Origin of the sequence: Pseudomonas sp. SED1, assembly GCF_034044025.1 — a bacterium.
GTDB lineage: Bacteria > Pseudomonadota > Gammaproteobacteria > Pseudomonadales > Pseudomonadaceae > Aquipseudomonas.
Genome location: NZ_JAXCIS010000176.1, coordinates 57,672 through 141,978, shown reverse-complemented (window position 1 = coordinate 141,978; position 84,307 = coordinate 57,672). Strand labels below are relative to the sequence as shown.

The 84,307-nt window shown below is 60.6% G+C and carries 90 protein-coding genes, 1 other RNA gene and 1 riboswitch (1 of these 92 running past the window's edge); of the genes, 56 read left to right on the top strand and 35 right to left on the bottom strand.

Translation table 11 applies throughout. The features are described 5' to 3' along the window. The first annotated feature begins 118 nt into the window (after window positions 1-118). Entirely contained in the window at window positions 119-1,060 is a 942-nt protein-coding gene (locus tag SNL23_RS22575) for an AEC family transporter (RefSeq protein WP_318303564.1), read from the top strand. Here SNL23_RS22575 and SNL23_RS22570 read toward each other — a convergent pair. The 6 genes from SNL23_RS22570 to gatC form a co-directional block, all read right to left on the bottom strand. Continuing rightward, complete coding sequence (locus SNL23_RS22570; RefSeq protein WP_318303562.1) at window positions 1,057-1,437, bottom strand: carboxymuconolactone decarboxylase family protein; 381 nt, start codon at window positions 1,435-1,437, stop codon at window positions 1,057-1,059. The genes SNL23_RS22575 and SNL23_RS22570 overlap by 4 nt on opposite strands. Continuing rightward, a complete protein-coding gene (locus SNL23_RS22565) occupies window positions 1,434-2,480 on the bottom strand; it encodes a calcium/sodium antiporter (RefSeq protein WP_076014453.1) in 1,047 nt (348 codons plus the stop codon). The genes SNL23_RS22570 and SNL23_RS22565 overlap by 4 nt, the downstream gene beginning before the upstream one ends. 59 nt (window positions 2,481-2,539) lie before the next feature. Further along, window positions 2,540-2,911, bottom strand: a complete 372-nt coding sequence (locus SNL23_RS22560; RefSeq protein ID WP_076014440.1) for a septal ring lytic transglycosylase RlpA family protein — start codon at window positions 2,909-2,911, stop codon at window positions 2,540-2,542. Between the two features lie 129 nt (window positions 2,912-3,040). After that, window positions 3,041-4,486 carry an Asp-tRNA(Asn)/Glu-tRNA(Gln) amidotransferase subunit GatB gene (gene gatB, locus SNL23_RS22555; protein WP_076014439.1) on the bottom strand — a complete coding sequence of 482 codons (1,446 nt, stop codon included), beginning with the start codon at window positions 4,484-4,486 and terminating at the stop codon, window positions 3,041-3,043. 10 nt (window positions 4,487-4,496) lie between these two features. Next, window positions 4,497-5,948: an Asp-tRNA(Asn)/Glu-tRNA(Gln) amidotransferase subunit GatA gene (gatA, locus tag SNL23_RS22550; protein WP_076014438.1), complete on the bottom strand. Its 1,452-nt coding sequence runs from the start codon at window positions 5,946-5,948 to the stop codon at window positions 4,497-4,499. Between the two features lie 16 nt (window positions 5,949-5,964). Continuing rightward, the gene (gatC, locus tag SNL23_RS22545; protein ID WP_003216077.1) at window positions 5,965-6,252 is read right to left on the bottom strand and encodes an Asp-tRNA(Asn)/Glu-tRNA(Gln) amidotransferase subunit GatC; all 288 of its coding nucleotides are present in this window, start codon (window positions 6,250-6,252) and stop codon (window positions 5,965-5,967) included. Window positions 6,253-6,462: 210 nt separating this feature from the next. Here gatC and mreB point away from each other — a divergent pair, with 210 nt between their 5' ends. The 8 genes from mreB to tldD all read left to right on the top strand — a co-directional run bounded on the left by mreB (window position 6,463) and on the right by tldD (window position 17,661). Next, window positions 6,463-7,500: a rod shape-determining protein MreB gene (gene mreB, locus SNL23_RS22540; protein ID WP_002555108.1), complete on the top strand. Its 1,038-nt coding sequence runs from the start codon at window positions 6,463-6,465 to the stop codon at window positions 7,498-7,500. A 140-nt stretch (window positions 7,501-7,640) separates the two neighbouring features. Continuing rightward, on the top strand, window positions 7,641-8,750 hold the full coding sequence (gene mreC / locus SNL23_RS22535) for a rod shape-determining protein MreC (RefSeq protein ID WP_167663431.1): 1,110 nt from the start codon (window positions 7,641-7,643) through the stop codon (window positions 8,748-8,750). Continuing rightward, the gene (gene mreD, locus SNL23_RS22530) at window positions 8,750-9,238 is read left to right on the top strand and encodes a rod shape-determining protein MreD (RefSeq protein ID WP_010170623.1); all 489 of its coding nucleotides are present in this window, start codon (window positions 8,750-8,752) and stop codon (window positions 9,236-9,238) included. The genes mreC and mreD overlap by 1 nt, the downstream gene beginning before the upstream one ends. Window positions 9,239-9,288: 50 nt before the next feature. Then, on the top strand, window positions 9,289-9,885 hold the full coding sequence (locus SNL23_RS22525; protein WP_318303558.1) for a Maf family protein: 597 nt from the start codon (window positions 9,289-9,291) through the stop codon (window positions 9,883-9,885). 70 nt (window positions 9,886-9,955) lie between these two features. After that, a complete protein-coding gene (gene rng / locus SNL23_RS22520) occupies window positions 9,956-11,413 on the top strand; it encodes a ribonuclease G (protein WP_076014435.1) in 1,458 nt (485 codons plus the stop codon). Window positions 11,414-11,489: 76 nt separating this feature from the next. Next, window positions 11,490-15,305: a YhdP family protein gene (locus SNL23_RS22515; protein ID WP_318303557.1), complete on the top strand. Its 3,816-nt coding sequence runs from the start codon at window positions 11,490-11,492 to the stop codon at window positions 15,303-15,305. 48 nt (window positions 15,306-15,353) lie between these two features. Beyond that, complete coding sequence (locus SNL23_RS22510; protein WP_008437218.1) at window positions 15,354-16,202, top strand: carbon-nitrogen hydrolase family protein; 849 nt, start codon at window positions 15,354-15,356, stop codon at window positions 16,200-16,202. A 16-nt stretch (window positions 16,203-16,218) separates the two neighbouring features. After that, complete coding sequence (tldD, locus tag SNL23_RS22505) at window positions 16,219-17,661, top strand: metalloprotease TldD (RefSeq protein WP_010170608.1); 1,443 nt, start codon at window positions 16,219-16,221, stop codon at window positions 17,659-17,661. 45 nt (window positions 17,662-17,706) lie between these two features. Here tldD and yjgA read toward each other — a convergent pair whose 3' ends face one another. After that, the gene (gene yjgA / locus SNL23_RS22500; protein WP_003216092.1) at window positions 17,707-18,228 is read right to left on the bottom strand and encodes a ribosome biogenesis factor YjgA; all 522 of its coding nucleotides are present in this window, start codon (window positions 18,226-18,228) and stop codon (window positions 17,707-17,709) included. Window positions 18,229-18,336: 108 nt separating this feature from the next. On the opposite strand from yjgA, the gene pmbA reads away from it, so the two are divergent. From pmbA to SNL23_RS22470, 6 genes are all read left to right on the top strand, one after another. Beyond that, window positions 18,337-19,683 carry a metalloprotease PmbA gene (gene pmbA, locus SNL23_RS22495; RefSeq protein WP_076014431.1) on the top strand — a complete coding sequence of 449 codons (1,347 nt, stop codon included), beginning with the start codon at window positions 18,337-18,339 and terminating at the stop codon, window positions 19,681-19,683. Window positions 19,684-19,832: 149 nt separating this feature from the next. Continuing rightward, entirely contained in the window at window positions 19,833-20,228 is a 396-nt protein-coding gene (locus SNL23_RS22490; RefSeq protein ID WP_318303553.1) for a FagA protein, read from the top strand. Continuing rightward, a complete protein-coding gene (locus SNL23_RS22485) occupies window positions 20,221-21,597 on the top strand; it encodes a class II fumarate hydratase (protein ID WP_318303552.1) in 1,377 nt (458 codons plus the stop codon). Before SNL23_RS22490 ends, SNL23_RS22485 begins: the two co-directional genes overlap by 8 nt. 27 nt (window positions 21,598-21,624) lie before the next feature. After that, entirely contained in the window at window positions 21,625-22,068 is a 444-nt protein-coding gene (locus SNL23_RS22480; RefSeq protein WP_003216099.1) for a hypothetical protein, read from the top strand. A 1-nt stretch (window position 22,069) separates the two neighbouring features. Further along, window positions 22,070-22,681, top strand: coding sequence for a superoxide dismutase (locus tag SNL23_RS22475; RefSeq protein ID WP_076014428.1), 612 nt, complete (start codon window positions 22,070-22,072; stop codon window positions 22,679-22,681). Window positions 22,682-22,712: 31 nt separating this feature from the next. Further along, on the top strand, window positions 22,713-23,606 hold the full coding sequence (locus tag SNL23_RS22470; RefSeq protein WP_318303549.1) for a ZIP family metal transporter: 894 nt from the start codon (window positions 22,713-22,715) through the stop codon (window positions 23,604-23,606). Between the two features lie 38 nt (window positions 23,607-23,644). Here the strand turns inward: SNL23_RS22470 and SNL23_RS22465 are convergent, their stop codons facing one another. The 10 genes from SNL23_RS22465 to SNL23_RS22420 form a co-directional block, all read right to left on the bottom strand. Beyond that, window positions 23,645-23,917 carry an HPr family phosphocarrier protein gene (locus SNL23_RS22465; RefSeq protein WP_017138240.1) on the bottom strand — a complete coding sequence of 91 codons (273 nt, stop codon included), beginning with the start codon at window positions 23,915-23,917 and terminating at the stop codon, window positions 23,645-23,647. Between the two features lie 16 nt (window positions 23,918-23,933). Next, window positions 23,934-24,791, bottom strand: a complete 858-nt coding sequence (gene rapZ / locus SNL23_RS22460; RefSeq protein WP_027604814.1) for an RNase adapter RapZ — start codon at window positions 24,789-24,791, stop codon at window positions 23,934-23,936. 2 nt (window positions 24,792-24,793) lie between these two features. Then, complete coding sequence (gene ptsN, locus SNL23_RS22455; protein WP_017477730.1) at window positions 24,794-25,258, bottom strand: PTS IIA-like nitrogen regulatory protein PtsN; 465 nt, start codon at window positions 25,256-25,258, stop codon at window positions 24,794-24,796. A gap of 12 nt (window positions 25,259-25,270) precedes the next feature. Continuing rightward, the gene (gene hpf / locus SNL23_RS22450; protein ID WP_017477729.1) at window positions 25,271-25,576 is read right to left on the bottom strand and encodes a ribosome hibernation-promoting factor, HPF/YfiA family; all 306 of its coding nucleotides are present in this window, start codon (window positions 25,574-25,576) and stop codon (window positions 25,271-25,273) included. A gap of 75 nt (window positions 25,577-25,651) precedes the next feature. Then, the gene (locus SNL23_RS22445; protein WP_026078000.1) at window positions 25,652-27,145 is read right to left on the bottom strand and encodes an RNA polymerase factor sigma-54; all 1,494 of its coding nucleotides are present in this window, start codon (window positions 27,143-27,145) and stop codon (window positions 25,652-25,654) included. A gap of 184 nt (window positions 27,146-27,329) precedes the next feature. Continuing rightward, on the bottom strand, window positions 27,330-28,055 hold the full coding sequence (lptB, locus tag SNL23_RS22440; protein ID WP_003216119.1) for an LPS export ABC transporter ATP-binding protein: 726 nt from the start codon (window positions 28,053-28,055) through the stop codon (window positions 27,330-27,332). Beyond that, a complete protein-coding gene (gene lptA / locus SNL23_RS22435) occupies window positions 28,055-28,627 on the bottom strand; it encodes a lipopolysaccharide transport periplasmic protein LptA (protein ID WP_023659193.1) in 573 nt (190 codons plus the stop codon). Before lptA ends, lptB begins: the two co-directional genes overlap by 1 nt. Then, window positions 28,614-29,186, bottom strand: a complete 573-nt coding sequence (lptC, locus tag SNL23_RS22430; RefSeq protein ID WP_318303545.1) for an LPS export ABC transporter periplasmic protein LptC — start codon at window positions 29,184-29,186, stop codon at window positions 28,614-28,616. Before lptC ends, lptA begins: the two co-directional genes overlap by 14 nt. 8 nt (window positions 29,187-29,194) lie before the next feature. Beyond that, window positions 29,195-29,719: a KdsC family phosphatase gene (locus SNL23_RS22425; RefSeq protein WP_087692862.1), complete on the bottom strand. Its 525-nt coding sequence runs from the start codon at window positions 29,717-29,719 to the stop codon at window positions 29,195-29,197. Next, window positions 29,720-30,694 carry a KpsF/GutQ family sugar-phosphate isomerase gene (locus SNL23_RS22420; protein ID WP_318303544.1) on the bottom strand — a complete coding sequence of 325 codons (975 nt, stop codon included), beginning with the start codon at window positions 30,692-30,694 and terminating at the stop codon, window positions 29,720-29,722. It abuts the gene before it with no gap. A gap of 46 nt (window positions 30,695-30,740) precedes the next feature. On the opposite strand from SNL23_RS22420, the gene SNL23_RS22415 reads away from it, so the two are divergent. From SNL23_RS22415 to hisC, 11 genes are all read left to right on the top strand, one after another. Then, a complete protein-coding gene (locus tag SNL23_RS22415) occupies window positions 30,741-30,962 on the top strand; it encodes a hypothetical protein (RefSeq protein ID WP_143503553.1) in 222 nt (73 codons plus the stop codon). Between the two features lie 24 nt (window positions 30,963-30,986). Continuing rightward, window positions 30,987-31,796, top strand: a complete 810-nt coding sequence (locus SNL23_RS22410) for an ATP-binding cassette domain-containing protein (protein ID WP_003216128.1) — start codon at window positions 30,987-30,989, stop codon at window positions 31,794-31,796. Next, window positions 31,796-32,593: a lipid asymmetry maintenance ABC transporter permease subunit MlaE gene (mlaE, locus tag SNL23_RS22405; protein ID WP_003216131.1), complete on the top strand. Its 798-nt coding sequence runs from the start codon at window positions 31,796-31,798 to the stop codon at window positions 32,591-32,593. Before SNL23_RS22410 ends, mlaE begins: the two co-directional genes overlap by 1 nt. Next, window positions 32,593-33,060 (top strand): outer membrane lipid asymmetry maintenance protein MlaD, encoded by a 468-nt coding sequence (gene mlaD / locus SNL23_RS22400; protein ID WP_010170575.1) that lies wholly within the window; start codon window positions 32,593-32,595, stop codon window positions 33,058-33,060. The genes mlaE and mlaD overlap by 1 nt, the downstream gene beginning before the upstream one ends. Window positions 33,061-33,071: 11 nt before the next feature. Then, window positions 33,072-33,725: an MlaC/ttg2D family ABC transporter substrate-binding protein gene (locus SNL23_RS22395; RefSeq protein ID WP_076014423.1), complete on the top strand. Its 654-nt coding sequence runs from the start codon at window positions 33,072-33,074 to the stop codon at window positions 33,723-33,725. Beyond that, on the top strand, window positions 33,722-34,027 hold the full coding sequence (locus SNL23_RS22390; RefSeq protein WP_010170571.1) for an STAS domain-containing protein: 306 nt from the start codon (window positions 33,722-33,724) through the stop codon (window positions 34,025-34,027). Before SNL23_RS22395 ends, SNL23_RS22390 begins: the two co-directional genes overlap by 4 nt. 114 nt (window positions 34,028-34,141) lie before the next feature. Beyond that, window positions 34,142-34,381 carry a BolA family protein gene (locus SNL23_RS22385; RefSeq protein ID WP_010170570.1) on the top strand — a complete coding sequence of 80 codons (240 nt, stop codon included), beginning with the start codon at window positions 34,142-34,144 and terminating at the stop codon, window positions 34,379-34,381. A gap of 23 nt (window positions 34,382-34,404) precedes the next feature. Continuing rightward, window positions 34,405-35,670, top strand: coding sequence for a UDP-N-acetylglucosamine 1-carboxyvinyltransferase (gene murA / locus SNL23_RS22380; RefSeq protein ID WP_003216140.1), 1,266 nt, complete (start codon window positions 34,405-34,407; stop codon window positions 35,668-35,670). Between the two features lie 247 nt (window positions 35,671-35,917). Further along, window positions 35,918-36,553 (top strand): ATP phosphoribosyltransferase, encoded by a 636-nt coding sequence (gene hisG / locus SNL23_RS22375; protein ID WP_003188599.1) that lies wholly within the window; start codon window positions 35,918-35,920, stop codon window positions 36,551-36,553. A 127-nt stretch (window positions 36,554-36,680) separates the two neighbouring features. Next, window positions 36,681-38,006: a histidinol dehydrogenase gene (gene hisD, locus SNL23_RS22370; RefSeq protein ID WP_076014422.1), complete on the top strand. Its 1,326-nt coding sequence runs from the start codon at window positions 36,681-36,683 to the stop codon at window positions 38,004-38,006. A 3-nt stretch (window positions 38,007-38,009) separates the two neighbouring features. Next, a complete protein-coding gene (hisC, locus tag SNL23_RS22365; protein ID WP_076014421.1) occupies window positions 38,010-39,062 on the top strand; it encodes a histidinol-phosphate transaminase in 1,053 nt (350 codons plus the stop codon). Between the two features lie 137 nt (window positions 39,063-39,199). Here the strand turns inward: hisC and SNL23_RS22360 are convergent, their stop codons facing one another. Beyond that, the gene (locus SNL23_RS22360; protein WP_076014420.1) at window positions 39,200-40,474 is read right to left on the bottom strand and encodes a uracil-xanthine permease family protein; all 1,275 of its coding nucleotides are present in this window, start codon (window positions 40,472-40,474) and stop codon (window positions 39,200-39,202) included. Window positions 40,475-40,476: 2 nt separating this feature from the next. Next, window positions 40,477-41,115: a uracil phosphoribosyltransferase gene (gene upp / locus SNL23_RS22355; RefSeq protein ID WP_088422747.1), complete on the bottom strand. Its 639-nt coding sequence runs from the start codon at window positions 41,113-41,115 to the stop codon at window positions 40,477-40,479. Window positions 41,116-41,279: 164 nt separating this feature from the next. On the opposite strand from upp, the gene SNL23_RS22350 reads away from it, so the two are divergent. The 4 genes from SNL23_RS22350 to SNL23_RS22335 all read left to right on the top strand — a co-directional run bounded on the left by SNL23_RS22350 (window position 41,280) and on the right by SNL23_RS22335 (window position 43,325). Further along, complete coding sequence (locus SNL23_RS22350; RefSeq protein WP_076014418.1) at window positions 41,280-41,837, top strand: hypoxanthine-guanine phosphoribosyltransferase; 558 nt, start codon at window positions 41,280-41,282, stop codon at window positions 41,835-41,837. 3 nt (window positions 41,838-41,840) lie between these two features. Continuing rightward, a complete protein-coding gene (locus tag SNL23_RS22345; protein ID WP_076014417.1) occupies window positions 41,841-42,308 on the top strand; it encodes a WbuC family cupin fold metalloprotein in 468 nt (155 codons plus the stop codon). A gap of 35 nt (window positions 42,309-42,343) precedes the next feature. Further along, window positions 42,344-42,829, top strand: a complete 486-nt coding sequence (locus SNL23_RS22340; protein ID WP_076014416.1) for a hypothetical protein — start codon at window positions 42,344-42,346, stop codon at window positions 42,827-42,829. Between the two features lie 208 nt (window positions 42,830-43,037). Further along, window positions 43,038-43,325, top strand: coding sequence for a PA4642 family protein (locus SNL23_RS22335; RefSeq protein WP_076014415.1), 288 nt, complete (start codon window positions 43,038-43,040; stop codon window positions 43,323-43,325). A 105-nt stretch (window positions 43,326-43,430) separates the two neighbouring features. On the opposite strand, the gene mqo is transcribed toward SNL23_RS22335, so the two are convergent. Next, a complete protein-coding gene (gene mqo, locus SNL23_RS22330; RefSeq protein ID WP_318303541.1) occupies window positions 43,431-44,966 on the bottom strand; it encodes a malate dehydrogenase (quinone) in 1,536 nt (511 codons plus the stop codon). A gap of 397 nt (window positions 44,967-45,363) precedes the next feature. Between mqo and SNL23_RS22325 the strand changes: the two genes are divergently transcribed. Further along, a complete protein-coding gene (locus tag SNL23_RS22325; RefSeq protein WP_143503552.1) occupies window positions 45,364-45,684 on the top strand; it encodes a hypothetical protein in 321 nt (106 codons plus the stop codon). Between the two features lie 8 nt (window positions 45,685-45,692). Here SNL23_RS22325 and SNL23_RS22320 read toward each other — a convergent pair whose 3' ends face one another. Then, window positions 45,693-45,926, bottom strand: coding sequence for a hypothetical protein (locus SNL23_RS22320; RefSeq protein ID WP_076014413.1), 234 nt, complete (start codon window positions 45,924-45,926; stop codon window positions 45,693-45,695). 183 nt (window positions 45,927-46,109) lie between these two features. Here SNL23_RS22320 and SNL23_RS22315 point away from each other — a divergent pair, with 183 nt between their 5' ends. Then, window positions 46,110-46,694 carry a YajG family lipoprotein gene (locus SNL23_RS22315; protein ID WP_003216157.1) on the top strand — a complete coding sequence of 195 codons (585 nt, stop codon included), beginning with the start codon at window positions 46,110-46,112 and terminating at the stop codon, window positions 46,692-46,694. A 102-nt stretch (window positions 46,695-46,796) separates the two neighbouring features. Here the strand turns inward: SNL23_RS22315 and SNL23_RS22310 are convergent, their stop codons facing one another. Further along, on the bottom strand, window positions 46,797-47,006 hold the full coding sequence (locus SNL23_RS22310; RefSeq protein WP_076014412.1) for a hypothetical protein: 210 nt from the start codon (window positions 47,004-47,006) through the stop codon (window positions 46,797-46,799). A 181-nt stretch (window positions 47,007-47,187) separates the two neighbouring features. Here SNL23_RS22310 and SNL23_RS22305 point away from each other — a divergent pair, with 181 nt between their 5' ends. Next, the gene (locus SNL23_RS22305) at window positions 47,188-47,445 is read left to right on the top strand and encodes a hypothetical protein (protein ID WP_076014411.1); all 258 of its coding nucleotides are present in this window, start codon (window positions 47,188-47,190) and stop codon (window positions 47,443-47,445) included. A 136-nt stretch (window positions 47,446-47,581) separates the two neighbouring features. Here SNL23_RS22305 and SNL23_RS22300 read toward each other — a convergent pair whose 3' ends face one another. Then, the gene (locus SNL23_RS22300) at window positions 47,582-48,745 is read right to left on the bottom strand and encodes a 1-acyl-sn-glycerol-3-phosphate acyltransferase (RefSeq protein WP_178124243.1); all 1,164 of its coding nucleotides are present in this window, start codon (window positions 48,743-48,745) and stop codon (window positions 47,582-47,584) included. A gap of 144 nt (window positions 48,746-48,889) precedes the next feature. Between SNL23_RS22300 and SNL23_RS22295 the strand changes: the two genes are divergently transcribed. From SNL23_RS22295 to SNL23_RS22280, 4 genes are all read left to right on the top strand, one after another. Further along, a complete protein-coding gene (locus SNL23_RS22295; protein ID WP_003216161.1) occupies window positions 48,890-49,069 on the top strand; it encodes a CPXCG motif-containing cysteine-rich protein in 180 nt (59 codons plus the stop codon). A gap of 15 nt (window positions 49,070-49,084) precedes the next feature. Next, entirely contained in the window at window positions 49,085-49,345 is a 261-nt protein-coding gene (locus tag SNL23_RS22290) for a putative signal transducing protein (protein ID WP_076014409.1), read from the top strand. Window positions 49,346-49,381: 36 nt separating this feature from the next. Then, window positions 49,382-50,002, top strand: coding sequence for an SOS response-associated peptidase (locus SNL23_RS22285; RefSeq protein ID WP_076014408.1), 621 nt, complete (start codon window positions 49,382-49,384; stop codon window positions 50,000-50,002). 116 nt (window positions 50,003-50,118) lie between these two features. After that, the gene (locus SNL23_RS22280) at window positions 50,119-50,937 is read left to right on the top strand and encodes a M48 family metallopeptidase (protein ID WP_318303538.1); all 819 of its coding nucleotides are present in this window, start codon (window positions 50,119-50,121) and stop codon (window positions 50,935-50,937) included. A gap of 43 nt (window positions 50,938-50,980) precedes the next feature. Here SNL23_RS22280 and SNL23_RS22275 read toward each other — a convergent pair whose 3' ends face one another. The 3 genes from SNL23_RS22275 to SNL23_RS22265 form a co-directional block, all read right to left on the bottom strand. Further along, complete coding sequence (locus SNL23_RS22275) at window positions 50,981-51,565, bottom strand: TMEM165/GDT1 family protein (protein WP_003216166.1); 585 nt, start codon at window positions 51,563-51,565, stop codon at window positions 50,981-50,983. An 87-nt stretch (window positions 51,566-51,652) separates the two neighbouring features. Beyond that, a riboswitch (yybP-ykoY riboswitch) is annotated at window positions 51,653-51,774 on the bottom strand. Window positions 51,775-51,824: 50 nt separating this feature from the next. Next, window positions 51,825-52,823 (bottom strand): class I SAM-dependent methyltransferase, encoded by a 999-nt coding sequence (locus SNL23_RS22270; protein WP_063027185.1) that lies wholly within the window; start codon window positions 52,821-52,823, stop codon window positions 51,825-51,827. A gap of 30 nt (window positions 52,824-52,853) precedes the next feature. Beyond that, window positions 52,854-53,819, bottom strand: a complete 966-nt coding sequence (locus SNL23_RS22265; protein ID WP_318303571.1) for a 2-hydroxyacid dehydrogenase — start codon at window positions 53,817-53,819, stop codon at window positions 52,854-52,856. Between the two features lie 84 nt (window positions 53,820-53,903). Here SNL23_RS22265 and SNL23_RS22260 point away from each other — a divergent pair, with 84 nt between their 5' ends. From SNL23_RS22260 to SNL23_RS22240, 5 genes are all read left to right on the top strand, one after another. After that, the gene (locus tag SNL23_RS22260) at window positions 53,904-54,536 is read left to right on the top strand and encodes a LysE family translocator (RefSeq protein WP_063027187.1); all 633 of its coding nucleotides are present in this window, start codon (window positions 53,904-53,906) and stop codon (window positions 54,534-54,536) included. Between the two features lie 131 nt (window positions 54,537-54,667). After that, window positions 54,668-56,350: a fatty acid--CoA ligase gene (locus SNL23_RS22255; RefSeq protein WP_167662891.1), complete on the top strand. Its 1,683-nt coding sequence runs from the start codon at window positions 54,668-54,670 to the stop codon at window positions 56,348-56,350. Between the two features lie 331 nt (window positions 56,351-56,681). Then, window positions 56,682-58,541 carry a DUF1302 domain-containing protein gene (locus SNL23_RS22250; protein WP_318303537.1) on the top strand — a complete coding sequence of 620 codons (1,860 nt, stop codon included), beginning with the start codon at window positions 56,682-56,684 and terminating at the stop codon, window positions 58,539-58,541. 43 nt (window positions 58,542-58,584) lie between these two features. Further along, a complete protein-coding gene (locus SNL23_RS22245) occupies window positions 58,585-59,949 on the top strand; it encodes a DUF1329 domain-containing protein (RefSeq protein ID WP_008434250.1) in 1,365 nt (454 codons plus the stop codon). A 310-nt stretch (window positions 59,950-60,259) separates the two neighbouring features. Continuing rightward, window positions 60,260-62,989 carry a LuxR C-terminal-related transcriptional regulator gene (locus tag SNL23_RS22240; RefSeq protein WP_318303535.1) on the top strand — a complete coding sequence of 910 codons (2,730 nt, stop codon included), beginning with the start codon at window positions 60,260-60,262 and terminating at the stop codon, window positions 62,987-62,989. 9 nt (window positions 62,990-62,998) lie between these two features. Here SNL23_RS22240 and SNL23_RS22235 read toward each other — a convergent pair whose 3' ends face one another. Genes SNL23_RS22235 through SNL23_RS22215 form a run of 5 tightly spaced genes read right to left on the bottom strand, consistent with a single transcriptional unit; the run spans window position 62,999 to window position 66,811 of the window. Further along, window positions 62,999-63,343 carry a hypothetical protein gene (locus SNL23_RS22235; protein ID WP_076014401.1) on the bottom strand — a complete coding sequence of 115 codons (345 nt, stop codon included), beginning with the start codon at window positions 63,341-63,343 and terminating at the stop codon, window positions 62,999-63,001. 22 nt (window positions 63,344-63,365) lie between these two features. Next, window positions 63,366-63,920 carry a PqiC family protein gene (locus tag SNL23_RS22230; protein WP_076014400.1) on the bottom strand — a complete coding sequence of 185 codons (555 nt, stop codon included), beginning with the start codon at window positions 63,918-63,920 and terminating at the stop codon, window positions 63,366-63,368. A 17-nt stretch (window positions 63,921-63,937) separates the two neighbouring features. Then, window positions 63,938-65,593 (bottom strand): PqiB family protein, encoded by a 1,656-nt coding sequence (locus SNL23_RS22225; RefSeq protein WP_318303533.1) that lies wholly within the window; start codon window positions 65,591-65,593, stop codon window positions 63,938-63,940. Beyond that, on the bottom strand, window positions 65,574-66,218 hold the full coding sequence (locus tag SNL23_RS22220; protein ID WP_318303531.1) for a paraquat-inducible protein A: 645 nt from the start codon (window positions 66,216-66,218) through the stop codon (window positions 65,574-65,576). Before SNL23_RS22220 ends, SNL23_RS22225 begins: the two co-directional genes overlap by 20 nt. Continuing rightward, window positions 66,215-66,811: a paraquat-inducible protein A gene (locus SNL23_RS22215; protein ID WP_318303529.1), complete on the bottom strand. Its 597-nt coding sequence runs from the start codon at window positions 66,809-66,811 to the stop codon at window positions 66,215-66,217. The genes SNL23_RS22220 and SNL23_RS22215 overlap by 4 nt, the downstream gene beginning before the upstream one ends. 164 nt (window positions 66,812-66,975) lie before the next feature. Between SNL23_RS22215 and SNL23_RS22210 the strand changes: the two genes are divergently transcribed. Together SNL23_RS22210 and SNL23_RS22205 are read left to right on the top strand one after the other, a co-directional pair. After that, window positions 66,976-67,620 (top strand): MBL fold metallo-hydrolase, encoded by a 645-nt coding sequence (locus tag SNL23_RS22210; protein ID WP_076014396.1) that lies wholly within the window; start codon window positions 66,976-66,978, stop codon window positions 67,618-67,620. 218 nt (window positions 67,621-67,838) lie between these two features. Then, window positions 67,839-68,615 carry an OmpA family protein gene (locus tag SNL23_RS22205; RefSeq protein ID WP_318303528.1) on the top strand — a complete coding sequence of 259 codons (777 nt, stop codon included), beginning with the start codon at window positions 67,839-67,841 and terminating at the stop codon, window positions 68,613-68,615. A 68-nt stretch (window positions 68,616-68,683) separates the two neighbouring features. Here SNL23_RS22205 and SNL23_RS22200 read toward each other — a convergent pair whose 3' ends face one another. From SNL23_RS22200 to SNL23_RS22185, 4 genes are all read right to left on the bottom strand, one after another. Next, on the bottom strand, window positions 68,684-69,265 hold the full coding sequence (locus SNL23_RS22200; RefSeq protein WP_318303527.1) for a BON domain-containing protein: 582 nt from the start codon (window positions 69,263-69,265) through the stop codon (window positions 68,684-68,686). Beyond that, window positions 69,262-69,855 carry a phosphoheptose isomerase gene (locus tag SNL23_RS22195; protein WP_003216190.1) on the bottom strand — a complete coding sequence of 198 codons (594 nt, stop codon included), beginning with the start codon at window positions 69,853-69,855 and terminating at the stop codon, window positions 69,262-69,264. Before SNL23_RS22195 ends, SNL23_RS22200 begins: the two co-directional genes overlap by 4 nt. Before the next feature lie 92 nt (window positions 69,856-69,947). Then, a complete protein-coding gene (locus SNL23_RS22190) occupies window positions 69,948-70,319 on the bottom strand; it encodes a YraN family protein (RefSeq protein WP_076014393.1) in 372 nt (123 codons plus the stop codon). Further along, entirely contained in the window at window positions 70,319-72,130 is a 1,812-nt protein-coding gene (locus tag SNL23_RS22185; protein ID WP_318303526.1) for a penicillin-binding protein activator, read from the bottom strand. Before SNL23_RS22185 ends, SNL23_RS22190 begins: the two co-directional genes overlap by 1 nt. Window positions 72,131-72,306: 176 nt before the next feature. Between SNL23_RS22185 and rsmI the strand changes: the two genes are divergently transcribed. The 12 genes from rsmI to murG form a co-directional block, all read left to right on the top strand. After that, window positions 72,307-73,212 (top strand): 16S rRNA (cytidine(1402)-2'-O)-methyltransferase, encoded by a 906-nt coding sequence (gene rsmI, locus SNL23_RS22180; protein WP_318303525.1) that lies wholly within the window; start codon window positions 72,307-72,309, stop codon window positions 73,210-73,212. 95 nt (window positions 73,213-73,307) lie between these two features. After that, window positions 73,308-73,661: RNase P RNA component class A (rnpB, locus tag SNL23_RS22175), an RNA gene on the top strand. 355 nt (window positions 73,662-74,016) lie between these two features. Continuing rightward, complete coding sequence (mraZ, locus tag SNL23_RS22170; RefSeq protein ID WP_003171868.1) at window positions 74,017-74,472, top strand: division/cell wall cluster transcriptional repressor MraZ; 456 nt, start codon at window positions 74,017-74,019, stop codon at window positions 74,470-74,472. Next, entirely contained in the window at window positions 74,469-75,416 is a 948-nt protein-coding gene (gene rsmH / locus SNL23_RS22165; protein ID WP_412104255.1) for a 16S rRNA (cytosine(1402)-N(4))-methyltransferase RsmH, read from the top strand. The genes mraZ and rsmH overlap by 4 nt, the downstream gene beginning before the upstream one ends. Beyond that, the gene (ftsL, locus tag SNL23_RS22160; RefSeq protein ID WP_003216203.1) at window positions 75,413-75,706 is read left to right on the top strand and encodes a cell division protein FtsL; all 294 of its coding nucleotides are present in this window, start codon (window positions 75,413-75,415) and stop codon (window positions 75,704-75,706) included. Before rsmH ends, ftsL begins: the two co-directional genes overlap by 4 nt. After that, on the top strand, window positions 75,706-77,448 hold the full coding sequence (locus tag SNL23_RS22155) for a peptidoglycan D,D-transpeptidase FtsI family protein (protein ID WP_167663429.1): 1,743 nt from the start codon (window positions 75,706-75,708) through the stop codon (window positions 77,446-77,448). The genes ftsL and SNL23_RS22155 overlap by 1 nt, the downstream gene beginning before the upstream one ends. Then, the gene (locus SNL23_RS22150) at window positions 77,448-78,911 is read left to right on the top strand and encodes a UDP-N-acetylmuramoyl-L-alanyl-D-glutamate--2,6-diaminopimelate ligase (protein ID WP_167662881.1); all 1,464 of its coding nucleotides are present in this window, start codon (window positions 77,448-77,450) and stop codon (window positions 78,909-78,911) included. The genes SNL23_RS22155 and SNL23_RS22150 overlap by 1 nt, the downstream gene beginning before the upstream one ends. Beyond that, on the top strand, window positions 78,904-80,274 hold the full coding sequence (locus SNL23_RS22145; protein WP_318303522.1) for a UDP-N-acetylmuramoyl-tripeptide--D-alanyl-D-alanine ligase: 1,371 nt from the start codon (window positions 78,904-78,906) through the stop codon (window positions 80,272-80,274). The genes SNL23_RS22150 and SNL23_RS22145 overlap by 8 nt, the downstream gene beginning before the upstream one ends. Further along, entirely contained in the window at window positions 80,274-81,356 is a 1,083-nt protein-coding gene (gene mraY / locus SNL23_RS22140; RefSeq protein ID WP_017477688.1) for a phospho-N-acetylmuramoyl-pentapeptide-transferase, read from the top strand. The genes SNL23_RS22145 and mraY overlap by 1 nt, the downstream gene beginning before the upstream one ends. A gap of 6 nt (window positions 81,357-81,362) precedes the next feature. Next, window positions 81,363-82,709 carry a UDP-N-acetylmuramoyl-L-alanine--D-glutamate ligase gene (gene murD / locus SNL23_RS22135; protein ID WP_318303520.1) on the top strand — a complete coding sequence of 449 codons (1,347 nt, stop codon included), beginning with the start codon at window positions 81,363-81,365 and terminating at the stop codon, window positions 82,707-82,709. Further along, window positions 82,706-83,929, top strand: coding sequence for a putative lipid II flippase FtsW (ftsW, locus tag SNL23_RS22130; RefSeq protein WP_076014385.1), 1,224 nt, complete (start codon window positions 82,706-82,708; stop codon window positions 83,927-83,929). The genes murD and ftsW overlap by 4 nt, the downstream gene beginning before the upstream one ends. Then, a protein-coding gene (murG, locus tag SNL23_RS22125; RefSeq protein ID WP_318303518.1) for an undecaprenyldiphospho-muramoylpentapeptide beta-N-acetylglucosaminyltransferase crosses the window boundary here: on the top strand, window positions 83,919-84,307 show its beginning. 682 nt of this gene lie beyond the right edge of the window; 389 of the gene's 1,071 nt are visible here — the first part of the coding sequence; the start codon lies at window positions 83,919-83,921; its stop codon lies off the right edge, out of view. Before ftsW ends, murG begins: the two co-directional genes overlap by 11 nt.

The window sequence follows — 84,307 nt, the reverse complement described above, 5'->3', positions numbered from 1 at the left end:
TATTTACAGCTCGGGACTGTCGCTTAACTGACTGGCATTAGGGCGAGCTCCCACCATAAGGGCGCTAGGTGGCTTATCATTAGCCACCTACCGACGCCCACCCAAGGTTCTCCCCGGCATGCTGGCTATCTTCCTACAAACCCTGAACATCACCGCGCCGGTGTTTGCCATGCTGTTCCTGGGCGTCCTGCTCAAGCGCATCAACTGGATCAACGACAATTTTATCCACACCGCCTCGTCTCTGGTGTTCAACGTCACCATGCCGGCGTTGCTGTTCCTCGGGATTCTCCACGCCGACCTGCATTCGGCCCTCAAGCCCGGCCTGCTGATCTATTTCGCCGTCGCCACACTGTTGAGCTTCGCCCTGGCCTGGGGCTGGGCGATCTTTCGTTGCCCGCGTGTAGACCGTGGTATTTACGCCCAAGGCGCATTTCGCGGTAACAACGGCGTGATCGGCCTGGCCCTGGCGGCCAGCATGTACGGCGACTACGGGATTTCCCTTGGCGCGGTGCTCGCGGCGCTGGTGATCCTGTTCTACAACACCCTGTCGACCATCGTGCTGGCGGTGTACAGCCCGGTGATCAAGTCCGACCCGTGGAGCATCTTCAAGAGTGTGCTGGCCAACCCGCTGATCATCAGTGTGATCGTGGCGGCGCCCTTCGCGTATTTCCAGATTGGCCTGCCTGGCTGGCTGGAATCTTCCGGGCAATATTTGGCGGACATGACCTTGCCATTGGCGTTGATCTGCATCGGCGGCACGTTGTCGCTGGCGGCACTGCGCAAAAGCGGTGACATGGCCCTGAGTGCCAGCCTGATGAAGATGATCTGGCTGCCGGTGCTCGCTACCTTTGGCGCGTGGCTGCTGGGGTTCCGTGGGCCGGAGCTGGGGATTCTGTTCCTGTACTTCGGTGCGCCCACGGCAGCGGCCAGTTTTGTCATGGCGCGTGCGGCGGAGGGCAATCATGAGCTGGCGGCCGCGATTATCGTGATCACCACCTTGATGGCGGCGGTGACCACGAATATCGGGATTTTCGTGTTGCAGGCGGGCGGCTGGATCTAGGCGTCGTTCTGGTAACTGTCGATCACTTCCTGAGCGGCGCGGAAAGCGTCAATCGCCGCCGGCACGCCGGCATACACCGCACAATGCAGCAGCGCCTCGCGAATCTCCTCCACGGTGCAACCGTTGTTCAGCGCGCCGCGCACGTGGCCCTTGAGCTCTTGCGGGCACTTCAGCGCGGTCAGCGCGGCGAGGGTGATCAGGCTGCGGGTTTTCAGCGGCAAGCCTTCGCGGTTCCACACGCTGCCCCAGGCATGCTCGTTGACGAAGTCCTGCAGCGGCTGGCTGAACTCGGTGGCATTGCCCAGCGCCCGATCGACAAACACATCACCCATCACCTGACGGCGCATTTCAACGCCGGGCTTTTTCTGTTCGGTCATTGCGATTCCCTCTTGTGTTGGCGGCGCCAGGCTCGCAGCGAGGTGAACAACAGGAAAGCCACCAGCGCTGGCAGGACGTAATACAGCATCAGTTGTTCAAGCTTGTTGGCCAGCGGCATGCCGAAGGTGAACGACACCACATGCAGCCCGTACACCAGGTACAGGCCCAGGAACACCAGCCCTTCCGCCCGAGTGACGCGGTAGCCCGAATAAAACACCGGCAGGCACAGTGCGATCACGCCAAGCATCACCGGCAAGTCGAAATCCAGGGCGTTGGGCGACACTGACAGCGGCGAGGGCGCCACCAGGGCAGTAAAACCCAGCACCCCAAGCAGGTTGAACAGATTGCTGCCGATCACGTTGCCCACGGCAATTTCCCGCTGGCCGCGCAGGGCGGCGATCAACGAGGTGGCCAGGCAGGGCAGGGAAGTGCCGACGCCAATCAGCGTCAGGCCGATGATGCGCTCCGACAGCCCGAGGTCAGAGGCCACGTCCACTGCAGCGCCCAGGACCAGATGCCCGGCGAGTACCAGGATCAACAGCCCGCCGATCATCAGCAGCACGCTGCTCAGCCACGGCGCTTGCACCACGGTGTCCCGGGTGCGGGGGCGGCGGGAATGGCGGGTCTGGTAGAGCAACACGCTGAGGTAGGCAATCAGGGCCACCAACAGCAACAGGCCATCAACCGGCGTCAGCTCTTCATTGGCGGCGAGCACAAACACCAGCAGGCTGGCGAGGATCATCATCGGGATGTCCAGGCGCACCAGTTGCCGCGAAACCCGCAGCGGAATGATCAGGGCTGCCAGGCCAAGGGTCACGAGGGTATTGAAGATACTGCTGCCGATCACACTGCCGACGGCGATGTCGGTGTTGTCCGCCAGGGTGGCTTGCAAACTGATCGCCATCTGTGGCGCGCTGCTGCCGAAGGCGACGATGCTCAGGCCGATGATCAGTGGGCGCACCTTGAGGCTGGCCGCCAGGCGCACGGCGGCGCGCACCAATACTTCGGCTCCGAAGATCAACAGCAGCAGGCCGCTGATCAGTTCGATCACGCTAAAGGGCGAGAGGGCGGTTAATGCGGAAATGGCCAGGGCTCCGTCGGTCAGTTGCTGAGGGCTTGCACGCGAACACGTGCGGTGCCGCTGCTTATCATACCCAGCTGTGCGGCGGCTTTGCGTGAAAGGTCGATCAGACGTCCACGGGTGTGCGGGCCGCGATCGTTGATGCGGACAACGACGCTTCTGTTGTTGTCGAGGTTGGTGACCCTCACTTGCGTGCCGAAGGGCAGGCGACGATGGGCGGCGGTCAAGGCATTCTGGTTGAACGGTTCACCGCTGGCAGTACGGTTGCCGTGGTGTTTGGCGCCGTAGTAGGAAGCGGTGCCGGTTTCGTCGTAGCCGTTGGGGTCGATGAGGCCGCTGGCGCAGCCGGCGAGCAGAGAGAACAGGGCCAACAGGCCGAGTAGACGCTTCATTCAAGGTGTCCCCGATGATCGTTCCCACGCTCTGCGTGGGAATGCAGCCGATGACGCTCCGCGTCACAAAAGCGGACGCAGAGCGTCCTGTGAGGCGTTCCCACGCGGAGCGTGGGAACGATCATTGGATCAGCCTTCGAGTTTGCTTTTCAGCAGTTCGTTGACCTGTTGCGGGTTGGCCTTGCCTTTGGAGGCTTTCATCGCCTGGCCGACAAAGAAGCCGAACATCTTGCCGCGCTTGGCTTCATCCGCCGCACGGTATTGTTCAACCTGCTCGGCGTTGGCCGCCAGCATCTCGTCGAGCACTGCCGAAATCGCGCCGCTGTCGGTGACTTGCTTCAGGCCGCGCTTTTCGATGATCTCGTCAGCGTTGCCTTCGCCTGCGGCCATGGCTTCAAACACGGTCTTGGCGATTTTGCCGGAGATGGTGGTGTCCTTGATCCGCAGCAACATGCCGCCCAATTGCTCGGCCGATACCGGTGCCTCGTCGATTTCCAGGCCCTGTTTGTTCAACAGGCTGCCCAGCTCAACCATCACCCAGTTGGCCGCCAGTTTGGCGTCGCCGGCGATGCTCACGACTTTTTCGAAGTAGTTGGCTTGCTCGCGGCTCGACGCCAGCACGCTTGCGTCGTACACCGAAAGACCGAACTGCTCCTGGAAACGCTCGCGTTTTTGCGGCGGCAGTTCCGGCAGCGTGGCGCGTACGTCAGCCAGGAACGAGTCCTCGATGACGACCGGCAACAGGTCCGGATCGGGGAAGTAACGGTAGTCGTTGGCTTCCTCCTTGCTGCGCATGGCGCGGGTTTCGTCTTTGTTCGGGTCGTACAGGCGGGTCTGCTGGATCACCTTGCCGCCGTCTTCGATCAGTTCGATCTGGCGACGCACTTCGGTGTTGATCGCCTTCTCGATGAAACGGAACGAGTTGACGTTCTTGATCTCGCAGCGGGTGCCGTACTCGACCTGGCCTTTTGGCCGCACCGACACGTTGCAGTCGCAACGCAGCGAGCCTTCGGCCATGTTGCCGTCGCAGATGCCGAGGTAGCGCACCAGCGCGTGGATCGTCTTGACGTAGGCCACGGCTTCCTTGGCACTGCGCATGTCCGGCTCGGAAACGATCTCCAGCAGCGGAGTACCGGCGCGGTTCAGGTCGATGCCGGTGGCGCCGTTGAATTCTTCATGCAGGCTCTTGCCGGCATCTTCTTCCAGGTGCGCACGGGTCACGCCGACACGTTTGATAGTGCCGTCTTCCAGCGGGATGTCCAAGTAGCCCTTGCCAACGATCGGCAATTCCATCTGGCTGATCTGGTAGCCCTTGGGCAGGTCCGGGTAGAAGTAGTTCTTGCGGGCAAACACGTTGTGCTGGCCGATCTCGGCGTCAATCGCGAGGCCGAACATCACCGCCATGCGCACCGCTTCCTGGTTCAGCACCGGCAGTACGCCGGGCATGCCCAGGTCTACGAGGCTGGCCTGGGTGTTGGGCTCGGAGCCGAACGTGGTGGCGCTACCGGAGAAAATCTTCGATTGGGTGGCGAGCTGGGTATGAATCTCCAGCCCGATCACGACTTCCCATTGCATAGTGTTCTCCTCAGAAGCCGGTAGGGGTGCGAGTGTGCCAGTCAGTGTTCAACTGGTACTGGTGCGCCACATTGAGCAGGCGGCCTTCCTGGAAATACGGGGCGAGCAGTTGCACGCCCACCGGCAAACCGTCGACAAAGCCAGCAGGCATGGACAAGCCCGGCAGACCGGCGAGGTTGGCGGTGATGGTGTACAGGTCTTCCAGGTACTCGGCGATCGGGTCGCCGGTCTTGGCACCGATCTTCCAGGCCGGGTTCGGCGTGGTTGGGCCGAGGATCACGTCGACTTCATTAAAGGCTGCCATGAAGTCGTTCTTGATCAGGCGACGGATCTTTTGCGCCTTGAGGTAGTACGCGTCGTAGTAACCGGCCGACAGGGCGTAGGCACCGACCATGATCCGGCGTTGTACTTCCACGCCGAAACCTTCGCCACGGGAGCGCTTATAAAGGTCGGTGAGGTCTTTCGGGTTTTCGCAGCGGTAGCCGAAACGCACGCCGTCGAACCGCGACAGGTTGGAGGACGCTTCTGCCGGGGCGATCACGTAGTAGGCCGGAATCGCGTGCTGGTTGTTTGGCAGGCTGATTTCCTTGATCACGGCGCCGAGCTTTTCCAGCTCCTTGACGCTGTTGTGCACCAGTTCGGCGATGCGCGGGTCGAGGCCGGCGCTGAAGTACTCTTTCGGCACGCCGATGCGCAGGCCTTTGATCGAGGTATTCAGGCTGGCGCTGTAGTCCGGCACGGGTTCATCGATGCTGGTGGAATCCTGCGTATCGAAGCCTGCCATGCCTTGTAACAAAATTGCGCAGTCTTCAGCGGTGCGAGCCAGAGGGCCGCCCTGGTCGAGACTGGAAGCGTAGGCAATCATGCCCCAGCGGGAAACGCGACCGTAGGTCGGTTTCAAACCGGTGAGGTTGGTGAACGCGGCCGGTTGGCGGATCGAACCACCGGTGTCGGTGGCCGTGGCGGCAGGTAACAGACGAGCGGCAACCGCTGCTGCCGAACCACCGGACGAACCGCCTGGCACGTGCTCAAGGTTCCACGGGTTTTTCACCGCGCCGTAGTGGCTCGACTCGTTGGCCGAGCCCATGGCGAATTCGTCCATGTTGGTCTTGCCCAGGGTCACAGCCCCGGCAGCAGCCAGCTTGGCAACCACGGTGGCGTCGTAGGGCGCCTTGAAATTGTCGAGCATCTTCGAGCCGCAGCTGGTGCGAATGCCCTGGGTGCAGAACAGGTCTTTGTGGGCAATCGGCGCACCCAACAGGGCGCCGTTCTCACCGTTGGCGCGACGTGCGTCGGCGGCCTTGGCCTGGCTCAGGGCCAGCTCTTCGGTGATGCTGATGAAGCTGTTGACCTTGGGGTCCAGCTCGGCGATACGCGCCAGCAGGGTCTTGGTCAGCTCTTCGGAAGAAAACTTTTTGTCGGCGAGACCGCGGGCGATCTCGGCCAGAGTCAATTGATGCATTGCAGGCTCTTTCCCTTTAGTCGATGACTTTCGGAACCAGGTACAGGCCGTTTTCGACCGCTGGCGCGATGGACTGGTAGGCCTCGCGATTATTGCGCTCGGTCACGACGTCGGCGCGCAGGCGCTGGCTGGCTTCCAGCGGGTGAGCCAGGGGCTCGATGCCGTCGGTATTCACGGCTTGCATTTGGTCGACCAGCCCGAGAATGCTGTTCAGGGCTGCGGTGGTCTGTGGAAGATCGGCTTCATTGAGGCCCAGGCAGGCCAAATGAGCGATTTTTTCCACGTCGGAGCGTTCAAGCGCCATGGGATTCTCCAGTGGAAAACAGAACGGAAGCTATCCGTGTGTTAGATTGTAGGAACACTACCGCATTTCTACGGTCATATGGCCGCGATTGTGGGGGTTGGTGCACAGAAAGTCGGCCAATTTAGCACATTGGCGCCTTGCCCAAAATCCCTGTCGTTGTTAGAGTTTGCCGCACTTTTTTACCCACGCGTTGCCTAGGGTCCCTTTCCCATGTTCAAGAAACTGCGTGGCATGTTTTCCAGCGATCTTTCCATCGACCTGGGCACTGCCAACACCCTTATTTACGTGCGCGAGCGCGGTATCGTCCTGAATGAGCCATCGGTTGTGGCCATTCGGACCCATGGTAATCAGAAAAGTGTCGTTGCCGTGGGCACCGAGGCCAAGCGCATGCTTGGCCGAACACCGGGCAACATCGCTGCCATTCGTCCGATGAAGGATGGCGTGATTGCCGACTTCAGCGTCTGCGAGAAGATGCTGCAGTACTTTATCAACAAGGTTCACGAAAACAGCTTTCTGCAGCCCAGCCCTCGTGTGCTGATCTGCGTTCCGTGCAAGTCCACCCAGGTGGAGCGTCGTGCCATCCGTGAATCGGCCCTTGGCGCCGGTGCCCGTGAAGTGTTCCTGATCGAAGAGCCAATGGCGGCTGCGATCGGTGCCGGCCTGCCGGTTGAAGAAGCGCGCGGTTCGATGGTGGTGGATATCGGTGGTGGTACCACTGAAATCGCCCTGATTTCCCTCAATGGTGTGGTGTATGCCGAATCCGTACGGGTTGGCGGCGACCGCTTCGACGAAGCGATCATCACCTACGTGCGTCGTAACTACGGCAGCCTGATCGGCGAATCCACCGCCGAGCGCATCAAGCAGGAAATCGGTACCGCTTACCCGGGCGGCGAAGTTCGCGAAGTTGATGTTCGCGGTCGCAACCTGGCCGAAGGCGTTCCACGTGCCTTCACCCTGAACTCCAATGAAGTGCTGGAAGCTCTGCAAGAGTCCCTGGCCACCATCGTTCAGGCTGTGAAGAGCGCCCTGGAGCAATCGCCTCCGGAACTGGCTTCCGATATCGCCGAGCGTGGCCTGGTACTGACCGGTGGTGGCGCCTTGCTGCGCGACCTCGACAAGTTGCTGGCCCAGGAAACCGGTCTGCCAGTGATCGTCGCTGAAGACCCGCTGACCTGCGTCGCCCGTGGCGGTGGCCGTGCACTGGAAATGATGGATAAACACACCATGGACCTGCTCTCCAGCGAATAAGCGTTTGCTGGGTTGCCCATGTTTCGCTCACAGGCAGCACTTTGCAGTGCTGCCTGTTGGCGTTTATCTTCTTCAATCTGCATCCAGGCCGGTTTGATGCCGTATGAATAAAGAAAACATTTGCCTGGGAGGAGCGGCTTATTAAACCGCTTTTTTCCAAAGGCCCCTCATTGGGCGTGCGCCTGTTGGTGCTGGTCGTGCTATCGGTTGCGCTGATGGTGGTCGATGCCCGCTTCACACTGCTCAAGCCAGTGCGTAGCCAGATGTCGCTGGTCCTGATGCAGACTTACTGGATCACCGACCTGCCGCAGCGTCTCTATCAGGGTGTGGCCAGTCAATTTGGCAGCCGTACCGAACTGGTGGCCGAGAACGAAAAACTCAAGACCGAAAACCTGCTGTTGCAGGGGCGCATGCAAAAGCTGGCGGCCCTCACCGAGCAGAACGTTCGGCTGCGCGAGTTGCTCAATTCCTCCGCGCTGGTCAACGAGAAGGTCGAAGTGGCCGAGTTGATCGGCATGGACCCGAACCCCTTCACCCATCGCATCATCATCAACAAGGGTGAGCGCGACGGCGTGGTCCTTGGCCAGCCGGTGCTCGATGCCCGTGGCTTGATGGGCCAGGTGGTGGAGTTGATGCCATACACCTCCCGCGTCCTGTTGCTGACCGACACCACCCACAGCATTCCGGTGCAAGTTAACCGCAACGGCCTGCGGGCGATTGCCAGCGGTACGGGTAACCCGGAACGCCTGGAGCTGCGTCACGTGGCAGACACCGCCGACATCAAGGAAGGCGACCTGTTGGTGAGTTCCGGCCTGGGTCAGCGTTTCCCTGCGGGCTATCCGGTAGCGACGGTCAAGGAAGTGATCCACGATTCCGGCCAGCCGTTCGCTATCGTGCGTGCCGTGCCGACGGCTGCATTGAACCGCAGCCGTTACCTGTTGCTGGTGTTCAGCGACACCCGCACCCCGGAAGAGCGCGCCAACGAAGCCGCTCAGGCCCAGGAAGCGGAAGACAAGCAAAACGGCACGGCGCCGATCATTCCTGCGACGGTGCCAAAGCCGGCTGCACCCGCCGCCCCGGCAGTGGTTCCGGCAGCCCCGGCAACCCCGGTCGCGACTCCGGTCAAGCCTGTGGCCCATAGCGCACGCCCAGCCAAGCCTGCGGCTGCAACACCTGCCGCTGCCAAACCGCCCGCCGCCACCAAACCACCGGCTGCGGCCCCGGCAACCACTCGGCAGAGGGAAGAATAATGGCCGGTACTCATTCGCGTAACGGCTGGATTGTCTGGCTGACCTTTGCCATCGGCTTGCTGCTCAGCGTTTCGCCGCTGCCGCAATTCATGGAAATCCTGCGTCCGTTGTGGCTCGCCTTGTTGCTGGCGTTCTGGGCCCTGGCGCTGCCGCACAAGGTCGGGATGGTCACGGCCATGTGCCTGGGGCTGATGGAAGATGTGCTGTACGGCACTTTGCTCGGCCAGAACGCGCTGATCCTGACCCTGATTACCTTCCTCGTGCTGTCATTGCAGCAGCGGCTGCGCATGTTCCCGATGTGGCAGCAATGCCTGGTGATTCTGGTGATCTTCGGCCTGGCGCAGTTGGTACAGCTGTGGCTCAGTGCCTTGACCGGCAACCGCCAGCCGACCCTGGCGCTCGTATTGCCGGCGCTGGTCAGTGCGCTGTTGTGGCCCTGGATCAGTTTTGGCCTGCGTGGGTTGCGTCGTCGCTACAAAATCAATTGAATGGATCGCGAGGCTCTGCCTGGTTATCGAACCCTACAGGGAGAGTCTGCATGAATTCGCTTTACCTGGCCTCGGGCTCCCCGAGGCGACGTGAATTGCTGACACAGATCGGCGTGCCGTTCACCGTCGTCAGCGCCGCCATTGATGAAACTCCCCTCACACATGAATCGCCCGCGTCCTACGTAGAACGCTTGGCGCGCGGCAAGGCTGCGGCCGGCCGCGCGGCCCTGTCTGATGCCACTGGCGCCTGCGTGCTTGGGGCTGATACGGCGGTAATCCTCGACGGCCAAATCCTCGGCAAACCCCTGGACCAAGCCGATGCCCTGGCCATGTTGCTGGCCCTGTCTGATCGTGAACATGAAGTTTTGACTGCCATCGCCCTGATTGACGGCCAGCGTTGCGAAACGCAACTGGTCAGCAGTCGTGTGCGGTTTCGCAAAATTTCAGCGGATGAAGCCACCACTTATTGGCACAGCGGCGAACCCCAGGACAAAGCGGGCGGCTATGCTATCCAGGGCTTGGCGGCGGTGTTCGTCGCCGGGCTCAATGGCAGCTACTCCGCCGTTGTTGGCCTGCCTGTCTGCGAAACCGCAGAACTGCTGGGCCAATTCGGCATACCCTGTTGGCAAAACCTTACCGTGCGCTAAACGCCGTATTCCAGCGCCAAGCCTTAAGCGATCGGTCACTATTGTGAAAACGCCTGAACGAGACCCAGCCATGAGTGAAGAGATTCTGATCAATATCACGCCGATGGAATCGCGCGTGGCGGTGGTAGAGAACGGTGTTCTGCAAGAAGTGCACGTCGAGCGCACCCAAAAGCGCGGGATCGTCGGCAATATCTATAAAGGCAAGGTCGTGCGTGTGTTGCCGGGGATGCAGGCGGCTTTCGTTGACATCGGCCTGGACCGTGCCGCGTTTATCCACGCTTCGGAAATCTCCCTGCGCGAAGGCCCGGCGGTTGAAAGCATCAGCGCCCTGGTGCATGAAGGGCAGAGCCTGGTGGTGCAAGTCACCAAGGACCCGATTGGCTCCAAAGGCGCGCGGCTGACCACGCAACTGTCGATCCCTTCGCGCTACCTGGTGTACATGCCGCGTACTGCCCACGTTGGCATTTCCCTGAAAATCGAAGACGAAGCCGAGCGCGAGCGCCTGAAAAAGGTGGTCAGCGATTGCGTGGCGCTGGAAGGCATCAAGGAGGCCGGTGGCTTTATCCTGCGTACCGCCGCTGAAGGCGCGGGTGCCGACGAAATTCTCATGGACATCCGCTACCTGCGTCGCCTCTGGGACCAGATCGGCGCGCAGATCAAGACCATCGGCGCACCCAGCGTGATCTACGAAGACCTCGGCCTGGCCTTGCGCACCTTGCGCGACTTGGTCAGCCCAAAGATTGAGAAAATTCGCATCGACTCGCGGGAAACCTTCCAGCGCACCACGCAATTTGTTGCCGAATTGATGCCGGAAATCGCTGATCGCCTGGAACACTACCCGGGCGAGCGGCCGATTTTCGACCTGTATGGCGTCGAAGATGAAATCCAGAAAGCCCTCGAGCGCAAAGTGCCGCTCAAGTCTGGTGGCTACCTGGTGGTGGACCCGGCGGAAGCCATGAGCACCATCGACGTGAATACCGGTGCCTTTGTGGGCCATCGCAACCTCGAAGAAACCATCTTCAAGACCAACCTCGAAGCGGCCACCGCGATTGCCCGCCAGCTGCGCCTGCGCAACCTGGGCGGGATCATCATCATCGACTTCATCGACATGGAAGACGAAGAGCACCAGCGCCAGGTGTTGCGTACCCTGGAGAAGCAACTGGAGCGCGATCACGCCAAGACCAACATCATCGGTATTACCGAGCTGGGCCTGGTGCAGATGACCCGCAAGCGCACCCGCGAAAGCCTGGAGCAAGTGCTGTGCGAGCCGTGCAGCAGTTGCCAGGGGCGCGGCAAGTTGAAGACTCCGGAAACGGTTTGCTACGAGATTTTCCGGGAAATCTTACGGGAGGCACGCGCCTATCAGGCCGTGGGCTATAGAGTTCTGGCTAACCAGAAGGTGGTCGACCGCTTGCTGGATGAAGAGTCCGGCAACGTGGCCGAGCTGGAGGGGTTTATCGGGCGCACTATTCGCTTCCAGGTCGAAACCATGTATTCACAGGAACAATATGACGTGGTGCTGCTCTGATTCGCGTTAGCTCTTATCAACGAGACGGGCAGACCTTGATCTGCCGTCCGACTATTGCCTTTGAGGGTCGCCTGACATGGAGCGTCTGATACGCTTTTTTGCCGCATTGACCCGCTGGGGCCTCGGCCTGTGCGCCTTGCTGCTGGTATTGGCAGCGGTGTACGTGAGCCTTGGCCGTGAATTGACGCCGCTGGTGGCGGAGTACCGTGGCGAAATCGAAGCCAAGGCTCGCACAGCGCTGGATATGCCCCTGAGCATCGGCAGCCTGGAAGGGCGCTGGAGCGGCTTTGCCCCGGTATTGATGGCTCACGACGTGATGGTCGGCGAGGGCGCCAGCGCCCTGCGCCTGGACCAGGTACAAGTGGTGCCGGACATCTGGGCCAGCCTGCTCGCGCGCGAAGTGCGCATTGCCCACCTGGAAGTCAGCGGCCTGCAAGTCAGCGTGAAGGAAGACAAGGACGGCCATTGGGCGCTGCAAGGTCTGCCGGTGCAGGACGACCAGCCGCTTGATCCCGAACAACTGCTGACGCGCATGCAAATGGTCGGGCAGGTTTCATTGCTCGACAGCCAGGTGACGCTGCAGCCATTCGACCAGGCGCCACTGACCTTGACCTATGTCGGCGTGAGCCTGCAGACCGGCGCCAACCGCCAGCGTCTGGATGCGCGCTTGACCCTGCCCGACGGCCAGCCCCTGGCGCTGAACCTGCAGACCCGAATCCGCGCCAGCCAGTGGAAGGACGGCGAAGCCCAGGCCTACCTGAGCTTGCCCCAGAGTGACTGGGCAAAATGGATCCCGGCGAAACTGACCCAACAATGGAAGCTCACCGAGCTCAAAGCCGGCGGCGAATTCTGGCTGACCTGGGCCAAGGGCACCGTTCAAAGTGCTGCCGTGCGCCTCAACGCCCCGCAACTCACGGGCAGCTATGCCGATCGCAAGCCGACGCACATCGAGAACCTGGCGCTTACCGCGTACCTGCAACGCAGTGACAGCGGCCTCAAGGTGCTGTTTGACTCGCTGGCGATGAGCCTCGGCGACACCCGCTGGGAATCGCGCCTGCAGCTGCAGCAAACCCTGGCGACCGACAAGGCCCAGGAAGTCTGGAACCTGCAGGCCGATCGCCTCGACCTGACGCCGATCACGCCATTGCTGCACGCCTTGGCACCCTTGCCGGAAGCTGTGGCCACCACCCTGGATCATCTGAAGGCCACCGGTACGCTGCGTAACGTGCTGCTGGATTACCGTCCCCAAGACACCACCGACCAGCGCGTGAGCTTTGCAGCCAACCTCGACCGTATCGGCTTTGATGCGTACTTCGGCGCACCGGCCGCGCGCAATGTCAGCGGCAGCATCAGCGGTGACCTGGGCAAGGGTGAGTTGCGTATGGACAGCAAGGATTTCTCCTTGCACCTGTTTCCGATTTTCGCCAAGCCCTGGCAATACATCCAGGCCAATGCCCGCCTGACGTGGAAGCTGGATAAAGAAGGCTTCACCCTCATCGCGCCATACATCAAGGTGCTGGGGGAGGAGGGCAAAGTTGCAGCCGACTTCCTGATTCGCCTGCATTTCGACCATAGCCAGGAAGACTACATGGACCTGCGGGTTGGTATGGTCGATGGCGATGGCCGCTTTACTCCCAAATACCTCCCGGCCGTCTTGAGCCCGGCACTCGATGAGTGGCTGCGCACCGCGATCCTCAAGGGCGCGGTGGACGAGGGCTTCTTCCAGTACCAAGGCTCGCTGAATCACGATGCGCTGCCCGCCTCACGCAATATCAGCCTGTTCTTCAAGGTGCATGATGCCGAGCTGGCGTTCCAGCCGGGCTGGCCGCACGTCAGCAAGGTCAAGGGTGAAGTGTTTGTCGAGGAGAGCGGCGTGCGCATCCTGGCCAGCAAGGGGCAGTTACTCGATACCAAGGTCAACGACATCTACGTCAACATTCCCCATGCGCCGGAAGGCAAGGACAGTCACCTGCTGCTCACTGGCAACTTTGCCGGCGGCCTGGGCGATGGCCTGAAAATCCTTCAGGAAGCACCGATTGGTACCGCTTCGACCTTTGCCGGCTGGAAAGGCGAGGGCGATCTGCAAGGCAAGCTGGACCTGGATGTTCCCCTGGCCAAGGGCACCGATCCCAAGATTGTGGTGGACTTCAAGACCGACAAGGCTCGCCTGCAACTGGCTGAGCCGACATTGGACCTGACCCAGCTCAAGGGTGACTTCCGCTTCGACAGCGTCAAGGGGCTGAGTGGCCAGAACATCAGCGCCCAGGCCTTTGATCGTCCCATCACGGCGCAGATTTTTGCCGATGGCAAGCAAGGCGATCTCAACACCCGTGTCACTGCCAAAGGGCAGGTGACCGTCAAGCGCCTGACTGACTGGCTGAAGGTCAGCCAGCCGTTGCCGGTGTCCGGTGATATCCCCTACCAGTTGCAGCTCAACCTCGACGGCGCCGACAGCCAGTTGATGGTCAGCTCCAACCTCAAGGGCGTGGCCGTGGACCTGCCGGCACCGTTCGGCATGCCGGCGAGCCAGGGCCGTGACAGTGTGTTCCGCATGACCTTGCAGGGTAAGGAGCGCCGTTACTGGTTCGATTATGGCGAGCTGGGCAGCTTCACCTTCGCCGCTCCGGCTGACAGTTTTGCCGATGGCCGTGGCGAGCTATTCCTGGGGGACGGCGCTGCGGTGTTACCGGCGGGCAAGGGCCTGCGTATCCGCGGTGTGTTGTCGGAGCTGGATATTGATCCCTGGAAAAAACTCGTGGACCGCTACGCCGGCAACGATCCGGGTGGCAGTGCCAAGCAGCTGTTGAACGGGGCCGACTTCAAGGTCGGCAAGCTGACCGGCTTCGGCACCCAGTTTGATCAGGTCAACCTACAGCTGGATCGCAAACCCGCCGCCTGGGGCTTGCAGTTCGACAGCCAGCAGGCCAAGGGCACCGTGGGGTTACCGGACGCCAAGGGCGCGCCGATTGCGATCAACTTGCAGTACGTAAAATTGCCTGCGGTGGATCCGACGGTGCAGGCGGACGAAAATGCGCCGGACCCGTTGGCTGATGTTGATCCCAAGGATATTCCGGCACTGGATATCGCGATCAACCAGTTGTTCCAGGGGCCAGACCTGGTGGGTGCCTGGTCGTTGAAAGTGCGGCCGACGGCCAAAGGCATGGCATTCAACAGCCTCAATCTGGGCCTCAAGGGCATGTTGCTCCAGGGCGCCGGCGGTTGGGAGGGCGCTCCCGGGGCCAGCAACAGTTGGTACAAGGGCCGCCTGGACGGCAAGAACATTGGGGACGTGCTCAAGGGCTGGGGGTTTGCACCGAGCGTGACCAGTGAAGAGTTTCATGTGGACGTGGACGGCCGCTGGCCAGGCTCGCCGGCCTGGGTCGGTCCAAAACGCTTCTCCGGCAGCCTGGATGCAAGCTTTCGCAAAGGCCAATTCGTCGAAGTGGATGGTGGTGCCCAGGCGCTGCGAGTGTTTGGTTTGCTGAACTTCAACTCGATCGGTCGCCGGCTGCGCCTGGACTTCTCGGACTTGCTCGGCAAAGGCTTGAGTTATGACCGGGTCAAGGGCTTGCTGGCGGCCAGTAATGGCGTGTTTGTGACCCGTGAGCCGATCACCATGACCGGCCCGTCGAGCAACCTCGAGATCAACGGCACCCTGGACCTGGTGGCTGATCGTGTCGATGCCAAGCTGCTGGTGACGCTGCCGGTCACCAACAACCTGCCGATTGCCGCGCTGATCGTCGGCGCGCCGGCCATTGGCGGTGCGCTGTTCCTGATCGACAAGCTGATTGGCGACCGTGTTTCGCGTTTCGCCAGCGTGCAGTACAAGGTAGAAGGCCCGTGGAAGGACCCGAAAATCACCTTCGACAAGCCATTTGAAAAGCCAAACTGAGTACCTGTGGAGTAGCATGGCCTCATGCCTTTTCTGGAGTGTAGGCCCATGTCCTTTGCGGTAATCCAAATGGTCAGCCAAAGCGATGTGCTGGCCAACTTGGCCCAGGCCCGGCGCCTGCTGGAGCAAGCGGCGGCGGGTGGTGCAAGGCTTGCGGTACTCCCGGAAAACTTCGCCGCCATGGGCCGTCGCGATGTGGCCGATATCGGTCGCGCCGAGGCCTTGGGCGAAGGTCCTATCCTGCCATGGTTGAAACAGACCGCCCGCGACCTCACCTTATGGATAGTGGCCGGCACTTTGCCGCTGCCTCCAAAGGATCAACCCAACGCCAAGTCCAATGCCTGCTCGTTGCTGATCGATGATCAGGGCGAAATCGTTGCCCGTTACGACAAGCTGCACCTGTTTGATGTCGACGTGGCCGATGCCCGGGGTCGTTATCGTGAATCCGATGACTATGCTCATGGTAGCCAGGTGGTGGTGGCGGATACGCCAGTCGGCCGTCTGGGGCTGACAGTGTGTTACGACTTGCGCTTCCCGGAGCTGTACAGCGAATTGCGCGCGGCGGGTGCCGAACTGATCACCGCGCCCTCGGCCTTTACGGCGGTAACGGGGGCTGCGCACTGGGACGTGCTGATCCGTGCCCGGGCCATTGAGACCCAGTGCTACCTGCTGGCGGCCGCCCAGGGTGGCGTGCATCCGGGGCCCCGGGAAACCTTCGGGCATGCAGCGATCATCGACCCTTGGGGGCGCGTGCTGGCACAACAGGATCAAGGCGAAGCGGTGTTGTTGGCCGAGCGCGATAGCAGTGAACAGGCGTCGATACGGACGCGCATGCCGGTGGCGGGCCACCGGCGCTTTTTCTCGCAGGGCGCGCAGCGACCTGCTTCAGAACGATGAATTTAAGGCCAAACCTATGAGCGAGTTGTTGTCCTCAGTCAGTGAACATCTCCTGGCGCCCGGTGGCGTGACCATCGAAAGCTTGCAAACGGTCCTCGGTGATCTGGCCGGGCCAGGCATCGATGCTGCCGACCTGTATTTCCAGGGGCAGATTTCCGAGTCTTGGGCCCTGGAAGACGGGATCGTCAAGGAAGGCAGTTTCAACCTCGACCAAGGTGTGGGCGTGCGTGCGCAGTCCGGTGAAAAAACCGGTTTTGCCTACAGCAACGCCATCACCCTTGAAGCCCTGGGCCTGGCGGCTCGCGCGGCGCGTTCGATCTCCCGCGCCGGCCAAAACGGTACGGTGCAGGCGTTCAGCACCCAGGACGTGGCCCAGTTGTATGCGCCGGATAACCCTCTGGAAGTGATCAGCCGCGCCGAAAAGGTCGAGCTGCTCAAGCGTGTAGACGCCGCGACCCGCGCCTTGGACCCGCGTATCCAGCAAGTCACCGTAAGCATGGCCGGCGTGTGGGAACGCATTCTCGTGGCCTCCACCGATGGCGGCCTGGCGGCGGATGTGCGGCCGCTGGTGCGTTTCAATGTCAGCGTGATCGTTGAACAGAACGGCCGCCGCGAGCGCGGTGGCCATGGCGGCGGCGGGCGTACCGACTACCGTTATTTCCTCACCGAAGACCGCGCCATGGGTTATGCCCGTGAAGCGCTGCGCCAGGCGCTGGTTAACCTGGAAGCGATCCCCGCGCCGGCCGGTACGTTGCCGGTGGTGCTGGGGTCCGGCTGGTCCGGCGTGCTGCTGCATGAAGCTGTGGGCCACGGCCTGGAAGGTGACTTCAACCGCAAGGGCAGTTCCGCCTACAGCGGGCGCATGGGCGAGATGGTTGCGTCCAAGCTCTGCACCATCGTCGATGACGGCACCCTGGCCGGGCGTCGTGGTTCGCTGAGCGTCGATGACGAAGGCACCCCGACCGAGTGCACCACACTGATCGAAAACGGTGTGCTCAAGGGCTACATGCAAGACAAGCTCAACGCCCGCCTGATGGGCGTGGCCCGCACCGGTAACGGTCGTCGCGAGTCCTATGCGCACTTGCCGATGCCGCGCATGACCAATACGTACATGCTCGGTGGCGAAAGCGACCCGGCCGAAATCATCGCCTCGGTGAAACGCGGTATCTACTGCGCCAACCTCGGTGGTGGGCAGGTGGACATCACCAGCGGCAAGTTCGTGTTTTCCACCAGCGAGGCGTACTTGATCGAAGACGGCAAGATCACCGCGCCGGTCAAAGGGGCAACGTTGATTGGCAACGGCCCTGAAGCCATGAGCAAGGTGTCGATGGTCGGTAACGACCTGTCGCTGGACAGCGGTGTGGGGACGTGCGGGAAAGATGGCCAGTCGGTGCCGGTGGGTGTCGGCCAGCCAACCTTGAAAATTGATGCGATCACCGTGGGTGGCACGGGGTCGTAAGAACGGGAGCTTCGGGTGGCGAAGGTCGCCACCCGGGGAAGAGGGTCAGCGCAGGCCGCGTTGACTATCGTCCAGCTCACGGATGTATTTGAAGATTTTTCGGCTGGAGGCCGGTGGCTTGCTTTGCGCCAGTTCGTGCTGGGCCTGACGGATCAGGGAGCGCAATTGTTGGCGATCGGCATCCGGGTACTCGATGACGAACTTCTCCAATACCGCGTCATCGCCGGCGATCAAGCGATCACGCCAGCGTTCCAGGTTATGGAAACGCTCGTTGTACTGGCGAGTGGAGGCATCGAGTTGATCGAGCAAAGTCAGAATGGCGTCAGTGTCCTGGTCGCGCATCAGTTTGCCGATAAACATGAGGTGCCGTTTACGCGCGATATTCGCGGTGTGCTTGGGCGCATCGTTCAGAGCCCGGCGCAGGGCGTCGGTCAATGGCAGTTTTGCACACAAGTCAGGCTTGAGTGTTGTAAGGCGCTCGCCGAGGTCAACCAGAGCATGCAGCTCGCGTTTGACCTGAGATTTGCTTTTCTCCCCATCGAGGGAGTCGTCGTAAGAATCAACCATGGTGGCAGTCCGCAAAGAAACGCCGCCATGATAACCAGTCGGGGGCCGCTTGTCCGGCCCGGTCGCTAGAAGGCCTTAACCGAAAGCAGAATTTGAGTGGAGAAAACCATGAGTGCAACCCAAAGCGTCGGTCCGCAAGCGTTACCGGCACTGCAGGAACAAGTCGAGCAGATCATTGCCGAGGCCAAGCGCCAGGGGGCCAGTGCCTGTGAAGTGGCGGTGTCCCTGGAGCAGGGGTTGTCGACATCGGTACGCCAGCGGGAAGTGGAAACCGTTGAGTTCAACCGCGACCAGGGGTTTGGCATCACCTTGTACGTGGGCCAGCGCAAAGGCTCGGCCAGCACCTCCGCCAGTGGCCCGGAAGCGATTCGCGAAACCGTCGCTGCCGCACTGGCGATTGCCAAGCACACGTCTGAAGATGAAAGCTCGGGCCTGGCAGATGCAGCCCTGATGGCTCGGGACTTGAAGGATTTTGACCTGTTTCATGCCTGGGACATCACCCCGGAGCAGGCGATTGAACAGGCACTGACCTGTGAAGCGGCGGCATTTGATGCCGACAGCCGGATCAAAAATGCCGATGGCACCACCTTGAGCACCCATCAGGGTTGCCGCGTGTATGGCAACAGCCACGGCTTCATCGGCGGTTATGCCTCGACGCGTCACAGCCTGAGCTGCGTGATGATCGCCGAAGCCAATGGCCAGATGCAGCGTGATTACTGGTACGACGTGAACCGCCAGGGCGATTTGCTGGCGGACCCGGTGAGTATCGGCCAGCGTGCCGCGCAACGTGCTGCCAGCCGCCTCGGCGCACGCCCGGTACCGACCTGTGAAGTGCCGGTGTTGTTCTCGGCGGAACTGGCCGGCGGTTTGTTCGGCAGTTTCCTGGGGGCGATTTCCGGCGGCAACCTGTACCGCAAGTCGTCGTTCCTCGAGGGTGCGATTGGCCAGAAGCTGTTCCCGGAATGGCTGACCATCGATGAGCGCCCGCACCTGATGCGCGCCATGGGTAGCTCGTCGTTTGACGGTGATGGCCTGGCGACCTATGCCAAGCCGTTCGTCGAGAACGGTGAGTTGGTGTCCTACGTGCTGGGTACTTACGCCGGTCGCAAGCTCGGCCTGCCAAGCACCGCCAACTCCGGCGGCGTGCACAACCTGTTCATCACCCATGGCGATGAAGACCAGGCGGCGCTGCTGCGGCGCATGGGGCGTGGCTTGCTGGTCACCGAGTTGATGGGCCATGGCTTGAACATGGTTACGGGCGACTACTCTCGTGGCGCGGCGGGTTTCTGGGTAGAAAACGGCGAGATTCAGTTCGCGGTGCAGGAAGTGACCATCGCCGGCAATATGCGCGACATGTTCAAGCAGATTGTCGCAGTGGGTAATGACCTGGAACTGCGCAGCAACATCCGCACCGGTTCGGTGTTGATCGAGAAGATGACCGTCGCCGGCAGCTAACCCGCCGAAAGACGCTGTAAAAAAGGCGCGCCATCCATTGGATGACGCGCCTTTTTTTGTGCCTGGAATTCCGAGGGATTTGTTCAGGCTCTTGTTTTGATTCTCAATATCATTTAATAATAAATATCATTACCGAGTGAGTGTGGATCATGAGTTCTGTCCTGCATGAGGATCCCTACCTGGAAAGCTGGCGTTGGATGAGTCGTCAGATTCGCTGCGGCCTTGATCCCGACGAGCCCCGCCTGATCGAACATTACCTGGCCGAAGGCCGGTACCTCGCCTGTTGCACCGCGACCCACCCGTGGACTATCGGCGAAACCTCATTCCGCCTGCTGCTCGACACCGCCTCCGACATCGCCTTGCCCTGGCACTGGCGGTCCATGTGCCTGGACCAGGCCTGGCGCCCGTTGCGCGACCTGGAAAAACTTTCCCACTGTGCCTGCCGCCTCAAGCGCTGGCAGAGCTTTGCCTGGCAATTGGCGACCTGCGAATTGCTGCCGTCCATTTCTGTTTCTGACCTGGTGCAAGGATCTTCCGATGAGTAACACCCGTATCGAACGTGACAGCATGGGCGAACTGCAAGTGCCCGCCGAGGCCTTGTATGGCGCGCAAACCCAGCGTGCGGTGAACAACTTTCCCATCAGCCACCAGCGCATGCCGGCGCAGTTCATTCGTGCGCTGATCCTGGCCAAGGCTGCGGCGGCCAAGGCTAACGTTGAGCTGCAACAACTGAGCGAAGCCCAAGGCAAGGCCATCGTCGATGCTGCCCAAGGCTTGCTGGAAGGTGACTTCATGCAGCACTTCCCGGTGGATATCTTCCAGACCGGCTCTGGCACCAGTTCCAACATGAACGCCAACGAAGTGATTGCGACCCTCGCCAGCCGCTTGCTGGGGGAGCCGGTCAACCCCAACGATCACGTCAACTGCGGCCAGAGCAGCAACGACATCATCCCGACCACCATTCACGTCAGCGCGGCGCTGGTGTTGCATGAGCAAACCCTCCCGGCACTGCTGCACCTGGTACAGGTGATCGAACACAAGGCTGAAGAGGTGCACCGCTTCGTCAAGACCGGGCGCACTCACCTGATGGACGCCATGCCGGTGCGCATGAGCCAGGTGCTCAACGGCTGGGCCCAACAGCTCAAGGCCAATATCGGCCATCTGCAAGACCTGCTGCCAAGTTTGCAGGCGCTGGCCCAGGGTGGCACTGCCGTCGGCACCGGGATCAATGCGCATCCGGAGTTTGCGGCGCGCTTCAGCCAGCAACTGAGCAGTTTGACCCGGGTCCAGTTCACACCAGGCAAGAATCTGTTTGCCCTGATTGGCTCCCAGGACACCGCCGTCGCGGTCTCCGGGCAGCTCAAGACCACCGCCGTGTCCTTGATGAAAATCGCCAACGACCTGCGCTGGATGAACTCCGGCCCATTAGCCGGTCTCGGTGAAATCGAGCTGGAAGGACTGCAACCGGGCTCCTCGATCATGCCCGGCAAGGTCAATCCGGTGATCCCGGAAGCCACCGCCATGGTTGCCGCACAAGTCATCGGCAATGACACGGTGATCACCATCGCCGGCCAGTCCGGCAACTTCGAACTCAACGTGATGCTGCCGATCATTGCCCAGAACCTGCTCAGCAGCCTGGAATTGCTGGCCAACTCCAGCCGCCTGCTGGCCGACAAGGCCATTGCCAGCTTCAAGGTCAACGAAGCCAAGCTCAAGGAAGCGCTGTCACGCAACCCGATCCTGGTGACCGCACTCAACCCGATCATCGGTTACCAAAAGGCCGCCGAAATCGCCAAGAAGGCCTATCAACAAGGCCGCCCGGTGATTGACGTGGCGCTCGAACACACCGACTTGCCCCGCAGCCAACTGGAAATCCTGCTGGATCCGGAAAAGCTCACGGCTGGCGGCGTGTAATCACCGACCCTGCTTTGGAGGTTCACCATGGAGCACTGGAAACGCACGATCGAACGGGCCAATCGCTGCTTTATGGCGGGTGAGCTGGTAGATGCCCGCGAGGCCTATCTGCAAGCCCTGGCCCTGGCTCAAGTGTTGTTTGAGCGCTGGGCGGACGCCGACGAAGCGGTGGCGGCTTGCGTCATTTCCCATCACAACCTGGCCGACCTGCACCTGCGCCTGAACCAGCCGGAAGAAAGCGCGGAATACCTCTGCGCCATTCACCAGCGCCTGTTGCAGACCATGCAGGACACCCGCCTGAACCCGCTATTGCGGGAAGCGGCATTGCGCCAGAGCAGCAAGACCTACGTCGAACTGCTGAATTTCATCAGCGATCACGGTGAGTACCCACGTACCCACCGCCTGCTGGGCAGCAACGTGGCGCCATCGGATGCGTCGACCCGCAACAGCCCTTTTTATGGAGCTCATTGATATGTCCTACACCTTGCCGGCCCTGCCTTACGCCTACGATGCCCTTGAACCGCATATCGACGCGCAAACCATGGAGATCCACTACACCAAGCACCACCAGACCTACATCAACAACCTCAACGCGGCCGTCGAAGGCACCGAGTTTGCCGGTTGGCCTGTAGAGAAACTGGTGTCCAGTGTGCAGCAACTGCCGGAAAAGCTCCGGGCGGCGGTGATCAACCAGGGTGGCGGTCACGCCAACCATTCGTTGTTCTGGGCCGTTATGTCGCCCAAGGGCGGCGGCAAACCGGACGGTGCGCTGGGCAAAGCCATCGACGAGCAGTTGGGTGGTTTCGACGCCTTCAAAGAGGCGTTCACCAAAGCCGCCTTGACCCGTTTCGGCAGTGGCTGGGCGTGGTTGAGCGTTACCCCGCAAAAGACCTTGGTGGTGGAAAGCAGCGGCAACCAGGACAGCCCGCTGATGAACGGCAACACGCCAATCCTCGGCCTGGACGTCTGGGAGCACGCTTATTACCTGCTGTATCAAAACCGCCGCCCGGAATACATCAATGCGTTCTACAGCGTTATCAATTGGCCTGAAGTTGCCGGACGCTACCAGGCTGCGCTGGGCTGAAACTCCTCTATAACAAGATCTAAGGCCGACTATGGGCACTGAAACACTGGCGATCAGCAGCGTGCGAATGTTTCGCTATGCGTTTGGCTCGCTGCTGCTATTGGCAGGAACTGCATTGCTGGTGGCCCAAGGGCTGGCCTGGCTGGACCTGGAACCCCGCATCCTGCGAGCCTTGGAGGGAGGCGCCATTTGCGCGCTTGGCACTGCCTTGGGCGCCGTGCCGGTACTGGTGATTCGCCGGATGCCATTGGCGGTGAATGACACGCTGCTCGGTTTCGGTGCCGGGGTGATGCTGGCGGCGACCGCGTTTTCGCTGATCGTGCCGGGTATCGCGTCGGCTGAAAGCCTGGGGCTGACGCCTTGGGCTGCCAGCGGCTTGATCAGTTTCGGCATCATGCTGGGCGCATTCGGGTTGTATCTGGTGGATCGCAAGGTCTCCGGCGCCAGCCCGGAAATGCTGGTGGGGAGCCCGGAGCATCCGGTGATACCACCGCGCATCTGGCTCTTTGTGTTCGCCATCATTGCCCACAACATTCCCGAAGGCATGGCGGTGGGGGTCTCGGCGGGCGGTGGTATGCCTGACGCTGACAGCTTGGCCATGGGCATTGCCTTGCAGGATGTGCCGGAAGGTCTGGTGATTGCGTTGGTGTTGGCCGGCGCGGGGATGTCGCGGGTCAAGGCGTTCCTGATCGGCGCGGCGTCAGGCTTGGTGGAGCCGGTGTTTGCGGTGCTGTGTGCCTGGCTGGTAAGCCTGGCGGAGGTGCTGTTGCCGTTGGGGCTGGCACTGGCGGCGGGGGCGATGCTGCTGGTGGTGACTCACGAAGTCATTCCCGAGTCGCGGCGCAATGGCCATGACAAACTCGCCAGCTTGGGGCTGTGTATCGGGTTCTGCTTGATGATGGTGATGGATACAGCATTGGGGTGAAGCCGCATCCGGCTTCACTCGGTCACATGAAGGCGGGTTTACTCGCCTTCATCGAAGTAGTTATTGATCAACTTCACCAGCGCATCCATCGCTTCCTGCTCTTGCTCGCCTTCGGTCTTCAGATGAATCTTCGTGCCCTTGCCCGCAGCCAGCATCATCATGGCCATGATGCTTTTGCCGTCGACCATGGATTCGGGGGTGCGTCCCGCGCGAATCTGGCAAGGGAATTGCCCGGCGACGCCGACGAACTTGGCCGAGGCCCGGGCGTGCAGGCCCAGCTTGTTGATGATTTCAATTTCCAGAGCGGGCATCGCGGAGGTGTTCCTTTCAGCTGAGGTCGCGGTGGCGAACCTGGACGTTCTTGAGGGTTTGTTGCAGCACCTGGCCCAGGCGTTCGGTCAGGTAGACGGAACGGTGGTGGCCGCCGGTGCAGCCAATGGCGATGGTGACATAAGCCCGATTGCTCGCCGCAAAACGCGGCAGCCACTTGAGCAGGTAGCTGGAGATGTCCTGGAACATTTCCTCCACATCCGGTTGCGCCGCCAGGTAATCGGCCACCGGTTGGTCCAGCCCGGACTGATCGCGCAGTTCCGGCTTCCAGTACGGGTTGGGCAGGCAGCGCACATCAAACACCAGGTCGGCATCCACCGGCATGCCGCGCTTGAAGCCAAACGACTCCACCAGGAAAGCGGTGCCCGGCTCCGGCTGATTCAGCAGGCGCAGCTTGATCGCATCCCGCAGTTGATACAGGTTCAGGCTGGTGGTGTTGATCTTGAGGTCGGCCAGGTCAATGATCGGCCCCAGCAGCTTGGTCTCGTCCTCAATGGCTTCGGCCAGCGAACGATGCGGGCTGCTCAGCGGGTGGCGTCGACGGGTTTCGGAGAAGCGCTTGAGCAGCGTCTCTTCATCGGCGTCCAGGTACAGCACATCACAATGAATGTGCTTGGCCCGCACTTCTTCGAGCAGCTCCGGGAAGCGGGTGAGGTGGCTGGGCAGGTTGCGGGCGTCGATCGATACGGCGACCAGCGGTTGCGCCAGCTCAGTGTGAATCAGTGCGCGTTCCGCCAGTTCCGGCAGCAGGCCAGCGGGCAGGTTGTCGATGCAATAGAAGCCGTTGTCCTCAAGGACATTGAGAGCCGTGCTTTTACCTGAGCCGGAACGGCCGCTGACGATGATCAAACGCATGATTACTGCCCGTTTTGTTCATCCAGAACAACCTGATAGAGCGCCTCATTGCTGGGGGCACTGCGCAGTTTGTCGCGTACTTCTTTGCGGTCGAGCATGCTGGCGATCTGCCGAAGCAGTTCCAGGTGCGCATCGGTGGCGGCTTGCGGGACCAGCAGTACAAACAGCAGGTCAACCGGGGCGCCGTCGATGGCGTCGAAATCGATAGGGGCGTCCAGGTGCAGCAGGGCGCTGACTGGAGACTCACAGCCTTGCAGGCGGCAGTGAGGAATGGCGATGCCGTTGCCAAAGCCGGTCGAGCCGAGCTTTTCACGGGCAATCAGGGCCTCGTACACAGCTTGCGTATCCATTTCGGGCACTTCGCGGCCGATCAGGTTGGCAATTTGTTCGAGGGCGCGCTTTTTACTGCCGCCCGGCACGTTCACGAGGGAACGGCCGGGGGTCAGGATGGTTTCAAGTCGGATCATGGGTGGGGAGTGTTAGCGGCCAGTGCCTTGAAGAAGGCTCTGCTGCTTTTCCTTATGCTTTTTAAGTTGGCGGTCAAGCTTGTCTGTGAGCAAGTCGATTGATGCATACATGTCTTCATGTTCGGCATTGGCGACCACTTCGCCACCAGGTATCTGAAGTGTCGCTTCGATTTTCTGCTGAAGCTTGTCGACCTTCATGATGACCTGCACGTTGGTGATCTTGTCGAAATGGCCCTCAAGCTTCCTCAGCTTCAGCTCGACGTATTCGCGCAATGGAGGGGTGACTTCTACATGGTGTCCACTGATGTTGACTTGCATACAGCTTCTCCTTCGTTGCCAGTGCATAAAGCGACGGGTAGGAATACCCGCCACTGGAACGCTATGGCCCGCCCGTCACATCAAACGTTTACGCTCGCTGGAAGGCGCGATCCCAAGGGACTCGCGGTACTTGGCGACGGTTCGACGGGCGACCTGAATGCCTTGTGCCTCCAGTAAACCAGCGATCTTGCTGTCACTCAACGGCTTTTTCTGATTTTCCGCGGCAACCAGTTTTTTGATGATCGCGCGGATCGCCGTGGACGAGCATTCGCCGCCTTCGGAGGTGCTGACGTGGCTGGAGAAAAAGTATTTCAGTTCATAAATACCCCGTGGGGTATGCATGAATTTTTGCGTGGTCACCCGGGAAATCGTTGATTCGTGCATGCCCACCGCCTCGGCGATGTCGTGCAGTACCAGCGGCTTCATCGCCTCATCGCCGTATTCCAGGAAGCCGCGCTGGTGCTCGACGATCTGGGTGGCGACTTTCATCAGGGTTTCGTTGCGGCTTTGCAGGCTCTTGATGAACCAGCGGGCTTCCTGCAATTGGTTGCGCATGAAGGTGTTGTCGGCGCTGGTGTCGGCGCGGCGTACAAAACCTGCGTATTGCGGGTTGACCCGCAGGCGCGGCACCGATTCCTGGTTCAGCTCCACCAACCAGCGTTCGTTGTCCTTGCGCACGATGACGTCGGGCACGACGTATTCGGCTTCGCTGGACTCGATCTGCGAGCCCGGGCGCGGATTGAGGCTCTGCACCAGCTCGATGATCTGGCGCAGGTCATCTTCCTTGAGCTTCATACGGCGCATCAGCTGGCTATAGTCGCGGCTGCCCAGCAGGTCGATGTAGTCGGTAACCAGGCGCTGCGCTTCGGCGAGCCAAGGGGTCTTGGCCGGCAATTGGCGCAGTTGCAGCAATAGGCACTCGCTGAGGGTGCGTGCGCCGATGCCGGCTGGCTCGAATTGCTGGATGCGGTGCAGGACGGCTTCGATTTCGTCCAGTTCGATGTCCAGTTCCGGGTCGAAGGCCTCGAGGATCTCCTCAAGGGTCTCGTCCAGGTAGCCCTGATTGTTGATGCAATCGATCAGGGTCACGGCGATCAGGCGATCGGTGTCGGACATCGGGGCCAGGTTCAGTTGCCAGAGCAAATGGCTCTGCAGGCTCTCGCCGGCGGACGTGCGGGTGGTGAAATCCCACTCGTCATCATCGTTGCTCGGCAGGCTGCTGGCGCTGGTCTGGTAGACGTCTTCCCAGGCGGTGTCCACGGGAAGCTCGTTGGGAATGCGTTCGTTCCATTCGCCTTCCTCAAGGTTATCCACCGTGGGGGCGGTTTCCTGGTAGGAGGGTTCCTGTACGTCGGGATTGGGTTTTTGCTCGATGTTGTCGGCCAGCGGGTCTGCATTATCGAAGTCGTCGCCTTCTTCCTGGCGTTCGAGCATCGGATTGGACTCCAGGGCCTCCTGGATTTCCTGTTGCAGGTCCAGGGTCGACAATTGGAGCAGGCGGATGGCCTGTTGCAGCTGAGGTGTCATCGTCAGCTGCTGGCCCATTCTCAGGACTAGCGATGGTTTCATGGCAGGGGCTTAACACCTTATTCGCCGGCGCAATGCGCCATCCACGACAGGGCGCGTGAGCGCCAAACATAAGCAAATTATATGCCTGATATCGGGGGCTTTGCCTAGAGCGCGGTAACAATAAAAATAATGAGGTTTTTATTGACTACCGCACTCCATGGCGAATGGCCTGATACCACCGTGTTTACAGGCGGAACTCGTGACCCAGATACACTTCCTTGACCAGTTCGTTGGCCAGGATAGTGGCGGAGTCACCTTCGGCAATCAGCTGTCCATCGTTCACGATATACGCGGTTTCGCAGATATCGAGGGTCTCGCGGACGTTGTGGTCGGTGATCAATACACCGATGCCCTTGGCCTTGAGGTGATGGATGATCTGCTTGATGTCACCGACCGAGATCGGGTCGACACCGGCGAAAGGTTCGTCCAGCAGGATGAACTTCGGCGCAGTGGCCAGGGCGCGGGCGATTTCCACACGACGACGCTCGCCGCCGGAAAGGCTCATGCCGAGGTTGTCGCGAATGTGGTTGATGTGGAATTCCTGCAACAGGCTTTCCAGCTCTTTCTTGCGCCCGGCGCGGTCGAGTTCCTTGCGGGTCTCGAGGATGGCCATGATGTTGTCGGAAACCGACAGCTTGCGGAAGATCGATGCTTCCTGGGGAAGATAGCCGATACCCGCCTGTGCACGACCGTGCATAGGCTGGTGGCTTACGTCCAGGTCGTCGATCAGGACGCGGCCTTGATCGGCCTGTACCAGGCCGACGATCATGTAGAAGCAGGTGGTCTTGCCGGCACCGTTGGGGCCGAGCAAGCCGACGATCTGCCCGCTGTCGATCGACAGGCTGACATCGCGCACGACCTGACGGCTTTTATAGGCCTTGGCCAGATGCTGGGCTTTCAGGGTTGCCATTAATTCGCCTTCTTCGCGTCAGGTTTCGGCGCCGGCTGGGCTGCGCCCGGTTTCTGCTTCGGCTGGATAACCATGTCGATACGCGGCTTCGGCGTGCTGATTTTCGAACCGGTGGCACGACCGGCCTGGGCAATCTGCTTCACCGTGTCGTAGACGATTTTTTCGCCGTCGGTGGTGTTGCCGTCATTGATGACGCGGGCCTGGTCGATCAGCACGATACGGTTTTGCTGGGCGTGGTACTGGATCGTCTTGCCGTAGCCTTTGACCGGAGTAGGGTCGCCGACTTTCTGCAGTTGTTCGAAGTACGCCAGGTTGCCGACCGAAGTGACCACGTCGATATCGCCTGCCGGGGTGCGAGTCAGTGTCACGGTATTACCCGTCACTTTCATCGAGCCTTGGGTGATGATCACGCTGCCGGTGTAGGTCGCGATACCTTGCTTGTCATCCAGCTGCGCATCGTCAGCCTGAATGTGGATCGGTTGCTGGCTATCGTTCGGCAGAGCCCAGGCGCTCACGCTTCCCAGTGCTGCGCCCAGGCCGAGCAAAATAGGGAGGGTTTTAACGAGCCTCATACTGTCCTCTTACGTTCGATAGCAGGTGTATCCTGCTTTCTTTCAAATACGCTTTCATTCCCTTGCCAGTCGATACACCGCCAGCGCCGTCAATTCTAACGTCTTGCTCGGTCTGCGCATATTGCTTCTGTGGGAATACGGTCATGCGACTGCTGGTAATAATGGTGGCGCGGTCCTTGGCGTCGGTACGGGCTACGCGAACCGAGTCAATCAATTCCACTTGGGTGCCGTCCGGGTTGACTTCGCCACGCTCGCTGGTGACGTGCCACGGAAATTCGGCACCGCGATACAGGTTCATGTCCGGCTTGGTCAATAAGGTGACCTCGGATGCCTTCAAGTGTTCGACCTTGTCGGAGGTCATTTCATACTGAACCTTGCCATCCGGCAGGTACTGAGTGCTGTGGGCGTTGATGGCGTAATAGTCGATAGCGCTCTCGTCAACCTGTGCAACAGGCTTGTCGAGGAAGCGCTCCGGGCTGATATTCCAGTAACCGACCGCGAGAAATACGGCGGCGATGATGGCAAATATCAGGAAATTGCGAATCTTTTTACTCAGCATAAAACGCTCTATAGGTAGGCGGCGTGGGCCGCTTCGAGGCTGCCTTGGGCGCGCAGAATCAGTTCGCAGAACTCGCGGGCGGCGCCTTCGCCGCCGCGGGCTGTCGTCACACCATGGGCATGCTCGCGAACGAACGCCGCCGCGTTGGCCACAGCCATGCCCAGGCCGACCCGGCGAATCACCGGCAGGTCGGGTAAGTCGTCACCGAGGTAGGCAACCTGCTCATAGCTTAGGTTGAGTTGGCCAAGAAGCTCGTCCAGAACCACCAGTTTATCCTCGCGGCCCTGATACAGGTGAGGAATCCCCAGGTTTTGTGCGCGGCGTTCCACAACTGGCGTCTTGCGACCGCTGATGATGCCGGTTTGCACGCCCGCCGCCATCAGCATCTTGATGCCCTGGCCGTCGAGGGTGTTGAACGTCTTGAATTCGCTGCCGTCTTCCAGGAAGTACAGGCGGCCATCTGTCAGCACACCGTCGACGTCGAAAATCGCCAGCTTGATGTGCTTGCCCCGTTGCAACAGGTCGGTGGTCATTTACATCACTCCTGCACGCAGCAAATCGTGCATGTTCAGGGCGCCTACCGGGCGGTCGTCGCTATCGACCACCACCAGCGCCAGAATTTTATGGTCTTCCATGATCTTCAGCGCTTCGGCCGCGAGCATGTCAGGGCGTGCGGTCTTGCCGTGGGGCGTCATGACTTCGTCGATGGTTGCCGTCTGGATGTCGAGGTTGCGGTCCAGGGTGCGGCGCAGGTCACCGTCGGTGAAAACTCCGGCCAGGCGCCCGTCGGACTCCAGAATCACGGTCATGCCCAGGCGCTTGAGTGTCATTTCCATCAAGGCATCTTTAAGCAGGGTGCCGCGCGCGACTTGTGGCAGCTCGTCGCCGGCGTGCATCACGTTTTCCACTTTCAGCAGCAGTCGGCGGCCCAGGGCGCCACCCGGATGGGAAAATGCGAAGTCTTCGGCGGTAAACCCGCGGGCTTCCAGCAAGGCCACGGCCAGCGCGTCGCCCATCACCAGGGCGGCGGTGGTGGAGGAGGTCGGTGCCAGGTTCAGTGGGCAGGCCTCGTGGGCAACGTGCACGTTCAAATTCACTTCGGCGGCTTTTGCCAGCGTCGAGTCCGGGTTGCCGGTCACGCTGATCAGCTGAATGCCCATGCGCTTGATCAGCGGCAGCAGGGTCACGATTTCGTTGGTGGTACCGGAGTTGGACAGTGCCAGGATGATGTCGTCCCGGGTGATCATGCCCATGTCGCCATGGCTGGCTTCGGCGGGGTGTACGAAAAAAGCGGTGGTCCCGGTGCTCGCCAGGGTGGCGGCGATCTTGTTGCCAACATGCCCGGATTTGCCCATGCCGACCACGACAACACGGCCTTTGCTGGCCAGAATCATCTCGCATGCGCGTACGAAATCCGCGTCGATATGGGCCAGCAAGCCTTCTACGGCTTCGAGCTCGAGGCGGATGGTGCGTTGTGCGGATTGGATAAGGTCGCTGGATTGGCTCATGTCTGAAATCGTATAGCCTGACGAAAAGTCGGCGATTATAGCGGTAATGATCAATTCCCTCACGCAAGTTCGTCAGGCTTTATTCATTACACCCGTGGTTGAGATTGAACCTCAGCAAGGTTTTTTTAGCTGTCCTGTTTCTGAACAAGCTCTGTTCCGGCCTTGGGGGCGCTGTACCAGCAGTGATATAGTTCGCCGCCAGTTCGGTCCGCGCAGCTTTTTTGTCTATTCGGCGCAAGCATTTGTCGAAAACAAGGTGTCTGAGTGAAAGGCTGCATCCCAAGGAGTTTAGATGAGTGCCGATAACGCCTACGCGGTCGAGCTGAAGGGTCTTTCCTTCAAGCGCGGTACGCGCAGCATCTTCAATAATGTGGATATTCGCATTCCCCGCGGCAAAGTCACGGGCATCATGGGGCCGTCCGGCTGTGGCAAGACGACGCTGCTGCGCCTGATGGGCATGCAATTGCGCCCGTCTGCCGGTGAAGTCTGGGTCAATGGCCAGAATCTGCCAACGCTCTCGCGCAGCGACCTGTTCGATGCGCGCAAGCACATGGGCGTGTTGTTCCAGAGTGGTGCGTTGTTTACCGACCTCGACGTTTTCGAAAACGTAGCGTTCCCGCTGCGGGTGCATACACAGCTGTCCGATGAAATGATTCGTGACATCGTGTTGCTGAAATTGCAGGCCGTAGGGCTGCGCGGCGCCATCGATTTGATGCCCGACGAGTTGTCTGGTGGCATGAAGCGTCGTGTCGCCCTGGCCCGTGCCATCGCCCTCGACCCGCAAATTCTCATGTACGACGAACCTTTCGTTGGCCAGGACCCGATTGCCATGGGCGTCCTGGTGCGCCTGATCCGCCTGCTCAACGATGCGTTGGGTATCACCAGTATCGTGGTCTCCCACGACCTGGCCGAGACCGCGAGCATTGCCGACTACCTTTATGTAGTAGGCGATGGCCAGGTGTTGGGGCAGGGCACGCCTGAAGAGCTGATGAACGCTGATAACCCGCGCATTCGCCAATTCATGACCGGCGATCCCGATGGCCCGGTGCCTTTTCACTTTCCGGCAGCGGACTACCGCTCAGATCTTCTGGGGAAGCGCTGATGCGCAAGACATCTTTACTCGAAAAGGTTCGCCTTTTCGGACGCTCCGGCATCGATATCATCGGTGTGCTGGGCCGTTCGACGATTTTCCTGTTTCATGCGTTGCTCGGCCGCGGCGGTATTGGCGGCGGTTTTGGCTTGCTGATCAAGCAACTGCACTCCGTGGGTGTGATGTCCCTGGTGATCATTGTGGTCTCCGGGGTATTCATCGGCATGGTGCTGGCGCTGCAAGGCTTCAATATCCTGTCCAGCTACGGTTCCGAGCAGGCGGTAGGGCAGATGGTTGCGCTGACGCTGTTACGTGAGTTGGGCCCGGTGGTGACCGCGCTGCTGTTTGCCGGGCGTGCCGGTTCTGCGCTGACGGCCGAAATCGGCAACATGAAGGCTACCGAGCAGCTGTCCAGCCTGGAAATGATCGGCGTCGATCCACTCAAGTACATTGTTGCCCCGCGCCTGTGGGCCGGCTTCATCTCCCTGCCACTGCTGGCGATGGTATTCAGCGTGGTCGGGATCTGGGGCGGTTCATGGGTGGCGGTTGACTGGTTGGGCGTCTACGACGGTTCCTACTGGGGCAACATGCAAAACAGCGTGACCTTCAGCGGCGACGTGCTAAACGGCATCATTAAAAGCATCGTTTTCGCCTTTGTAGTGACCTGGATTGCCGTATTCCAAGGCTATGACTGTGAGCCCACCTCAGAAGGGATCAGTCGCGCCACCACCAAGACCGTTGTGTACGCCTCGCTGGCGGTACTGGGCCTTGACTTCATTTTGACCGCCTTGATGTTTGGAGATTTCTGATGCAAAACCGCACTGTGGAAATCGGTGTCGGCCTTTTCTTGCTGGCTGGCATCCTGGCTTTACTGTTGCTCGCCCTGCGAGTCAGCGGCCTATCGGCCAGCCCCACCGCCGATACTTATAAACTTTACGCCTACTTCGACAATATCGCCGGTTTGACTGTCAGAGCTAAAGTGACCATGGCGGGTGTAACCATCGGCAAGGTCACGGCGATCGATCTGGACCGCGACAGCTTCACCGGCCGAGTGACGATGCAAGTGGACAAGAAGGTGGATAACCTGCCGACTGACTCCACCGCGTCTATCCTCACCGCTGGTTTGCTGGGCGAGAAGTACATCGGCATCAGCGTGGGCGGGGAAACAGCTCTGCTCAAGGATGGTTCGACCATTCATGACACACAGTCGTCGTTGGTGCTGGAGGACTTGATCGGTAAATTCCTGCTCAATACCGTCAATAAAGACGCCAAATGAGGAATGTGTTCATGATCTCTACTTTGCGACGTGGCCTGTTGGTACTGCTCGCGGCACTGCCGTTGATGGCTAACGCCGCTGCCGGCGGTTCTGCGCATGACCTGGTGCAGGATACGACCACCAAGATGTTGGCCGACCTGAGTGCCAACAAGGAAAAGTACAAGCAAGACCCGAGTCAGTTTTATAACGCGCTGAATACGATTGTCGGCCCAGTGGTGGATGCTGAAGGCATTTCCAAAAGCATCATGACCGTCAAGTACTCGCGCAAGGCGACGCCTGAGCAGATGACCCGCTTCCAGGAAAACTTCAAGCGCGGGCTGTTCCAGTTCTATGGTAACGCATTGCTCGAGTACAACAACCAGGGCATTACGGTTGATGCGCCGAAGTCCGAAACGGGTGACCGTGCCGAAGTCGGCATGACCGTGAAGGGCAGCAATGGCGCGGTGTATCCGGTGTCCTACACCCTGACGAAGATCAATGGCGAGTGGAAACTGCGTAACGTCGTCATCAACGGTATCAACATTGGCAAGCTGTTCCGTGACCAGTTCGCGGACGCCATGCAGCGCAATGGCAACGACCTGGACAAAACCATCAACGGTTGGGCCGGTGAAGTGGCCAAGGCCAAGGAAGAAACCGACAAAGCTGCCGGGAAACCTGCCCAATGACCGAGTCGGCCATTCGCCTTGGCGAGTCCGGTGAGCTGCTGCTCAGCGGCGTGCTGGATTACAGCACCGGGCCAGCCCTGCGCAAGCAGGGCCAGGCGCTGATCAATGCCAGCACTGCGTCCGCGCTGGTGCTGGATTGCTCGGCGGTGGTCAAGTCCAGCAGCGTCGGCTTGTCGTTGCTGCTGTGTTTCATGCGTGATGCACAGGCCGTCAAAAAGCCGGTGAGCATCCGTGCATTGCCCGAAGACATGCGTGAAATCGCCGAGGTTTCCGGTCTGACCGAGCTGTTGGCGCATCCTTAATACACATTATTAAAGAAGCCCCCCGTCAGAGTCCTGCTATGCGGGGTTCGCAGGCGCGGGGCTTTTTTGTATGATGTGCGACCCGCGCGCACTGGGCGCCCATAGAGGTTGATCATGCAGGCCCTAGAAGTTAAAAGCTTCCTTGAAGGAAAGCTGCCCCAAACTAATGTTGAAGTTGAGGGCGAAGGCTGCAACTTCCAGCTGAACGTGATTAGCGATGAACTGGCGGCATTGAGCCCGGTCAAGCGTCAGCAGCAGATCTATGCCCATTTGAACCCGTGGATCACCGATGGCAGCATCCATGCGGTCACTATGAAATTTTTCAGCCGCGCGGCCTGGGCCGAGCGCACCTGAGCCCCCAAGGCGTCGAGATTCTTATGGATAAATTGATTATTACCGGCGGTGCTCGTCTTGATGGCGAGATCCGTATTTCCGGGGCGAAGAACTCCGCCCTGCCGATCCTGGCAGCGACTTTGCTGTGCGATGGCCCGGTTACCGTGGCCAACCTGCCGCACCTGCACGACATCACCACCATGATCGAGCTGTTCGGTCGCATGGGCATCGAGCCGGTGATCGACGAGAAACTCAGCGTCGAAATCGACCCGCGCACCATCAAGACCCTGATCGCGCCGTACGAACTGGTGAAAACCATGCGTGCCTCGATCCTGGTGCTGGGCCCGATGGTTGCCCGTTTTGGCGAAGCCGAAGTCGCACTGCCTGGCGGTTGCGCCATCGGTTCGCGTCCGGTGGACCTGCACATCCGTGGCCTCGAAGCCATGGGCGCAACCATCGACGTCGAAGGCGGCTACATCAAGGCCAAGGCGCCGGAAGGCGGCCTGCGTGGCGCGAACTTCTTCTTTGATACCGTCAGCGTGACCGGTACCGAGAACATCATGATGGCCGCTGCCCTGGCCAACGGCCGCAGCGTGCTGCAAAACGCCGCGCGCGAGCCGGAAGTGGTCGACCTGGCGAACTTCCTGATCGCCATGGGTGCCAACATTACCGGCGCCGGCACCGACACCATCACCATCGACGGTGTGAAACGCCTGCATTCGGCCACCTACAAAGTGATGCCGGACCGCATCGAGACCGGTACCTACCTGGTGGCTGCTGCCGTTACCGGTGGCCGCGTCAAGGTCAAGGACACCGATCCGACCATCCTTGAAGCCGTCCTGGAAAAACTCAAGGAAGCTGGCGCCGAGATCACCACCGGCGAAGACTGGATCGAGCTGAACATGCACGGCAAGCGGCCAAAAGCCGTCAACGTGCGTACCGCTCCGTACCCTGCGTTCCCGACCGACATGCAAGCGCAGTTCATTTCCCTGAACGCGATTGCCGAAGGCACCGGCGCTGTGATCGAGACCATCTTCGAAAACCGCTTCATGCACGTGTACGAGTTGCACCGCATGGGCGCCAAGATCCAGGTCGAAGGCAACACTGCCATCGTGACCGGCATCGAGAAGCTCAAGGGCGCGCCAGTGATGGCTACCGACCTGCGTGCCTCCGCCAGCCTGGTGATTTCGGCGCTGTGCGCTGACGGCGACACCCTGATCGACCGCATCTACCACATAGACCGTGGTTACGAGTGCATCGAAGAGAAGCTGCAGATGCTCGGCGCGAAAATCCGCCGCGTACCGGGCTAGTTCCAGGAACTGCAAACACGGTCATCGTGGCGAGGGAGCTTGCTCCCGCTGGACTGCGCAGCAGTCCCAGTCTTTTTAAACAAAGATCAGGGCCGCTTCGCGCCCCAGCGGGAGCAAGCTCCCTCGCCACAGGACGATGTATGCTGTTAACTGATTTGTTTCAAATCGAGGCTGTAATGGCCTCGATCTGTGTCTGGCGCCGATTGCGACCGGACAGCAATAGCCTGATGAAGGACTGACGTTTCCCATGTTGACCATCGCACTGTCCAAGGGCCGCATCCTTGACGACACTTTGCCGCTTCTGGCTGAAGCGGGCATCGTGCCGACCGAGAATCCGGACAAGAGCCGCAAGCTGATCATCCCCACGACCCAGGACGACGTTCGCCTGCTGATCGTGCGTGCCACCGACGTGCCAACCTACGTTGAGCATGGCGCGGCCGACCTCGGCGTCGCGGGCAAAGACGTGTTGATGGAATACGGCGGCCAGGGCCTGTACGAGCCATTGGACCTGCGTATTGCCCTGTGCAAGCTGATGACCGCCGGCCGTGTCGGTGACGTCGAGCCTAAAGGCCGCCTGCGGGTGGCGACCAAGTTCGTCAACGTTGCCAAGCGTTACTACGCCGAGCAAGGCCGCCAGGTCGACATCATCAAGCTTTACGGCTCGATGGAACTGGCACCGCTGATCGGCCTGGCCGACAAGATCATCGACGTGGTCGACACCGGCAACACCCTGCGCGCCAACGGCCTGGAACCCCAGGACTTTATCGCCGACATCAGCTCCCGGCTGATCGTCAACAAAGCTTCGATGAAAATGCAGCACGCCCGTATCCAGGCGTTGATCGACACCCTGCGCAAGGCAGTGGAGTCTCGACACCGCGGTTGACTCACCCGCGCGGCCCTAAGCCGCGCCCGTCTATCCGCCTCATAGCCAGAATTCTCAGGTGCCCAAGCGGAAACGACTGCTAGTTTAGGGCGCCTGAGTTTTTGCCAATTCTATTGAGGCCCTCGCTATGACCACGTCCACTGCAATTGCCCGACTCAACGCTGCCGACCCGGATTTTGCCCATCATCTGGATCATCTGCTGAGCTGGGAAAGCGTGTCCGACGATTCGGTCAACCAGCGTGTGCTCGACATCATCAAGGCCGTGCGCGAGCGCGGTGATGCGGCGTTGGTGGATTTCACCCGGCAGTTCGATGGCCTGGACGTTGCCTCCATGGCCGACCTGATCCTGCCCCGCGAACGCCTGGAACTGGCCCTGACCCGCATCACCGCGCCCCAGCGCGAAGCCCTGGAAGTGGCGGCCGCGCGGGTGCGCAGCTACCACGAGAAACAGAAGCAGGACTCCTGGAGCTACACCGAGGCCGATGGCACCGTGCTGGGCCAGAAGGTCACGCCGCTGGATCGCGCCGGCCTGTACGTGCCGGGCGGTAAAGCGTCGTACCCGTCCTCTGTCCTGATGAACGCGATTCCGGCCAAGGTGGCCGGCGTGACCGAAGTGGTCATGGTCGTGCCTACGCCGCGCGGCGAAATCAACGAACTGGTGCTGGCAGCGGCCTGCATCGCGGGCGTTGATCGTGTCTTCACCATCGGCGGTGCCCAAGCGGTGGCGGCGCTGGCCTATGGCACCGAAAGCGTGCCGAAGGTCGACAAGGTGGTTGGCCCGGGCAACATCTACGTGGCCACTGCCAAGCGCCATGTGTTTGGCCAGGTCGGCATCGACATGATCGCCGGTCCTTCGGAAATCCTCGTGGTGTGTGACGGCCAGACCGACCCGGACTGGATCGCCATGGACCTGTTCTCCCAGGCCGAGCACGACGAAGACGCCCAGGCGATCCTGGTCAGCCCGGACGCCGAATTCCTGGACAAGGTCGCCGCCAGCATCGCCAAACTGCTGCCGACCATGGAGCGCGCCGAGATCATCGAGAAGTCGATCAATGGCCGTGGCGCCCTGATCCAGGTGCGCGACATGGACCAAGCCATCGAAGTGGCCAACCGCATCGCACCGGAGCACCTGGAGTTGTCCGTCGCCGACCCACAAGCCTGGCTGCCGCTGATTCGTCACGCCGGTGCGATCTTTATGGGCCGCCACACCAGCGAAGCCTTGGGTGACTACTGCGCCGGCCCCAACCACGTGCTGCCGACCTCAGGCACCGCGCGGTTCTCCTCGCCATTGGGTGTGTATGACTTCCAGAAGCGCTCGTCGATCATCTTCTGCTCGCCACAGGGCGCGTCGGAGCTGGGCAAGACCGCTTCCGTGCTGGCCCGTGGCGAGTCGCTGACTGCCCACGCCCGCAGCGCCGAATACCGCATCGTTGACGATAAGCAGGGGAACTGAAACATGAGCAAATTCTGGAGCCCGCTCGTCAAGGATCTCGTGCCTTACGTGCCCGGTGAGCAACCGAAGCTGACCAAGCTGGTGAAACTCAACACCAATGAGAACCCCTACGGCCCATCGCCCAAGGCGCTGGCTGCCATGCAGGCCGAGCTGAACGACAACCTGCGTTTGTACCCGGACCCCAACAGCGACCTGCTCAAGCAGGCGGTGGCGAAGTATTACGGGATCGACGCGGGCAAGGTGTTCCTCGGCAACGGTTCCGATGAAGTCCTGGCGCACATCTTCCACGGTTTGTTCCAGCACGACTTGCCGCTGCTGTTCCCGGACATCAGCTACAGCTTCTACCCGGTGTACTGCGGCCTTTACCGCATTGCGTTCGATGCAGTGCCGCTGGATGAACAGTTCCAGATCCGCGTGTCGGACTACGCCAGGCCCAACGGCGGGATCATCTTCCCGAACCCGAACGCGCCGACCGGCTGCGTGATGGCGCTGGATGCCGTGGAGCAAATCCTCAAGGCCAGCCCGGACTCGGTGGTGGTGGTCGATGAAGCCTATATCGACTTCGGCGGCGAAACCGCCATCAGCCTGGTGGACCGTTACCCGAACCTGCTGGTGACCCAAACCCTTTCTAAATCGCGCTCACTGGCCGGTTTGCGGGTAGGCCTGGCCGTGGGCCATCCGGACCTGATCGAGGCGCTGGAGCGGGTCAAGAACAGCTTCAACTCCTACCCGCTGGACCGTCTGGCGATTGTCGGTGCGGCGGCTGCGTTTGAAGACCGTGAACACTTCCAGAACACCTGCCAACTGGTGATCGACAGCCGTGAAAAGCTGGTGGGGCAGTTGCAGGCCAAAGGGTTTGAAGTGTTGCCGTCGGCGGCCAACTTCATCTTTGCCCGTCACCCACGGCATGACGCCGCCGGACTGGCAGCCAAAGTGCGGGAGCAAGGGGTGATTGTGCGGCACTTCAAGCAGGAGCGGATTGCCCAGTTCCTGCGGATCAGCATCGGCACGCCGGAGCAGAACCAGGCGCTGATTGATGCGTTGGGCGAGCTCTAACGGGGCCGTAAGGCTCCACTGTAGGAGCGAGCTTGCTCGCGAAGAACGTTAACGATGACGCGTTTATTCAGAATAAACGCGGCGCCCTCAGGTTTTTCGCGAGCAAGCCCGCTCCCACATTGGTTTTGCGTTGGCAGTTAGATCAGCGGCTCATCCGGCTTCTTGTTCTTCCAGCCATCATTGCCCGGCAGCAGCAGATTCAAGGCAATCGCTACCACCGCACACAGGGCGATGCCCTTCAGGCCAAAGTCATTCGGGCCAGTGCCGGTACCTACCAGCACACCGCCAATCCCGAACACCAGGGTTACCGACACAATCACCAGATTGCGCGCTTCGCCGAGGTCGATCTTGTGGCGGATCAGCGTGTTCATCCCCACCGCGGCAATCGAGCCGAACAGCAGGCACAGAATGCCGCCCATCACCGGGATTGGAATGCTCTGCAGCAGCGCGCCGAACTTGCCGATAAACGCCAGGCTGATGGCAAACACCGCCGCCCAGGTCATGATTTTCGGGTTGTAGTTCTTGGTCAGCATCACGGCGCCCGTCACTTCCGCGTACGTCGTGTTGGGCGGGCCGCCGAACAGGCCGGCAGCGGTGGTGGCGATGCCGTCACCCAGTAGCGTGCGGTGCAGGCCAGGCTTCTTCAGGTAGTCGCGACCGGTCACGCTGCCCACGGCAATCACACCGCCGATGTGTTCGATCGCCGGGGCCAGGGCCACCGGGACGATAAACAGGATCGCCTGCCAGTTGAACTCTGGTGCAGTGAAGTGGGGCAGGGCGAACCACGGTGCAGCGGCGATCTTCGCGGTATCCACCACGCCGAAGTAGAACGCCATGGCGAAACCCACCAGCACGCCGGAGATGATCGGCACCAGGCGGAAAATGCCTTTGCCGAATACCGCCACGATCAACGTCGTCAGCAGCGCCGGCATCGAGATCAGCATGGCCGTTTTGTAAGGGATCAGCTCGGCACCGTCGCCACCTTTACCCATTGCCATGTTGGCGGCAATCGGCGCCATGGCCAGGCCGATGGAGATAATCACCGGCCCGATCACCACTGGCGGCAGCAGCCGGTCGATGAAACCAGTGCCTTTGATCTTCACCGCAGCGCCGAGGAAGGTATAAACGAAACCGGCCGCCATCACCCCACCCATGGTTGCCGCCAGGCCGAACTGCTGCTTGGCGAGGATGATCGGGGTGATAAACGCAAAGCTCGACGCCAGGAACACCGGCACTTGGCGCCCGGTGACCACTTGGAACAACAAAGTGCCCAAGCCTGCGGTAAACAGGGCGACGTTTGGATCGAGACCGGTGATCAGCGGCATCAACACCAGCGCACCAAATGCTACGAAGAGCATCTGTGCGCCAGACAGAATCTGGCGCCAAAGCGGGTCGTTGAATTCATCCTGCATGGTCACGCGTCCTTCTGCTTGGTACCGAAGATCTTGTCGCCGGCATCGCCCAGGCCCGGGATGATGTAGCCGTGTTCGTTCAGGCGTTCATCGATGGACGCGGTGTAGATCAACACGTCCGGGTGGGCTTTCTCGACGGCGGCGATGCCTTCGGGAGCGGCTACCAGCACCATGGCGCGGATGTCCTTGCAGCCGGCTTTTTTCAGCAGGTCGATGGTGGCAACCATGGAGCTGCCGGTGGCGAGCATCGGGTCGATGATCATCGCCAGGCGCTCGTCGATTTCCGGTACGAGTTTTTCCAGGTAGGTGTGGGCCTGCAGTGTTTCTTCATTGCGGGCCACGCCCACGGCGCTGACCTTGGCGCCCGGGATCAGGCTGAGCACGCCTTCAAGCATGCCGATACCGGCGCGCAGGATCGGCACCACGGTAATCTTCTTGCCGGCGATTTTCTCGACCTGGACGGGACCGCACCAACCGTCGATCTCGTAGTTTTCCAGGGGCAGATCTTTGGTCGCCTCGTAGGTGAGCAGCGCTCCGACTTCCTGAGCAAGCTCACGGAAGTTCTTCGTGCTAATGTCGGCGCGGCGCATAAGGCCGAGTTTATGTCGGATCAGCGGGTGGCGGATCTCACGGATGGGCATGGGGAAAGGCTCCGGCGGCGGGCAAAAAAACCGGCCTAGATTAATCTATCCGAGGGTGTTGTCCTATAGACATCTAGTACGTTAGTCCATTAAGGCTTGAACGTTGCGCCTCACATGCGTACCTTTGCCCGCTTTTCTTGCCACAGCACCCCTTGGAGAGCGCCATGTCCGCTGATCTCGAGCATATCCGTCAAATCATGCGCGAGGCTGACTGCCTGTACACCGAAGCGCAAGTCGAAGAGGCCATCGCCAAGGTCGGCGCGCACATCTCCCGCGAAATGGCCGACACTAACCCGGTGGTCTTTTGCGTGATGAACGGTGGCCTGATTTTCGCCGGTAAATTGCTCACTCACCTGCAATTCCCGCTGGAAGCGTCCTACCTGCACGCCACCCGCTATCGCAATGAAACCAGCGGCGGCGACCTGTTCTGGAAAGCCAAGCCGGAAGTCTCGTTCATCGACCGCGATGTGTTGATCATCGACGACATCCTCGACGAAGGGCACACCCTGGGCGCGATCATCGACTTCTGCAAACACGCCGGCGCGCGCAAAGTGCACACCGCTGTGCTGATCGACAAGAACCACGACCGCAAGGCCCGTCCGGACCTCAAGGCCGATTATGTGGGCCTGCCGTGCATCGACCGCTACATTTTCGGTTACGGCATGGACTACAAAGGCTACTGGCGTAATGCCAACGGGATCTACGCCGTTAAGGGGATGTAATCAATGGCCAGCTTTCTTGATCAAACGCTGTTTGCGGAGTTGGCCGAGAAAGCGGCTGACAGCCCTCGTGGCCGGCATCACCACAACTTTCATCAGATGGAAGAGCCGTGCCATCGCATGGCCGTCGGGATGCAGCCCAACACCTATGTGCCGCCTCATCGTCATTTGAGTGCCGATAAGGCAGAAACCTTACTGGTGCTGAAGGGCCGCCTGGGCCTGTTGATTTTCAGCGAGACCGGCGAGGTGTTGACCAAACGCGTGATGCAGGCGGGCGGTGAGTGCCAAGGCGTCGATTTGCCACCCGGTGTGTTTCACGGACTGGTGGTGTTGGAGCCCGATACCTTGATGTTCGAGTGCAAAGCCGGACCGTATCGACCGGTGGGCGAGGGTGAGCTGGCGAGTTGGGCTCCCCGTGAAGGCGATGCTGAAGTGGCTGAGTATCAGCGCTGGATGCTTGCCCAGTTCGATTGAGCTAAAGTGCTGGGCCATCTTCCACGGAGCGGCCCATGCGCTTTTTGATCCGCAGTTGCGCCGCCCTGGCGCTGACCCTCAGTTTGCCCCTGGCGGCCGCACCGGCGCCGTTGCACAGCCAGTTCCTGCCGCCTGACGACCTGACCCTGCGCGCCGAAACCCCGGATCAGCAGCAATTGCTGCAAGTCACCGAGTATTCGGTGGTGGTGGGTAATCAGCGCCAATCCACCCAGCAGCCGATCCCGGTGACCTCGCCGTTGATGATCCGCCTCAAGGGCAAGTCCCTGAACAAGGGCGCGACCATCGCCCAGGTGATCCTCAATTTCGATGCTGAAAGCAAAAGCCTGAAAAAACCGGTGTTCGACGATAAAAGCAAAACCCTGACCTTGTCGTACCCGATGACCCAGTATCGGGTCATCGTCGATTTGTTGCGCAACGACACGGTGTATGTGCAGTTCCTCAGTTACGCCAACGGCCATATCTGGGCTGATTTGCACACCGGCGCCGTGCGCGCCAAATAATCAAGCCGACGCGGATTCGGCCGTGTAAATACACTCAATGTGGGAGCCGGCTTGCCTGCGATAGCTATGTGTCAGTGATAAAGGGGTCAACTGACCTACCGCTATCGCAGGCAAGCCAGCTCCCACATTGGTCCGTGTAGCTTTCGAAGCCGCTGTGCCGCAGGTAAACTGCTTTTCCCGTGTAAATGTCTGCAGGCTGGAGTCGGTAATGCGTAAAGATAAGAAACAGCTGATTGGTGATGAAATCGGCGACGAGCAAATCAAGCTGTTCCTGGATTTCGAGCCGGTAGACGCCACTTCGCCGTCCCTGCACAAACTGATCAAGGCCTACCGTGGCCTGCGTATCGACGACTTCGAGCGCTTCCTGGGCTTTTTCAAGGAAGCCGGCCTGGACCTCGACGGCAAGGACGAGCACGGCCAGACCTTCGTTGAAGTGATCAAGGACCAGCGCAACGCCGCCGAGTACATCGAGCTGATCGAACAAGCCCGCGGCTGATTGTTGCGGACGAAAAAAAACGCCCCGGTCTCATCGTGAGATCGGGGCGTTTTTGCTTATTACTGTAGGAGCGGGCTTGCTCGCGAAGAACCTGAGAACGCCGCGTTAAACCAGGCGCGCTGCGTCATCGTTAACGTTTTTCGCGAGCAAGCTCGCTCCTGCGTCAACCAGTTCCAGGCTGATGTTGTTCTGCGTGTTGATCTTGCGATACAGCTCGGCATCGGTCTCCAGGACCTTTTCCCGAGCCGGGAAGATCTCGTGCAGCTTGGTCGCCCACTCACCGGCGGTTTTTTCCGGGAAGCAGCGTTCGATCAGTTCCAGCATGATCGACACCGTCACCGAAGCGCCCGGGGAAGCACCCAACAGAGCCGCCAACGAACCGTCCTTGGCCGCAACCAGTTCGGTACCGAATTGCAGCACGCCGCCTTTCTTCGGGTCTTTCTTGATGATCTGCACCCGTTGGCCGGCCACTTCCAGGCGCCAGTCTTCGGCTTTCGCTTCAGGGTAGAAGCGGCGCAGGGATTCCAGGCGCTGCTCCATGGACTGGCGCACTTCGCTGACCAGGTACTTGGTCAGGTCCATGTTGTCCCGGGCCACGGCCAGCATCGGGCCGATGTTGCCGGCGCGAATCGACATAGGCAGGTCAAGGAACGAGCCGTGCTTGAGGAACTTGGTGGTGAAGCCGGCGTATGGCCCGAACAGCAGGGACTTCTTGCCGTCGACTACGCGGGTGTCCAGGTGCGGAACGGACATCGGTGGCGAACCCACGGCCGCCTGGCTGTAGACCTTGGCCTGGTGGTGCTTGACCACTTCCGGGTTGTCGCAACGCAGCCACTGGCCGCTGACCGGGAAGCCGCCGAAGCCTTTGCTTTCTTCGATGCCAGAAGCTTGCAGCAGCGGCAGGGCCGCGCCACCGGCGCCGAGGAACACGAACTTGGCATCTACATCACGGGAATTGCCGCTGTTGACGTCCTTGATGCTCACGGTCCAGCCGGCGCCGTTGCGCTTGAGGCCGGTGACGCGCTTGCTGTACTTGACCTGGGCATCCGGCGCGCTGGTCAGGTGCGAGAGCAACTGGTTGGTCAGGGCGCCGAAGTTGACGTCGGTGCCGTTCATCACGCGGGTGGCAGCGATTTTTTCGTCCAGCGGGCGACCGGGCATCATCAGCGGCATCCACTCGGCCATCTCGCTGCGATCTTCGGTGTAATGCATGTCCGAGAACGCGTGGTGCTGGCTGAGGGTTTCAAAGCGCTTCTTGAGAAACGACACGCCTTTCTCGCCCTGCACGAAGCTCAGGTGCGGCACGGCGCTGATAAAGGACTTGGACGAGCCGAAGGTGCCTTTCTTGGTCAAGTAAGCCCAGAACTGCTTCGACACCTCGAATTGGGTGTTGATGTGCACGGCTTTCTTGATGTCGATGGAGCCGTCAGCTGCCTGCGGTGTGTAGTTCAGCTCACACAGCCCGGCGTGGCCGGTACCGGCGTTGTTCCACGGGTTGGAACTTTCCGCGGCACCCGAATCCATCAGCTCAACGACTTCCAGCTTGAGGCCGGGGTCGAGCTCTTTGAGCAGTACGGCGAGGGTGGCACTCATGATGCCCGCACCTACCAGTACTACGTCGACTGCTTCGTTATGCGCCATTTAACGCGTCTCCAAAATCTGCAGCACCAAATTGACGGCATGGCTGCCAGGAGTGACGGGGCGGTTCACGTGATGCCCCAGGTTACCCATGGCCAGGATCGCCATGTCCGATTCTTCGCAATTTATCGCAAGCGGACGCTGCCGACCGGGCCTGATCTGCGTATGAACGCATTTAAGGGCGCCTGTGGCAATTCGACTTATGGTCAAGCTCGTCCGATCGTGCAACCAAATCCGTAGCGGACAGGCTTCAAGCTCCGGTTCTTGAGGAGTACTCGGTCCTGTGTGGTGGGGCTGTTCCAGACGCTGATGGTGCTTGTACAAACGCAAAACTATTCATTTGCTCGCCACACTCTTGTGAAGTTGTGAAAACCCGTTTTTTTCACGCTCTTTTGAAGACGTGAACCTCAAAAAAGGGCTGCCCCAGCCTGGCACCTGGCCCGAAATCACTGCCGGCAAGCGGCAAAACGGGCAAACAACTCAAGTGGCCGAGCGCATGGCAGCTCTGGCAGATTCGGGTAAAGACGATGGTTTGCAGAGAAAACAGCAAGCTCGCCAGCTTCACTCGATCTGTGTGGGCGGCTCTCTGTGGGCGGTGCGGGGAGCTAATACAGGAGCATTAGCGATGCTGCGAGGCCCGATCAGGAGACGTCCTTATAATCGGGGGGAGATTGTAGCGAAGAAATGCGCGCAAATGGGCGTGTTTAATGACTTTTATTAGCAGTCTGGTCAGGAGGCCAACACATGCCGTTGCTGTGGCTGCGAAACCCGTGGGTTGATCCGGGCGCTGGCCGGCAGCGGGCGGTGCATCCAGCTCAGGCGAGTCTCTTCGACTTCGACCCAGCCGTCACCGACGGGCGGCAGGCTGCACTGCTTGAAGGCCTGGCAGCAACCCTGGGCATCGAGCAGGGCAAAGTGACGATGGCTGGTGTGGGAAAAGAACAATGATTTGAGAAGGCGCATGGTGTGTACCCGGTTCGTTACATGCTGCGAAGGTTGGCAGTCTGGCATGACAACGTGGTGACGGTTCTGTGTGAAAATTGTAATTTCGCCGACAGTTCAGGCGCCGTTCAGGATTTGTGGTGAGTGGCGAGCGCTCACCGTTATACTGGCGCCCTGTTTGCATCTAGTCCTGGAGAAATGAGTATGTTGCAACGCCTGTTGTTCGGTTTGATCACTGTGACCAGTTTGACCCTGGTTGGCTGCGCCCACAGCCCGCAACAACTCAGCCCGCAACCGAAAATCACCACCCAACTGGCGCCTGTGGGCCATGGCCAGCCGGTGTCGGTGCGTGTGGTTGATGGGCGTCCGTCGCCGACCCTCGGCACCCGTGGCGGCCTGTACCCGGAAACCAGCGCCATCACGGTGACCGGTGCCGACGTGCTGCCCAAGTTGCAAGCCCAGGCCGAAGCGGCTGTGCGCCTGCTGGGCTTCACCCCGTCCAACTCGCCCGGTGCTCCGCAACTGACCATCACCCTGGCCGAGCTGAAGTATCAGTCGCCCAAGGAAGGCCTGTACGTGACTGAAGCCACCATCGGCGCGACCTTCAAGTCCGACGTGACCGCCGGCACCCGTCGCTACAGCGGCCGTTACGGCGCATCCCTGGACCAGCGCTTCGGCATGGCGCCGAACCAGGAGACCAACACCAAGCTGGTCAGCGATGTGTTGAGCGATGCCCTGACGCGTCTGTTCAAGGACCCGAGCATCGGTTCGCTGCTTAGCTCGCAATAACTGTCAGGCGGGCGCGGAGCGCCCCAGTCGGCATTCCTTTGCGGCGCGTGGGAACGATCACCGGGCTCAGCGATGAGCCCGGTTTTTTTTCGCCTGCAGTTTTCATGCAGCCGTTTCGACATAAAAGTCCAGCACACTCACGCCAGTCAGCAAATCCAGCTCCGGCAGGTCGGCATGCTGATGCCCGCCGAGGGCGCAGTACACCAGCCAGTGGCGGTCCTGCACATTGAACGCCAGGCCGCCCACCAGCGCCTCTTGCTCATCACTTGGGGAAATCAGATACAGCCGATCCTGGTTCTGCGCGTGCAACATGACAAGCTCCCGGGCTTTCGAAGGGCAACAGAGTGGCTTGTTAAGGTGACGTTCAGGTGACGCTGTAAATTACTGGATACATTAGCCGTCAATGGGGAAGGAGTAATGACGCGCAGGCGGCGCATATCATTCAGGTTTGTATCTGGATTGATACCTGGACACTGATACATCGAGGTTTGCGATGTCGCTGACCGCACTACTGCTCAATTCCCTTGCCCTGTTGCTCGCCTGCCCGGCGGCTTGGTTGTTGTTTGTCACACGCCTGCGCGAACAGCGCGCGATGGCCAGGCTTGCCGCACAAAGCGAACTGCGGGCCATTGATCAACCGATGTTGTTTCTTGATGTGCTGACGCAACGTACCCATCGCCTGTTCTACCGGCTGGGTTTTGTCTGTCTGGGGCTGGCGTTGCTGGTTTCCTTGCTCAGTACCCGATTGTAAGAACACCCTGAAAACAAATGTGGGAGCGGGCTTGCTCGCGAATGCGGTGGATCAGTCACCAGATGTATTGACTGACACTCTGCATTCGCGAGCAAGCCCGCTCCCACATTAGGTTTGCGCTGTTGCTGGTACCGGGTTACAGGGCAATCCCGGCCTTGACCCGGTACTGATTCCTCACCGGCGTCGCGTATTGCAGCACCAGATATGGCCGATGCTCTACCGGGCATGCATTCAAGCGTCGCTCCCACTCGGCTTTCGCCTTGGCCAACTCATCCGCCGGGAACACCTCGGCTGCGGTCGGCACCTGCAATTGCGGGTCGGCATCGCTCCATTGGGCGTACGCCAGGTAGTGCACCGGGAACAACCGATAACCGCCCAGAATCTGCCGGTCCATCTCGATCGCCAGCAGTTTGGTGTCTTCGAACGCCTCGGTGATCGGCGGCGCGAAGTTGACGTGCACCCGGCCCTTGTAACCGGTGATGCCCAGCGCAATGCTCACGTCATCTTCCCCCGGCGCCTTGCTGTAGGTGCCGGTGGTGGCGCGGATGTACAGCTCGCGGGCCTTGGCTGCGTCGCACGGGTCGTATTCGTAGCTGATGGACACCGGCGTCAGGTTCAGTGACTGGATGACTTCGGCGAACGGCTCGTCCTTGCGGCTCATGTGGAACATCTTGAGGATCGCCGATTCGGTGCGATCATCCCCATCCTTGGCGCGGCCTTCGGCCTGGGCGATCCAGATCGACTGGCAGTCATTGCGAATCGAATGGTTGATGTACGCCGACAGCAACTGATAAGCCGCCATCTTCTCTTTGCGCCCGGTGATCGAGCGGTGCACGATGAAACTCTTGTTCAGGCGCATCAAGTCGCTGACAAACGGCTTTTGCAGCAGGTTGTCACCGATGGCGATCCGTGGCGTGGGCAGGCCGGCGTGGTACACGGCGTAGTTGACGAAGGCCGGGTCCATCACGATGTCGCGGTGGTTGGCCAGGAACAGGTAGGCGCTGCCGGACTTGAACTGCTCGACGCCGGTGTAGGTCACCCCGTCGGTCGCCCGCTCGATGGTGTGGTCGACGTAAAACTCGACTTTGTCCTGTAGCGTGGCCACGGTGGTGACGCCGGCAAACTCACGGCGCAGTTTATGGGCGATCATCGGCTTGAGCAGCCAGCCGAAGGCGCCGGCAAAGCGCGGGAAGCGAAAGTGGGTCAGGATGTCCAGAAAGGCCTTGTCACTGAACAGTCGGGCCAGCACTGCCGGGACTTCGCTGTCGTTGTAAGGTCGGATGGTATCGAATTCGCCCATCATGCTCTCTTGTTAGAAACGGCTAGGGTAAGTAAAGGTTTGGAACAATAAATATCAGGGCGTGGTCCGGGCAATTGGCCGGGACGAAAAATAGCCCTGTAAATAGACCGGCGATTATACGCACAAGTCACCTTGGAGACCGCGATGGAAGAAGAGTCGTACGAATGTCCTTATTGTGGAGAGGTAGTCACCGCGCTACTGGACCTGTCGGCGGGCGATCAGGAATATATAGAGGATTGCCCGGTGTGCTGCCGGCCTATTGTTTTCGAGCTGCAGGTTCATGACGGCGAATGGATGCTCAACGTACGCAGCGAGAACGAATAAATAAAAGGTACGCCCATGCAGCGAATCTACGAGCCGGAAAACCTGATGGAAGGTGAGCTGCTGCAAGGCATGCTCGAAAGCGAGGGCGTCACCGCGCACCTGGTGGGGCGCGATTTGCTCGGTGGCACCGGCGAATTACCGATCTATGGCCTGCTGGCCCTGGCAGTGGAGAATGACCAGGCGGCCTACGCCCGTGAGCTGATCACTGCCTACAACGGCGCGCAACCGGTGCCCGGCGATGAACCCGACAGCTTTCCCGACGTGTTGGTCTGTTAGGCTGTCGGCCAGTTTCTCCAAGAGTCGTGTTGCCCCATGTGTGGACGTTATGCCCTGTTTCGCTGGAACCCCTCGTTTGCTGCCTTGCCGGGCTTTCCGGCCGACCAGCAGGCCCAGTGGAACATTTCTCCGAATGATTCGGTGCTGATCCAGCGCCTCAGCGACGGCCAGCACACCCTGGCTCGGGCGCGCTGGGGCCTGACGCCGCCCTGGCTGACCGATCTCTCGCGCACTCCTGCCCATGCCCGCGCGGAAACCCTGGCAGAGCAACCGATGTTTCGCGAAGCCTTTCGCCAGCGCCGCTGCCTGTTGCCGGCCAATGGTTTCTACGAATGGCGCGGCACCCAGCGCAAGCGCCCGTACTGGCTGACGCCGGGGGAGGGCAGCACGCTGTTTTTTGCGGCAATCTGGGAAGCGTATCCGGTGCAGGAGCAGGTGTGGCTGAGCACGGCGGTAGTGACCCAGGCTGCGCAGAGTCAGCGCCGGCCGCTCATTCTGGATGCGGCGGGGCAGGCCGCCTGGTTGAACCCCGAGACACCGTTGCACACCTTGCAGGCTTTGTTGGCCAGTGAACCCACTGCGTTGCGCGAGCGGGTGCTGGCCAATATGGTCAACGATCCGAAGCTGAATGGGCCGGAGTGCCTGACTCCGGGTTAGCCTCGAGGACGTCAATGTGGGATATGTCTGAAATCTGGCCGCTACACGTCTGTTGTATCTGGCGCCGATACAATTGGCCGACTACGATACGCGCCATGTTTCCAGGGAGCAGGTTGATGAAAAAGACGGTAGCGGTATGTGCGTTGGGCGCGGCGGTATTGCTCGCGGGTTGTCAGTCGGTCAACACCACCAGCGGCGGCGCCGTGGGCGTTGAGCGCAAGCAGTACATGTTCAGTATGTTGTCGAGCCAGGAAGTCGACCAGATGTATGCGCAGTCGTACCAGCAGACCCTGGGTGAAGCCAGTGGCAAAGGGCTGGTGGACAAGACCAGTGCCAACGCCAAGCGCGTGCAGGCAATAGCCAACCGCTTGATCGCCCAGGCGCCCACCTTCCGCTCGGATGCGGCGCAGTGGAAGTGGGAAGTGAACCTGATCAAAAGTGACGAGATGAACGCCAACTGCGGGCCTGGCGGCAAGATCTTTGTCTACAGCGCGTTGATCGACAATCTCAAACTGACCGACGACGAACTCGCCGCCGTGATGGGTCATGAAATTGCCCACGCCTTGCGTGAACACGGCCGAGAAGCCATGTCCAAGGCTTACGGTATCGAAATGGCGAAGCAGGGAGCCGGTGCCTTGTTCGGCCTGGGTCAGGACAGCCTGGCGCTGGCCGATACCGTGGCCAACTACGGCATGACCTTGCCCAACAGCCGCAGCAACGAAAACGAAGCGGACCTGATTGGCCTGGAGTTGTCGGCGCGTGCCGGTTACAACCCGAACGCGGCAATTACCCTGTGGAACAAAATGGCCAAGGCCTCGGAAGGCTCGCCACCTGAGTTCATGAGCACTCACCCGGCCTCCGACAGCCGGATCGCCTCGTTGCAGGCGGCGATTCCGAAGGTGATGCCGTTGTATCAGCAGGCCAAAAAATCCTGAGAATGATCATTCCCACACCGTGTGTGGGAATGACCTGGCTTACCTAGATCCAGCCACTGCTCTGCATGGCCTTGTACACCGCGACAATGGCCAGGATGAAAAACGCCGTAGCCGCCAGTCGACGAATCAGCGTCAGCGGCAATTTGTCCGCCGCGAAATTCCCCGCCAGCACCACCGGTACGTTGGCAATCAACATGCCCAGGGTCGTGCCGATAATCACCAGCCACAGTTCCGGGTATTGCGCCGCGAGCATCACGGTAGCGATCTGGGTCTTGTCGCCGATTTCCGCGAGGAAGAACGCGATCAACGTGGTCAGGAATGGCCCGAACTTGCGGGAAGTACTGGCTTCGTCATCGTCGAGCTTGTCGGGCACCAGGGTCCAGAGCGCGGTGGCACAGAAGCTCGCCGCGAGGATCCAGTGCAATACCGCATCCGAGAAGAAACTCCCGAACCAGGCCCCCACGGCACCGGCGGCCGCATGGTTGGCCAGGGTCGCGGCGACGATGCCGGCGATGATCGGCCAGGGTTTGCGAAAGCGTGCAGCGAGAATGAGCGCGAGCAGTTGCGTCTTGTCGCCAATTTCGGCCAAGGCAACGATTGCGGTAGGGACAAGCAGGGAATCCAGCATCAGGTAAGTTCCAGGGGCGGGTCGACACGGCTATGACACGTACAGCCTTCCCGCCCCGGGTAAGGTGTTCGTGTCATAGGTCTTGTCAAACCCCGGTCCGTCTGTGCGGACTCCTGGGTCGCATACGCCATGGCCTGTTGACCAAGTATGTTGACGTATGCCGGACGAGCGTGGCGCTCGTGGGAGACTACTCCCCTAGGACGGAGCGGATTCTGCCTAGGCAAAATCCATTCGGCAAGCCTTCTTTTGGAAAAAGATTTCAGCCGCGCTTGGCACGGTAAATGCGAAAACCCTGGCCTTCTGCCTTGATTGCGCACACGCCAAGATGCTCTTCGATCAGCGGCTGATACTTCAGGAAGCTATTCGCCACCAGTCGCAGTTCGCCGCCTTTTGCCAGATGTTTGGCTGCTTTTCGCAGCAAGTTCTCGGTGGCGAAATAATCGGTGTGCACCCCGACATGGAATGGCGGGTTGCTCAAAATCGTGTTCAGATTCATCGGTGCTGCGTCGATGCCATCACCGGTCAACACCTCGGCTTCCAAGCCGTTGGCCGCCAAGGTGAGGCGACTGCTGGCGGCAGCAAAGGCATCCACGTCGAGCATCGTCACCGTGTTATGCGGATAGCGACGTTTCACTGCGGCCCCAAGCACGCCAGCCCCACAACCGAAATCCAGCAAGTGACCGCTTGGCAACTTGTCCAGATGTTCCAGCAACAGCGCAGTGCCGCGGTCCAGGCGACCGTGGCTGAACACGCCCGGCAGGCTCACCACCTTGAGCGGCCCTTCAGCCAGCGGCACCTCGAACACCTGCGCCAGGCTTTCCAGCTCAACCGGCTCGGGGGCATTGGCCACCGTGACCAGCCACAACTGGCAGTGCCGCGCATTGTCGAGCTTGCGCGGTTTGCCGAACGGGTTCAGTTGCTTGGCAGCACTTTCGATACCGCCTTTCTTTTCCCCGACCAGGTACAACTCTTTGCCGGGCAAACGCGCCGCCACGGCATTGAGCAGGTAGTCGGTCAGGTCCTTGGACTTGGGCAGGAACACCACCGCCGTGTCGAACGAACGCTCGGGCACGTTCACGCCGAACTGGCTGCGCTCGGCAAAACGCGCGTCCAGCGCGGCCTGGTCGCCGGCGTGCCAGCTCCAGCCATGGGCGTTGGGCAGGCGGCCCAGCAGGTCGTCGGCGGGCAAGCCCACCAGCAGCACGTCGCCTTGAAAAAGTTCGGCCTGGCGAAGCAGTACTTCACTGCGCGGATCCATGGTCTGCTCCTTGAAAAGGGGCGCAGTTTATCAACTGACGACGCGCAGCGGGGCGCCGCTGAAAAAGCCCTGAGCGTTTTCGATCAATTGGCCGACGATCCGCTGCCGGGCTTCGCGGCTGCCCCAGGCGTTGTGGGGCGTGACGATCAAGCGCGGGATGTCGCCGGCCAGCAACGGGTTGCCGTTGACCGGGGGTTCCACGCTCAACACATCGGTCGCCGCGCCGCCCAGATGACCGCTACGCAGGGCATCGGCCAAGGCTTGTTCATTGATCAGGCCACCGCGGGCCGTGTTGACGATGAAGGCGCCGGGCTTGAGCAAGGCGAGTTCACGGGCACCGATAAAGTCACGGGTGTGCTCGTTGAGCGGGCAGTGCAGGGTCAGCGCGTCGACCTGCGCCAGCAGTTCGTCCAGCGGCACGCGATCGGCGCGGGCCGGGCGGCCTGGAATCGCACCCAGGATCACGCGCATACCGAAGGCTTCAGCCAGGCGCGCAACGGCGCCGCCCAACTCACCATGGCCCAGCAGGCCGAGGGTTTTGCCTTCCAGCTCGACGATCGGATGGTCCAGCAGGCAGAACTGCTTGGCTTTTTGCCAGAGCCCCGCTTGCACATCCCGCTGATAGTCGTTCAAGCGCGTCGCCAGATTGAGCAACAGCATGATCGTATGCTGCGCCACCGACGGCGTGCCGTAACCCTGGCAATTGCTCACGGTAACGCCGTGGGCGCGGGCGGCGTCGAGGTCGACGTTGTTGGTGCCGGTGGCGGTGACCAGGATCAGCTTCAGCTCGGGGCAGGCCGCCAGGGTCTCGGCATTCAGCGCGATCTTGTTGCTGATGGCCACCTGCGCGCCTTGCAAGCGTTCGATAATGTTTTCGGGTGTGGTCTGCTGGTGCAGGCTCAGTTCGCTGAAGAGTGCCCGCAACCCGTTGAGGTCCAGGTCCCCGAGGTCCAGGGAAGGGTGATCAAGGAAGACGGCGCGGCGATTGTTCATTATCAACTGTACCTTTTGCGGCGAGGTTCGAAGGCGTAATCTGCCGAGCCTATCAGATGAAATAATCAGTTACTTCCTGGAGTGTGCATGTACCTCACCGAGTTCTTGACCGTGGCACTGATTCACCTGTTGGCGGTGGCCAGCCCTGGCCCGGACTTCGCCGTGGTGGTACGTGAAAGCGTGACCCATGGCCGGCGCGCCGGCACCTGGACGGCATTGGGCGTCGGGTCGGCGATTTTCCTGCACGTAGGGTATTCGCTGCTGGGCATCGGCTTGATCGTGTCCCAGTCCATTGTGCTGTTCAACGCATTGAAATGGGCGGCGGCGGCCTACCTGCTGTACATCGGCTTCAAGGCCCTGCGCGCCCAGCCGGCCAAGCCTGCCAGTGAAGAAGACCTGCACCTTGAAGTGGGCGAGCGCACCGCCCGTGGCGCGTTCACCTCGGGTTTCGTCACCAACGGCTTGAACCCCAAGGCCACGCTGTTCTTCCTGTCGCTGTTCACCGTGGTGATCAACCCCCACACGCCGCTGGCGATCCAGGCCGGTTACGGGCTGTACCTGGCCGTGGCGACCGCGATCTGGTTTTGCCTGGTGGCGATGCTGTTCAGCCAGCAACGCGTGCGTGCCGGGTTTGCACGCATGGGGCATTGGTTTGATCGGACGATGGGCGCGGTGCTGATTGCCATCGGTGTGAAGCTGGCGTTTACCAGCATGAAATAAGCCGGATGCTGGCGCAAAGCTAGTATTCATTGGGTTCTGCAAATCATTCCTTTGGCTGATTTGGCTGAAACATAAGCGCTCTACAGTGCAGATGTTTCAGCCAAGACCGTGCAGTCAGATAAGGGATTCGTATGTTGCAGACTCGTGTTATCCCGCCCGCCGAAGGCGCCTACCAATACCCGCTGTTGATCAAACGCCTGTTGATGTCCGGGACACGCTACGAAAAAACCCGGGAAATCGTCTACCGCGACCAGTTGCGTTATACCTATCCGACTCTGATCGAGCGCGTCGCCCGCCTGGCCAATGTGCTGACCGAGGCTGGGGTCAAGGCCGGCGACACCGTGGCCGTGATGGACTGGGACAGCCACCGCTACCTGGAATGCATGTTTGCCATTCCGATGATTGGCGCAGTTATCCACACCATCAACGTGCGCCTGTCGCCGGAGCAGATTCTGTACACCATGAACCACGCCGAGGACCGCTTTGTGCTGGTCAACAGCGAGTTTGTGGGGCTCTACCAGGCCATCGCCGGCCACCTCACCACCGTCGACAAAACGCTGTTGCTCACCGACGGCGCGGACAAAACCGCCGAGCTGCCCAACCTCGTGGGTGAGTACGAAACGTTATTGGCAGCAGCAAGCCCGCGGTACGACTTCCAGGATTTCGACGAAAACTCCGTCGCCACCACCTTCTACACCACCGGCACCACCGGCAATCCCAAAGGCGTGTATTTCACTCATCGCCAACTGGTGCTGCACACCATGGGCGTGGCGACCATCATGGGCAGCGTCGACAGCGTGCGCCTGCTGGGCACCAACGACGTCTACATGCCGATCACCCCGATGTTCCATGTGCACGCCTGGGGCTTGCCCTATGTGGCGACCATGCTCGGCCTGAAGCAGGTTTATCCTGGCCGCTACGACCCCGAATACCTGGTGGAGCTGTGGCGCAAAGAGAAGGTCACGTTCTCCCATTGCGTGCCGACCATCCTGCAAATGGTGCTCAACGCCAAGGCTGGCCAGGGCGTGGATTTCAGCGGCTGGAAAATCGTCATCGGCGGCAGCGCGCTCAATCGTTCGCTGTATGAAGCATCCAAGGCCCGTGGGATTCAACTGACGGCAGCGTACGGCATGTCCGAGACCGGGCCGCTGGTGTCCTGCGCACACCTCAATGAAGAATTGATGGCCGGTACCGAAGACGAACGCACCACCTATCGCATCAAGGCCGGCGTGCCCGGGCCTTTGGTGGAAGCGGCGATCATCGATGGCGACGGCAACTTCCTGCCCGCCGACGGTGAATCCCAAGGCGAATTGGTACTGCGCGCACCGTGGCTCAGCGAAGGCTACTTCAACGAGCCGGAAAAGGGCGCGGAGCTCTGGGCCGGCGGCTGGATGCACACAGGTGATGTGGCCACCCTCGACGCGTTTGGCGTGATCGATATTCGCGACCGCATCAAGGATGTGATCAAGACTGGCGGCGAGTGGATCTCGTCCCTGGCGTTGGAAGACCTGGTCAGCCGTCACCCGGCGGTACGCGAAGTAGCGGTGGTGGGGATTGCCGACCCGCAGTGGGGCGAGCGCCCGTTTGCGTTGCTGGTGGTGCGTGATGGCCATGTGATAGGGGCCAAGGAGCTCAAGGAACATCTCAAGCCATTTGTGGAATTGGGCCACTTGAGCAAGTGGGCGATTCCAAGCCAGATCGCCGTTGTTACGGAAATTCCCAAGACCAGCGTCGGCAAGCTCGACAAAAAACGTATCCGTATCGACATCATCGAATGGCAAGCGAACAACAGCACCTTCCTCTCTACCCTCTGACACTGCTTGCCGTGCCCTCGCGGGCACGGCGGCGCTCTATTCCGAGCCTTCACTTGTGATTTGCCAATTTTCAGCCATCCTTCCGTCGCTGACCTTCGTCAGCATGGCGAAAAGGACTGTGGCAGACGGGTTGGTGATGCAAATCACACTTTAGAGGGATCAAGCGGTACCCCCTGCTGGCTATAGTTCATCCCAGAGTTTTTCAAGGTGCGGTGCTGTGAACCCGGCGGGTTCATGTGTTCGCCCGGCATTGGAATCGTTGTATTCCGGCCGTTACAAGCTCTTGGAAACGACTCACTGCCATAACAATAATGCACATGGAGTAGCGTCGATGATCTCAGCAAACCAGTTCTGGCGCCGGGCAAAACTGCCTTTGGCCGTCAGCCTCGCCTCTACGCTCGCCGGGCCTGCATTCGGCGTCAGTTTCAACATCGGTGAAATCGAAGGCAGCTTTGATTCGTCCCTGTCGGTCGGGGCCAGCTGGTCGACGGCGGGTCGCAACAAAGACCTGATCGGTGCCAACAACGGCGGCAGGGGGTTGTCGCAAACCTCTGATGACGGTCACCTGAACTTCGACAAAGGTGATTCCTTCTCGAAGATCTTCAAGGGTATCCATGACCTTGAGTTGAAATACGGCGACACCGGCGTGTTTGTCCGGGGCAAGTACTGGTATGACTTCGCGCTGCAAAACGAAGACCTGGACTTCAAGAATGTCAGCAACAACAACCGCAAAGAGGGCGCCAAGTCTTCTGGCGGGCAGATTCTCGATGCATTCGTCTATCACAACTACACCATTGCCGATCAGCCCGGTAACGTGCGGTTCGGCAAGCAGGTGGTGAGCTGGGGTGAGAGTACGTTCATCGGTGGGGGCATCAACTCCATCAACCCGATCGACGTGTCCGCATTCCGTCGTCCCGGGGCCGAGATCAAGGAGGGCCTGATCCCGGTCAACATGTTCTACGTGTCGCAGACGCTGACCGATAACTTGTCGGCAGAAGCGTTCTATCAGTTGGAATGGGACCAGACGGTAACCGACAACTGCGGCACGTTCTTCTCGCAGCCGGACGTGGTTTCCGACGGTTGCAGCAACAACCTGCGGGTGCTGAACAAGCGCTCGACCATTCCAGGCGCGGCACTGCCTACCCTGAACGCTCTTGGCGTGGATGTGAACAACGAAGGTGTGCTGGTGCGCCGTGGGCCGGACCGGGACGCCCGCGACAGCGGCCAGTTCGGTGTGGCGATGCACTACAACTTCGAGCCGCTGGACACCGAGTTCGGCGCCTACTTCATGAACTACCACAGCCGTGCGCCGATCTTCAGCGCGCAAGGCGCGCCAGCATCGGCCTATACCCGGCCTCTGGGGCCACTGGGTGCGCTGCGGCCGCTGATTGTTGCGGGCAGTTCCAACTACTTCATTGAGTACCCTGAAGACATCCGCCTGTACGGCTTGAGCTTCTCCACCACGCTGCCTACCGGTACCGCCTGGAGCGGTGAGTTGAGCTATCGGCCAAACGCGCCAGTCCAGCTCAGCACCACCGACATTCTCTATGCGGGTGTCACGCCGATCCCGGGCTTCGGGAATGCCTCGGTGCTCAAGGGCAGCCCCGGTCAGGACTTGCATGGCTATAACCGCAAGGAAGTTACGCAGTTCCAGACCACCTTTACGCACTTCTTTGACCAGGTCATGGGCGCCAGCCGTTTGACCACGGTCGGTGAAATTGGCGTGACCCACGTCGGTGGCCTGGAAAGCAAATCCGAGGCGCGTTATGGCCGTGATCCGGTGTTCGGTCCTGGCACGCTGCCAGGCGGCTTCTGTAACGCCCTTAACAACTCGACGGCCAACGGCGCTGGTCTGCCGAATGCCGCTGGCCTGAACACCAACTGCAACAACGATGGTTACACCACGGCCACCTCCTGGGGCTACCGCGCCCGTGCTATCTGGGAATACCCGGATGTCTTCGCCGGTGTGAACCTCAAGCCCAACGTGGCGTGGTCCCATGACGTCAAAGGCTACTCGCCAGGTCCTGGCGGCAACTTCGAAGAGGGTCGCAAGGCCGTCAGCCTGGGTGTCGATGCCGAGTACCAGAACACCTACACCGTCAGCCTCAACTACACCAACTTCTTTGGCGGCAAATTCACCACGGTGGATGACCGTGACTTCATCGCCTTGAGCGCTGGCGTGAACTTCTAAGCACACTCTCTTTAAGCAGTATGTTTTCAGGAAGAACCAGAACATGAAAATAACTAAAAATCTGTTGCAGGTGGGTGTGCTGGGGCTGTCGATCATGGCGGGTAGCGTCATGGCCGCTGTCTCGGCCGATGAAGCCGCCAAGCTCGGCACGACCCTGACCCCGATGGGCGCTGAAATGGCCGGCAACGCGGCCGGCACCATCCCTAAATGGTCGCCACTGCCAACCAATGCCGGCGCCGTGGATGCCCGTGGCTTCCTGGCCAACCCGTACGCCAGCGAACAACCGCAATTCACCATCACCGCGCAGAACGTCGAGCAGTACAAGGACAAGCTGGCGCCGGGGCAGTACGCGATGTTCAAGCGCTACCCGGACACCTTCAAGATGCCGGTCTACCCGACCCATCGCGGCGCCACGGTGCCGGCTGATGTGTTCGCCGCCATCAAGAAAAACGCCACCAGCACCAACCTGGTGTCTGGCGGCAACGGCCTGGAAAACTTCGAAACCGCCGTACCGTTCCCGATTCCGAAAAGCGGCGTGGAAGTCATCTGGAACCACATCACCCGCTATCGTGGTGGCAGCGTGACCCGCCTGGTGACCCAGGCTACGCCGCAAACCAACGGCTCGTTCAGCCTGGTGTACTTCCGCGACCAGTTCGTGTTCCGCGACAAGATGAAGGACTACGACCCGAAAAACCCGGGCAACATCCTGTTCTACTTCAAGCAGCAAGTGACCGCGCCGGCACGTCTGGCCGGTGGTGTGCTGCTGGTGCACGAAACCCTCGACCAGGTGAAGGAACCGCGTTCGGCGTGGGTCTACAACGCCGGCCAGCGCCGTGTGCGCCGGGCACCGCAAGTGTCGTATGACGGTCCGGGTACCGCCGCCGACGGCCTGCGTACTTCCGACAACCTCGACATGTTCAACGGTGCGCCAGACCGCTACGACTGGAAACTGGAAGGCAAGAAAGAGCTCTACATCGCCGAAAACAGCTACAAACTCGACGATCCGAAGCTCAAGTATGTCGACATCATCAAGGCCGGCCACATCAACCAGGACCTGGCGCGCTACGAGCTGCGTCGTGTGTGGCATGTGGTTGCAACCCTGAAGGAAGGCCAGCGCCACATTTACGCCAAGCGTGACTTCTTCATCGACGAAGACACCTGGCAAGCTGCGGTGATCGACCACTACGACGGTCGTGGCCAACTGTGGCGCGTGGCTGAAGCCCATGCCGAGAACTACTACGACAAGCAAGTGCCGTGGTACGCCCTCGAAACCCTCTACGACCTGCAGTCCGGCCGCTACCTGGCACTGGGCATGAAGAACGAAGAGAAGCAGGCCTATGACTTCGGTTTCACCGCCACCACCAGCGACTTCACCCCGGCGGCCCTGCGCCAGGATGGTGTTCGCTAACCTGCTGTAACAGAGGCCGCATCCTCGAAAGAAGCCCCGACTGGTTCGGGGCTTTTTTTTGCGGGACCACTGTGGCGAGGGAGCTTGCTCCCGCTGGGCTGCGTAGCAGCCCCAAAAACGGGAGCGCTGCGCACTCCAGCGGGAGCAAGCTCCCTCACCACAGAGTGTCGGTCGTTCCAGAAGAAGTCCGGATATTTTTTGTTGTAGTCTTTTTCAGACAATTGTTGCAAAGATCTACAAAGCTGCCGCTTTTACCGCTAGTCTGCGGACATCTGCAATGCCGACAACAGCCTTCTACAAGAGCCCGGCGATGACTGATCTGTCCCGAATTCAAGGGCCTGCCAGCGCGGTCATTCCGACCCTGGAAGGGCGCTTCTATCGACCCCCACTGCCTGACGGCTACGTGTTGCGACCGCGCCTGTGCGAACGGCTGAGTGAAGGTTTGGCCGGGCGTCTGTTGCTGGTCAGTGCACCGGCCGGGTTCGGCAAGAGTTCGCTGGCGGTGGAGTTCTGCCAAAGCCTGCCGGCCCACTGGCAAAGCCTGTGGTTGGGGCTCAGCCCCCGAGATAACGACCCGGGACGTTTCCTTGAACGCCTGCTCGACGGCTTGCAGCAATACTTCCCGCAGTTAGGCGCCCAGTCCCTGGGCTTGCTGAAAATGCGCCAGCGCCATCAACCTTTTGCGTTTGAAGAGTGGCTCGACGGCCTGCTGGATGAACTGACGGTGCACCTGTCGACCCAGGCGCCGCTGTTGCTGGTGCTGGATGACTACCATTTGGCCCAGGGGCCGGTACTCGACCGCTGCCTGCAATTTTTCCTCAACCATCTGCCCGACGGCCTGTTGGTGCTGGTCACCAGCCGTCAGCGCCCCGACTGGCACCTGGCGCGCTTGCGCCTGTCCCGGCATTTGCTGGAGCTGAACGAGCAGGACCTGCGCCTGACTCACGCCGAATCTCTGGCCCTGCTGGATCGCCACAGCAGTTCATTGCGCGGCGAAGCCCTGGATAACTTGATCCGACGCAGTGAAGGCTGGGTCGCCGGCCTGCGTTTCTGGCTGCTGGCGGCCTCCGAAGCCGGCAGCGAAGGCGCCTTGCCCCAAGGCCTGCACGGCGGGGAAGGGCTGATCCGCGATTACCTGCTCGAGGAAGTCATCGACTGCCTGCCAGCGGAAGTCCAGGCGTTTCTCTACGACACCGCGTCCCAGGAGCGCTTTTGCAGCGAACTGTGCGACGCCGTGCGCGAAGCCCACGACAGCACCGAAATCCTGCGCTACCTGCAGGCCCACCAGGTATTCCTGGTCCCGCTGGACGAACAGGGCCACTGGTACCGTTATCACCATCTGTTTTCCGACCTGCTGCGCACTCGGCGCGCGAGTAATGCCGTGTTGCCGGCTGCCAGCCTGCACCTGCGGGCCTGTCGCTGGTTCAATGCCCAGGGCTTGATCGATGAGGCGGTGGAGCAGGCGTTGCGGGCCGGTCACCTGGATGTGGCGGCAAACCTGGTGCAGAACCTCTCCGAAGAGCAACTGCTGGCGGAGCAAAACGTCGGCATGTTGCTGCGCTGGAAAATGGACTTGCCCGACAGTCTGTTGATGAGCACGCCCCGTCTGATCGTGCTCTACAGCTGGGCGTTGGGGTTGGCCTGCCAACTGGACGCGGCGCAAGAGTTGGCCAGCCATCTCAGCCGCTTTCTGCCGGCGCCGTCAGCCACCGCGCAAAAGTCGATGTTGGCCCAATGGCTGGCCCTCAGCGGGATCATTGCCCGAGGGCGTGGCGACCGCGAGTTGACCCAGCTGTACTGCAGCGAGGCCCTGGAAAGCCTGCCGCACAAACGCTATGGCCAGCGGTTGATGTGCCTGTCGACCCTGTCCAACCTGGCCATCGTCGATGCTGACCTGTGGCGCGCCCGTGGCTTGAACCGAGAGTCCCTGGAGCTGGCGCAGCGCGTCGGCAATCCGTTGTTCGAGGCATTGGCCCATTACGACCGGGCGCGGGTGCTACAAGCCCGTGGCGAGATCCTGCGCTCTCTGGATGAAGTGCGTCAGGGCCTGCAACGCTTGCAGGGCCTCGCGCCGCAACGCCTGTATGCGGTGCGTGCCCGCTTGGCGCTGTACGAAGGTTATCTGCTGCTGGTGCGTTGCCAGCCTGAAGCCGGGCTGGCTCGCCTGCGTGCCGGTCTGGCTGAGGCGCGGGCCTGCCGGGATATCAGCGTGCTGATCGGTCATTGCGTGATCGCCAGCTTCGAAGGTCGCCGTGGCGACTTTCCCATGGCCTTTGCCGAACTGGCCGAGGCCGAGCGCTTGATGCACATCTGGGACGTGCCGCCGATTTTCTACCTGGCGATGATCACCCTGGTCAAATGCGAACTCTGGCTGGCCCAGGGTCGCACCGACCTGGCCGACGCCTGGCTGACACGGCTGGGGCAAACGTACAACGGTGAACAGGCCGCGGCCGCGCCGGAGTTTCACCCGCACCTTCCGCAACATATCGAGCTGCAACAGGCAGCGCTCGACGCCATCCGGCATCAGCCGGCGGCCTCACTGCAACGGCTCGACGAACTGGCGCACCAGGCCCATAACAGCGGCCGGCAGATGATCAGCCTGATGGCGCTGACCCAGCAGGCGCAGTTGCTGTTGGACGGTGGTCAGGAAGCGCTGGCCCGCCCCGTGTTTGCCCGCGCGCTTGCAGCGGCTGCCGGTGGCGCGATGCAACCCTTTCAGCGCTTGCTGGAGCGCTATCCCGACTGGACGCGGGAGCAGCTTTTGCGGGATCCCTATGGTCAGATGAACCAGAGCCTGCTGGCACGCTTGCCGGATGTTGCGGTGGTTGAAACCCCACACACCCTTGAAACCCTAAGCTCCCGCGAACTGGCGGTGCTGCACCTGATCGCCCAGGGTTGCTCGAACCAGGAGATCAGCAATCAACTGTTTATCTCCCTGCACACCGTGAAAACCCACGCCAGCCATATCAACAGCAAGCTCGGTGTGGAGCGGCGCACGCAGGCGGTGGCGCGGGCGCAGGAGATGGGGTTGTTGGGGTAGGCACATCGATCAATGGGACCGGAAGCCCCAAACGATTTCCACCACGCGCTCTGCTACCAGCACATAAACCAGGATCAGCAGCAGCTGAAGCACCAAGTGATAACGAAGCTTGGCCAGCCTGCGGATTCCGTCGCTGACATTCAGCACCATCAGCAAGGTGGAAACCACGATCAAGCCCCAACCGGCCACGCTTGACGCCAGGACGCCGAGGAACAGCTCATGCTTCCCGGACAGCGCGTTGGTACCCGCGGCAAACAGCAGCGCACACACCAGCAGGTTCTTCACATTGTCGAAGACCTGAGTGCTGAAATCATTTTCCAGCAGTTGCAAATACCATTTCCAGAATGTGCGCATGGCTCAATCCTTGGCTCGATGTTTACTGCGCGGCAGGGCATTCACTCGGTAACTTGTCGGCGGCCTGGCTGAGCAGTGCGGCAAACCGTTTGACGTTGTTTTGCTGAGCGATCACCAGGTCATCAATGGTTGGGCCGGATGGCGACTGCACCACCGTGCGACACGTCAGCGGCGTGCGTTCGTCTGTGCCCGTCTGGCGCAGTCGCCATTTGACGTCGAGCAGGGCGTACTGCCCGGGGATCGAGTCAAAGCGCTGTACTTCAATACGCACCGCCAGGTTTTTCCGGTTGCTGGCGAGTTGGTCCACCAGCGCGCTGCGCAGCTCATCCACCAGGCTGGCGGCCCACCATTGCGTCTCAAGAATCGCCACGCCGCTGTCGCCCTGGCGGATGACAATCTGCGGCCGGTCGACCTGCGGCGGCACCGTAATGCTTTCAATGCGGATTTCACCCCCCGCGGTCAGGGACGCATTGCTGCGATGCACCGGCGTCAGGGTGTGAAATTGAATCGGCTCGCTGCGGCACGCCGCAAGCAGCAGCAACCCGGCGAGCAGCGTGATCTTCAGCGGGAAGGCCATGGTGGTTGCTCCTGTGGTCATTTGCGCGGTGGCCCTTGCAGGTCCGATGGCGCAGCGTTGTCGGGGCGACCACGAATCAGGGATTCGGGATGGCGTGCCAGGTAATCCGAAAGCTCTCGCAGGGAGCGCGACATGCGGCTCAGTTCATCCAGCGTCTGGGTCAACTGCTCCCGTTGCGGCGAATCCTCGGCCAGGGTCGACCTGGCTGACTGCAAGGTTTTACTCACGTCGGCCAGAGTGTTCTGCACGCGCGGGAGTGTCTTGGCGTTGACCTGACCGAGGCTTTTGCGCAATTCGACCAGGCTCCCGTCGAGGTTGCCGGCAATCCGCTCGATCGGCAGTTGGTTGATCTTGTTGACGATGCCTTCGAGTTTTTCCTGCAGTTGTTCCAGGTTGCCGGGGATGGTTGGAATATTGACGGGGCGCTGGTTTGGGTCAAAGACGACTTTTTCGGCCTTGGGGAAGAAGTCCAAGGCGATGTACAACTGGCCGGTGAGCAGGTTGCCGCTGCGAGCCTGGGCCCGCAGGCCGTGTTCAATGAAGTTGCCCATCAGGCGCACGCCGCCGGCCTCATCGTTAGGGTCATGCTTCAGGACTGTGAGCATTTTGGTGTTGGCTTCGCCGAGGCGTTGCGGGTAAATCACGATGCCGACGTTCACCGGGAAGCTACGTTTTTTCTCGTCGAAATCCAGGTTGATCGACACCACTTTGCCAAACTCGATGCCCAGGAACTCCACCGGCGCACCGACGGTGAGCCCGCGCAAGGCTTGATCGAAACGCAGGTTCAGGTATTGCCCCTTGCCATTGGGCGGTGCCAGCGCGGATTGCTGGTCGGCGAACAGTTCATAGGAGTGCTCCTCACCTGCCGGTTTGTCGTTGGGGCTGTACGGCGGGGCCAGGAAAGCGATGCCGCCTACCAGCATCGAGGACAAGGATTCGGTTTTCAGCGCAAACCCATTGGCGCCAACACTCACGTCAATCCCGCTGGCGTTCCAGAACCGGGTGTTCTCGGTGACGTAGGCGTCATTCGGCGCATGCACGAACACATCGATGTTCACGCCTTTGCCGTCGGTGTCCAAGGCATAGGCCACCACCTGGCCGACGGGGATTTTGCGGTAATAGACCGGGGAGCCGATGTCCAGCGAGCCCAAATCCTGGGTGTGCAAGGTGAAGCGCTTGCCAGGCTCGCCATAGGTGATGGGCGGCGGGTTTTCCAGGCCTGTGAAGCGGTTGGCGCGGGTATCGGACTGGCCGATGTCGGCGCCGATGTAATCCCCGGAGAGCAGCGTGTCGATGCCGGAAACGCCGCCCGCGCCAATACGCGGGCGCACCACCCAGAATTGCGAGTCTTCCCGGGTGAAGCTTTCAGCCTGCTTGGACAGTTCGATCGTGGCGTTGACGCTTTTCTGGTCATCGCTCAACTCCACGTCAGTCACCTGGCCGATCACCACATTGCGGTATTTGACGTCGGTCTTGTTGGCGGTCAGGCCGCTGCCGGTCTTGAAGGTAATGGTGATGCTCGGCCCTTGCTGAAGGATGCTGTGCACCACCAGCGAAATGCCCACCAGCACCGCGACAATCGGCACTATCCACACCAGCGAAACGCTGAAGCGCCCTGTCTTGATCGCGGGTTGGCCGGGGGGCAGCGGTTTGTCAGTGGTTTGCGACGCCATCCGGCATCTCCTCGTTGTGGGGGTTTTCCCAGATCAGGCGGGGGTCGAAACTCATTGCCGAGAGCATGGTGAACACCACCACCAGGCCAAAGAACAGAATACCCAAACGTGGCTCGATGGTACCCAGGGCCTGGAACCGCACCAGGGCCGCCACCAGCGCCACTACGATGACATCCAGCATCGACCAATAGCCAATCACCTCGACGAAGCGAAACAGCTTCGAGCGCTGCTTGCGTGCCCACTGGTTATTGCGTTGCACGGTGACCAGCAGCAGGGTCAGCGCAACGAACTTGATACCCGGCACCGCGATGCTGGCGATGAAAATGATCAGGGCAATGTCCCAGGCGCCGTGCTGCCAGAACTCCAGCACGCCACTCATGATGGTGCTGTCGGCGCCGGAGCCGAGCATCGAGGTGTTCATCACCGGCAGCAGGTTGGCGGGGACGTAAAACGCCAGTGCCGTCAGCATGTAGGCCCAGGTGCGGGTCAATGAGTGGACCTTGCGCCGGTGCAAGGGCGCATCACAGCGTTCGCACGCATCGGGGGTGGCGCGGGTGTCACAGGCCTGGCCGCAGCTGTGGCACAGGCACAGGTTCAGCTCGCTGGCGGTCGGTGGCCGGTTCATAAGGTGTCCCACAGGTCGCGAATATCGCGCCCGGCAATGCGGATCAGCAACAGGCTGAGCGCCGCCAGGGCAAACAGGCCGGTGCCAGGCAACACATCCAGCATCCCGGCGAGCTTGAACACCGCCACCATCGCGCCCAGCAGGCAAACTTCCAGCATGCTCCAGGGCCGGAGGGCTTCGAGCCAGCGCATGCAGACTTTGAACGCCGGTGAGCGCCTGCCCTTCATCGCAAAGCCCAGCACCCACATCAGCAGCAGCAACTGGAAGACTGGAGCGATGATGATGGAGATCGCCGCCACCAGCGCGATAAAGGTAATCGGGCCCTGGGCCAGCGCAACCACGGAGTCCCATAAGGTGGCGCTGCTTTTCAGGCCTTGCAGGCTGATGCTCATTACCGGGTAGAAGTTGGCGAAAACCCACAGCATGGCGGCAGTCAGGGTCAGCGCCAGGCGTTGTTCCACCGACAGCCCGTTATAGCGCTGGAGCACGCCAGCGCATCGGGTGCAGAGGGTTTTCTGATGTTTGCCGAGCGTGACTTTTTCGTACACGCAATCGCAGTGTTCACAGATGATCAATGGGCTGAGGGTCGCCACGAGTCCCACTCCAAGCGCTATAGGTTGCGCGTTGTACGTCTGGCGCCAGAGTAGCTTAGCAGTTGGCTGGTTTGATACCCGTGCACTTGCGGGTGCTTTCGGATCGGGCGTCTCGTCGAACATACTGTGCCCAAGAGTGTGTCTTCGAATTTGCAGGAATAGCCATGAATATTCAGTCCCCCGCGCTGATCCGCGAAACCTTCCCGGTTGGCCCGTTGCAGTGCAACTGCACAATTATCGGCGACCCCGTCACCAAGAAAGCCATCGTGGTCGATCCGGGCGGCAATCACGAGTTGATCCTGGCGCGCCTCGATGCGCTGGGCCTGAAGGTCGTCAGCATTATTCACACCCACGCCCATCTGGATCACTTCCTGGCTTCCGGGCAGTTGAAGGAAAAGACCGGCGCCACGTTGCACCTGCACAAGGAAGACCAGTTTCTGTGGGACAACCTGGAAATGCAGTGCCAGATGTTCCGCGTGCCGTACACACCCGTGCCGCCGCCGGATCGCTGGCTGGAGGATGAAGAGGAGCTGGCCTGCGGTTGTGGGGTCGCCTTGCACACACCTGGACACACACCGGGCTCAATGAGTTTCTGGTTCGCCGATGCGAAGTTGCTGATTGCCGGCGACACCCTGTTTCGGCGTGGCGTCGGGCGTACGGATTTGTGGGGCGGAGACCAGGCGACCATCGTGCGTTCGATCAAGCAACGGCTCTACACCCTGGATGAGACGGCGGTTGTGGTGGCGGGGCATGGTCCGGACACGCGCCTGGGAGATGAAATGCGTGAGAATCCGTTCGTGCGGGCGTGAAGGGAAACCGGGGTAGTTTTTCGGATACCAAATGGCGACTATCGGACGAAACTTATAGAAAAAATGACAATTACCGTTCAGCAAGTCTCTGCTAGGGTTTGACTGTGCACACCGGTGACCGGACATGGAATTTTTGCCGTTTGTCGTGTTCCAAGCTCGGCACAGGTCCATTGCCAATGTCCTCTGCATCACAGAATGCAAAAGTAGGAGCTTCCTTCATGTTCACTTCTCGTCGTCTGCTTGTTGTCGCTACCGCCGTAGCCTTGTTGTCCGGCTGCGCTTCACCTAATCCTTATGACGGCAGCCAGGGACAGGCGAATAATGGTTCAGAGGGCGGCATCAGCAAAACCGCCAAATACGGTGGCCTGGGGGCCCTGGCCGGTGCGCTGGCAGGTGCCGCCATTGACCACAACAACCGCGGCAAGGGCGCGCTGATCGGTGGCGCTATCGCCGGCCTCGGCGCTGCCGGCTATGGCTACTACGCGGACCAGCAGGAAAAGAAACTGCGCGAAAGCATGGCCAATACCGGGGTTGAAGTGCAGCGCCAGGGCGATCAGATCAAGCTGATCATGCCGGGTAACATCACCTTCGCCACCAACTCGGATGCGATCTCCAGCAGCTTCTACACGCCGCTGAACAACCTGGCGAACTCCCTCAAGCAGTTCAACCAGAACACCATCCAGATCGTTGGCTACACCGACAGCACCGGCAGCCGCCAGCTCAACATGGACCTGTCCCAGCGTCGTGCGCAGAGCGTGGCTAATTACCTGACGTCCCAGGGTGTCAGCCCGACCAACCTGACTGCTCGCGGTGCCGGCCCGGATAACCCGATTGCCAGCAACGCTGACGTCAATGGCCGTGCCCAGAACCGTCGCGTAGAGGTTAACCTGGGTCCGATTCCTGGCCAGCAATACGGTCAGCCGGGCGCCCAGCAGCAACAGGCGCCGCAACAGAACAACCAGTTCCAAGGCAACCCGTACCAGCAGTACCAGTAACCGCCAGCCAATAAAAAGGGCGCCGTGCAATCAATGCACGGCGCCCTTTTTTGTGGTCGTTGATGACATCAGTCGATGTATTCGAACACCTTCACAATCTTCTGTACGCCCGACACACTTTGTACCAGGTTGGCAGAGCGGGTGGCTTCTGCCTGGGTCAGCAGGCCCATCATGTAGACGATGCCGTTATCAGTGACGATCTTGATCCGCGAGCCGGGGATCGCACTGTCGGTCAGCATCTGGGTCTTGATCTTGGTGGTCAGCAGCGCATCGTTGCTGATCGCCAGCAGCGTGATCGGCTCCATCACCTGCAATTCATTGTGGACTTTCTTGACCCGTTGTACGGCGGAGGCGGCTTGTTCAGCCTGGGCCTTGAGGTCGGCACGCGGGGTTTGCCCGGTGAGCAGTACCACGCCGTTGAAGCTGACGACCACGATGCGCGACGCACCGTTGCCCAGGTCCGGAGCGGCCTTGGAAACGTTGACGGATACTTTGGTTTCGATCAGCGAGTCATCGATTTTGCTGCCGAAAGTACGGGTGCCTTTATCGTCCTGGATGGGCGTGTCGCGGCTTGCTTCGATTACCGAACTGCAGCCGCTGATGCCTAGGCACAGCGTGATTGCCAATAGGCTAAGGCGTTTAACGGTCATTCTTCACTCCCGAACAGTTGGCTGTCGATCAGATCGCACAGGCAGTGGATCGCCAGCAGATGGACTTCCTGAATACGTGCGGTGACATTGGCCGGGACGCGAATTTCCACGTCTTCGGGCAGCAGCAGCGAAGCCATGCCGCCGCCGTCGCGTCCGGTCAATGCTACGACAATCATTTCACGATCATGTGCGGCCTGGATCGCTTGAATAATGTTCGCCGAGTTACCGCTGGTGGAGATCGCCAGCAGTACGTCACCCGGCTGGCCAAGGGCGCGAATCTGTTTGGAGAAAATTTCGTTGTAGCTGTAGTCGTTGGCGATCGAGGTGATCGTCGAGGTGTCGGTGGTCAAGGCGATGGCCGGCAGGCTCGGGCGCTCACGCTCGAAGCGGTTGAGCAGCTCGGAGGAGAAATGCTGGGCATCGCCGGCCGAACCGCCGTTGCCGCACGAAAGCATTTTGCCTTCGTTGAGCAAGGCGTTGACCATGACCTGACTGGCTTGCTCGATGTGCGGTGCAAGTACGTCCATCGCCTGTTGCTTGGTATCGATACTGGCCTGGAAAAGCTGGCGAATTCGGGATTGCATGTCCATCTGTGTGACCTTAAGTAGCGCGGCTGTTTGGCACAGGAATGTGCAGCCCGCAAAGCAAAGAGCAAAAGTGTGCGGTGTAGATGTCCGGCGAATCAGCTGTCAAAGGCATCTTGCAGCCAGTTCAGATCGGCTGTTCCCCGGGGAGTGCTTTCTATGGCAACCACATCGAAACGGCAGGGATGATCGGCCCAGCGACGCTCTTTGAGCAGGAAAAACTGCGCGGCGAGTATCAGCTTCTGGCGCTTGCGCCCGTCGATACTGGCGAGCGCACCACCCCATTGTGCGTGTTTTCTGTAGCGGACTTCGACAAATACTACTGTATCGCCGTCAAGCATGACCAGATCAAGCTCGCCGCGCTTGCATAACCAGTTCTGCGCCAGAAGGCGCAGACCTTGTTGTTGCAGGTACTCGAGAGCTTGAAGTTCGGCGTCCTTGCCGCTTTGTGCGCTTGACCGCTCAGGCATCAGCGCGGGGTATCAGGCAGGCGCTGGATCTCGCCACCGACGAACTTGGCCCATGGCATCTGGCGGTCGACGCGCTGGTTGGCGCTGACGCCCAGGTTGCCCGACAGGCCGTCAACGCGAGTGTCCGGCAGTGCCTTGAGTTGCCCCAGGCGCGGCGCCAGGCGGTAGGCATCCACACCCATCGCGTACAGACGGCCGAGGCTGCCGTTGGCTTGTGGCCATTGGGCGGCGACCTGGTTGCGCAGCGGGTCGGTGGTGTTCAGGAGCCAAGGCGTCTCGCAGAACATCACGTTGGTCATGTCCAGGTACTGGTTTTTGTCGCCACTGGCGCTGAACACGTGGGACGTCGCATACACCGGCACGTCGCCAGCGTATTGGAAGTTCAGGGTCGGCTTGATCTGCTGGGCCAGTTGCGGCGTGACGGCCAGGAAGATGAACTCGATGTCCTGGCGGCGCGACGGCTGGGCGGATACATCCGAACCTACAGTGCTTTGCAGGCTCTTGGCGCGGCCTTCACTTTTGCGCAACTGGAACAGGTCGGCGATCTGCTGGGCCAGGGCTACCGGCTGGTCAACGTACTCGACGCCTACCACGGTGCCGCCATTGGCTTCCCAATCCTGACGGAAGGCTTTGTAGACGCGCTCGCCCCATTCGCCTCTCGGCACCATGGCGGCGGCGCGGTGCAGGCCATCGGCACGGGCGCGACGGGACACTTCACGGGCTTCGTCTTCAGCGGCCAGGCCGAACTGGAACAGTTGCGCCGGGTTCTGGTCGGCTTCGCTGTAGTTCAGGGCGAGGGTGGTGATTGGCAATTGCGGGCGAGCGCTGAGTTGCTTGACCAGCGGTTTCTCCAGGGGGCCGACCACCAGTTGCACGCCAGCAGCTTGTGCCTTGGCGTAGAAGTCATCGATGGAGGTCAGGCGGGAGCTGTCGTAGAACTCGATCACCGGCGGCTTCTGCCCGGCTTGTTCAGCCTGGTAGTGCGCGGCCATGAAACCTTCGCGCAGCGCCTTGGCAACGCCGGCCAGCGGACCTTCCTGCGGCAGCAGCAGGGCGATCTTGTTCAGCGGCTGGCTGGCCAGTTCCTTGAGCTTGGTCAACGGCTGCGGCAATTGCGAGGCCGCCGGGTGGCCCGGGTTCTGGGCGCGCCAGGTGTCGATGGCCGTTTGCTGTTGTTCCAGAGTGCCGGCGCTCTTGACCGCCTGGGCCAAGCTGATCCAGCCGTCCAGCGTCGGGTTGCCGCTGGCTTGCAGCTGATCGGCAGGCAAGGCTGCAATCAATACCCAGATGGCTTCGTGGTTGCTTTTGTAGGCGTCGCCCGTCAGCAGCGGAGCCATGGCAACACGCTCGCGAGCGGCGGCCAGGGTCTGGCCGTCGGCTTCATAAGCACGAGCATGCACGGTACCGGTACGGATCTGCTGTTCAGGCGGCAGCTCCTTCAGGTTTTGCAGGCTTGGGTGGTTCAACGCCGTCAACGCGGCCTTGGGCTGGTTGCGGGCCATCGCCAGTTCAGCCGACAGGGTGCTGGCAAATACCTGCGCCGCCGGTTTCAGGACGTCCAGTGGCACTTGGGCAAGAATCTGCGCCGAGCGTCCCGGGTTGTTTTGGTGGAACGCCAGGTCAGCCGCACTCAAGCGCAACAGCGCGGCTTTTTCCGGAGTCTTGGCCGAAGTCGCCTGTTCGAGCAGTTGCTCGATGCTGGCATCCGGGGTCCGGGGGAGGTCGCCAAGGCTGGACGAGGGCGAGCTGGCGCAAGCCGCCAACAGGGCAGCGAGGCAGAGGGCAGAGAACAGCCGCAGGCAAGCGATCATGTAAGTGTTCCTGATACCGATCAAATTAGCGTGGAATTGTACCCAAGCACTGGCCGGGGCGCGATGTTACTGGCGTGAAACCGTCTATTTAGGTCGTGTAAATGTTGCAAGAGCCTACAGTTGGCTGAAATGGAGCTTGCCCCGAGGGCATATATTCAAGGCGTCTACGCGCTACAATGTGGCTTTTGCAAATCATAGAGGTGTGCGCTTTGACTGCTCCAGGTCCTTTGAATTCCACTGCTGGCTCGCTTTTTGTCGTGGCGACGCCCATTGGCAACCTGGACGACATCAGTGCGCGCGCATTGAAAGTACTGCGTGACGTTAAGCTGATCGCCGCCGAAGACACTCGGCACTCCCAGCGGTTGATGCAGCATTTTGGCATTCCAACACCCTTGGCCGCGTGCCATGAACATAACGAGCGTGAAGAAGGCAGTCGTTTTATCACCCGTTTGTTGGCGGGCGATGATGTGGCATTGATCTCCGATGCGGGGACGCCGCTGATTTCCGACCCTGGCTACCACCTGGTTCGCCAGGCGCGGGCCGCTGGTATCAATGTAGTGCCTGTTCCGGGAGCGTGCGCGCTGATTGCTGCATTGTCTGCAGCCGGCCTGCCGTCGGACCGGTTTATCTTTGAAGGCTTCCTGCCGGCCAAGGCTGTTGGTCGTCGGGTGCGCCTGGAACTGGTGAAAGAAGAGCCGCGCACGCTGATCTTCTACGAAGCCCCGCACCGCATCCTCGAATGCCTGCAGGACATGGAGCTGGTATTCGGCGGCGATCGCCAGGCCTTGCTGGCGCGGGAAATCACCAAGACCTTCGAAACCCTCAAGGGGCTGCCGCTGGAAGAACTGCGCGCGTTTGTTGAGGGCGACAGCAATCAGCAGCGCGGGGAATGCGTGGTACTGGTAGCGGGCTGGTCGGCGCCGGAAAGTGAAGATGCGGTCGGCAGCGAGGCAATGCGCATTCTGGATCTGCTGCTCAAGGAGATGCCATTGAAGCGTGCGGCGGCCCTGGCTGCGGAAATTACCGGTGTGCGCAAGAACGTGTTGTATCAAGCCGCGCTTGATAAACAAAAGGGCGAATAGTTCCGGGTTCCAGCCTGCACTCCGTCTGAACATGATGGCATTAGTGTCTTTTAATACTTGTTCTAACGCCGCCGTGCCGTTAACCTGCGCGGCGGAGAGTCGATTGGACAGTCGCTGCCTTCTATGAAAATTAGAGGGGGGAGGAAAGTCCGGGCTCCATAGGGCGAAGTGCCAGGTAATGCCTGGGAGGCGTGAGCCTACGGAAAGTGCCACAGAAAATAACCGCCTAAGTACTTCGGTACCGGTAAGGGTGAAAAGGTGCGGTAAGAGCGCACCGCACGACTGGCAACAGTTCGTGGCTAGGTAAACCCCACTTGGAGCAAGACCAAATAGGGTCCCAAGGCGTGGCCCGCGCTGGGACCGGGTAGGTTGCTAAAGATGTCCAGTGATGGCCATCGTAGACGAATGACTGTTCAAGACAGAACCCGGCTTATAGATCGACTCTCCACCTTTTTTCCTTCTGTCCGAATCTCGGGCAGGAACCTGGTAGTAACGCGAGAATCCCTCCCTGCTGAATCATCAGCAGATGCGTCTTCGTAATACCGAAAAAATCTTACTCTTAATAAATTACTTTAACTTTAAGCCCTAGCTCTTTGAGCTATTTGGCGTTGTTGAGTCAAAATTGCCGTCAAACTCTCGTTTCTCCTCCTTTTACCTTCCTAAATCTCCGTTCTGTAAGGCTTTTCCTTGAATCCGCGCCTTGACGGTGTGGTGGGCGCATTCCTATAGTGTGCGCAAGTGGCGGAAAGTGGCACAAAGTGGGTTTTTTGAACGTAAAACGCTAAAATTTGGAGAAACGCATCTGTGTTTCGCGGAGCTAACGCTATCAGTCTCGATGCAAAAGGCCGTCTCGCCATGCCGAGCCGGTATCGTGACGAGCTCATTTCGCGAAGTTCCGGACAGTTAATCATCACCATCGATGCCGTTGACCCTTGTTTATGTGTTTACCCGCTCGATGAGTGGGAGCTGATTGAAACCAAGTTGCGTGCGCTGCCTTCACTGCGTGAAGAGAACCGTCGCCTGCAACGTTTGCTGATTGGTAATGCCGTCGATCTCGAACTCGATGGCAGTGGTCGTTTCCTGGTTCCACCGCGTCTGCGCGAATACGCCAAGTTGGATAAGCGCGCGATGCTGGTAGGCCAACTGAACAAGTTCCAATTGTGGGACGAAGATGCCTGGGATGCTGTTTCTGCAGCTGACCTGGCTGCTATTCAACAACCGGGCGCTATGCCTGATGAACTGCGTGATTTGATCCTGTGACTATTGATAGCGGCTTTAACCACATCACCGTACTGCTTGACGAAGCCGTTGAGGCTCTCGCCGTACGCGCGGATGGCTGCTATTTGGATGGCACCTTCGGCAGGGGCGGGCACAGTCGGCTGATTCTCAGCCAGCTGGGTCCGGACGGTAAGCTCCTCGGGTTCGACAAAGACCCTCAAGCGATTGCCACCGGGCAAGCGCTAGCGGCCGAAGACGGCCGCTTTGTCGTTGTGCAGCGTAGCTTTGCCGAGCTCGGCGCAGAAGTGGCCGAGCGTGGCATGGCGGGCAAGGTGGCCGGGGTTCTGCTGGACCTGGGCGTGTCTTCGCCACAGCTGGACGACCCTGAGCGGGGCTTCAGTTTCATGAACGACGGCCCGCTGGACATGCGCATGGACCCAAGCCGTGGCGTCAGCGCCGCGCAGTTCATCGCCACCGCACCCCAAGAAGAAATCACCCGTGTATTCAAGGAATACGGCGAAGAGCGCTTCGCTGGCCGCATGGCGCGTGCCGTGGTCGAGCGCCGGGAAATCCAGCCGTTCGAGCGCACCGCTGACCTGGCTGAAGTGCTGAAAGTCGCCAACCCTGCATGGGAAAAGGGCAAGAACCCGGCAACCCGTGCGTTCCAGGGCCTGCGCATTCACGTAAACAACGAATTGGGCGATCTGGAAGCCGGCCTTGAAGCCGCTCTGGAAGCGCTGGAAGTGGGCGGTCGCCTGGTGGTGATCAGCTTCCACTCCCTGGAAGACCGCATCGTCAAATTGTTCATGCGTCGTCTGGTCAAGGGCGAATCCGACAACCTGCCGCGCAACCTGCCGGTACGTTACGAAGCCTTTGTGCCGAAAATCAAAATCCATGGCAAAGCGCAGTTCGCTTCCGAAGCCGAACTCAAGGCCAACCCACGTGCCCGTAGCGCTGTCATGCGCGTTGCGGAGAAGTTGCGGTGAGCAAGCTTTTCGCCAAGCCCCTCCCGGGCGGCAGCTTCTTTATGTTGCTGTTGTTTGTTGGCGTGCTGGTGTCCGCGATTGCGGTGTCCTACAGCGCCCACTACAACCGTCAACTGCTCAATACCCTGTACGGGGAACTGAGTGTGCGCGACAAGGCGCAGGCAGAGTGGGGCCGGTTGATCCTGGAACAAAGTACCTGGACAGCCCACAGCCGTATCGAAGTGCTGGCCACTGAACAGCTCAAGATGCACATCCCTGGCGCTGCAGAAGTTCGCATGGTGGCGCCATGATGAAACTTGAGGGCGCACTCTACCCATGGCGTTTCCGTTTGGTGCTGGGGTTGTTGGCACTGATGGTGGGCGCGATTGCCTGGCGGATTATCGACCTGCAAGTGGTGGACCGTGACTTCCTGATCGGCCAGGGCGATGCCCGTAGCCTGCGGCATATCCCGATTCCTGCACACCGTGGCCTGATCACCGACCGTAATGGCGAGCCTCTGGCCGTCAGTACTCCGGTGACCACCCTGTGGGCCAACGCCAAGGAAATGCAGACCGCCAAGGACAAGTGGCCGGAACTCGCTGCTGCCTTGGGCCAGGACCCGAAAGCCCTGAGCGAACGCCTCGAAGCCCAGGCCAATAAAGAATTCATCTACCTGGTTCGCGGGCTTACCCCTGAACAGGGCCAGCAGGTGCTCGACCTTAAAGTCCCCGGTGTCTACGGCATCGAGGAATTTCGGCGTTTCTACCCGGCCGGCGAAACCACTGCCCATATGGTGGGTTTCACCGACATTGATGATCACGGTCGCGAAGGCGTGGAACTCGCCTACGACGAATGGCTGGCCGGGGTTCCCGGCAAACGGCAGGTCATCAAGGATCGGCGCGGCAGACTGATCAAGGATGTCCAGGTCACCAAAAACGCCAAGGCCGGTAAGCCCTTGGCGTTGTCGATTGACCTGCGCCTGCAATACCTGGCCAACCGCGAGCTGCGTAACGCGATCATCGAGAACGGTGCGAAAGCCGGCAGCCTGGTGATCATGGACGTGAAGACCGGCGAGATTCTCGCCATGGTCAACCAGCCGACCTACAACCCGAATAACCGTCGCAACCTGCAGCCGGCGATGATGCGCAACCGCGCCATGATCGACGTGTTCGAGCCAGGTTCGACCATGAAAGCCATCTCCATGAGTGCCGCCCTGGAAACCGGGCGCTGGAAGCCCTCCGACAAGGTCGAGGTCTACCCGGGCACCCTGCAGTTGGGCAAATACACCATTCGTGACGTGTCCCGTAGCGAAGGCCCGGTGTTGGATTTGACAGGCATCCTGATCAACTCCAGTAACGTGGGCATGAGTAAAGTCGCCTTCGATATCGGCGGCGAAGCCATCTACCACCTCGCGCAAAAAGTCGGCCTGGGGCAACCCACTGGCCTGGACTTCCCGGGCGAGCGTGTAGGCAACCTGCCGAACTACCGCGACTGGAAAAAGGCCGAGACCGCAACGCTTTCCTACGGTTATGGCCTGTCGGTCACCGCGATCCAGCTGGCCCACGCCTTCTCGGTGCTGGCCAACAATGGCCGCATGGTGCCGCTGAGTTTGATTCACCTCGACGAGGCACCGCCTGCGACCCAGGTCATCCCGGAAAACGTCGCCAAGACCATACAAGGCATGCTGCAACAAGTGATCGAAGCACCGCGCGGCGTATTCCGTGCCCAGGTGCCGGCGTATCACGTGGCAGGCAAGTCCGGTACTGCGCGTAAAACCGCAGTCGGCACCAAGGGCTACGCCGAAAACTCCTACCGCTCGCTGTTCGCAGGCTTCGGCCCGATGAGCGATCCGCGTTACGCCATCGTTGTGGTTATCGATGAGCCGAGCAAAGCCGGTTACTTCGGTGGCCTGGTCTCGGCGCCGGTGTTCAGCAAAGTGATGTCCGGGACGTTGCGCCTGATGAACATCACGCCGGACAACCTGCCGGCTACCCAACAAGCGAACGCCGGTCCACCGGCCGCTGCGGTAAAAGCCAATGGAGGGCGCGGCTGATGTCTCTTAGCCTGAACAAGATTTTTGCCCACGCTGGCCGCGATCTGCTGATTCGCGAGTTGACGCTGGACAGCCGTAACGTGCGTGCCGGTGACCTGTTCCTGGCTGTACCGGGCGGCAAGTTCGATGGCCGTGACCATATTGCCGACGCGCTGAAACGCGGTGCGGCGGCAGTAGCCTATGAAGTGGAAGGCGCCACCGTGCTGCCGATCACCGACGTGCCGTTGATTCCGGTCAAGGGCCTGGCGGCGCAGCTGTCGGACATCGCCGGGCGCTTTTATGGTGACCCGAGCCGCACCCTGAACCTGGTGGGCGTGACCGGCACCAACGGCAAGACCAGCGTGACCCAATTGGTTGCCCAGGCGCTTGACCTGCTGGGCCAGCATTGCGGCATCGTCGGCACCCTGGGCACTGGTTTTTACGGCGCGCTGCAAAGCGGCCTGCACACCACGCCTAACCCGATTGCCGTACAGGCGACCCTGGCCGACCTGAAAAAGGCCGGTGCCAAGGCGGTTGCCATGGAAGTCTCGTCCCACGGTCTGGACCAGGGCCGCGTAACCGCTCTGGCGTTCGACGTGGCGGTGATGACCAACCTGTCCCGCGATCACCTGGATTATCACGGCACCATGGAGGCATACGCCGCCACCAAGGCCCGTCTGTTTGCCTGGAATGACCTGAAGTGTCGAGTGGTCAACCTGGACGACGAATTCGGTCGCCAGTTGGCCGCCGCCAAAGGTGACGGTCGCTTGATCAGCTACAGCCTGGAAGATTCCAGCGCCTACCTGTATTGCCGTGAAGCCACCTTTGATGACGAAGGCGTGCGCGCCACCCTGGTGACGCCGCAGGGCGAGCACCATTTGCGCAGCACCTTGCTCGGGCGTTTCAACCTGAGCAACGTATTGGCCGCCGTCGGCGCCTTGCTCGGCCTGGATTACGCCCTCGACGAAATCCTGCGAGTGTTGCCGAAGCTGGAAGGCCCGGCCGGTCGCATGCAGCGTCTTGGCGGCGGTACCCAGCCGCTGGTAGTGGTCGATTACGCCCACACCCCTGACGCCCTGGAAAAAATCCTGCAAGCCCTGCGTCCCCACGCCAAGGGCAAGTTGCTGTGCCTGTTCGGCTGTGGCGGTGACCGCGATCGCGGCAAGCGCCCGCTGATGGCTGAAATCGTCGAGCGCCTGGCTGATGGTGTTCTGGTTACGGACGACAACCCGCGCAGCGAAGACCCAAGCCAGATTTTTGATGACATTCGTGTCGGCTTTAAAGATGCGTCCAAGGCCACATTTGTTGCCGGTCGCGGTGCAGCCATCGCCCAATTGATCGCCAGCGCGAGTGCTGACGACGTGGTGGTGCTGGCCGGTAAAGGCCACGAGGACTACCAGGAAATCAACGGCGAACGTCACGCCTTCTCTGATCTGGTCGAGGCCGATCATGCCTTGACCGCATGGGAGGTGGCTCATGCTTAAAGCTCTCAAATTCAGTGAGTTGACCCAGGCCTTGTCGGCCCGCGTGCTGTCGGCTGATTGCAGCTTTGATGGCGTCAGCATCGACAGCCGGACGATCAAGCCCGGGCAACTGTTTGTCGCCTTGGCCGGCCCAAGTTTTGATGGCCATGACTACCTGAACGACGTCGCTGCCAAAGGCGCTGTCGGCGCTCTGGTGCAGCGCGAAGTTGCTGACTCCACACTGCCGCAATTGCTGGTAGCTGACACCCGCCTGGCCCTCGGCCAACTGGGTGCGCTGAACCGTGCCGCTTTCACCAATCCTGTTGCGGCAATCACCGGCTCCAGTGGCAAAACCACGGTCAAGGAATTGCTGGCCGGGATCCTGCGCACGCGCGGGCCGGTCCTGGCGACTCGCGGTAACCTGAACAATGACTTCGGCGCTCCGCTGACCCTGCTCGAACTGGCCCCGGAACACACGGCGGCGGTGATCGAACTGGGTGCTTCGCGCATCGGCGAAATCGCTTACACCGTGGCCATGACCAAGCCTCACGTCGCGGTGATCAGCAACGCCGGCACCGCCCACGTCGGCGAGTTTGGCGGCCCTGAAAAGATCGTTGAAGCCAAGGGCGAAATCATCGAAGGCCTCGACGCGTCCGGCACCGCCGTGCTGAACCTCGACGACAAAGCCTTCGAAACCTGGCGTGTACGTGCCGCCGGTCGCAAGGTCTTGAGCTTCGCGGTGCACAACGCCGCTGCCGATTTCCATGCATCGACTATCAAAGCCGACGCTCGTGGCTGCCCGTCTTTCACCCTGCATACCCCGCAAGGTGACGAGCACGTACAGCTGAACCTGCTGGGCAACCATAACGTCGCGAACGCCCTGGCCGCCGCTGCTGCTGCCCATGTGCTGGGCGTGTCGTTGTTTGGCATCGCCACCGGCCTTGGCGCAGTGCAACCGGTCAAGGGTCGCACCGTCGCGCAACTGGCCAGCAACGGCATGCGCGTGATTGATGACACCTACAACGCCAACCAGTCTTCGATCTGTGCCGCCATCGACCTGCTGATCAGCTTCGACGGTCGCAAGGTGCTGGTACTGGGGGACATCGCCGAACTGGGCGAGTGGGCCGAACAGTCTCACCGTGAAGTCGGCGCCTATGCCGCCGGCAAGGTCGACGCCCTGTACGCCGTTGGACCGAACATGCTTCACGCCGTGGACACCTTCGGGCCGGGCGCCAGGCATTTCGCCAGCCAGGCCGAACTGATCCAGGCACTGAGTGCGGCTGAACAAGACAAACACACCACTATTTTGATCAAGGGATCGCGCAGCGCGGTGATGGAAAACGTCGTCGCGGCCTTGTGTGCCTCAAGTACGGAGAAACATTAATGCTGCTGCTGCTGGCTGAGTATCTGCAACAGTTCCACAAAGGCTTCGCGGTCTTTCAGTACCTGACCCTGCGCGGGATTCTGGGTGTGCTGACCGCGCTGTCGTTGTCGCTGTTCCTCGGGCCATGGATGATCCGTACCCTGCAAAACCTGCAGATTGGCCAGTCCGTGCGCAACGACGGCCCGCAGTCGCACCTGTCCAAGTCCGGCACCCCGACCATGGGCGGCGCGTTGATCCTGTCGTCCATCGGCATCAGTACGCTGCTGTGGGCTGACCTGCATAACCGCTACGTCTGGACCGTGCTGCTGGTGACCTTGCTGTTCGGCGCCATCGGCTGGGTAGATGACTACCGCAAGGTGATCGAGAAGAACTCCAAGGGGCTGCCAAGCCGCTGGAAGTATTTCTGGCAGTCGGTGTTCGGCCTGGCGGCGGCAATCTTCCTTTATACGACTGCGCCAAGCGCGGTCGAGACCACCCTGATCATCCCGATGCTCAAGGACGCCAGCATCCCGTTGGGTGTTGGCTTCGTGGTACTGACTTACTTCGTGATCGTCGGCTCGAGCAACGCGGTCAACCTGACTGACGGCCTCGACGGCCTGGCGATCATGCCGACGGTGATGGTGGGCGGCGCGCTCGGCATCTTCTGCTACCTGTCGGGTAACGTGAAATTCGCTGAATACCTGCTGATCCCTTATGTACCGGGCGCGGGCGAACTGATTGTGTTCTGCGGCGCCTTGATCGGTGCGGGCCTTGGGTTCCTGTGGTTCAACACCTATCCGGCACAAGTCTTCATGGGCGACGTCGGCGCACTGGCGCTGGGCGCGGCCCTGGGCACCATTGCGGTGATCGTCCGCCAGGAAATCGTCCTGTTCATCATGGGCGGTGTGTTCGTGATGGAAACCCTGTCGGTGGTGATCCAGGTTGCCTCCTTCAAATTGACCGGGCGCCGCGTGTTCCGCATGGCGCCGATTCACCACCACTTTGAACTCAAGGGCTGGCCTGAGCCGCGGGTGATTGTCCGTTTCTGGATTATCACCGTGATTCTGGTTCTGTTCGGCCTTGCCACCCTGAAACTGAGGTAGAAACGAGTGTCCCTGATCGCTTCAGACCACTTCCGCATCGTTGTCGGCCTCGGCAAGAGCGGCATGTCCCTGGTTCGCTTCCTGGCGAACCGGGGCACGTCGTTTGCCGTGGCCGATACGCGGGAAAATCCACCGGAGCTGGTCACGCTGCGCCGTGACTACCCGCACGTGGAAGTGCGTTGTGGCGAGCTGGATGTCGAGTTTCTGTGCCGTGCCGATGAGCTCTACGTGAGCCCCGGCCTGGCCCTGGCGACACCGGCCCTGCAAGCGGCGGCGGCCCGTGGCGTGAAGTTGTCCGGCGACATCGAGCTGTTCGCGCGTAACGCGAAGGCGCCGATCGTGGCCATCAGCGGTTCCAATGCAAAAAGCACCGTCACCACCCTGGTGGGCGAGATGGCGGCTGCGGCCGGCAAGCGCGTGGCAGTGGGCGGCAACCTCGGTACTCCGGCGCTGGACCTGCTCAACGACGACGTCGAGCTGTACGTGATGGAGCTGTCGAGCTTCCAGCTGGAAACCACCGACCAGCTAAACGCCGAAGTGGCCACCGTGCTCAACGTCAGCGAAGATCACATGGACCGCTACAGCGGCCTGCCGGCCTATCACCTGGCCAAGCACCGGATCTTCCGGGGCGCGCGGCAAGTGGTGGTGAACCGTCAGGATGCCTTGAGCCGTCCGCTGATCGGCGAAGGTCTGCCGTGCTGGACCTTCGGCCTGAACAAACCCGACTTCAAGGCTTTCGGCCTTCGGGAAGAGAACGGCGAGAAATACCTGGCCTTCGAATTCCAGGACCTGATGCCGGTGCGCGAACTGAAAATCCGCGGTGCCCACAACCAGGCCAATGCCCTGGCGGCGCTGGCGCTCGGTCACTCAGTTGGCTTGCCGTTCGACGCCATGCTCTCGGCCTTGCGCAGCTTTGCCGGCCTTGAGCATCGCTGCCAGTGGGTTCGCGAGCTGGATGGCGTCGGCTATTACAACGATTCCAAGGCCACCAACGTCGGTGCGGCACTGGCCGCCATCGAAGGTTTGGGTGCCGATATTCAAGGCAAGGTCGTGCTGATCGCCGGTGGCGACGGCAAGGGTGCTGACTTCAAGGACCTTAAAGGCCCGGTCGCCGCTAACTGCCGCGCCGTGGTGCTGATGGGCCGTGATTCCGGCTTGATCGCCGATGCCTTGGGCGACGCCGTACTGCAGGTGCGCGCTCAGTCCCTGGATGACGCCATCGCCCAATCCAAAGCCCTGGCCCAGCCGGGTGACGTGGTGCTGCTGTCGCCTGCCTGCGCGAGTTTCGACATGTTCAAGAACTACGAAGAGCGCGGCCAGCTGTTCGCCCGCGCCGTGGAGGCCTTGGCATGAGTATCAATTTGCGGAACATCATCAAGCCGTACCCGTCGCCGCTCATTACCGGGCGCGGTATCGACCTGGATTTCCCGATGCTCGCCGGTTGCCTTGCGCTGCTGGGCCTGGGCCTGGTGATGATCACCTCGGCGTCCTCGGAAGTGGCTGCCGTGCAGTCGGGCAACACCCTGTACATGATGATCCGCCACCTGGTGTACCTGGTCATCGGCCTCGGTGCGTGCATCGTCACCATGATGATCCCGATCGCCACCTGGCAGCGCCTGGGTTGGCTGATGCTGGTGGGCGCGTTCGGCCTGTTGGTCATGGTGATCGTGCCCGGCATCGGGCGTGAGGTGAACGGTTCGATGCGCTGGATCGGCTTCGGCGCATTCAACGTGCAACCGTCGGAAATCGCCAAGGTGTTCGTGGTGATCTACCTCGCCGGTTACCTGGTGCGGCGCCAGAAAGAAGTACGCGAAAGCTGGATGGGCTTCTTCAAGCCGTTCATCGTGCTGCTGCCCATGGCCGGCCTGTTGCTGATGGAGCCGGACTTCGGTGCCACCGTCGTAATGATGGGGGCGGCGGCGGCGATGCTGTTCCTCGGTGGCGTGGGCCTGTTCCGCTTCACCTTGATGGTGGTGCTGGCGGTGGCCGCCGTGACCATTCTGGTGCAGGCGCAGCCCTACCGGATGGCCCGTCTGATTACCTTTACCGACCCGTGGTCCGATCAATTCGGCTCCGGCTACCAACTGACCCAGGCGTTGATCGCCTTCGGTCGCGGCGAGTGGCTGGGCGTGGGCCTGGGCAACAGCGTGCAGAAGCAGTTCTACCTGCCGGAAGCCCACACCGACTTCGTGTTCTCGGTGCTCGCCGAAGAGTTGGGCGTGGTCGGTTCGTTGTGCACCGTCGCGCTGTTCGTATTCGTGTGTGTACGCGGCATGTACATCGGCCTGTGGGCCGAGAAAGCCAAACAATATTTCGCCGCTTACGTAGCGTACGGCTTGTCGTTCCTGTGGATCGGCCAGTTCCTGATCAACATCGGGGTGAACGTCGGCTTGCTGCCGACCAAGGGCCTGACCTTGCCGTTCCTCAGTTACGGCGGCAGTTCGTTGGTGATTTGCTGCGCCTGTCTCGGGTTACTGCTGCGCATCGAGTGGGAGAGTCGAACCCACCTGGGCAGCGAAGAGATGGAGTTCAGCGAAAGCGACTTCGCCGAGGAGCCGAACCATGGGCGCTAACGTGCTGATCATGGCGGGCGGCACCGGTGGCCACGTGTTCCCGGCGCTGGCCTGTGCCCGCGAGTTCCAGAACCGCGGCTACACCGTGCATTGGCTCGGTACGCCGCGCGGCATCGAAAACGATCTGGTACCGAATGCCGGCTTGTCGCTGCATTTGATCAACGTCACCGGCCTGCGTGGCAAGGGCAAGTTGTCCCTGCTCAAGGCGCCGTTCGTGTTGCTCAAAGCGGTGTGGCAGGCGCGCAAGGTGATCCGTGAAGTGAAGCCGGTGTGCGTGCTGGGCTTTGGTGGTTACGTGACTGGCCCTGGTGGTGTCGCGGCAAAACTCGCCGGTGTGCCGGTGATCGTTCACGAGCAGAACGCCGTGGCCGGCACCGC

What these genes read in the sequence shown, in the direction of transcription:
- SNL23_RS22575 (WP_318303564.1), top strand. Translation starts at nt 119, where the DNA reads ATGCTGGCTATCTTCCTACAAACCCTGAACATCACCGCGCCGGTGTTT.
- SNL23_RS22570 (WP_318303562.1), bottom strand. Translation starts at nt 1,437, where the DNA reads ATGACCGAACAGAAAAAGCCCGGCGTTGAAATGCGCCGTCAGGTGATG.
- SNL23_RS22560 (WP_076014440.1), bottom strand. Translation starts at nt 2,911, where the DNA reads ATGAAGCGTCTACTCGGCCTGTTGGCCCTGTTCTCTCTGCTCGCCGGC.
- gatB (WP_076014439.1), bottom strand. Translation starts at nt 4,486, where the DNA reads ATGCAATGGGAAGTCGTGATCGGGCTGGAGATTCATACCCAGCTCGCC.
- gatA (WP_076014438.1), bottom strand. Translation starts at nt 5,948, where the DNA reads ATGCATCAATTGACTCTGGCCGAGATCGCCCGCGGTCTCGCCGACAAA.
- gatC (WP_003216077.1), bottom strand. Translation starts at nt 6,252, where the DNA reads ATGGCGCTTGAACGCTCCGACGTGGAAAAAATCGCTCATTTGGCCTGC.
- mreB (WP_002555108.1), top strand. Translation starts at nt 6,463, where the DNA reads ATGTTCAAGAAACTGCGTGGCATGTTTTCCAGCGATCTTTCCATCGAC.
- mreD (WP_010170623.1), top strand. Translation starts at nt 8,750, where the DNA reads ATGGCCGGTACTCATTCGCGTAACGGCTGGATTGTCTGGCTGACCTTT.
- SNL23_RS22525 (WP_318303558.1), top strand. Translation starts at nt 9,289, where the DNA reads ATGAATTCGCTTTACCTGGCCTCGGGCTCCCCGAGGCGACGTGAATTG.
- rng (WP_076014435.1), top strand. Translation starts at nt 9,956, where the DNA reads ATGAGTGAAGAGATTCTGATCAATATCACGCCGATGGAATCGCGCGTG.
- SNL23_RS22515 (WP_318303557.1), top strand. Translation starts at nt 11,490, where the DNA reads ATGGAGCGTCTGATACGCTTTTTTGCCGCATTGACCCGCTGGGGCCTC.
- SNL23_RS22510 (WP_008437218.1), top strand. Translation starts at nt 15,354, where the DNA reads ATGTCCTTTGCGGTAATCCAAATGGTCAGCCAAAGCGATGTGCTGGCC.
- tldD (WP_010170608.1), top strand. Translation starts at nt 16,219, where the DNA reads ATGAGCGAGTTGTTGTCCTCAGTCAGTGAACATCTCCTGGCGCCCGGT.
- yjgA (WP_003216092.1), bottom strand. Translation starts at nt 18,228, where the DNA reads ATGGTTGATTCTTACGACGACTCCCTCGATGGGGAGAAAAGCAAATCT.
- pmbA (WP_076014431.1), top strand. Translation starts at nt 18,337, where the DNA reads ATGAGTGCAACCCAAAGCGTCGGTCCGCAAGCGTTACCGGCACTGCAG.
- SNL23_RS22490 (WP_318303553.1), top strand. Translation starts at nt 19,833, where the DNA reads ATGAGTTCTGTCCTGCATGAGGATCCCTACCTGGAAAGCTGGCGTTGG.
- SNL23_RS22485 (WP_318303552.1), top strand. Translation starts at nt 20,221, where the DNA reads ATGAGTAACACCCGTATCGAACGTGACAGCATGGGCGAACTGCAAGTG.
- SNL23_RS22480 (WP_003216099.1), top strand. Translation starts at nt 21,625, where the DNA reads ATGGAGCACTGGAAACGCACGATCGAACGGGCCAATCGCTGCTTTATG.
- SNL23_RS22475 (WP_076014428.1), top strand. Translation starts at nt 22,070, where the DNA reads ATGTCCTACACCTTGCCGGCCCTGCCTTACGCCTACGATGCCCTTGAA.
- SNL23_RS22470 (WP_318303549.1), top strand. Translation starts at nt 22,713, where the DNA reads ATGGGCACTGAAACACTGGCGATCAGCAGCGTGCGAATGTTTCGCTAT.
- SNL23_RS22465 (WP_017138240.1), bottom strand. Translation starts at nt 23,917, where the DNA reads ATGCCCGCTCTGGAAATTGAAATCATCAACAAGCTGGGCCTGCACGCC.
- rapZ (WP_027604814.1), bottom strand. Translation starts at nt 24,791, where the DNA reads ATGCGTTTGATCATCGTCAGCGGCCGTTCCGGCTCAGGTAAAAGCACG.
- ptsN (WP_017477730.1), bottom strand. Translation starts at nt 25,258, where the DNA reads ATGATCCGACTTGAAACCATCCTGACCCCCGGCCGTTCCCTCGTGAAC.
- hpf (WP_017477729.1), bottom strand. Translation starts at nt 25,576, where the DNA reads ATGCAAGTCAACATCAGTGGACACCATGTAGAAGTCACCCCTCCATTG.
- SNL23_RS22445 (WP_026078000.1), bottom strand. Translation starts at nt 27,145, where the DNA reads ATGAAACCATCGCTAGTCCTGAGAATGGGCCAGCAGCTGACGATGACA.
- lptB (WP_003216119.1), bottom strand. Translation starts at nt 28,055, where the DNA reads ATGGCAACCCTGAAAGCCCAGCATCTGGCCAAGGCCTATAAAAGCCGT.
- lptA (WP_023659193.1), bottom strand. Translation starts at nt 28,627, where the DNA reads ATGAGGCTCGTTAAAACCCTCCCTATTTTGCTCGGCCTGGGCGCAGCA.
- lptC (WP_318303545.1), bottom strand. Translation starts at nt 29,186, where the DNA reads ATGCTGAGTAAAAAGATTCGCAATTTCCTGATATTTGCCATCATCGCC.
- SNL23_RS22425 (WP_087692862.1), bottom strand. Translation starts at nt 29,719, where the DNA reads ATGACCACCGACCTGTTGCAACGGGGCAAGCACATCAAGCTGGCGATT.
- SNL23_RS22420 (WP_318303544.1), bottom strand. Translation starts at nt 30,694, where the DNA reads ATGAGCCAATCCAGCGACCTTATCCAATCCGCACAACGCACCATCCGC.
- SNL23_RS22415 (WP_143503553.1), top strand. Translation starts at nt 30,741, where the DNA reads ATGATCAATTCCCTCACGCAAGTTCGTCAGGCTTTATTCATTACACCC.
- SNL23_RS22410 (WP_003216128.1), top strand. Translation starts at nt 30,987, where the DNA reads ATGAGTGCCGATAACGCCTACGCGGTCGAGCTGAAGGGTCTTTCCTTC.
- mlaE (WP_003216131.1), top strand. Translation starts at nt 31,796, where the DNA reads ATGCGCAAGACATCTTTACTCGAAAAGGTTCGCCTTTTCGGACGCTCC.
- mlaD (WP_010170575.1), top strand. Translation starts at nt 32,593, where the DNA reads ATGCAAAACCGCACTGTGGAAATCGGTGTCGGCCTTTTCTTGCTGGCT.
- SNL23_RS22395 (WP_076014423.1), top strand. Translation starts at nt 33,072, where the DNA reads ATGATCTCTACTTTGCGACGTGGCCTGTTGGTACTGCTCGCGGCACTG.
- SNL23_RS22390 (WP_010170571.1), top strand. Translation starts at nt 33,722, where the DNA reads ATGACCGAGTCGGCCATTCGCCTTGGCGAGTCCGGTGAGCTGCTGCTC.
- SNL23_RS22385 (WP_010170570.1), top strand. Translation starts at nt 34,142, where the DNA reads ATGCAGGCCCTAGAAGTTAAAAGCTTCCTTGAAGGAAAGCTGCCCCAA.
- murA (WP_003216140.1), top strand. Translation starts at nt 34,405, where the DNA reads ATGGATAAATTGATTATTACCGGCGGTGCTCGTCTTGATGGCGAGATC.
- hisG (WP_003188599.1), top strand. Translation starts at nt 35,918, where the DNA reads ATGTTGACCATCGCACTGTCCAAGGGCCGCATCCTTGACGACACTTTG.
- hisD (WP_076014422.1), top strand. Translation starts at nt 36,681, where the DNA reads ATGACCACGTCCACTGCAATTGCCCGACTCAACGCTGCCGACCCGGAT.
- hisC (WP_076014421.1), top strand. Translation starts at nt 38,010, where the DNA reads ATGAGCAAATTCTGGAGCCCGCTCGTCAAGGATCTCGTGCCTTACGTG.
- SNL23_RS22360 (WP_076014420.1), bottom strand. Translation starts at nt 40,474, where the DNA reads ATGCAGGATGAATTCAACGACCCGCTTTGGCGCCAGATTCTGTCTGGC.
- upp (WP_088422747.1), bottom strand. Translation starts at nt 41,115, where the DNA reads ATGCCCATCCGTGAGATCCGCCACCCGCTGATCCGACATAAACTCGGC.
- SNL23_RS22350 (WP_076014418.1), top strand. Translation starts at nt 41,280, where the DNA reads ATGTCCGCTGATCTCGAGCATATCCGTCAAATCATGCGCGAGGCTGAC.
- SNL23_RS22345 (WP_076014417.1), top strand. Translation starts at nt 41,841, where the DNA reads ATGGCCAGCTTTCTTGATCAAACGCTGTTTGCGGAGTTGGCCGAGAAA.
- SNL23_RS22340 (WP_076014416.1), top strand. Translation starts at nt 42,344, where the DNA reads ATGCGCTTTTTGATCCGCAGTTGCGCCGCCCTGGCGCTGACCCTCAGT.
- SNL23_RS22335 (WP_076014415.1), top strand. Translation starts at nt 43,038, where the DNA reads ATGCGTAAAGATAAGAAACAGCTGATTGGTGATGAAATCGGCGACGAG.
- mqo (WP_318303541.1), bottom strand. Translation starts at nt 44,966, where the DNA reads ATGGCGCATAACGAAGCAGTCGACGTAGTACTGGTAGGTGCGGGCATC.
- SNL23_RS22320 (WP_076014413.1), bottom strand. Translation starts at nt 45,926, where the DNA reads ATGCGCCTTCTCAAATCATTGTTCTTTTCCCACACCAGCCATCGTCAC.
- SNL23_RS22315 (WP_003216157.1), top strand. Translation starts at nt 46,110, where the DNA reads ATGTTGCAACGCCTGTTGTTCGGTTTGATCACTGTGACCAGTTTGACC.
- SNL23_RS22310 (WP_076014412.1), bottom strand. Translation starts at nt 47,006, where the DNA reads ATGTTGCACGCGCAGAACCAGGATCGGCTGTATCTGATTTCCCCAAGT.
- SNL23_RS22305 (WP_076014411.1), top strand. Translation starts at nt 47,188, where the DNA reads ATGTCGCTGACCGCACTACTGCTCAATTCCCTTGCCCTGTTGCTCGCC.
- SNL23_RS22300 (WP_178124243.1), bottom strand. Translation starts at nt 48,745, where the DNA reads ATGGGCGAATTCGATACCATCCGACCTTACAACGACAGCGAAGTCCCG.
- SNL23_RS22295 (WP_003216161.1), top strand. Translation starts at nt 48,890, where the DNA reads ATGGAAGAAGAGTCGTACGAATGTCCTTATTGTGGAGAGGTAGTCACC.
- SNL23_RS22290 (WP_076014409.1), top strand. Translation starts at nt 49,085, where the DNA reads ATGCAGCGAATCTACGAGCCGGAAAACCTGATGGAAGGTGAGCTGCTG.
- SNL23_RS22285 (WP_076014408.1), top strand. Translation starts at nt 49,382, where the DNA reads ATGTGTGGACGTTATGCCCTGTTTCGCTGGAACCCCTCGTTTGCTGCC.
- SNL23_RS22280 (WP_318303538.1), top strand. Translation starts at nt 50,119, where the DNA reads ATGAAAAAGACGGTAGCGGTATGTGCGTTGGGCGCGGCGGTATTGCTC.
- SNL23_RS22275 (WP_003216166.1), bottom strand. Translation starts at nt 51,565, where the DNA reads ATGCTGGATTCCCTGCTTGTCCCTACCGCAATCGTTGCCTTGGCCGAA.
- SNL23_RS22270 (WP_063027185.1), bottom strand. Translation starts at nt 52,823, where the DNA reads ATGGATCCGCGCAGTGAAGTACTGCTTCGCCAGGCCGAACTTTTTCAA.
- SNL23_RS22260 (WP_063027187.1), top strand. Translation starts at nt 53,904, where the DNA reads ATGTACCTCACCGAGTTCTTGACCGTGGCACTGATTCACCTGTTGGCG.
- SNL23_RS22255 (WP_167662891.1), top strand. Translation starts at nt 54,668, where the DNA reads ATGTTGCAGACTCGTGTTATCCCGCCCGCCGAAGGCGCCTACCAATAC.
- SNL23_RS22250 (WP_318303537.1), top strand. Translation starts at nt 56,682, where the DNA reads ATGATCTCAGCAAACCAGTTCTGGCGCCGGGCAAAACTGCCTTTGGCC.
- SNL23_RS22245 (WP_008434250.1), top strand. Translation starts at nt 58,585, where the DNA reads ATGAAAATAACTAAAAATCTGTTGCAGGTGGGTGTGCTGGGGCTGTCG.
- SNL23_RS22240 (WP_318303535.1), top strand. Translation starts at nt 60,260, where the DNA reads ATGACTGATCTGTCCCGAATTCAAGGGCCTGCCAGCGCGGTCATTCCG.
- SNL23_RS22235 (WP_076014401.1), bottom strand. Translation starts at nt 63,343, where the DNA reads ATGCGCACATTCTGGAAATGGTATTTGCAACTGCTGGAAAATGATTTC.
- SNL23_RS22230 (WP_076014400.1), bottom strand. Translation starts at nt 63,920, where the DNA reads ATGGCCTTCCCGCTGAAGATCACGCTGCTCGCCGGGTTGCTGCTGCTT.
- SNL23_RS22225 (WP_318303533.1), bottom strand. Translation starts at nt 65,593, where the DNA reads ATGGCGTCGCAAACCACTGACAAACCGCTGCCCCCCGGCCAACCCGCG.
- SNL23_RS22220 (WP_318303531.1), bottom strand. Translation starts at nt 66,218, where the DNA reads ATGAACCGGCCACCGACCGCCAGCGAGCTGAACCTGTGCCTGTGCCAC.
- SNL23_RS22210 (WP_076014396.1), top strand. Translation starts at nt 66,976, where the DNA reads ATGAATATTCAGTCCCCCGCGCTGATCCGCGAAACCTTCCCGGTTGGC.
- SNL23_RS22205 (WP_318303528.1), top strand. Translation starts at nt 67,839, where the DNA reads ATGTTCACTTCTCGTCGTCTGCTTGTTGTCGCTACCGCCGTAGCCTTG.
- SNL23_RS22200 (WP_318303527.1), bottom strand. Translation starts at nt 69,265, where the DNA reads ATGACCGTTAAACGCCTTAGCCTATTGGCAATCACGCTGTGCCTAGGC.
- SNL23_RS22195 (WP_003216190.1), bottom strand. Translation starts at nt 69,855, where the DNA reads ATGGACATGCAATCCCGAATTCGCCAGCTTTTCCAGGCCAGTATCGAT.
- SNL23_RS22190 (WP_076014393.1), bottom strand. Translation starts at nt 70,319, where the DNA reads ATGCCTGAGCGGTCAAGCGCACAAAGCGGCAAGGACGCCGAACTTCAA.
- SNL23_RS22185 (WP_318303526.1), bottom strand. Translation starts at nt 72,130, where the DNA reads ATGATCGCTTGCCTGCGGCTGTTCTCTGCCCTCTGCCTCGCTGCCCTG.
- rsmI (WP_318303525.1), top strand. Translation starts at nt 72,307, where the DNA reads ATGTGGCTTTTGCAAATCATAGAGGTGTGCGCTTTGACTGCTCCAGGT.
- SNL23_RS22155 (WP_167663429.1), top strand. Translation starts at nt 75,706, where the DNA reads ATGAAACTTGAGGGCGCACTCTACCCATGGCGTTTCCGTTTGGTGCTG.
- SNL23_RS22150 (WP_167662881.1), top strand. Translation starts at nt 77,448, where the DNA reads ATGTCTCTTAGCCTGAACAAGATTTTTGCCCACGCTGGCCGCGATCTG.
- SNL23_RS22145 (WP_318303522.1), top strand. Translation starts at nt 78,904, where the DNA reads ATGCTTAAAGCTCTCAAATTCAGTGAGTTGACCCAGGCCTTGTCGGCC.
- mraY (WP_017477688.1), top strand. Translation starts at nt 80,274, where the DNA reads ATGCTGCTGCTGCTGGCTGAGTATCTGCAACAGTTCCACAAAGGCTTC.
- ftsW (WP_076014385.1), top strand. Translation starts at nt 82,706, where the DNA reads ATGAGTATCAATTTGCGGAACATCATCAAGCCGTACCCGTCGCCGCTC.